The organism is Bradyrhizobium sp. ARR65, from assembly GCF_000472385.1.
Lineage (GTDB): Bacteria > Pseudomonadota > Alphaproteobacteria > Rhizobiales > Xanthobacteraceae > Bradyrhizobium.
Map to the genome: position 1 here is coordinate 1 of NZ_AWZU01000017.1, position 115,343 is coordinate 115,343.

General features: G+C 62.4%; 97 protein-coding genes, 1 tRNA gene and 1 pseudogene. 51 read left to right on the forward strand and 48 right to left on the reverse strand.

Annotated features, from left to right (window positions below; all coding sequences use genetic code 11):
• Window positions 1-408, forward strand: a 408-nt coding sequence (locus F758_RS51905) for a transposase domain-containing protein (RefSeq protein ID WP_035722501.1), incomplete at its 5' end; no start/stop codon positions are given.
• Window positions 409-545: 137 nt separating this feature from the next.
• Here F758_RS51905 and F758_RS53295 read toward each other — a convergent pair.
• Window positions 546-878: an ArdC family protein gene (locus F758_RS53295; protein ID WP_198026528.1), complete on the reverse strand. Its 333-nt coding sequence runs from the start codon at window positions 876-878 to the stop codon at window positions 546-548.
• A gap of 142 nt (window positions 879-1,020) precedes the next feature.
• On the opposite strand from F758_RS53295, the gene F758_RS0119275 reads away from it, so the two are divergent.
• Window positions 1,021-2,742: an alkaline phosphatase family protein gene (locus F758_RS0119275; RefSeq protein ID WP_024509403.1), complete on the forward strand. Its 1,722-nt coding sequence runs from the start codon at window positions 1,021-1,023 to the stop codon at window positions 2,740-2,742.
• A gap of 157 nt (window positions 2,743-2,899) precedes the next feature.
• On the opposite strand, the gene F758_RS0119280 is transcribed toward F758_RS0119275, so the two are convergent.
• Both F758_RS0119280 and F758_RS0119285 read right to left on the reverse strand, forming a co-directional pair.
• Window positions 2,900-6,007: an efflux RND transporter permease subunit gene (locus F758_RS0119280; protein ID WP_051386970.1), complete on the reverse strand. Its 3,108-nt coding sequence runs from the start codon at window positions 6,005-6,007 to the stop codon at window positions 2,900-2,902.
• A gap of 13 nt (window positions 6,008-6,020) precedes the next feature.
• On the reverse strand, window positions 6,021-7,358 hold the full coding sequence (locus F758_RS0119285) for an efflux RND transporter periplasmic adaptor subunit (protein ID WP_084305517.1): 1,338 nt from the start codon (window positions 7,356-7,358) through the stop codon (window positions 6,021-6,023).
• Between the two features lie 493 nt (window positions 7,359-7,851).
• On the opposite strand from F758_RS0119285, the gene F758_RS50880 reads away from it, so the two are divergent.
• From F758_RS50880 to F758_RS0119305, 3 genes are all read left to right on the forward strand, one after another.
• Window positions 7,852-8,349 carry a hypothetical protein gene (locus F758_RS50880; protein WP_024509406.1) on the forward strand — a complete coding sequence of 166 codons (498 nt, stop codon included), beginning with the start codon at window positions 7,852-7,854 and terminating at the stop codon, window positions 8,347-8,349.
• 702 nt (window positions 8,350-9,051) lie between these two features.
• Window positions 9,052-9,708: a response regulator transcription factor gene (locus F758_RS0119300; protein ID WP_024509407.1), complete on the forward strand. Its 657-nt coding sequence runs from the start codon at window positions 9,052-9,054 to the stop codon at window positions 9,706-9,708.
• Window positions 9,709-9,711: 3 nt separating this feature from the next.
• Window positions 9,712-11,046: a sensor histidine kinase gene (locus F758_RS0119305; RefSeq protein WP_024509408.1), complete on the forward strand. Its 1,335-nt coding sequence runs from the start codon at window positions 9,712-9,714 to the stop codon at window positions 11,044-11,046.
• A gap of 1,352 nt (window positions 11,047-12,398) precedes the next feature.
• On the opposite strand, the gene F758_RS0119315 is transcribed toward F758_RS0119305, so the two are convergent.
• Window positions 12,399-13,346, reverse strand: coding sequence for a LysR family transcriptional regulator (locus F758_RS0119315; RefSeq protein WP_024509410.1), 948 nt, complete (start codon window positions 13,344-13,346; stop codon window positions 12,399-12,401).
• A 256-nt stretch (window positions 13,347-13,602) separates the two neighbouring features.
• Between F758_RS0119315 and F758_RS0119320 the strand changes: the two genes are divergently transcribed.
• Together F758_RS0119320 and F758_RS44225 are read left to right on the forward strand one after the other, a co-directional pair.
• Window positions 13,603-14,154, forward strand: a complete 552-nt coding sequence (locus F758_RS0119320; RefSeq protein ID WP_024509411.1) for an NADPH-dependent FMN reductase — start codon at window positions 13,603-13,605, stop codon at window positions 14,152-14,154.
• A 744-nt stretch (window positions 14,155-14,898) separates the two neighbouring features.
• On the forward strand, window positions 14,899-16,782 hold the full coding sequence (locus F758_RS44225; RefSeq protein WP_024509413.1) for an acyl-CoA synthetase: 1,884 nt from the start codon (window positions 14,899-14,901) through the stop codon (window positions 16,780-16,782).
• A 129-nt stretch (window positions 16,783-16,911) separates the two neighbouring features.
• On the opposite strand, the gene F758_RS0119335 is transcribed toward F758_RS44225, so the two are convergent.
• A complete protein-coding gene (locus tag F758_RS0119335) occupies window positions 16,912-17,907 on the reverse strand; it encodes a LysR family transcriptional regulator (protein WP_245286535.1) in 996 nt (331 codons plus the stop codon).
• A 14-nt stretch (window positions 17,908-17,921) separates the two neighbouring features.
• Between F758_RS0119335 and F758_RS0119340 the strand changes: the two genes are divergently transcribed.
• The 6 genes from F758_RS0119340 to F758_RS0119370 all read left to right on the forward strand — a co-directional run bounded on the left by F758_RS0119340 (window position 17,922) and on the right by F758_RS0119370 (window position 24,596).
• Window positions 17,922-18,983: an aldo/keto reductase gene (locus F758_RS0119340; protein WP_024509415.1), complete on the forward strand. Its 1,062-nt coding sequence runs from the start codon at window positions 17,922-17,924 to the stop codon at window positions 18,981-18,983.
• Window positions 18,976-19,551, forward strand: coding sequence for an NADPH-dependent FMN reductase (locus F758_RS0119345; protein WP_024509416.1), 576 nt, complete (start codon window positions 18,976-18,978; stop codon window positions 19,549-19,551). The genes F758_RS0119340 and F758_RS0119345 overlap by 8 nt, the downstream gene beginning before the upstream one ends.
• Window positions 19,552-19,616: 65 nt before the next feature.
• Window positions 19,617-20,513, forward strand: a complete 897-nt coding sequence (locus tag F758_RS0119350; protein ID WP_024509417.1) for an NAD(P)-dependent oxidoreductase — start codon at window positions 19,617-19,619, stop codon at window positions 20,511-20,513.
• Window positions 20,514-20,992: 479 nt separating this feature from the next.
• Window positions 20,993-22,456, forward strand: a complete 1,464-nt coding sequence (locus tag F758_RS0119355) for a catalase (RefSeq protein ID WP_024509418.1) — start codon at window positions 20,993-20,995, stop codon at window positions 22,454-22,456.
• A gap of 120 nt (window positions 22,457-22,576) precedes the next feature.
• Window positions 22,577-23,311: an MIP/aquaporin family protein gene (locus F758_RS0119360; protein ID WP_024509419.1), complete on the forward strand. Its 735-nt coding sequence runs from the start codon at window positions 22,577-22,579 to the stop codon at window positions 23,309-23,311.
• 310 nt (window positions 23,312-23,621) lie between these two features.
• Window positions 23,622-24,596, forward strand: coding sequence for a helix-turn-helix domain-containing protein (locus tag F758_RS0119370; RefSeq protein ID WP_198026529.1), 975 nt, complete (start codon window positions 23,622-23,624; stop codon window positions 24,594-24,596).
• A 235-nt stretch (window positions 24,597-24,831) separates the two neighbouring features.
• Here F758_RS0119370 and F758_RS0119375 read toward each other — a convergent pair whose 3' ends face one another.
• A complete protein-coding gene (locus F758_RS0119375; RefSeq protein WP_024509422.1) occupies window positions 24,832-25,836 on the reverse strand; it encodes an NADP-dependent oxidoreductase in 1,005 nt (334 codons plus the stop codon).
• Between the two features lie 231 nt (window positions 25,837-26,067).
• Window positions 26,068-26,400 (reverse strand): MOSC domain-containing protein, encoded by a 333-nt coding sequence (locus F758_RS51910; RefSeq protein ID WP_245286536.1) that lies wholly within the window; start codon window positions 26,398-26,400, stop codon window positions 26,068-26,070.
• A gap of 30 nt (window positions 26,401-26,430) precedes the next feature.
• On the opposite strand from F758_RS51910, the gene F758_RS51915 reads away from it, so the two are divergent.
• Window positions 26,431-26,619 (forward strand): hypothetical protein, encoded by a 189-nt coding sequence (locus F758_RS51915; RefSeq protein WP_245286538.1) that lies wholly within the window; start codon window positions 26,431-26,433, stop codon window positions 26,617-26,619.
• A gap of 179 nt (window positions 26,620-26,798) precedes the next feature.
• Window positions 26,799-26,974, forward strand: a pseudogene (locus F758_RS51920) (VirB8/TrbF family protein); the annotation flags it as partial.
• Window positions 26,975-27,944: 970 nt separating this feature from the next.
• Here the strand turns inward: F758_RS51920 and F758_RS53300 are convergent.
• Complete coding sequence (locus F758_RS53300; protein ID WP_084305525.1) at window positions 27,945-28,112, reverse strand: Hsp20 family protein; 168 nt, start codon at window positions 28,110-28,112, stop codon at window positions 27,945-27,947.
• Window positions 28,113-28,115: 3 nt separating this feature from the next.
• Window positions 28,116-28,253 (reverse strand): hypothetical protein, encoded by a 138-nt coding sequence (locus tag F758_RS50885; RefSeq protein WP_198026530.1) that lies wholly within the window; start codon window positions 28,251-28,253, stop codon window positions 28,116-28,118.
• Between the two features lie 151 nt (window positions 28,254-28,404).
• Between F758_RS50885 and F758_RS44235 the strand changes: the two genes are divergently transcribed.
• Window positions 28,405-29,598 carry a response regulator gene (locus F758_RS44235; protein WP_198026531.1) on the forward strand — a complete coding sequence of 398 codons (1,194 nt, stop codon included), beginning with the start codon at window positions 28,405-28,407 and terminating at the stop codon, window positions 29,596-29,598.
• Window positions 29,599-29,825: 227 nt separating this feature from the next.
• Here F758_RS44235 and F758_RS0119410 read toward each other — a convergent pair whose 3' ends face one another.
• The 4 genes from F758_RS0119410 to F758_RS0119430 form a co-directional block, all read right to left on the reverse strand.
• A complete protein-coding gene (locus F758_RS0119410) occupies window positions 29,826-30,326 on the reverse strand; it encodes a P-loop nucleotide/nucleoside kinase family protein (protein ID WP_035722507.1) in 501 nt (166 codons plus the stop codon).
• A 217-nt stretch (window positions 30,327-30,543) separates the two neighbouring features.
• Window positions 30,544-30,948 carry a VOC family protein gene (locus F758_RS0119415; RefSeq protein ID WP_024509427.1) on the reverse strand — a complete coding sequence of 135 codons (405 nt, stop codon included), beginning with the start codon at window positions 30,946-30,948 and terminating at the stop codon, window positions 30,544-30,546.
• A 580-nt stretch (window positions 30,949-31,528) separates the two neighbouring features.
• A complete protein-coding gene (locus tag F758_RS44240; protein ID WP_024509428.1) occupies window positions 31,529-32,440 on the reverse strand; it encodes a cysteine hydrolase family protein in 912 nt (303 codons plus the stop codon).
• A 4-nt stretch (window positions 32,441-32,444) separates the two neighbouring features.
• Window positions 32,445-33,779, reverse strand: a complete 1,335-nt coding sequence (locus F758_RS0119430; RefSeq protein WP_024509429.1) for a uracil-xanthine permease family protein — start codon at window positions 33,777-33,779, stop codon at window positions 32,445-32,447.
• Between the two features lie 279 nt (window positions 33,780-34,058).
• Between F758_RS0119430 and F758_RS0119435 the strand changes: the two genes are divergently transcribed.
• Complete coding sequence (locus F758_RS0119435) at window positions 34,059-35,867, forward strand: SLC13 family permease (protein ID WP_024509430.1); 1,809 nt, start codon at window positions 34,059-34,061, stop codon at window positions 35,865-35,867.
• Window positions 35,868-36,029: 162 nt separating this feature from the next.
• Here F758_RS0119435 and F758_RS0119440 read toward each other — a convergent pair whose 3' ends face one another.
• From F758_RS0119440 to F758_RS0119490, 11 genes are all read right to left on the reverse strand, one after another.
• Window positions 36,030-36,494, reverse strand: coding sequence for an amidase family protein (locus tag F758_RS0119440; RefSeq protein ID WP_084305529.1), 465 nt, complete (start codon window positions 36,492-36,494; stop codon window positions 36,030-36,032).
• A gap of 2 nt (window positions 36,495-36,496) precedes the next feature.
• Window positions 36,497-36,573 (reverse strand) — tRNA-Arg (locus F758_RS0119445).
• Between the two features lie 211 nt (window positions 36,574-36,784).
• Window positions 36,785-37,189, reverse strand: coding sequence for a YccF domain-containing protein (locus F758_RS0119450; RefSeq protein ID WP_024509432.1), 405 nt, complete (start codon window positions 37,187-37,189; stop codon window positions 36,785-36,787).
• A gap of 92 nt (window positions 37,190-37,281) precedes the next feature.
• Window positions 37,282-40,383 carry a bifunctional diguanylate cyclase/phosphodiesterase gene (locus tag F758_RS0119455; protein WP_024509433.1) on the reverse strand — a complete coding sequence of 1,034 codons (3,102 nt, stop codon included), beginning with the start codon at window positions 40,381-40,383 and terminating at the stop codon, window positions 37,282-37,284.
• A gap of 207 nt (window positions 40,384-40,590) precedes the next feature.
• Window positions 40,591-41,658 (reverse strand): branched-chain amino acid ABC transporter permease, encoded by a 1,068-nt coding sequence (locus tag F758_RS0119460; protein WP_024509434.1) that lies wholly within the window; start codon window positions 41,656-41,658, stop codon window positions 40,591-40,593.
• Complete coding sequence (locus tag F758_RS0119465; RefSeq protein ID WP_024509435.1) at window positions 41,655-42,665, reverse strand: branched-chain amino acid ABC transporter permease; 1,011 nt, start codon at window positions 42,663-42,665, stop codon at window positions 41,655-41,657. Before F758_RS0119465 ends, F758_RS0119460 begins: the two co-directional genes overlap by 4 nt.
• Window positions 42,662-43,384, reverse strand: a complete 723-nt coding sequence (locus tag F758_RS0119470) for a branched-chain amino acid ABC transporter ATP-binding protein (RefSeq protein ID WP_024509436.1) — start codon at window positions 43,382-43,384, stop codon at window positions 42,662-42,664. The genes F758_RS0119465 and F758_RS0119470 overlap by 4 nt, the downstream gene beginning before the upstream one ends.
• Window positions 43,381-44,148, reverse strand: coding sequence for an ABC transporter ATP-binding protein (locus tag F758_RS0119475; RefSeq protein WP_024509437.1), 768 nt, complete (start codon window positions 44,146-44,148; stop codon window positions 43,381-43,383). Before F758_RS0119475 ends, F758_RS0119470 begins: the two co-directional genes overlap by 4 nt.
• 297 nt (window positions 44,149-44,445) lie before the next feature.
• Window positions 44,446-45,627 (reverse strand): substrate-binding domain-containing protein, encoded by a 1,182-nt coding sequence (locus tag F758_RS0119480; RefSeq protein WP_024509438.1) that lies wholly within the window; start codon window positions 45,625-45,627, stop codon window positions 44,446-44,448.
• A 186-nt stretch (window positions 45,628-45,813) separates the two neighbouring features.
• Entirely contained in the window at window positions 45,814-47,583 is a 1,770-nt protein-coding gene (locus tag F758_RS0119485) for a putative bifunctional diguanylate cyclase/phosphodiesterase (protein WP_024509439.1), read from the reverse strand.
• Between the two features lie 149 nt (window positions 47,584-47,732).
• A complete protein-coding gene (locus F758_RS0119490; protein ID WP_024509440.1) occupies window positions 47,733-48,692 on the reverse strand; it encodes a sensor histidine kinase in 960 nt (319 codons plus the stop codon).
• 183 nt (window positions 48,693-48,875) lie between these two features.
• Between F758_RS0119490 and F758_RS0119495 the strand changes: the two genes are divergently transcribed.
• On the forward strand, window positions 48,876-49,718 hold the full coding sequence (locus tag F758_RS0119495; protein WP_024509441.1) for an SDR family NAD(P)-dependent oxidoreductase: 843 nt from the start codon (window positions 48,876-48,878) through the stop codon (window positions 49,716-49,718).
• Between the two features lie 97 nt (window positions 49,719-49,815).
• On the opposite strand, the gene F758_RS0119500 is transcribed toward F758_RS0119495, so the two are convergent.
• A complete protein-coding gene (locus tag F758_RS0119500; protein ID WP_024509442.1) occupies window positions 49,816-51,174 on the reverse strand; it encodes a cytochrome P450 in 1,359 nt (452 codons plus the stop codon).
• A 155-nt stretch (window positions 51,175-51,329) separates the two neighbouring features.
• Window positions 51,330-52,571 (reverse strand): LLM class flavin-dependent oxidoreductase, encoded by a 1,242-nt coding sequence (locus F758_RS0119505; RefSeq protein ID WP_024509443.1) that lies wholly within the window; start codon window positions 52,569-52,571, stop codon window positions 51,330-51,332.
• A gap of 249 nt (window positions 52,572-52,820) precedes the next feature.
• Between F758_RS0119505 and F758_RS0119510 the strand changes: the two genes are divergently transcribed.
• The 5 genes from F758_RS0119510 to F758_RS0119530 all read left to right on the forward strand — a co-directional run bounded on the left by F758_RS0119510 (window position 52,821) and on the right by F758_RS0119530 (window position 59,299).
• Window positions 52,821-54,284 carry a glycosyltransferase gene (locus tag F758_RS0119510; RefSeq protein ID WP_024509444.1) on the forward strand — a complete coding sequence of 488 codons (1,464 nt, stop codon included), beginning with the start codon at window positions 52,821-52,823 and terminating at the stop codon, window positions 54,282-54,284.
• Between the two features lie 192 nt (window positions 54,285-54,476).
• Complete coding sequence (locus F758_RS0119515) at window positions 54,477-55,145, forward strand: GntR family transcriptional regulator (protein ID WP_024509445.1); 669 nt, start codon at window positions 54,477-54,479, stop codon at window positions 55,143-55,145.
• Window positions 55,146-55,147: 2 nt separating this feature from the next.
• Entirely contained in the window at window positions 55,148-56,359 is a 1,212-nt protein-coding gene (locus F758_RS0119520) for an MFS transporter (protein WP_024509446.1), read from the forward strand.
• Between the two features lie 131 nt (window positions 56,360-56,490).
• Window positions 56,491-57,897 carry an MFS transporter gene (locus F758_RS0119525; protein WP_024509447.1) on the forward strand — a complete coding sequence of 469 codons (1,407 nt, stop codon included), beginning with the start codon at window positions 56,491-56,493 and terminating at the stop codon, window positions 57,895-57,897.
• Window positions 57,898-58,084: 187 nt separating this feature from the next.
• The gene (locus tag F758_RS0119530; RefSeq protein WP_024509448.1) at window positions 58,085-59,299 is read left to right on the forward strand and encodes an extracellular catalytic domain type 1 short-chain-length polyhydroxyalkanoate depolymerase; all 1,215 of its coding nucleotides are present in this window, start codon (window positions 58,085-58,087) and stop codon (window positions 59,297-59,299) included.
• 154 nt (window positions 59,300-59,453) lie between these two features.
• Here F758_RS0119530 and F758_RS0119535 read toward each other — a convergent pair whose 3' ends face one another.
• Complete coding sequence (locus F758_RS0119535) at window positions 59,454-60,128, reverse strand: MBL fold metallo-hydrolase (protein WP_024509449.1); 675 nt, start codon at window positions 60,126-60,128, stop codon at window positions 59,454-59,456.
• Window positions 60,129-60,212: 84 nt separating this feature from the next.
• On the opposite strand from F758_RS0119535, the gene F758_RS0119540 reads away from it, so the two are divergent.
• Complete coding sequence (locus F758_RS0119540) at window positions 60,213-60,704, forward strand: MmcB family DNA repair protein (RefSeq protein WP_024509450.1); 492 nt, start codon at window positions 60,213-60,215, stop codon at window positions 60,702-60,704.
• 82 nt (window positions 60,705-60,786) lie between these two features.
• On the opposite strand, the gene F758_RS0119545 is transcribed toward F758_RS0119540, so the two are convergent.
• On the reverse strand, window positions 60,787-61,350 hold the full coding sequence (locus F758_RS0119545) for an ActR/PrrA/RegA family redox response regulator transcription factor (protein ID WP_157450081.1): 564 nt from the start codon (window positions 61,348-61,350) through the stop codon (window positions 60,787-60,789).
• Between the two features lie 179 nt (window positions 61,351-61,529).
• Window positions 61,530-62,864, reverse strand: coding sequence for an ActS/PrrB/RegB family redox-sensitive histidine kinase (locus F758_RS0119550; protein WP_024509452.1), 1,335 nt, complete (start codon window positions 62,862-62,864; stop codon window positions 61,530-61,532).
• Window positions 62,865-63,064: 200 nt separating this feature from the next.
• Between F758_RS0119550 and F758_RS0119555 the strand changes: the two genes are divergently transcribed.
• From F758_RS0119555 to F758_RS0119570, 4 genes are all read left to right on the forward strand, one after another.
• The gene (locus F758_RS0119555; RefSeq protein ID WP_024509453.1) at window positions 63,065-63,859 is read left to right on the forward strand and encodes an ABC transporter ATP-binding protein; all 795 of its coding nucleotides are present in this window, start codon (window positions 63,065-63,067) and stop codon (window positions 63,857-63,859) included.
• On the forward strand, window positions 63,856-64,674 hold the full coding sequence (locus tag F758_RS0119560) for an ABC transporter permease (protein WP_024509454.1): 819 nt from the start codon (window positions 63,856-63,858) through the stop codon (window positions 64,672-64,674). The genes F758_RS0119555 and F758_RS0119560 overlap by 4 nt, the downstream gene beginning before the upstream one ends.
• Before the next feature lie 122 nt (window positions 64,675-64,796).
• Window positions 64,797-66,125: a polyhydroxyalkanoate depolymerase gene (locus F758_RS0119565; RefSeq protein WP_024509455.1), complete on the forward strand. Its 1,329-nt coding sequence runs from the start codon at window positions 64,797-64,799 to the stop codon at window positions 66,123-66,125.
• A 229-nt stretch (window positions 66,126-66,354) separates the two neighbouring features.
• Window positions 66,355-67,194, forward strand: coding sequence for a M48 family metallopeptidase (locus F758_RS0119570; RefSeq protein WP_024509456.1), 840 nt, complete (start codon window positions 66,355-66,357; stop codon window positions 67,192-67,194).
• A gap of 43 nt (window positions 67,195-67,237) precedes the next feature.
• On the opposite strand, the gene F758_RS0119575 is transcribed toward F758_RS0119570, so the two are convergent.
• Window positions 67,238-69,427, reverse strand: coding sequence for a transglycosylase domain-containing protein (locus tag F758_RS0119575; protein ID WP_024509457.1), 2,190 nt, complete (start codon window positions 69,425-69,427; stop codon window positions 67,238-67,240).
• Window positions 69,428-69,564: 137 nt separating this feature from the next.
• On the opposite strand from F758_RS0119575, the gene F758_RS0119580 reads away from it, so the two are divergent.
• The gene (locus F758_RS0119580) at window positions 69,565-69,990 is read left to right on the forward strand and encodes a DUF1330 domain-containing protein (protein ID WP_024509458.1); all 426 of its coding nucleotides are present in this window, start codon (window positions 69,565-69,567) and stop codon (window positions 69,988-69,990) included.
• A 134-nt stretch (window positions 69,991-70,124) separates the two neighbouring features.
• Here F758_RS0119580 and F758_RS0119585 read toward each other — a convergent pair whose 3' ends face one another.
• Window positions 70,125-71,351 carry an ABC transporter substrate-binding protein gene (locus F758_RS0119585; protein ID WP_024509459.1) on the reverse strand — a complete coding sequence of 409 codons (1,227 nt, stop codon included), beginning with the start codon at window positions 71,349-71,351 and terminating at the stop codon, window positions 70,125-70,127.
• Between the two features lie 290 nt (window positions 71,352-71,641).
• Here F758_RS0119585 and F758_RS0119590 point away from each other — a divergent pair, with 290 nt between their 5' ends.
• Window positions 71,642-72,184: a methylated-DNA--[protein]-cysteine S-methyltransferase gene (locus tag F758_RS0119590; RefSeq protein WP_024509460.1), complete on the forward strand. Its 543-nt coding sequence runs from the start codon at window positions 71,642-71,644 to the stop codon at window positions 72,182-72,184.
• A gap of 95 nt (window positions 72,185-72,279) precedes the next feature.
• On the opposite strand, the gene F758_RS0119595 is transcribed toward F758_RS0119590, so the two are convergent.
• Window positions 72,280-75,078 carry a [protein-PII] uridylyltransferase gene (locus F758_RS0119595; protein WP_024509461.1) on the reverse strand — a complete coding sequence of 933 codons (2,799 nt, stop codon included), beginning with the start codon at window positions 75,076-75,078 and terminating at the stop codon, window positions 72,280-72,282.
• A 188-nt stretch (window positions 75,079-75,266) separates the two neighbouring features.
• On the opposite strand from F758_RS0119595, the gene F758_RS0119600 reads away from it, so the two are divergent.
• The 5 genes from F758_RS0119600 to F758_RS0119620 all read left to right on the forward strand — a co-directional run bounded on the left by F758_RS0119600 (window position 75,267) and on the right by F758_RS0119620 (window position 79,644).
• On the forward strand, window positions 75,267-76,241 hold the full coding sequence (locus tag F758_RS0119600; protein WP_024509462.1) for an aliphatic sulfonate ABC transporter substrate-binding protein: 975 nt from the start codon (window positions 75,267-75,269) through the stop codon (window positions 76,239-76,241).
• 236 nt (window positions 76,242-76,477) lie between these two features.
• On the forward strand, window positions 76,478-77,329 hold the full coding sequence (locus F758_RS0119605) for an ABC transporter permease (RefSeq protein ID WP_024509463.1): 852 nt from the start codon (window positions 76,478-76,480) through the stop codon (window positions 77,327-77,329).
• Window positions 77,329-78,114: an ABC transporter ATP-binding protein gene (locus F758_RS0119610; RefSeq protein ID WP_024509464.1), complete on the forward strand. Its 786-nt coding sequence runs from the start codon at window positions 77,329-77,331 to the stop codon at window positions 78,112-78,114. Before F758_RS0119605 ends, F758_RS0119610 begins: the two co-directional genes overlap by 1 nt.
• 53 nt (window positions 78,115-78,167) lie before the next feature.
• Window positions 78,168-78,677: an OsmC family protein gene (locus tag F758_RS0119615; RefSeq protein ID WP_024509465.1), complete on the forward strand. Its 510-nt coding sequence runs from the start codon at window positions 78,168-78,170 to the stop codon at window positions 78,675-78,677.
• Between the two features lie 172 nt (window positions 78,678-78,849).
• Window positions 78,850-79,644: a hypothetical protein gene (locus F758_RS0119620; protein WP_024509466.1), complete on the forward strand. Its 795-nt coding sequence runs from the start codon at window positions 78,850-78,852 to the stop codon at window positions 79,642-79,644.
• A gap of 124 nt (window positions 79,645-79,768) precedes the next feature.
• On the opposite strand, the gene mutS is transcribed toward F758_RS0119620, so the two are convergent.
• The gene (gene mutS / locus F758_RS0119625; protein WP_024509467.1) at window positions 79,769-82,510 is read right to left on the reverse strand and encodes a DNA mismatch repair protein MutS; all 2,742 of its coding nucleotides are present in this window, start codon (window positions 82,508-82,510) and stop codon (window positions 79,769-79,771) included.
• Between the two features lie 222 nt (window positions 82,511-82,732).
• Here mutS and pcaF point away from each other — a divergent pair, with 222 nt between their 5' ends.
• The 3 genes from pcaF (at window position 82,733) to pcaG (ending at window position 85,346) form a co-directional block, all read left to right on the forward strand.
• Window positions 82,733-83,941, forward strand: coding sequence for a 3-oxoadipyl-CoA thiolase (pcaF, locus tag F758_RS0119630; RefSeq protein ID WP_024509468.1), 1,209 nt, complete (start codon window positions 82,733-82,735; stop codon window positions 83,939-83,941).
• A gap of 103 nt (window positions 83,942-84,044) precedes the next feature.
• Window positions 84,045-84,746 (forward strand): protocatechuate 3,4-dioxygenase subunit beta, encoded by a 702-nt coding sequence (gene pcaH / locus F758_RS0119635; RefSeq protein WP_024509469.1) that lies wholly within the window; start codon window positions 84,045-84,047, stop codon window positions 84,744-84,746.
• Entirely contained in the window at window positions 84,747-85,346 is a 600-nt protein-coding gene (pcaG, locus tag F758_RS0119640; RefSeq protein ID WP_024509470.1) for a protocatechuate 3,4-dioxygenase subunit alpha, read from the forward strand.
• 46 nt (window positions 85,347-85,392) lie between these two features.
• Here pcaG and F758_RS0119645 read toward each other — a convergent pair whose 3' ends face one another.
• From F758_RS0119645 to F758_RS0119655, 3 genes are read right to left on the reverse strand one after another with little or no spacing between them, the layout of a single operon-like run.
• Window positions 85,393-86,961: an MDR family MFS transporter gene (locus tag F758_RS0119645; protein ID WP_024509471.1), complete on the reverse strand. Its 1,569-nt coding sequence runs from the start codon at window positions 86,959-86,961 to the stop codon at window positions 85,393-85,395.
• A 2-nt stretch (window positions 86,962-86,963) separates the two neighbouring features.
• A complete protein-coding gene (locus F758_RS0119650; RefSeq protein ID WP_024509472.1) occupies window positions 86,964-88,127 on the reverse strand; it encodes an HlyD family secretion protein in 1,164 nt (387 codons plus the stop codon).
• Window positions 88,120-88,602, reverse strand: coding sequence for a MarR family winged helix-turn-helix transcriptional regulator (locus tag F758_RS0119655; protein WP_024509473.1), 483 nt, complete (start codon window positions 88,600-88,602; stop codon window positions 88,120-88,122). Before F758_RS0119655 ends, F758_RS0119650 begins: the two co-directional genes overlap by 8 nt.
• 156 nt (window positions 88,603-88,758) lie before the next feature.
• Between F758_RS0119655 and F758_RS0119660 the strand changes: the two genes are divergently transcribed.
• The 5 genes from F758_RS0119660 (at window position 88,759) to F758_RS0119680 (ending at window position 94,205) form a co-directional block, all read left to right on the forward strand.
• A complete protein-coding gene (locus F758_RS0119660) occupies window positions 88,759-89,250 on the forward strand; it encodes a Fur family transcriptional regulator (RefSeq protein ID WP_024509474.1) in 492 nt (163 codons plus the stop codon).
• Window positions 89,251-89,315: 65 nt separating this feature from the next.
• Window positions 89,316-90,269, forward strand: coding sequence for a DMT family transporter (locus F758_RS0119665; protein WP_024509475.1), 954 nt, complete (start codon window positions 89,316-89,318; stop codon window positions 90,267-90,269).
• 12 nt (window positions 90,270-90,281) lie between these two features.
• Window positions 90,282-91,574 carry a flavodoxin-dependent (E)-4-hydroxy-3-methylbut-2-enyl-diphosphate synthase gene (gene ispG / locus F758_RS0119670; protein WP_024509476.1) on the forward strand — a complete coding sequence of 431 codons (1,293 nt, stop codon included), beginning with the start codon at window positions 90,282-90,284 and terminating at the stop codon, window positions 91,572-91,574.
• A gap of 207 nt (window positions 91,575-91,781) precedes the next feature.
• Window positions 91,782-92,678, forward strand: coding sequence for a TauD/TfdA dioxygenase family protein (locus F758_RS0119675; protein WP_024509477.1), 897 nt, complete (start codon window positions 91,782-91,784; stop codon window positions 92,676-92,678).
• Window positions 92,679-92,867: 189 nt separating this feature from the next.
• Entirely contained in the window at window positions 92,868-94,205 is a 1,338-nt protein-coding gene (locus F758_RS0119680) for a Rieske 2Fe-2S domain-containing protein (protein ID WP_024509478.1), read from the forward strand.
• Window positions 94,206-94,256: 51 nt separating this feature from the next.
• On the opposite strand, the gene F758_RS0119685 is transcribed toward F758_RS0119680, so the two are convergent.
• From F758_RS0119685 to F758_RS0119705, 4 genes are all read right to left on the reverse strand, one after another.
• A complete protein-coding gene (locus tag F758_RS0119685) occupies window positions 94,257-95,861 on the reverse strand; it encodes a Na+/H+ antiporter (RefSeq protein WP_024509479.1) in 1,605 nt (534 codons plus the stop codon).
• Between the two features lie 127 nt (window positions 95,862-95,988).
• Window positions 95,989-96,375 carry a nuclear transport factor 2 family protein gene (locus F758_RS0119690; RefSeq protein WP_024509480.1) on the reverse strand — a complete coding sequence of 129 codons (387 nt, stop codon included), beginning with the start codon at window positions 96,373-96,375 and terminating at the stop codon, window positions 95,989-95,991.
• A 456-nt stretch (window positions 96,376-96,831) separates the two neighbouring features.
• Entirely contained in the window at window positions 96,832-97,515 is a 684-nt protein-coding gene (locus F758_RS0119700) for a DUF1345 domain-containing protein (protein ID WP_035722517.1), read from the reverse strand.
• Window positions 97,516-97,531: 16 nt separating this feature from the next.
• Window positions 97,532-98,455: a polyprenyl synthetase family protein gene (locus tag F758_RS0119705; RefSeq protein WP_024509482.1), complete on the reverse strand. Its 924-nt coding sequence runs from the start codon at window positions 98,453-98,455 to the stop codon at window positions 97,532-97,534.
• A 187-nt stretch (window positions 98,456-98,642) separates the two neighbouring features.
• On the opposite strand from F758_RS0119705, the gene mtgA reads away from it, so the two are divergent.
• The 3 genes from mtgA to F758_RS0119720 all read left to right on the forward strand — a co-directional run bounded on the left by mtgA (window position 98,643) and on the right by F758_RS0119720 (window position 100,490).
• Window positions 98,643-99,308 (forward strand): monofunctional biosynthetic peptidoglycan transglycosylase, encoded by a 666-nt coding sequence (gene mtgA / locus F758_RS0119710; protein WP_024509483.1) that lies wholly within the window; start codon window positions 98,643-98,645, stop codon window positions 99,306-99,308.
• Between the two features lie 201 nt (window positions 99,309-99,509).
• On the forward strand, window positions 99,510-99,692 hold the full coding sequence (gene rpmF, locus F758_RS0119715) for a 50S ribosomal protein L32 (protein ID WP_024509484.1): 183 nt from the start codon (window positions 99,510-99,512) through the stop codon (window positions 99,690-99,692).
• 138 nt (window positions 99,693-99,830) lie between these two features.
• Complete coding sequence (locus F758_RS0119720; RefSeq protein ID WP_024509485.1) at window positions 99,831-100,490, forward strand: hypothetical protein; 660 nt, start codon at window positions 99,831-99,833, stop codon at window positions 100,488-100,490.
• Window positions 100,491-100,584: 94 nt separating this feature from the next.
• Here F758_RS0119720 and F758_RS0119730 read toward each other — a convergent pair whose 3' ends face one another.
• On the reverse strand, window positions 100,585-100,869 hold the full coding sequence (locus tag F758_RS0119730) for a hypothetical protein (protein ID WP_035722518.1): 285 nt from the start codon (window positions 100,867-100,869) through the stop codon (window positions 100,585-100,587).
• Window positions 100,870-101,062: 193 nt separating this feature from the next.
• Here F758_RS0119730 and F758_RS0119735 point away from each other — a divergent pair, with 193 nt between their 5' ends.
• Window positions 101,063-102,772: a putative bifunctional diguanylate cyclase/phosphodiesterase gene (locus F758_RS0119735; protein WP_024509487.1), complete on the forward strand. Its 1,710-nt coding sequence runs from the start codon at window positions 101,063-101,065 to the stop codon at window positions 102,770-102,772.
• 195 nt (window positions 102,773-102,967) lie between these two features.
• Here F758_RS0119735 and phaR read toward each other — a convergent pair whose 3' ends face one another.
• The gene (gene phaR, locus F758_RS0119740) at window positions 102,968-103,579 is read right to left on the reverse strand and encodes a polyhydroxyalkanoate synthesis repressor PhaR (protein WP_024509488.1); all 612 of its coding nucleotides are present in this window, start codon (window positions 103,577-103,579) and stop codon (window positions 102,968-102,970) included.
• A 413-nt stretch (window positions 103,580-103,992) separates the two neighbouring features.
• Between phaR and F758_RS0119745 the strand changes: the two genes are divergently transcribed.
• The 3 genes from F758_RS0119745 (at window position 103,993) to yddG (ending at window position 107,190) form a co-directional block, all read left to right on the forward strand.
• Window positions 103,993-105,171, forward strand: coding sequence for an acetyl-CoA C-acetyltransferase (locus tag F758_RS0119745; RefSeq protein ID WP_024509489.1), 1,179 nt, complete (start codon window positions 103,993-103,995; stop codon window positions 105,169-105,171).
• Window positions 105,172-105,380: 209 nt separating this feature from the next.
• Window positions 105,381-106,106: an acetoacetyl-CoA reductase gene (gene phbB, locus F758_RS0119750; protein ID WP_024509490.1), complete on the forward strand. Its 726-nt coding sequence runs from the start codon at window positions 105,381-105,383 to the stop codon at window positions 106,104-106,106.
• 214 nt (window positions 106,107-106,320) lie between these two features.
• Window positions 106,321-107,190: an aromatic amino acid exporter YddG gene (yddG, locus tag F758_RS0119760; protein WP_024509491.1), complete on the forward strand. Its 870-nt coding sequence runs from the start codon at window positions 106,321-106,323 to the stop codon at window positions 107,188-107,190.
• A 19-nt stretch (window positions 107,191-107,209) separates the two neighbouring features.
• Here the strand turns inward: yddG and F758_RS0119765 are convergent, their stop codons facing one another.
• Both F758_RS0119765 and gloB read right to left on the reverse strand, forming a co-directional pair.
• Complete coding sequence (locus tag F758_RS0119765; protein ID WP_024509492.1) at window positions 107,210-107,644, reverse strand: cupin domain-containing protein; 435 nt, start codon at window positions 107,642-107,644, stop codon at window positions 107,210-107,212.
• Complete coding sequence (gloB, locus tag F758_RS0119770; RefSeq protein WP_024509493.1) at window positions 107,644-108,411, reverse strand: hydroxyacylglutathione hydrolase; 768 nt, start codon at window positions 108,409-108,411, stop codon at window positions 107,644-107,646. Before gloB ends, F758_RS0119765 begins: the two co-directional genes overlap by 1 nt.
• Window positions 108,412-108,531: 120 nt before the next feature.
• Here gloB and F758_RS0119775 point away from each other — a divergent pair, with 120 nt between their 5' ends.
• Window positions 108,532-109,278 carry a methyltransferase domain-containing protein gene (locus F758_RS0119775; protein WP_024509494.1) on the forward strand — a complete coding sequence of 249 codons (747 nt, stop codon included), beginning with the start codon at window positions 108,532-108,534 and terminating at the stop codon, window positions 109,276-109,278.
• A gap of 195 nt (window positions 109,279-109,473) precedes the next feature.
• On the opposite strand, the gene F758_RS0119780 is transcribed toward F758_RS0119775, so the two are convergent.
• The 4 genes from F758_RS0119780 to ptsP form a co-directional block, all read right to left on the reverse strand.
• On the reverse strand, window positions 109,474-110,229 hold the full coding sequence (locus F758_RS0119780; RefSeq protein ID WP_024509495.1) for a DUF4167 domain-containing protein: 756 nt from the start codon (window positions 110,227-110,229) through the stop codon (window positions 109,474-109,476).
• 456 nt (window positions 110,230-110,685) lie between these two features.
• Complete coding sequence (gene prmC / locus F758_RS0119785; RefSeq protein WP_024509496.1) at window positions 110,686-111,564, reverse strand: peptide chain release factor N(5)-glutamine methyltransferase; 879 nt, start codon at window positions 111,562-111,564, stop codon at window positions 110,686-110,688.
• Between the two features lie 202 nt (window positions 111,565-111,766).
• A complete protein-coding gene (gene prfA, locus F758_RS0119795) occupies window positions 111,767-112,852 on the reverse strand; it encodes a peptide chain release factor 1 (protein WP_024509497.1) in 1,086 nt (361 codons plus the stop codon).
• Window positions 112,853-112,905: 53 nt separating this feature from the next.
• Window positions 112,906-115,173, reverse strand: coding sequence for a phosphoenolpyruvate--protein phosphotransferase (ptsP, locus tag F758_RS0119800; RefSeq protein WP_024509498.1), 2,268 nt, complete (start codon window positions 115,171-115,173; stop codon window positions 112,906-112,908).
• Window positions 115,174-115,343 lie beyond the last annotated feature (170 nt).

Here is a 115,343-nt window from a genome sequence, read left to right on the forward strand (position 1 = left end):
CGGCTGGACGTGATCCCGGCGCAGTTCAGGGTCCTGGTGACGCACCGGCCCAAATACGCCTGCAGGGCTTGTGAGCAGGCGGTTATGCAAGCGCCGGCGCCCGAGCGGCTGATCAAGGGCGGGCTGCCGACAGANGCGATGGTGGCGTCCGTGCTGGTTGCCAAATACGCCTGGCACTTGCCGCTCTATCGGCAAGCCCAGGCCTGGCTGTTCGCGGGATCCGACCGCGGCGCGCACCGGGCCGCCGTCATGCTCACCCTCATCATGACTGCGCGCCTCAATGACGTCGACCCCAAGGCCTGGCTCGCCGACGTCTTCAGACGCATCGCAGAAATCGCGCAATCCCGCCTGCACGAACTGCTCCCGTGGGAGTGGAAGGCAAAAGGCGCCGCTGCGGCTCAGGCCTGAAACCCTCGGCATCATCATAGCCGGCAACGACTACACGCCCGGGAATCCCGCGGTATTGGTCGTATGCTTACGCAGCATCGGCACAACGCGTGTTGCCGTGTCGTCGTCCCCGTCCTTGTCCCGAACCTGCAGCTGCTTCACGAAAACTTCCGTGCCGCGTCCGCCTTGCGCACGTTTCCGCCTAGCTCCAATGCTTGCCTGAAGGTGAGAAACGCAGTGTGCGGTATCCTGCCGCTTACGCCATCCACAACAGAACAACGTCGGTACCGCTGGAGGGCCGGTTGGTGACTGACGTTGCATGGTGTATTCGCGCCGGGAGTTGCTGACCACGGCTTGATCCACGGCGCCAGGCCGGCTTCTTGCTCGGCGATAACGCGGGCCGAGAGCGGACGTCTCGATCTCAATTTTTGTTGAAGCTGCAGGCGCCCGTAAATCTTCAGTGACGCAGAACTGTCGCGTGATCGAAACAAACTGCTTCTAACAGGCGCGCACTCATCGTCTCTCTCCCCGAGAGATATCCCAAAAGCATCCAGAGAAGAGAAATATATGCGACCGCTTCGGTCTAGTCATCGAAATTTCCGCAAAACCCTTTGTGCATCGGCAGCATCCCTGATGCTCTGCTCATCCATCGGTCTCGCCGACGACGCTAACAGGGGCGACGACCACACGGAGACGCGTACGCCGATCAAGCACGTCGTGATCATCATTCCCGAGAACAGGACTTTCGATAACTACTTCGGCACCTACCCCCATGCCGCGAACATTCCCGGCGAGCAGAGCTGGGTCGGAGTGCCCGCGCCGAAATTCATGGCGCGTCCCGACACCCCGGCGGTGAATGGTCTCACGCCCACCTTGTTGCAGGACAATCCGAATCGGAGCCTAATAGCAGGCCCGGCCAATCCCACGCGGCTTGGCCCCGCCGATGCCTACACCTGTTCAAATGACAACGGCTATACCGCCGAGCAAGAAGCCTATGACGGCGGCCGCTTGGATCGATTTCCGCAGTCGACCAGCGGCGGGGGTAAAGGTTGTGCCGTGGACGGCTCAACCATCATGAACTACTACGACGGCAACACCGTGCAAGCGCTGTGGAACTATGCGCAGCATTATTCCATGAGCGACAATTCCTTCTCCACCAACTACGGCCCCACTGTGCCCGGCCACGCGAATATCGTTTCTGGCAACACGCACGGGATCATCATTCACGATCCCAAGAATCCTGCCCATCCCGACACCACCGGCTTCTACGTCAATCCGGCGGATGGCTCGATAACCTTGACCGAAGCCAACCTGCCCGGCTATCTCGACGATTGCGGCAGCGGCCGGACTTTTGAATTCACCGGCAAGAACGTCGGCGATCTCCTGAACGAGAAGAACGTGACTTGGGGCTATTTCCAGGGCGGCTTCCTGCCCACCACGCCAGCGACGTTCGATGCAAACGGCAAGATGCTTACACCCGCGGTTTGCGCTTCGCAGCATGTCGCCCATCAGGTGGAGATCAACGGCATCACCTATGACGTGCAGAACCCCACCATCACGCCGGGTCCTGACATACATCTCCCGCAGAAGGACTACAGCACCGGCGTCACCCCTTTCATGCACTATGCCAGCACGCGCAACCCGCACCATCTGCGGCCGAGTTCGCCGGCTATGATCGGCAAGACCGACCAGGCCAACCACCAATACGACATCTCGGATTTCTACACGGCGCTGGCCTACGGCTCATTGCCCTCGGTCAGCTACGTGAAGGCGCCGATTTACCAATATGGTCATCCTGGCCTCTCTGATCCACTGACTGAGCAGGCCTTCATCGTCCAGGTGATCAATGCGCTTCAGACGTCGAGCTATTGGAAAGATACCGCCGTCATCATCGTTTGGGATGATTCCGACGGCTTGTACGACCACGTCATGCCTCCGGTCCTGACCCAGTCCGCGACCAGTGCCGACGCCCTGTTCGGCACGGGCAATTGCGGCACGCCGCAACCCGGTGCGGACGGCGCGCGCTGCGGCCTCGGCCCGCGCCAGCCTTTGCTGGTGATCTCGCCGTGGGCGAAATCGAACTTCGTCGATCACACGGTGACTCAGCAAGCCTCGGTGCTCCGCTTCATCGAGGACAATTGGAAGCTCGGCTTCATCGACGGCCCGGTTGCCCCTCCCGCGGGTACGGGATCCGTCGACCGGCATGCCAATTCCATCGCAAACATGTTCGACTTCGAACGCGGGCCGAACATGCATCGGCTCGTGCTCGACCCGGTCACAGGAGCGGTGGTCGATAACCACGACGATCATGGCCGGAACGACGATCGCGCCGGAAACGACAAACGCGACAACTGACGGACTAAAATCCAGCGACCCGCCGCAGACATCGGGCTGCGGCGGGACTTGGATCGCTGCGCATCCAGCTCTAGACGAGCGCCGGATTTGTTGAAGCTGCGCGGCAATCCGTCCTTTCGCCGGCAGCCCGTGGTATTTCGCTGCGCGCACAGCGTCATTATTCTGCCGGCTCCGGCGCGAAGGACGCATCATTTGCGACTTCGCGTATCGAGCCCTGCGCACCGCAGAACCAGGGATAAAGGGCAGGGAGCACCAGCAAGGTGAGCAAGGTCGCGCTGATCAGGCCGCCGATGACGACCGTGGCAAGTGGGCGCTGCACTTCGGCGCCGGAGTTCGTCGAAACCGCCATGGGCAGGAAGCCGAGACTGGCCACGGTCGCCGTCATCAGCACCGGGCGCAGCCGCGTCATCGCCGCCTGCCAGGCCGCGGCGGCAGCAGCGAGCCGTTCCTTGCGCCGTTCCTCCATGTAGCTCACCATAACAACGCCGTTCAAAATCGCGATCCCGAACAACGCGATGAAGCCGATCGCAGCTGAAATGCTGAACGGCATGCCGCGCGCAGCGAGAGCGAAGATTCCGCCGACGGCCGCAAACGGCACGTTGAAGAAGATCAGCATTGCGAGCCGCGCGCTGCCGAACATCAGATAGAGCAACAGGAAGATGACGGCGAGCGCCACCGGCACGACGCTCGACAGTCGTGCCATACCCTCTTGGAGGTCCTGGAAGCTCCCGCCCCATGAGATCGTATAGCCCGGGGGCAAGCGGACTTGGGCCGCGACCGCCTGCTGCGCATCGGCCACGAAGCTGGCGAGCGGTCGCGCGCGCACATTGGCCTGCACCGTGATGATGCGCCGGCCTTCTTCGCGCTCGATCTGCGCGGGGCCGGGCTCCCAACGGATGTCGGCCAGATCGCCGAGAGCAACGGAGGCTCCCGCGTCATTGCTGACGCGCAGCGCCCGAATACGGTCGACGCTGTCACGGTCCTCCGGGGCGAGCCGGACGCGGATGTTGTACCGCTCGTCGCCGTCCTTCATGGTACCGACGGTCCGTCCGCCAAGTGCTTCGACGAGATCGAGCACCTGGGTCGCATTGAACCCACGCCGCGCGATCTCGTCGCGTTTGACAATGACGCGAAGGTACGGCTGGCCAACCGTTTGTTTTGCCTGCACGTCGGCAGCCCCGGGAACGCTCGAGATTACGCGCGCCACCTGGTCGGCGAGGTCGTGGAGTGTTGCCGTGTCGCTCCCGTGGATGACGATGGCAAGATCGGCCATCACACCCTGCAAGAGGTCGTCCATGCGCATTTCGATCGGTTGCGCCCAGCTCTGGGTAATGCCGGGCACGCTCTCGTCAAGAGCCTGCTTGTACGCTTCGATGAGCCCGGCCTCGGTCTGTGACGTACGCCATTCCGACTTGGGCTTGAGAATGATGAAGGTATCGCTCTGTTCGACCCCCATCGGGTCGGTCGGGATCTCCGAGCTGCCGCCAAGCGTGACGACGGTCTCGACCTCGGGGAATTTCTTCAGCGTCTTCTCAATCATCGTCTGGGCAGCGATGGCTGATTCCAGCGAGATGCCGGGCAGCTTGGTGGTCGTGACAGTGAGCGCGCCTTCCTCCAGGCGAGGCAGGAACTCCGCGCCGAGACGGGAGCCGGTCACGAGGGCGCTGCCGAGCATCATGGTCGCCACCAGGATCATAATGCCGGGATGGCGCATCGTCCTGGCGAGCACTAGTGCGTAGCCGCTCCGCGTAATGCCGATGATGCGGCTGTCCCGTTCCGCGGTGGGCTTGCGCAGGAAGAATGAAGCGAGCACCGGCATGAGCGTGAGTGTCAGCGCCAACGAAGCGACCAGGGCGAACATGACGGTCAGCGCCATCGGGCGGAACATCTTGCCCTCTACGCCCTCCAGGCTGAGGATTGGCAGATAGATCAGTGTGATGATCGCGACCGCAAAGGCGACCGGGCGCGCCACGTCATGCGCAGCCTCGCGCACCACCTGCTCGACCGGGAGAAATGGCGCCTCCGCGCGACGGCGCACGATGTTCTCGATCATCACGACCGCGCCGTCGACCAGGAGCCCAAAATCGATGGCGCCGAGACTCATCAGGTTGCCGGAAAGGCCGGTGAAATACATCACCGTAACGGCCGCGAGCATCGAGAGCGGAATGGCCAGTGCCACGATGACGGCCGCCCGGAAATTGCCCAACAGCAACAACAGGACAGTAATGACGAGGAAGGCGCCTTCGGCCAGGTTGTGGGCCACGGTCTGTAGAACGCGGTCGATCAGATCGGCGCGATTGTAATAGGGAACGATACTGACTCCAGACGGCAGGGTCTTGTTGATCTGCTGGACGGCGGCGGTCAGCTGCTGCGCGACTACGCGCGTGTTCTCGCCCAGCGTCATCAGTGCGACGCCCACCACAGCCTGGCCGTTGGCTTGGCTCGTCACCGCGCCGAGCCGGGGCATCGGCGCCTCGACCACCTCGGCGACGTTCTTGACATAGAGCGGCGAACCACCGGCTGCGGTGCGCAGGACGATATTGCCGATATCGCTGATCGACTGCAGCAGGCCTTCGCCGCGGACTACGGCCTGCTCACCGTTGCGCGCGATCGTCGCACCGCCGACGGCACGATTGTTCTGCGTCACCGCGTTGTAGATGTCCTCGATGGACAGGCCAAAGCGAGTTAGCGCGGCTTCGGAAACACGGAGCTCGTAGGTCTTAAGTTCGCCGCCATTGACGTTGACCTCGGTGATGCCCGGGACCTGCTTGAGCTGCGGTGCGACCTGCCAATCCAGGATCGAGCGCAACTGCATCAGCGAGTAGTTCTTCCCCTCCACCTTAAACTGATAGATCTCGGAAAGGCCGTCGGAGAGCGGGCCGAGCATCGGCGTGCCCGCTCCTGCGGGCAGCGCCGTCTGGCTCAAGCGCTGCGCCACCAGGGTGCGGTCGGTCAGGATGTCGCCGCCGTCGGCGAACTTTACATAGATGACGGAGAGCCCGTAGCGTGAGATCGAGCGGTAACTCGTCATGCCCGGCAGGCCCTGCAAGGCGAGCTCGATCGGCATGGTGATCGAACGCTCAACGTCCAGGGGGGCGAGCCCTGCTGCCTGGGTGGTGACCAGCACCTGTAGCGGCGAGATGTCCGGGTCGGCATCAAACGGCAAGCGTTGCATACTCAAAGCGCCGGCAGCAATAAGCGTGGCGACCAGGATCAGAACGACTGAGCGGTTGCCAAGGGCGGCATCGACAATCCTGTTGATCACGGCGGTGTCTCCTTTAGCCCTGGTCCGGAATGGTGGACTGCATCAGCGCCGCCTTGAGCCAATAACTGCCTTCGCTGACGACTGGCGTACCAGCCGCGAGTCCGCTCGTGATCTGCGTGCTTCCGTTTGCCGCCAGGCCGGTATGAACCGCGCGCCAGGCGAACTCGCCATGGCCTGTCGGGACGAAGACGACGCTCTGTCCATTGACGTCCTGCAGGCTACTGCTCGGCACCAGGACGGCGTCGCCGCCCTGCTGTGAGAGGATGGTGACGGTCGCGAACATGTTGACGCGCAGTGCGCCGTCCGGGTTGGCGACCTCACAGCGCACCTTCGCCATCCCCGTTGCCGACTCGATCTGGTCGGGGATATAGGTGACGCGGCCGGCAAAAACGCGACCCGGGAAGGCGCTCACCTTCACCTCGACGGCATCGCCCACCTTGACTGCGCCAACATCCCTCTCTGCCACGTCGGCTTGCACCCAAACGGTTGAGAGATCTGACAGCGTGAAGATCGGCGTCGCCGGATCGACGATCTCCCCTTTCGCGACAGAGACCGAATCGACCACTCCGGCGAATGGCGCGACAATGGCGCCCCGCGAATCCAGCGTCGGCTGATCGCGGGAGGGGCTTGCACCCGCGGCGGCGGGGCGCAAGGGCAAGAGCCGCGCCTCTTCCTCCTGGTATTGCTGCAACTCCGCTTCCTTGGTGCGGAGATCGGCTTCCATGCTGGCCGCAGTGGCGCGACGAGCCTGGACCTCGGCTTGGGTCACAAGATCATTGCGAACAAGGTTTGTTGCACGGTCGTAAGCAGCATTTGCCGCAGTGAGTTGCGCCTTCGCCTGATTGAGCGCCGCCTCGGCGCCCAGAACCTTGCTATGGGCGGCACTGAGGTCGAAGTTGTCGAGGACGGCCAGCCGCTGACCTGCGACCACCCGATCGCCGGCGTTGACGTCGAGCGCCTCGATCCGGCCGCGCGCCATGGGTCTGATGCGGCCAAGATGGAGCTGATCATATCCCACGCTGCCGGTCGCCGACACGGCGCGAACCAGCGGAGCGGCCTTCGCCTGCCCGACCTGCAATGGGAGGTTTGCCAGCTTCGCCTCGGAGAGAGTAATTGTGGCCGGCAGCTCCGGATCGGCAGCAGCTCCAGACCGGGCGCTGACAGGCACGGCGATCGAGGTGGACGGCAACGAACGGCCGGCGGCAAATCCCGCGGCTACAGCGATAGCGACCATCGCGACGCCGAGAAACGGGCGGTGCTTCACGATCGACAACCTGGGCCGGCGAGGGTCCGGCTCCGACCTATCGATTACGAACAGGTGAGCTGTGCGCCGCAGGCTTGTATCAATCATGTTCTCGCTCCGACGAAAGATCGCTGGCGAGGAGTGTTAGTGGGCGTTTCTGACATAGGCCTGAAGCTTGCTGTCGGTGGCGTTCAGGTTGGCTTCAGCTTCGGCTGCAACTGGCCATCCTGACGACGAGCGGGCCTATGCGAGGATTGCTGGTTGAAGGCGAGCCGTTTCTCGGGTGTCGTGTGCAGGAAAGCGCGGCGGACACGTCGTCGGCTGCTTGGAAAGGCTGGAGCCGACGGGGCACGCCGCACGCACGACATCTTATAGGGCTGGGATACTTTTTACCTCGGCCTGACCTCGCGGTCCTCACGAGCAGACAGCGAATCCGTCGGTCGTGATCGAATAAACCCGCCACGGCAAATTCACGACGGACTCGCGTCAAGTTGAGCCGCCGTTATGCCGACGCTGATCGCAACGCTCCAGAACAATCGCCATCTACAACACACCTACCTGCGGGTTTGTGCTGGGTGCTAAATCTTGAATGGAGAATGAGATGTTGCGAAAGGCAATGATCGCGTTGGTTGCTGCTGTCGTTGGCTTGGCCGCGCCGACCATGGCGCTGGCACGTGGAGGCGGAGGCGGTGGCGGTGGCGGCCATGGCGGCGGTGGCTTTGGCGGCGGCGGCTTTGGTGGCGGTGGCTTCCACGGCGGCGGTGGCTTTGCCGGTGGAGGCTTGCACGGCGGCGGATTTAACGGCGGCTTCCATGGCTTTGGCCCTGGCGCTGCCGTCGTCCACGACGGTGGCGGGTTCCGCGGCTTTGGCTCCGGCCCCGTCGTTCGGGGAGGTCACGATCACGATTTCGGTCACCACCGCTACGGATGGGGCTATGGCTACGGCTTTTATCCCTACGCTGACTACTACGGCTACGCCTACTATCCCAACGATTACTACGACGATTCCTACTACGACAACGGCAGTTGCTACGTCGTGAACCGGCGCCGACACACTGCGCACGGCTGGCACACGCGGCCGGTTCAGGTGTGCGGCTGATCATTTACTGCCGGCAATTTCTGCGTATGCCGATACATTGAATATCCACGAGCGTTGACCTCAGCGCTGTTCCGCGCTGAGGCGCTTCTTGCATTTAGGATCGAGCCATTTTCTGGAGCCGACGACTTTTTGCCCAACGGCGAAATGGTGTTTTGGCGCAGGGGATGCGCAGAATGCTGAACGGCAACACGTGGGCACGATCTCCCACGTCGAACCAGCCGCTTCTTGCCGTTGCCGGTTCACTGCTAACAGCTGAAGGGAAGACCGCATCGGAGGTGGCCGGCCCAGGCCACGCTCAGAATACTCTATGCAGAGGCGGCCTTGATTGAGCATCCGGTCCGACTGAATCCGGCACCACGATATGAGAGTAAGCGGCCGCGAAAGACCGCGAAAGGCCCACGTCGGTCAGCCATTGAACGGTGGAATAACAATCCCGTGAACGGCGCCGAAGGCGCTCACGTTAGCCCTGTCCGTCTTTGCGGGGTGCGCCATAGTCGCGAACACGGTGACAACTATGGCCAATATTGCGAGCCAGGTCAAAACAACGCTCTTCATGGCAGATACTCCCTTTCTTCGCCGAGGATATTTCGGAAGGCATCGTTAGCGGGCTTTTCTGACGCGGGCCTGAAGCGCATTTGCAATGACGTTCAGGTTGGCTTCAGGTTTTGCCTGCACCTACACTTGATGAGGACGAGTGGACCCATGCGAGTCTTGCTAGTGGAAGACGAACCACACCTTGGTTCGGCCGTGCAGGAGCACGTTCGAGCGGCGGGACACGCCGTCGACTGGTTCGAACGGCTGGAGCCGGCAGAGCACGCGGCGCGTACTGTATCTTACGACGCGTTGCTACTCGACCTCCATCTGCCCGATGGGCGCGGCCTCGATTTCCTGCGCAGACTTCGGCGCCGCGGTGATGCGCTGCCGGTCGTTATCCTCACCGCGCGCGACCTGGTTAGTGACCGGATCGAGGGGCTCAAAGCGGGCGCCGACGATTACATCGTCAAGCCCTTCGACCTCGACGAAGTGAATGCCCGTTTGGAGGCGGTCAGCCGCCGGTATTTTGGAAAGGCGGTGCCGGTCCTTCAAGTCGGCCCGGTGGAGCTGGAGTGGGAATCGAAAGTCGCGCGGCTGGACGGGCGGCCAGTCGAACTGAGCGCGCGGGAGTGGGCCGTGATTGAAGTGCTAGGGCGACGGCGGCAATCGACGGTATCGAAAGAGCAGATCGAGGATGCGCTGTACGCATTCGGTGAAGAAATCGAGAGCAACACGATCGAAGTCTATGTCAGCCGCATTCGACGAAAGCTCGGGCGTGATTTCATTCGCACAATCCGCGGTCTCGGCTACCGGTTGGGAGATTAGCGCATGGGGCGCGGGAGCCTGGTTTCGCGATTGATCTGGATGCTGGCCTCATCGATGGCGGGGTTGTGGCTGCTCGGGAGCGTCGCCGCTGGCATGCTGACGGTATTTGAGGTTAACGAGCGGCTCGATGACGCGATCGAGGAGGTGGCGCAGCGGTTACTGCCCGCCACCTATGATGCCGTCCAGCAACCGCAGGCTATGCAACAGATGGCCAAGCACCTCGTCGCGACGATGGATCCCAAGGCTCTGGCCTATCAGATCGTCGGTCCGACCGGCGACATCGTCATGCGCTCCGAGAACGCGCCTGAGACGCCATTTTCGGTGCCGCGCCAGGCTGGATTTCACGATATCCCGCAGTACCGGGTCTATTCCCAGCCCGCGGCTGCCGACGGTTACTTCATCGAGGTTGCCGAGCCTGCCGTGCACCGCTCCGAGTCACTGAGGCGGGCGGTCGCGCTGACCGTCGGACCACTGCTGTTGTTCTTGCCGCTGTCCTGGTTCTTGATCCGCTGGACAGTGTTCCGAAGCATGCGCTCATTGGACCAGTTGCGCAGCGAGATCGGGCGTCGCGACGGCTCCAATCTGTCGCAGATCCCGGATATGGGCCTGCCGACAGAGCTCGCCTCGATGCTGGCAGCGGTGAACCGCCTGCTGGAGCGGTTGGAGCGCGCATTGGCTACCGAACGCCAGTTCGCAGCGAACAGCGCTCACGAATTGCGGACGCCGATCGCAGCCGTGCTGGCGCAGATGCAAGTGCTGTCGGCGCAACTCGCGGGCACACAGCACGCAGAGCGCGCGGGGCGGATCGTCACCCAGATAAAAGGGCTCAGCAGCCTTGCCGAGAAATTGCTGCAACTGTCCCGGGCCGGGGCAGGCGCTGGGATGCAGCGGGAGCGCATCGATATGATGACGGTCCTGCAAGTTCTGGTCGATGAGTTTCGCCGACGCGAGGACGTGGGCGACAGGCTGGTGGTTACCGCCGAATGTCCAGACGAATTCATCGTGCATGGGGAGTTGGACGTTCTCGGCATCACGCTCCGCAATCTGATTGAGAACGCCGTCCGTTATGGCGCTCCCGATGAGCCGATCGAGCTCGTCGTCGGCCGCGACCGGCAGATTCGCCTGCTTAACGGCGGTGCCGTCATTCCATCAGAGACCCTCGAAACGCTGAAGAAGCCTTTCGTTCGGGGATGCTCGGTCGGCGCGGGGGGCGGCCTTGGGCTCGCTATCGTCGACAGCGTCATGAAGCAGATCGGCGGCAGCCTGACGCTCATTTCTCCGGTCATGGGTCGTAGCGGCGGCTTCGAGGCACGGCTGGTCTTCCCCGAACCGGTCTGAGCATAGCTCGACCTGGCCGTGCGACCCTCGCATATTGGCATGGTAAGCCGGTCAGCTGATTTCGGGCCGGAGTACGACCGCAACAACGTGCCAGGCACGAACGTCGCGCTTCACCGACGCCGCGCAGTGATCTGGTGCACTACGCTTCGCTGGCCGCCGCATCCAGTCAGATAACGTAGCCGTGACGCTCTAAATGTCGAAGGCGGAGCGTCGGCGATCCGTTCAGCTGCACGTCAGGCATCCCTGTCATCTCTGCGGCATCTGAATGTGTCGTTGGAGGTTCTTATGTCTACACCAGCAACAGGGTTCGGCTTCGCAGCAGGGAAGGTTTCCCGGATGCCGCCCAGCCATTCACCAAATGAAGCACGTTGTGAACTGCGGCGATCGCCTCGGCCGGAGCCAATTGCAGCAAGGTTAAGAATGGCGACATCCTTGCTTGCTGCCGCGGCCACAGTAGGATGGATGTTCGGAGCAACTGGCGCACCGGTCGCTCCTCGCGATCCTCCCTGGAGCGCACAGCGGATTGACAATCTGCCCCCCGAGGTTCGCAAGGTCGTCGTGGCCAGGTGCGGAGCGGATGCGCGGGCCGGCCACTACTTCGCGACGTACGAGCACGAGTCGAATGTCGTCCATCTCGACTATTCGTTGCTTTACTGTCCCGGCGCGCCGAACACTGCAAAGATCCGCTCTCTCCGCCAAACATTCGTCAGACGTCAGGGCAGATACACGTTGTCGGGATGGAGATCGTTCCTGGCGTCAACGCCGGCAATCCATCACCAGTTTCACACTGGGGCGCGGGACATCCGGTTCTCTAGTCTAGATCTCCTTGCGGCGGCGCTCAAAGCATCCCAGCCGGTGACCTCCATGCAACTTTGCTGGGTTGATTTCGATATTTTGGTTCGGCGCGAGGCCGGCGCCGCGCCTCCAGTTGGGCCGGACACGCGTCGACCTTCGGCCGTCGCGTGGCTGCGCCATATCTAGCCCGAAGAGCATGTCGCTTGCCAAGCCGTAGCTCGCGGGCCCCGTGGCCCGCCCTCGGCTCCGGCGTGGCAGCTTTCACTCGGTTCACGAGCGAAGGCTGGTGAGCCCTGCAGGACTCGAACCGCAACCAGATCGTTATAAGCGAGGGATACCGACCGGCATCGTTGATTTTGCTGCGGTTTCGTTTCAGATCGATCGCGTTCGTTGCATTCGATCAGGTTGTTTCTGGTGCGAAACAGGTGCGCTAACTGCATCGAACGACCTGACTAACCTTCTGCGGAAGCTGCGTCCCTTCGTCGTTTCGGAACCGGCGACCGCCGATGAGCGGGAAACTTGCCGGTGATGTATCGCCACCAGCAGAGTGCCGCCACTCAACGGACTGCAGCGACCTTGTTAACGTTGCCGGTACGGCTTGCCGGGGATGAAGTCTGCGTCGCGCGCAAGAATTGCACGAGCGCTTTCAGTGCCGGGCGCGGTTGGCGGCTTGCTGGGTAGTACAAAAAGAAGCCATCGATTGGCGTGTCGGCCCAATCGCCCAGGACCCTCTCGAGACGTCCCTCGGCCAGATCACTGGCCACATATGGAAGCGGCACCTGAAAGATTGCCGCCCCGTCATTAACGGCGGCTCTGGCCACTTCCATTCCTTGGGCGATCAAACGCCCTTGCACTTGCACCTCGGTCCTCCTTTGTTTGATCCGAAAGGTCCAGGGAAAGAGAGTGCCGTTCGATAGACGAAAGCGGATGCATTCGTGCGACACGAGGTCCTGCGGATCTCGAGGCCTACCCCTTGCCGCGAAGTAGGAGGGGGCTCCCACCACGACCATTGGTATTCGCTCGCTGATCCGCACGGCGACCATGTCGCGCGCGAGGCGCATTCCGGGCCGGATACCGGCGTCGAAGCGGCCGGCCACAATATCAGTCAGGCCGCTGTCTTCCACGATCTCGACTGAAATCTCGGGATAGCGCGCAAGAAATCGCGGGAGCGCCGGTGCCACGATCAGGTCAGCGGCAGGCGGCGCAACGTTGAGCCGCAGTGATCCAGCCGGCCTGCCGCCGAGCTCTTTAATGGAGTCCAGTGCTGCCTCGTAGTCTGCGAGCACAATGCGCAGTCGTTCGGAGAGGCGCTCGCCTGCTGCGGTCGGCGCCACCGATCGCGTCGTGCGCTCGATGAGCCTTACTCCGAGCAAGTCCTCCATCTGTCGCACAATGTCGCTAACCCGTGCAGGAGAAAGGCCGTGTCGTCTGGCCGCTTTCGTAAAGCTCTTCAGTTCGAGCACCGTAAGAAATACGCGGCTTTCGGAAAATCCGGGGGCGTTCATAACCGCACCTATTTTTCAGTTTAACTGTAAAGTTCATTCGGATTATTCGATCTTATCGCGAGGCTGTCTTCTGGTCCATGTAGGCGGCTGGCAGAGGGAGCCGCCGCGTTAGGAACGTTTAAGTTATCCGGTCCAGCCGCGCCGCGGCCCGGCATCATCCGGTACCAAATCCGGATCCACAGCAAAGGGAGAACGACATGAATGACATCCTCGCGAGAGCTCGCCCAGGCTCGTCACTTCCCTCTGGAGCAGCTCGATGAGTAAATTGAAAGTCGCTGTAATCGTCGGCAGCTCTCGCCGAGAGTCGATCAACCGCAAGCTTGCCGAAGCGTTGGTGCGGTTGGTCGGCGACCGTATGGAGCCGCATTTCGTCCCTATCGACGATCTCCCAATGTACAATCAAGACTTGGAAGGTGCCCGTCCTCAGGCGGTCAACCGATTCACTCAACAGATCGCAGCCGCCGACGCGCTGCTCTTCGTGACCCCAGAGCACAACCGCTCACTTCCTGCGGTGCTCAAGAACGCGATCGACTGGGGCTCAAAGCCGATGGACCGGAACGTGTGGAAGGGCAAGGTCGTCGCCATCACTGGGACCTCACCGAGCGCGATAGGAACAGCGGTGGGCCAACAGCATCTGCGCCAAGTTCTCGGAATTCTCGGTAGTTTGGTGATCGGTGGTGAAGCGTACATCTCCTTCAAGCCAGACCTCATGGACGAGGCCGGCGACATCGCAAACGCAAGCACGCGGACGTTCCTGCTGGCATACATGGACGCCTACCTTGCTCTAGCGGCGAAGGTCGTCGGCTGAGCCCTGGACAAGATCAACTCCCTGGCAGACCGCTGAACATAGGCGCCGGTACGGGGTAAGATCCGCCCCGCCGGCGTCTCGACGGTGATCCGGCGGAGGCGGGTGGTGGACAGCAAGAGCCGTCATGTCGCCCTCGGCCGCAACCGCAATGTCAGCCTTGTCAGTTGAATCGCAGCCGCCTTGTCCATTGTGCCTACCATCTTTTTCGGTTGAGCTATGTCGGTCATCGCAGCCAGCTTCACAGTTCGGGAAACACACGGCGTTCTCCAGCGGCCCAGCGTCACCGAGACCGTGACCTATGCGGAAGCGGACCTCACGGAAACTATCAAGGTGTTTGAGCAGCATGGAGTAAAGCTCCTCTCCCCGGATGAGATACGCAGGGAGATGCCGCAGTACCCACGATAACCCGGATACCCGTTGGCGGCGAGTCCGGAATGAGAGGCGGTACCGATTTCTAGACACGGGCGTCCGCTTTCGGCGGTGCGCTCCAACGGGAGTGATTTTCGAGCGAAAGCTGCCGCGCGTGGACTGGCGTGTTGTAAGTGGACCGGACTTTCTGCTCGCACGGGCCAGAAATCCTTGTGTGCACCGAAAGGAGCATATCATAGTAACTGTCATGCCCCGCGGCAGCGGCTTCGAACACGCCTGGTCTTCCCTGAACCCATGTGAAATCTCGAGCATCCAATGCATTCGTCAGGCGCCCTCCAGGCGCAGGCCTCGAACGCACTAAGGAGAACCTGACAGATGAGCGTCCCTGATATCGGTCTGGCAAATTGGTTCCTGCAGCGCGCGTTACGTACCCCTGAGCGTGTTGCGCTCGCATTCGAAGGCGAGATCTGGACCTATGCGCAGATGCAGCAGCGGATAGAGCATGTCGCCGGACGATTGCACGCGCTTGGAGTGCAACGGGGCGATCGGGTGGCCTTCCTCGGCCTGAACCAACCGATGTTCCTGTTTGCGCTGTTTGCGAGCGCGCGGCTCGGTGCGATCTTCGTGCCGCTGAACTTCCGTCTCACCGGGCCCGAGGTGGCGGCGAACGTTGGCGACGCTGATGTCAGCGTCTTGATCGCCGATCCCCCACATCGAGGCCTCGTCGATGAGATTCGCGTGAAATTGCCCTCGGTACGCCATTTCCTGAGCGAAGAGGCTGCGGATGGGTGGCACCCCTTCGACGACGGCCAGCGTGTGACAACGGATCCGGTGCGCGTGACCTCAGACGAGGTCGCGATGATCATGTATACGTCCGGAACCACGGGACGGGCGAAGGGCGCAATGCTGACGCACGGTAATCTTTGGTGGAATAATACGAACGCGATGCACAACTTCGATGTCCTCGCGAGCGACGTCACACTCGCGGCCGCACCGCTATTCCACATCGGCGGGCTCAACGTTCTCACGCTGGTCACATTGCAAACGGGTGGACTGGTGCTCTTGCATCGCAGCTTCGACCCGGGACTCGTCTTGGCCGATATGCAACGGCAGCGCGTGACGACAATGTTCGGCGTGCCCGCGATGTTTCAGCTTATGGCACAGCATCCGAGCTTCGCGGGCACCGATCTGTCGAGCTTGCGCATGCTGATTTGCGGTGGCGCGCCGTGTCTGGAGTCACTTCTGAGGACTTGGCAGAACCGCGGTGTGCCAATTCAACAAGGCTATGGGCTGACGGAGACAGCGCCGATGGTGAGTTTCCTCGCACCGGAGTACGCGCTATCGAAGCTGAACTCCTCGGGGCGTCCACCGCTCTTTACCGAGGTGAGATTGATTGAGCGCGACGGCAAAGCCGTCACGGAGCCCAGAATTAAAGGCGAGATTCTCACGCGTGGGCCGAACGTGATGCGGGGTTATTGGCGCAACCCCGAGGCGACTGCCGAGGCAATCGATCCGGAAGGCTGGTTTCATACCGGTGATGTCGGTTGGATGGATGCGGATGGCTTCCTGACCATCTGCGACCGTTTGAAGGACATGATCATCAGTGGAGGCGAGAACGTCTACCCGGCCGAGGTCGAGAACGTCCTTCACGAACATCCGGGAATCGCCGAGGCGGCCGTGATCGGGACGCCCGACCAGAAATGGGGAGAGACCGTCTGCGCCGTCGTCACACTGAGGACCGGATACAGCCTCGAATTAGAGCAACTCCGGGAGTTCGCCGGCACACAGTTGGCCCGCTACAAACTGCCACGTCGACTGGAGATCGTTGCGGCGCTACCGCGGAATGCGACAGGGAAGATTCTGAAGACGCAACTGCGCCAGCAATTTTGCCCCGAGTGGAGAGATCCAGCCGGGATAGGCGAGCAACCTAGCGCAAACTTGCTCCGCAAAACGTCGTTCGTCGAGGCAACGCTCAAATGCTCGAGTTGGCGTGCGGGCAACTGGTGGGGCAGACGGCCCAGCGTTCCAGGTCTTGTTTGCGCAGTGGGACTACCGCGTTTTCAACGCGGCCTACGGCCTCCACCAAGCTATACGCCGCAAAGTCCTCCGCGGAGCCTTCATCTCGCGGCGAAAAGATTCGGAGTCGTCACTCCACAAAGTCTGTCTTCAGATATCGCCTATAAGAAGGCCAACGTAAGGTGCGCGCAGCTGATCAGCTGTCAGTTGAGGGATCGAGCGTCGTGCCAAGGCTCCTGTTAGCTCCGGGAAACGCTAATCGACAAAGCTTAGGCAGCTGCGTTTGGGCGCAACACCGCAGGCGCCGGTGCGACGGAGCGAAACGCCACACCGATGGCCGTCTCAGCGTCAACTTTGTTGATTCGAAACCGGCTATTTCGAGTTGTTCAACAGGCTCAGAAAGGCTCGGGCAGCATTGTCGGGCGGCCCGGGATCGTCGCCGTCTTCTGCCGCCACATAAGCGACGACGAGCTCCCAACAAATCTCCGGTTCTGCCAGCTGGGCTATTCCGAGCAAGGGCTGGCGAGCTTCTGCGATCGCCTCGGGAATAAGGGCAATTCCCATCCCCCTTTTGACCAGCTCAAGTAACGTCTCGAGGTCGCTGACTTCGAAGGCGATACGTCGGCTGATGCCGACTCCAAAAAATCCTTGGTCGACCAGTTTTCGTGTACCCCAATCGGGCTCGAAATCGACAAAAGGCTCGTCCTTCAGAACAGCGAGGGGGACGTTACTCGCGCCGGCAAGGGGATGGTTTGGAGCACATGCGACGACAAGAGCTTCGCAGGCGATCATGTCGGCCTTGATATCGGCTGGAGATTCGCTCATCGGCAAAAATGCCAGGTCGAGCCGGCCGCTTCTGACCCTCTCAATGAGCTCGGTTGCACTGCCTTGACGCAATCTGACCTCGACTCCGGGATATTCGGCGTGAAATCGTTCGATCAGGGAGGGAAGGTCGAGAAACGCCGGCAGACTTTGAACCGTGCCGATGCTCAGCGTTCCCCGTTCTAGATTGCGAACGGCAGCAACCGCCTCGCGGGCGTCCCGAATGGACTCCAGCGCAGCTTTCGCCTTATCGAGCAATATTCGTCCAGCGTCGGTCAGCCGGACCTGACGTGTGCTTCGGACGAACAATTTGGCATCAAGTTCCTCTTCGAGCAGCCGGATCGAATTTGAAAGAGCGGATTGCACGATGTTCACGCGCTGCGCGGCGCGGGTGAAATGCTTCTCCTCGGCCACCGCCACAAAATGTTGCAACTGCCGAATATCCACGGCTTCCGTCCTGTAGATTGATCTATTTGATGGCTTAATCAGATCGCTATATTCTATTTGAATGATGAGCAAGGGCTCCCCACGTTGCATGTCGAACATGTGAGGAGAGCCAAATGGCCGAACGCAAGGCTTTATCAAACGAGATATCATTGCCGGCGCGGCGCCTCGGGCGCACCGATATGCACATCACACGCGTTGGATTTGGTGCATGGGCAATCGGCGGACCCGACTGGGCCGTCGGGTGGGGCGCGCAGGATGATCGCGAATCGATCGCCGCCATTCGTCACGCTATCGAGCGCGGCGTCAATTGGATCGATACGGCTGCCGTCTATGGGCTTGGCCACTCGGAGGACGTGGTTCGTCGCGCCCTCGCCGAATTGCCCGCCGACAAGCGCCCATTGGTATTCACCAAATGCGGCCTCGTCTGGGATCCGAACAATCGGGACGCTCCGCCCCGTCAGGTCGGCGCACCTACAAGCATTCGACGCGAGGTCGAAGCCTCGCTCCGGCGCCTTGGCGTCGAGCGGATCGATCTTTACCAGATGCACTGGCCCGCCGAAGACGGAACACCGCTCTCCGACTATTGGCAGACGCTGCTGGATCTAAAAGCCGAAGGGAAGGTGCGAGCGGTTGGCTTGTCAAACCACAACGCTGCACAACTCGCGGAGGCTGAGCGGCTTGGTCATGTCGATACGCTCCAACCTCCGTTTTCCGCAATTCGCCGGGGCGCTGCTGAAGCGGAACTGCCGTGGTGTGACGGAAACAACACAGGCGTGATCGTCTACAGCCCCATGCAGTCGGGACTGCTGTCGGGGCGCTTTACCATCGCGCGCGCCAGGGCACTTCCGAAGAACGATTGGCGTTCGCGCAATGCGGAGTATTCGGGCGAGAAGCTCGAAGCTAATCTGAAGCTCGCCGATTCCATTCGGCCTATCGCAGCTCGACATCAAACAACGGTCGCCGCAGTCGCGGTGGCATGGACTCTCGCGTGGCCAGGAGTTACGGGAGCCATTGTCGGAGCCCGCAGCACGGCCCAGGTCGATGGCTGGATCGATGCGGCGACGCTGGATCTGACGGACAATGATCTCGCGGAGATCGCAGCTGCGATCAAATCGACGGGGGCGGGTAGCGGTCCCTCATCGCCCTCGCATGCGCGGGAGACCGTCCATGCATAACCGCGTGGCAAAGGCGCATTTTGTCGGCGTGGCCGGAAGCCTGCGCAAGGCTTCCTATTCATCCGCAGTATTGTCCAGCCTGCGCGATCATGCTGCCGAGATGGCAACGCTCGAAATCCTTGATCTGCGACTTCCACTCTATAGCGAGGATGATGATGGGGCGGCCACGCCGGAGGCCGTGCGCGACTTTCGGCAGGCCATCGGCGCTAGTGACGGCGTGGTTATTGTCACGCCGGAATACAATCATGGTATTCCCGGCGTGCTGAAAAATGCGCTGGATTGGGCGTCGCGCCCGTTCGGGAGGTCCGTGCTGATCGGCAAGCCTGTCCTGGCCATGTCAGTTTCGCCGGCCTTCACGGGCGGCGTGCGCGCCCATGCACAGGTCAACGAAACTCTGCTCGCGATCCAGGCGCGCATTGTTCCTGGTCCGCAGGTCGTGATCGGCAGCGTCGCCGAGAAGATAAGAGACGGCATACTGGTCGACGAATCGTGCCAGCGCTTCGCCTTGGCAGCTCTCGATCGTTTAATCAAAATATCCGGGAGCCTGGAAGGCTCGTTACCGGCCTAGATATGGTGTGCTCCGCGCCGTCGGAACGTGATTGTCGATGGCGAGCTATCTGATGAGGCGAAACAATGAAAGTTGGTTTCATAGGATTGGGCCAAATGGGGTTGGGCATGGCAGCCTCTCTGCTCAAAGCCGGGCACGATGTGACCGTTTACAACCGTACCTCGTCCAAGGCCGACGAATTGGTGAAGCAGGGCGCCGTCGCAGCCAAGCGCATATCGGATGCGTGCGCCGGCGACGCGGTCATCACGATGCTTGCCGATGATGGCGCGGTCGAGAGCGTCGTCTATGGCGACCAGGGCGTGCGCGCCAGTCTTCGCCAGGGCGCCGTCCACATTTCATCAAGCACAATCGGTGTAGCCCTTTGCGAACAGCTTAGCGCTGACCATGCCTCTGCAGGCCAACGCTTCGTCGCGGCGCCGGTGTTCGGGCGTCCCGACGTCGCGTCGGCCGGCGAACTGACCGTCGTTGCCGGCGGCGCTCAGGATGCCATCGCCGCCGTGAGCCCGCTGTTGAACGCGATCGGCCGACGGACATTCGTCATGTCCGACCAGCCCAGGGCCGCAAGCCTGGTCAAGCTCAGCGGGAACTTTCTGATTGCCTCAGTGATCGAGGCGCTCGGTGAAGCCATCGCGCTTGTCGGGAAGGAAGGCATCGACCGGCAACGCTATCTCGAGATGTTGACCTCCACCATCTTCAGCGCTCCTGTTTACAAGACCTACGGCAAGCTGATCATTGACGACAAGTTCGAGCCGCCCGGTTTCGCCGCTCCGCTTGGCTACAAGGATGTCCGCCTCGTCCTCGCCGCCGCCGATGGGCTGCGTGTCCCCATGCCGCTGGCAAGTCTCTTGCGAGATCGGTTTCTGACCTTGTTCGCGCACGGCGGCGACAACCTTGATTGGTCCGCCATCGGTCGATTGCCCGCGCGGGATGCCGGCGAAAAAGATGCATCGCACGGCATGTGACTTCAGAAGAAAAGATCGGCCATTTCCCATCCGCGGCTTCCGGTCTAGGAGCACATCGATGCTGGTCCCCACCCTGCTGGCATTCTGTCTTCCCATTAGCCAAATGCTGATCGCAAGGCTTCGTAACGTGTTCATGCCGCGGTCGCGCGGTCGAGAGTCCGGACCGCACTGAGGATCTGCGTTCTCGGCGTCGTCGCGATGTGCAATGGCACCTATCCGCCTCGCCCGAGGGAGCAGGCTTTTGTGTCCGTGCGAACCGGCCGGGTATTAGGTGGTGCCGATCGACACCTTCTGACGGAGGAGCATTGGACGGAGCTTTTAGAGCAAGGCAGAAAAAGTCCAGCAATGCGACCAAAGTCCTTACGACGCGACTGCATATCTACCGAACACATCTCTGACTTCGCGCAAACGGACCCTGCTTGTCCACGCGTGCAGCCGCGCAGTCGGCGCTCGACAACCACGAAATTGGAAATGACTCGATGACCAAGACCACTACGCTCACCACCGATAACGGCGCCCCAGTTGCCGACAACCAGAATTCGCTCACCGCGGGACCATTCGGACCGGTCCTGATGCAGGACTTTCACCTTCTGGAAAGACTCGCGCATCAGAACCGCGAGCGCATTCCAGAGCGCACTGTGCACGCCAAGGGCTCGGCGGCTTACGGCACGCTGACGGTGACCAATGACATCACCAGATACACCAAGGCCGCGGCGCTTTCGAAGGTCGGAAACAAGACTGAGGCGTTCCTGCGCTTCTCCACAGTCGCCGGCGAGCGCGGCGCGGCGGATGCCGAGCGCGACGTGCGCGGCTTTGCGCTACGCTTCTATACCGAGGAGGGCAACTGGGATATCGTCGGCAACAACACGCCGGTGTTCTTCGTGCGCGATCCCCTGAAATTCCCCGACTTCATTCACACCCAGAAGCGGCATCCTCGCACCAACCTGCGCTCCAACACCGCGATGTGGGATTTCTCGTCGCTGTCGCCGGAAAGCCTCCACCAGGTCACCATCCTGATGTCCGACCGTGGACTGCCGCAGAGCTATCGCAACGTCAATGGCTATGGCTCGCACACCTATTCCTTCATCAATGCGACCGGCGAGCGTCACTGGGTGAAGTTCCACTTCAAGACGATGCAGGGCATCAAGAACTGGACCAATGCGGAAGCTGCCGAAAGGATCGCGAATGATCGTGAGACCCATCAGCGCGACCTCTATGAGGCGATCGAGCGCGGCGATTTCCCGAAGTGGAAATTCTACGTTCAGGTGATGCCGGAGAGCGACGTCGGCAAGCACTGGTACAATCCGTTCGACCTCACCAAGGTGTGGCCGCATAAGGACTATCCGCTGATCGAGGTCGGCATCCTCGAATTGAACCGCAATCCGGAAAACTATTTCGCCGAGGTCGAGCAGGCGGCGCTGTCGCCGGCCAACGTCGTGCCCGGCGTCGGTCATTCGCCCGACAAGATGCTGCAGGCGCGCATCTTCTCCTATGCGGATGCGCATCGCTACCGCGTCGGCGTTAATGCCGAGCAGCTTCCCGTCAACAAGCCGCGTTGCCCGGTACACACCTATCACGCCGACGGCGCGATGCGACTCGCCGGCAATCCGAACCCCGATGCCTATTACGAGCCGAACTCCTTCGGCGGGCCGGCGCAAGAGCCGCGCGTGAAGGAACCACCGCTGAAACTGTCGGGTAATGCCGACCGTTACAATCACCGCGACGGCAATGACGATTATCGCCAGGCTGGCGACCTGTTCCGCCTGATGTCTCCTTCGCAGAAGGAGCAGCTGTTCGAAAATATACGCGCGGCGATGGACGGCGTGCCGGTGGAGATCGTCAAGCGGCAGGTCGCGCATTTCTACCACGCCGATCCCGACTATGGCATCGGGGTTGCGCGCCGTATGGGCCTGTCAGCGAGCGATCTTCAAGCGGCGGAATAGGCGCCGCCTGCATCTGCCGGCGGCAATCTCGCCACCCCCGCCGGTCCATCTCCTAAACAACCCGGTATCATTTTGCGCGAACTGGTGCGCGGAGCGCTTACCCTCATTCTGGAGTAGCTGATGTCCAATCGACTCGCACCCAAGCTTCTGGCTGAGCTTATCGGCACCTTCGCATTCGTGTTCATTGGCGCCGGTACCGCGGCTGTGGTCGGCGACGCCCTGGGGCTACCTGGCATTGTCGCGATTGCTCTGGCTCACGGCCTGGCGATCACGGCGTTTGCATCCGCCTATGGCTCAGTGTCGGGTGGACATATGAACCCGGCCGTTACGGTCGGCGCGTTCGCGGCCGGCGCAATGGATGCGATCGCCGCCATCGGCTATGTGATCAGTCAGCTTGCTGGCGGCATTGCCGGAGCACTCTTGCTACGAACCGTTTTGGGCGGCACGGCAAGTGGCCTCGGTACACCTGTTCTGGCCCATGACCTTGCGCTCGGCGGCGTGTCACTTACCATCACGCCGGCCGCCGGCTTCACAATCGAGGCTGTGCTCGCCTTCTTCCTGGTCACGGTCGTGCTCAATGCCGCGATTGCGGGCCGCGCCGGCAACCTGGCGCCGCTCGCGATCGGAATAACGCTCACCTTCAACATCTTGATGGGTGGCGCCTTGACCGGCGCTCCCTTCAACCCGGCGCGTGCGCTTGGCCCGATGATTGCGACGGGTAAGTTCAATGATGCCTGGCTGTACGTGACGGCGCCAATTGTTGGCGCGATCATTGCCGCGGCGGTGCACACAAGCCTTGGCTGGCTCAACAAGGAACAGGCCGGAGCCGGGACGGCCGCGACAGCCGCCGAGTGAGCGGAATTGAAAATGGGTCGCATTAAGGCAGTCGGGTCGCTCCGCACAGCATTTTGCGGGAGCAACCCTATCACAGCCTCAATACCTCCATCGCGCAAATCGTTGAGTCCAGCGGCTCCCCTGCCCGCAATTTGAGGGTCCATTCGAGAACGCTGTTTATGAGTCGTTCGTGTGCCAGACTCAACGGATCGTGAGCCCTTAGAGTCAAGTCGTGGTGAAGCAATAGCTTTCCAACTTGATCGCGGTTCTTGGAGCCATACCTCGACTGCGGCGGGCGGCGAGCTATTTGCGAATGGAGCACGAGATCCTTATGGCCAATCCCACTGAACCGCAGCAACGCTCGATTCAATGTTCACGAGTGGCAGGTCGGGCTTTGCGAGCGCGTGCGCCGGCGCTGGAAGCTCCCTCCGAGCTCGGCTCGGTTGTCGAGTTTTCGCCGTCAGAAATCGTGAGGCGGCAGTTCGTAAGTTGGCCGGGGCTTACGGTGGAAACGGTTCAAGTGCTGAAGCTGTCGTCATTTGAATATCGGTTCCGAGCTCCTTGCCATCTACTCATTGCGGCAGAACTCGCGGAGCGCGACGATGGGGAAACATTCGTTGAAGGTCTGCCTCGCTCGAATTTGCGCATATTCACGCGTAAACTGACCTTCGTTCCTGCGGGACACGACTTTCGCGGCTCGCAGAAGCCACGTGCACTGACCCGTACGGTCTGCTTCTATATCGATCCGAAAGGACCTCTGGCCGATCCCGCCCTGCGGTTCAGCGAGATTGAATTCAAGCCCCGCTTGTTCTTTCATGATCGCGACCTGTGGGAGACCGCGCTCAAATTCAAGTGGCAAATCGAAAGTCGCGGCTTGATACACCGACAATATGGCGAGGCGCTTGGAATTCTGCTCGCGCACGAACTTGTGCGCCTTAACGACAATATCGACTGGGGCAATGGATCTCTTGACAGAGGCGGCTTGGCAGGCTGGCAGCAAAGGCGCGTAGCCGAATACATTGAGGAGCATGTGGCCGAGGACATTTCGCTCACAACTTTGGCGGAGTTGGCTCGATCAAGCCCGTACCACTTCTGCAGGTCGTTCAAGCGGTCATTCGGTATGCCACCGCACAAATACCACTCCGTTCGCCGCATCGAACGGGCGAAGCTGCTGTTGGAGAACCGCAAGATGTCGATCACTGCGATCGCCATTGCACTTGGCTTCAGCGAAACCAGCACCTTCACGGCTGCCTTCCACCGGTTGACCGGTCAAAGTCCGCGCAGCTACCGTCATCAACTTGATTAACGGCCCTTTGTTGGCGGTGCAGTGGCGTTGCTGACTGGCGCCGAGAGCGGCTGGATCAACGGGTAACGGATCGAGGTGCCCGGCGGGATGGGCTCCGAAGGTGGCGGCTCTAAGGGGCAAGGCTGGGGCAAGGCACTGGTCAGCCACGTCGATTGGCCGACGTGGAGTTCAAGCTTCTTCCGTTTGGAGGGGGGCGGACGATGCCAGGCTCAAGCCACCTCGACAAGGCGAGTCGTCAACTCATCGTAACTACGACTTTCTCTTTAGCGTGTCCGCTTTCAATGTAGGCTAGAGCTTCGGAAATGTTCGCAAACGGATACGTTTTGTCGAGAATGACGTTCAGCTTTCCTTGCTCTATGAGTTCGGCAAGCTGAGCGAGATCGGTACCGCTTGGATGCATGAAAAGGTATCGATAGCTGACCCCTGCGCGTCGAGCACGGGATCTGATGCCGTAGCTGATAATCCAAAACAACACGGCAAGGAGGCGGCGGCCGCCGAGGTCCCTGACTGCTGTTTGCGGCTCTGGAAGAGCGGCTATCGAAACGACCTTGGTTCCCGGTTTCATGATTTCGAACATTTTGTCCAGGGTTTTGCCACCGATCAGGTCAAACCCCGCATCAAATCTGAGTCCCGACTTGGAAATATCCTGAGTCGTATAGTCGATCGCCTCATCACAGCCGAGCGAGCGCACCAACGCCTCGCCTCGTTTCGAAGCTGTTGTGGTCACATGTGCGCCCAGCCATTTGGCGATCTGAATCGCAAAGGTGCCGACCCCTCCGGCGCCCCCCGAGATGAACACTCTCTGTCCTGGGTTGACATCGAGTTCGTCCCTTAATGCCTGCAGAGCAGTCAACCCAGCCAACGGTACGGCCGGGGCACTCGTGAAATCCAAATTCCCGGGCATAGACGCGGCGTGATCCTCGTCGACGCAGGCTTGCTCTGCAAATGCGCCACCACGATCTTTTGCGACCCGGGCAAACACACGGTCACCCACGCGCCACCGTCTGACCTCGCTGCCCACCGCAACAACTTCACCCGCGAGTTCATTGCCGAGCACAAATGGAAGCTGCGGCCTCAGAATTGTGCGAAGCGTCCCTTGTCGGAACTTGTAGTCTACCGGGTTCAGACCGCAAGCGCGTACTTCAACGAGGATATTACGCGGCCTCGGTCTGGGTGCAGGGACATCCGTCAGCTCCGAACGTTCAGAGCCGCCGTAATATTTGAGAACGTATGCGCGCATGAGCTGTCTCCTCATGAGATGAAGGGATCATCACTCGCTTTTTGCTTGAATGGCCTTAACGTCGCTTGGGCCTGGTCGTCGCTTCTCTTGCGCCGCTCTGGGAAACGCCAGGAGTTGCTGCAACCGGCACCGCTGCTTCAAATGAGGTGTGTGGGCCAGCATCCCCACAGGGAAGCAATCGCAAACAAGCCGATCTGCCTCAGCCGTGCCCTCGGCCCCTGTTCTTGCCACCTATAGTGCGGGAAGCGGAGTTCGCGCTCCTCCCGGTAGCTCCGCTCTGGCTGGATCTCCAGGCGCGACCCGGCCACCAGCCACAACAATGCCGAGAACACCACATCTGTACTTCGATGCGCTCGTATTAATCCGCAGTATCTCTCTTCTCAGACCCTTTTGAAAGCGATCAATCAGACCGCAGGGTGTACGGAGCCCTGTTAGTTCAACTACGGCAGTCTCGCCTAAATGAAGCCTTGTCCCAAGAGGCAATTGCTCCAGCTTAAGTCCGGCAGTCGTGACATTCTCGCCAAGCTCTCCTGGTCCGACAATGTGCCCGGTCACCCGAAGCACCGCAAATAGTTCAGCGGGAAGGAGATGTATTTGACGCTGGTTGCGAAGTTTAATCAGCCTCCTTGCGAGAAATCTGTGGTTCGCGTATTGGCCGGCGTGTGCGTCCCCTTCGACTCCGTGCCCTTTGAGGAGCGTTATGCTTTCCAGCACTTGCTTGCTAAACCTGTGCTGAGAATCGCGCGCTACGCTCAGTACTTTGCCATCGCAGTGGTTCATTGATGGTGCCTATGCGAGCCACCGCACCCTGGCAGCTCGTCCCTTTCGCTTGCGGCCTGTTAGGGGCGATCTAGGACGGGTTGATGGCGTTCAAAGGAACATTTGCAGGCACGTTAGTCACGCGCGCTCACAGTTGCGGGAAAGCAATGTGAATGCCCTCGTGAAGCCAGAAATTATTCAAACGTATCCAGGCCAGGAATTGGCGCCCGATGGCGTCGGTCGTGGAGGTCGATCAGCTGGGCGAGGCAAAGGCAGTCGCTCCCCAAGTGATAGCTATCAACCAACCGATCCGCAGATCGCCTTTCACCTCGCTCGATTCATCGAACATGTGCGTGGCCTGCCGATGGACGCCATTGTCCGATCGAGCGACCCGCTCGACGAGACGAGATCAACCGCTTGACGCTTGTAGGCGACCGTACAACGACCGCGAACCAACTCAGGAGCCGCGCTCGACGTTGCAAGCCCTATCGGCATTCCTCAGTCTTTCAATCTGATCATCGCGGTAGATGGACTGAATAAGACTGGCCGCCAGATTTGGCGCAAGGAAAAGCGAATAGGGGTGAGGCTCAGCGGAAGCTGAGGGCGGGCCCCGGAACGGCGCTTTCTTGATCTCAGGCGAACCACCGCCGCACCGCCTTCGGGTAAGCTTCACGAAGAGTGCCGCTCTTATGCGTTTCACAGCTCACTAGTTGCGCAATGTTCGCTGGCGTGCCCTTAGGCTGATAAAGGAGCGGTTCGACGGAGATTTTGGTCCGGTCGTTGCAAGTGGTCTGAAAGACCTCGCGCAGGGTCGTACAGGCGGCGCTCACCCAGGGGCGTTCGCTGTGCTTGCGATCCTGCGAGAGGGATGCGCCGTTTGCGCCATGGCAGTCGCCGTAAGCTGCGCCTCCGGTCAGCGAAGAACTAGCCATAACTAAACTTAAACAAGCCGCGCCAGACAGGCCGGGTTGCGAAACCGCCCCACCGGGTCCGGCGCCGCGCGGGTTGCGCACTAATGCGATGGCGATTGCGGCCGCCGTGCACCGGTGTCTTGCTCGAAATGAGCAAGAGCGCTTTATCGGCCCGCTCCCGCCGGAGGCGATTCTGCGCGCGTATGCGGACCAGTGATTTCTCCGCGCGACATCTATCAGCCGAACAGGACCATGCTGATCAGCAACTGAATCGATCCAACCGGATCATCGTTCGCCAATCGTCCAGCGTGAAAACCATCGCGACGTTCAACCAAGCCTCCGCGAACGCGCCGTCGTCGGCAGACGGCGCGGCGCACGCACGATGGAGCAACCCTTCATCTTGGCGAACCAAGACAATCCTCACTTCTTGCTATGCCCTCAATTGACTTGAATAGAGCGTGGCTTGGCTTTCTCGGCGAATGGTAGCATAAGCGACAGCACCCCGTCGTTGAGCTCAACAGCGATTTTGCCCTGATCGATCTTGTTGGAGAGCCGGAAGCTTCTCGAGAAGTGGCCGACATTATATTCGGTGTAGAGTGGCTGCAAGCCCTAGTATTTGGAGAAGTCGAGCTTCCCGTCGACCTTGAGCACGTCGTCCTCGACACGGATAACCGCGGGTGCGGACATCCGGCTTGCAAACGCGCTCGAAAATGCCGTTCGCGGAGCGCGCCAGGCGGCGTCGCTCACGGCGAAGCTGCTAACCTTCGCGCGCCAAAAGCCGCTGCAATCTCGTCTCGTTGNTTTGAAGCAACTGGTCTCGAGTANGTCTGATCTGCTGCAAAGGACTCTCGGAGAGACAATCGTCGTCAGAACAATCNTGCCTGAGGAGCTCTGGCCGGTGGAAGTCGATCCGACGGAATTGGAATCGGCCCTCCTTAACCTTGCGGTGAACGCGCGAGATGCGATGCCGGACGGCGGGAAACTCNTCATCGAGGCTGCAAACATCGATCGAAACCTCAACGATCTCTCTTGCGAAGAGGAGGGCAGAGCGGGCCCTCACGTGCTCCTTTCAGTGCGCGATTCGGGCTTGGGCATGGCTCAGGAGGTGCTCAGTCACGTGTTCGAGCCTTTCTTCACGACAAAACCGGATGGGAGGGGGACGGGGCTCGGACTGAGCCAGGTCTACGGGTTTGTGCGGCAAAGCGGCGGGCACATCACCCTGTCCAGCAAACCAAACGCAGGAACAAGGGTGGACATTATCCTCCCGAGAGCGGCGGCAAGCTCGGATGCCCCTGTGTCGGCGCAAGATCAGAATCAGGGGAGCGCCGTTCCAACCCTCTCCGGACACGGCGAAACGATCCTCGTCGTTGAAGACAACGAGGATGTGCGCGGCTTCACCAGCAATAGCCTCCGCGAGCTCGGATACTTGGTGCTCGAAGCCAGCGACGCGGCTGCGGCCCTAGAAATCCTCAAGGGCGACGCCAAGATCGATCTCCTCTTCACCGACCTAGGTCTCCCCGGTCAGCTCAATGGCAAAGATCTCGGCGCGCGCGCGCGTGAGCATCGCCCGACACTGAAGATTCTCATCACGAGCGGCTATGCCGGGGACGTTCTCATCCATGAGGGCCGCCTCCAGCCAGGCATCAAGCTTCTCAGTAAGCCGTTTTCTTCTGCCGAGCTGGGAAGCAGAGTGCGCGAGCTACTGGACGAGCAAAAAGCCAGTGCTCGCCGCGTCCTGGTCGTCGAAGACGAATTCCTCTTGAACCTGCTTGTCACAGACATGCTTTCGGAGAGGGGATTCGCCATAGAGTCCGCGGCGAGTTTCAAGGAAGCGGTTCTCAAAGCGAGAAGCACGTATGGCGAACTCGCAGCGGCAGTTGTGGATCTCGGGCTTCCCGATCGCTCCGGTCACGAGCTGATTGCGGAGCTTCGGGCGCTACGGGCAGACCTCCCAATTATCTTGGCGACCGGCTACGCAGACGACGAAATACGTCAACGCCTCGCATCTGTTGCGCGGCTTCAAATCCTTACGAAGCCATTCAATTCAGATGACTTGATGGCTGCGTTTGAGCGAATCGGCGTCCGCTCATAACTATTTCGATCGAATTTGGCTCGACTTCGGGGCACGAGACTGGTACACACGACACGATCGGGCGGTCCATAAGCATTTGATTTTGTTGATTTTGTAGAGGCTGAGCGGCAATCCCTCCCTCTCCGCCAACCCTACGTACGACATTGTATCCAATCGCCCTATCCCTGCAGCGGTCCCGCGCCGGCGGCAGGGAGCGGCCGCGGCGAATGTCGCAGATGAAACAGGCGCTACAACGCCGCCCGGACGAGCTCAACGCAGGCAGCAACGCTGCGACCGGCAGTATCGATCGTGAGATGACAGCGATCCCATTGGTGATAGTCGCGTTCGATCACAGCCTGCCAATCGGGCAGGACGAGACCCGCCACCTCACTCGCCCTGGTTTCGATGCGACGACGGTGTTCTTCGACATCCGTGCATACGATTTCGACTTCAACGACTTGGGCGCCCGCTCGCAGGCCGGCATCTCGCCAAGCGTTACGCGTCAACATCCAAGGATTTACCGAGTCGGCGACAACATCGCGACCCAGATGCAGGTTGTCCTGCGCTACGGCATAGGCCGCCCGATAGCCTGCATCGTCGAGTGAGCCAGGCACCACGCCAGAGTCGCGAATCGCTTGCTCGATCGTGTCAATTCTCAGCCAGACGGCGCTGATCTCCTTGGCCAGTTCGCGCGCGATCGACGATTTGCCACTTCCAGGAAGTCCAGCAAAGACAATCAGCTTGGTCATTTGCACAGTTTTGTAGCGCCACCTCGGACGGGCAAGATATCAGAGAGCCACCCTGCCCGTGATAGTGCTATAACGTAGACATAGTGCTCATCATCGTCGGTCGTGGCCCGCCAAACTACGCCGGGGTATCCCGCGCTATCCGCTGGCTACCGGAAGAGCATGCGGACCGACAGGCCTGCCTCTGAGTGCAGAAATGAGCTCGTTCCATGATGTCTGCTCAAGCGTCGGCGTAGACGCCTGCCTCGATATTGTTGCCGTCCGGATCGATCAGGTAGGCGCAGTAATAGCGTCCGCGCCTGACCCCGGGATCGCCGTTATTTCTCGCGCCCGCCGCGAGGCCTGCACTGTGAAAGGCGTCAACCGCGCCGCGCGACGGCGCCTTGAAGGCGATGTGCGCGGGGCTCCGGGCTGACTCGTGGTCCTCCGTCCAGAAGGTCGGTTTGCCGGCCGCCACGACGAAGAAGGGCGATTCGGGCGCGCCCGTGGAGAACACAAGCCATCCTGTTCCATCGGCTTGAGTGTGATCTTCCATCATCTTGACGCCCAACGGCGCAAGAGCCGCACGATAAAAAGCGCCCGCTGTCGACAAGTCCCGAAAGACGATCCCCACGTGATCGAACATCACCTATCCTTGGCTCGCATTCCTGTGCTCAGCCTCGCCCGAAACCTCGATCAGGCGACCGCCAGACAGGATATGGCGAACATCCTCATCGTTCACGGACCGACCGAAGGCCAGACCTGGAAGAGTGCCGAGCTTGTCGCCGGAGTATTATAGCGTAAACGTAGTGATCATCACTATCGGTCGCGGCCCGCCAGTCGCTCACGGAAGGCAATTGATCCATTCGAGGTTCTGGTGGTGGCATGGCGTGGTACGGCAGGTCCATTGGCGGATCGTCCTCGCCTGTTAACGATCCCTTGACCATCACAGTCTGGCCTTGGTCATCGCTCGGTGATCAGCTTGAAAGAGCGCGAGCGCCAACAACAACGTGAATGGGCCAGATCGGACTTCTCTTGCCGATACGGGGGTTGTGCCGCGAACATGCTCCGCATCATTCGTGGGACCAGGACGCCGTATGAATTGATGACACAGATACAAAGGCGCTCGATGCTGCCGCAAGATCAGGAGATCCAAGGCTAATGGTCACAGGAGACGCCCGCATGTATCGGCCGCTCGGCACGTGAACAGTGGCTGCCGCTGGCGTTCAGGACAGCAGTCCGGCCTGCTTCAGACCCTCATGCAGGCGTTCGGTGTCGGAGACCCAGCCGAACACACCGCCTTGCATCTTCACCGACGCGATTGCGGCGTCGTGATTGGCGACGTCTGTGGCGCCGACGCTGTCCTTCAGGAGCAGGCACCAATATCCGATATCATTGGCCTCCCTCATGATGGTGTGCACGCAGACGTCGGTGGTGATGCCGCACAGGATGAGGTGGGAGATGCCGAGTTGCTGGAGAACCAGAAAGAAGTCGCTGCAATAGCCGACGCCTTTCCCAGCCTTGTCGACGAGTATTTCTCCCTCGATCGGCTCGACCTCCTTGACGATACCCCAACTCTCGGAGCCGCGGAGCAGCAGTCGTCCGAGGCCTCCTTTGGGCTGCTCGCCAAGGCCGACCGCGTCCTTGCCGATAATCTTGCTGCGGAGGATCTTGTTGTAGGGGCAGTCGCTCAGATCCGGCATGTGCCCTTCGCGGCAATGGACGACGGAAATGCCGGCATTACGGGCGTCCTTGAGGGCTTTCCTGGCATAGGTCAGAGGATTGGCCGTATTCGAGAGCGGGTAGCCCATCACGTCGACGTAGCCCTTCTCGCCACAGAAATCGATTTGGAAATCGATCGAGACGAGGGCCGTGCGTGCGCTGTCGAACTCCAGATAGGACGTGTCACCGAACCTGGGGACGTCCTCGCAGGCCACCTTGAATAATGTTCCTTTCGGCGGCCCATATATCCATTGCGGAACCTTGTACGTTTTGGTCCTCTTCCACTCCTTGTAACCTTCCTCCACGCGCGCGAGTATTTCGTCCCGCCGCTTTGACATCAGCCGCTCATATTCCCGTTCCGCGCCGTGGTCGGAAGGTGTTCCTTTTTCGATGAGGCGCTCCTTGATCTTCGTCATTTCATTACTCCTCTACTTTCGGGATGGCGGTTTGCAGGGGCACGGCCCTCTCAGTCGCCGGGAGCCGGAAGATGATCTTTTCGAAAATCAAAACGAAAATGATCACGGAGATGACGGGGTTGTTGAAAATTATCTCGACCAGTCGAGGCGCCTGTCGCCACAGCTCTTCGGGGAGAAGGTGAAGGCCGAGACTCAAAAATATCGCAAGGCCGACAAGCGTCTGCTCGCGGCGCTGAAAGGCCGGCGCCGTATTTAGGATGCTTGCGCCAATGCCGATGACGGGTGATGCGAAGCCGAGCAATACCGCACCGGCGACCTCCTTGGGCATCGCCGCCATCAGCGCCCCGAACGGGCCGATGAACGCGAGGACGACGAAGATTGCGGCGGCCACGATGACGAAGGCGCGTGCAGCGACGCGCGTCAGCTGAACAATGCCGAGGTTCTCGCCATAGGCGACGGTCGCGGGAGTGCCCAAAAGTCCCGGCAACACCGTTTCAACCAATCCGAAAATCGTGAAGCCGTGGTGTTCTTCTCCCTCCTGGACCCTTTCTCCGACGACCTCGGCATAACCGTGCAGATTGCCGTAGAAGTTCGCGGCCGCCATCAAATTGACGATCACCATGATCACGATGAGATCAGTCGGAGGCCACGCCAAGCCGTACGGAAACAGGCTCGGGACGGAGAGCAAGGGCGCCTGCCGGACGAATTGCATGTCGACTTGGCCCAATGCGAGAAAAATGACGTATCCCAATATGATGACGAAAAACGGCGGCAACGTCGCCCAGACTCCCGTGCCGTGTATCGCTAGCGCGCTTCCGGCGAGTGCCAGGGCCAAGGCAATGAAGAAACCGATGCCGAATCCGGCGTTGGTCATCTCGGAAAGGCCAACGCCTGCCACCGTCAGGCCGATCATGATGATCATCGACCCCAGGACCAGCGGGCTCCACACCAGGCGGATGTAGCGGACCGCTCCGGCATAGACCAGGATCACGATGACGATTCCCGCGAGCGCTTGTGCCGTGAAAGATTGAAGCGCGTAGCTCTCGCCGCCGGCAGTGAAGGCGGCGATGATCGCCAGCGACGGTATGACGTTCGGGCCCGAAACCATCGCCATGCGATGACCCAGCCAAGCCTGCAGCAGCGTGCTGAGTCCGATCGTCAGAACGACGGCGGAGATGTAGGTGATCATCTTCGCGCCGCTCAGGCCAAGCCCGACGCCCACGATCGCGTAACCCCACACCACCGCGTAAACCATGGTGACGAGCCATTGGAGAGTGTAGAGCATCCAATCGCGTGCCGAACGCGGCTGCTCACTCGTCCGATAGACGAGATCGGCCATGACCCTTCCTCTTCCCCGTCGAGTACAAATTGCTACGCTCTCACCGACAACGATCCGAGGATGATGTTCAAGTTCAGCGCAAACCATGCGCCCCGGGAGGAGCCTGAAACATCGGGAAATGACCTAGTGGAGAACAAGGATTCCCCCTAGTCTGGTGTGACATCGCTCGCTTCGAGATTGGCCTCATTTCATAATGAAACGCACCGTTCGGGATGCACGAATGGCTGTTAGTGAAGAGTCGCAGGAGTAGACTGCGCATCGCGTGGAGTAAGCGGGATAATGCAGATTGTCGTGACGCTATCGATCATCGCGACGGCAATGGTGTTGTTCGCGTGGAATCGGGTGCCCGCGGTCGCGGTAGCAGTCTGCACGTCGCTGGCGTTGTACTTCACTGGCATACTGACCATGCAGGAAACCCTTGCCGGTTTTGGCGATCCGGTGGTCATTCTGATTGCCGCGCTGGTCGCTGTCGCAGCGGGATTGGAAATAGCCGGGGTCGGCACCTGGGCGGGCCAAGTACTGCTGCGCCACACCCGCGCCAACAATACACTGCGCATTGTCGCCGTCATGATCATTGCCGGTGTCTTGAGCGGGTTGGTCGGCATGAACGGGGCTGTAGCGGCAATGTTGCCGGTGACCATGGTGGTCGCGGTTAGGACCGGGTTGGTGCCGTCCCGGATTATGATCCCACTCGCCTTCGCCTGCCTGACCGGTGCCAACCTGACTTTACTTGGCGCCCCGGTTAATGTGATCGCGGCTACGCAGGCCGAGGAGGCGGGAGTAGGGCATATTGGCTTCTTCGAATGGGCCGTGCTCGGCGTTCCGCTATTGGCCGGGACTATCGTTGCCACGGTCCTGTTCGGGCGGTCCTTACTGCCGGACAGGAGGAGCCAGTCGATTCCGGCCGATTTCAGCGCGCACGCGCAAACCCTGGTCGAGCAGTATCGCCTGAAAGATGGACTGCATCATTTTCGTGTTCGGCGGACATCACCCTACGTGGGCGGATCGAGGACCGATGTCGACCTCAGGAACTATGCGGGGCTACAGCTGGTCGCTTTGCTGGAAGATGATGGCGCGACCCCAATTCAACGGGATCTGATCGCCGAAGGCGATTTGATCCTCGTTCGCGGTGACGTCGAGTCCGCCGGACGCCTGGCCGTCGATATGCATCTGGCAGTTCGTGAAGACGACAAAGAAAGCTCCGTTGCGGACGTGCTGTTAAGTCGCGCCTCGGGCTTGGCCGAGGTCGTGATCCCGATGCGTTCCAAGATGATCGGGCGACCCGTGTTTCCCGGAATGACGACAGAGGACGGAGGTCTCATGGTCCTGGCGATACAGCGAGGCGGCACCGAAATGAGCCAGGACCCCGTTGTGTTGCGTGCAGGAGACCACCTTCTGCTGCAGGGAACGTGGAAGGCCTTGGATCAGTACCTTTCTGATCCGAAGGTTTTGGTCGTCGATTCTCCCGAAGTAGTGAAGAAGCAGGCGCTGGCATTGGGGCCCGGTGCGCAAGCAGCAATAGCCATCCTGCTCTTGCTGGTGGTCCTGCTTGCCTTGGACATCGTGCCGGCACCCATTGCGGCGGTTATTTGCGCGACTCTGATGCTGGTCACGGGAGTGCTGACGCTTCCCCAGTTTTATCGAGGAATCGATTGGAACACGTGCATTTTGGTTGGAGCGATGATACCAGCCGCCACGGCAATGACCAAAACCGGCGCCGCTCTCCTCATAGGAGATTATGTTGTCAACGCGCTGGGGGAGGCAGGCCCGCGTGCTGTGCTAGCAGGAATTTTTATCATAACGGCGGCGCTCTCGCAGCTTATCTCAAACACATCGGCAGCCTTGGTTATGATGCCGGTCGGTATAGCCACGGCTTCCGAGTTGGAAGTTTCTGCGCTTCCCTTGATGTTAGGGGTTGCCATGGGGGCCAGCGCATCCTTCCTGACTCCTTTCACCAATGGAGTAACCCTGATGGTGTATGGGCCAGGCGGATATCGTTTTGGCGATTTCTGGAGACTCGGTCTCGTTGTCACGATTTGGGCGCTGATCGTCACAGTCATCGTCATTCCTCTTTACTGGAAATTCTGAGAAGAACCACGACACCCTTGGTCTTTGACACACTCTTGTCTTTGACAGAGCCGCAAAGTCCCTTCACACGCGAGGGTGGGCCGCGACCGCTCACCGCACCAGCACATCGGGAGGGGGTTTTATGCGGGGCGCGCGAGAACCGCGCCGCGCCTCTCGCTACCGTTAGTGCTGCTTCGGATGGCGGGTGTGCCAATTAGTCGCCTGTTGATAGGCGTATCCGAGCTTCAGCAGGGTAGCTTCGGAACAGTGAGGGCCAATCAGCTGAAATCCGACGGGACGTTGATCTGAAGTGAACCCACAGGGCAGCGTCACCGCCGGATCGCCGGCAGCGTTTGCTATCGCCGTGAACCGCATCAGCCCTTCGACATCCCTTTCGATCATGCCGTCTGCTTCAGTCGATGTCGGTGTGCCCTGCCTGACCACAGGCATGAGGATCGCATCGACGTCGGCAAACAGGCGGCTCAACTGACTTCGAAACCTGCCGCGCTCCGTCAAGCCCTTGGCAAGGCTGGTGGACTTTGCCGCAAGGCCACGTTCGATGGCCTTCCGCAACCATGGCCCGTAGTTGGCAGCCTGGGGAGACGGGAGAGGCAGTTTCTGTTGGGAGATAGCGTGCTTTGGCGAGATTTTGGCGCACCCGACACGATTCGAACGTGTGACCTTTGCCTTCGGAGGGCAACGCTCTATCCAGCTGAGCTACGGGTGCGTCGAGCGCCTCATTTAGCCGATCGGCCCGGGCTCGGCAATGCCTTAGGGGATTGGGAAGGCCCTCGTCCGGCCGAGCCCGTGAGGAGATATCCGTTATTGCCGCAGCCTGCGGCCCTGCTTGAAGCGTGCGCGCAGCGTCAATCGGGGAACCGGCATGTCACGGTCATCCTGCCCGATAACGGCGACGGTTTTCTATCCAGCACCAAAGCTCACACCGGCACGATCTCCCTGCCGATCGGCCACAGCGCCATGCCGGCGAGCTTGAGGTGCGCCCAGGCGAAGGGGATGCCGACGATCGTGATCGCCAGCACCACCGCGGTGGCGAGGTGGCCGAGCGCAAGCCACCAGCCTGCGAGCACGAGCCAGATGATGTTTCCGATCACCCCTAACGGGCCGGTGCCGATATCGCTCTCGCCGGTGATCTCGTCACGGCGCACGGCCCTCGAGCCGAACGGCAGAAAGGTATAGATGGCGATGTTGAACGCCGCCCGAGCCCAGGGCAAGCCGATGATGGTAATGGCCATGATGACGGCGGCGAGGAGCCAGCCGAAGGCCATGTAGGCGCCGCCCAAGAGGATCCACAGCAGATTGAGCAGAAGAGAAACAGGGGACATCTGATTTCCCGCATGCGGCGAAGATGTGCCGCTTATACGCCCGAACGCGGCAAGCGGGATAGGGGCCTCGACATCCGCCGGCACGGCCGCGATCAGGCGACCGCTACGGTTTCCGTCGGCGTGCCGAACAATTGTTTCACCTCGGCGGCCGGCTTGGGTGCGCTGAACAGATAGCCCTGCATCTCGCTGCAGCCGAGCTTGCGCAGGAGCTCGCGCTGCGCCTCGGTTTCGACGCCTTCGGCGGTCGTGCGCATGTTGAGGGCGGACGCGATATTCACCACCGCCTGCACGATCGAAGAGGAGGAATCGGTTTCCGAAATGTCGCTGACGAAACAGCGGTCGATCTTGATCTTGTCGAAGGGGAAACGCTTGAGATAGCTGAGCGAGGAAAAGCCGGTGCCGAAATCGTCCAGTGCAATGCGCACGCCGATGGCGCGTAGCTGATGCAGGATGGCGAGCGCGGCCTCGTCGTCGCGGATCAGCACGGCTTCGGTGATCTCGATCTCCAGCCGGCTCGGCTTGAGCGAGGAGGCGGCCAAGGCGCCTGCGATCCGGAGCGCGAGCGTCTGGCATTTGAGCTGCACCGGCGAGACGTTTACCGCGATGCGGATATGATCCGGCCAGCTCGCGGCCTCCTGGCAGGCCGTGCGCAGCACCCAGTCGCCGAGCTCGGTGATCAGCCCGGTATCCTCGGCGATGGGAATGAATTCGGCCGGCGAAACCATGCCGCGCTCGGGATGACGGAAACGCAGCAGCGCCTCGCAGCCGCTCACCTCGCCGGTGCGCAAGTCCACCACCGGCTGGTAATGGATCTCGAAGCCGCCATCGATCATGGCCTGGCGCAGGTCCTGCTCCATCGACAGGCGCGCCTTGGCAGAGGCATCCATCGACTGTTCAAAAAAACGGTGGGTGCGGCGGCCGCCGGCTTTGGCGGCGTACATCGCAAGATCCGCATTCTTGATCAACTGGTCGATCTCGGTGCCGTCCTGCGGCGCCAGCGCAATGCCGATGGAGGCGTCGGTTGAGAGCTGGTGGCCGAGACATTTATAGGGACGCCGGATCGCCTCGTGAATCCGGGTGACGAACTCGACGGCATCATCGGTCGAATTGACCGCAGTCTGGATCACGGCGAATTCGTCGCCGCCGAGCCGCGCGATCAGGTCGGCCGGTTTGATGCAGGTGCGGATGCGAGCGGCGACGGCCTTCAACAGCTCGTCACCGACGTGATGGCCGAGCGAATCGTTGATGCCCTTGAACTCGTCGATATCGATGTAGAGAAGCGCGAACTTCTGGCCGCTTTGCGCCCGCTTCAGCTCGCGCTCGATGCGTTCGCGGAACAGCACGCGGTTTGGCAGGTCGGTCAGCGCGTCGTAATGGGCCAGATGCGCGATCTTCTCGTCGGCTTCGCGTCGTACGGTGACATCGTCGACCACGTTGATGATGTAGCGCGGCTTGCCGGCGGAATCGCGAAGGCCGATGCGCTTGGAGGTGATCCAGCGGCGCCCGCTCATCAGCGTGTCCCACGGGTGCTCGTCCCGGAAAAAGCCCTCGGCGGATTGCAAGGTCTCGTCGTCATCGGCGGTGACGATGTCGGCCTGCTTTTCGGAGAACACGTCATAGGCGGTCTTGCCGACGATCTCCTCGCGCGTCATGTCGAACTGGTATTCAGCAACGCTGTTCACCAGCAGATAGCGCCTACTCTGCGCGTCCTTCACCGTAATCTGCGAGGGGATGTGGTCGATGATCTCGCGCAGGAACGTGTAGTTGCGGTCGCGCTCCTGCTCGAGCCGGCGGCGATCGCTGATGTCCTCGATGGTGGCGACCCAGCCGCCCTGCGCGAGCGGCTTGTTGACGATCTCGAACGAGCGCCCGTCCGCGATTTCCATGATCCTGCGGCTGACCTTGCCCTGCGCCACGTCGCGCATGATCGGATCGCAGAAGGCGCGGACGTCGCCGTCGAAGGAGCCGGTGTCCTTACGGTGCTGGATCAGGTCGTAATAGTGAAGCCCCGGCTTCACCACCTCGCGCGACAGCTTGTACATATCGATGTAGCGCTGGTTGAAGGTGACGATGTGCGCGGAGGCGTCGTACAGCACCAGTCCCTGCGTCATGTTGTTCAGAGCGGTATCGAGCCGTTGCCGCTCCGCCTCCAGTTTCCGCTGCGCCTCGCGGTTCTGCCGCCTGATCTGCCGGATGATGGCAAACAGGATGAGCGCGATGATCGCGGCGGACAGAGCCGCGGCCATGACCAGAAAGCGGGTCTGCTCGCGCCAGTCGGCCAGCGCGGTCGCCGCGGTCTTGGTCGCGACCACGACAATCGGAAAATGACCGACCTGGGCCCCGGTACCGAGCCGGTCCTGTCCATCGATAGGGCTTTGCATCCGCAGCGTCTGCTGGCCGCCGAGCGAGATGATCTTCTGCAACAGCGGCGCCTTCGCCAGTCTGCGCCCGATCAATGCGTCGACATGCGGATGGCGCGCCAGCATCGTGCCGTCGCGAGAGAACATTGCGATCGCGGCGCCCTCGCCAAGCGCGAGCGAAGCGAAGAACCTTTCGTAATTGGCGGGATCGATGCGCCGCGACATCACGCCAAGGAAAATACCGCCCGGCCCAGTCAACCGGTGCGCGATGATGGTCGTCCAGCCTCCGTCGAAATAGCTGCGGACCGCTTCGATGACGATCGGCTCGGCTGGCGGGTCCGATTTCAAGATCTTGAAGTAATTCCGCTTGGCGACGTTGATGTCGGGCACCGGATCGGGTCGCGACCAGTTGATCATTTTGCCGTCCGCATCGTAGACGGCGACGTCGCCGATATAGGAGAGCGCACTTACCTTGGAACGCAGCATCAGGTGCGCATCGGAGGTCGACATCCGCTCCCGGAAGATTTCCGGAGAGGTGGCGCCCGAGATCTGCATCTGCGCGATCAGTTCATCCGCGACCGTCTCGGAGTCCGCGAATTGCTGGTCGAAATGGCGGGTCAGCAGCATCACGGTGTTCTGCAACTCGCGCGCGCTGTTGGCGATGGCGCGCTCGCGGAAGCCGTCGATCGTCACGATTGTGCCGACGAAGATCGCGATCACCAGTGCGCCGCCGCAAAGCGTGAGCCAGAACACCGGCTCGCGCCGGACGCGCCTGAGCCGGCTCGCCAAGCCGCGGGACATTCTGGCCCAGATGCTGGAAATTACGTCGCGCATTTCCTCCACCATTCGGTGAGGGAATAGATACGATGCAGGAATGATAAAAGCGGTTAGGAAATCCGGTTACTCAAGGCTTAACCGCCGCAGCTTGCTCAGCATTTGCGCAATATGCTGAACGATGTTGCGGTGCGATGGAGCATGAAGGGCGAGTGGAGGCGGCCGCTGGGTTGGCAACTGCCTGATGCACGTGTGCCTTGATAGGCCCTACTTGGCGGACGGCTTACCCCGCAACCGCCCGACCACACCGGTCGGGAAGAAATAAACGCTCGCGATGAACAAGAGCCCAAGCCAAAGCAACCAGCGGTCCGGGTGCAGCAGGCCGGGCACTAAGGGCAGGCCGGCGTCCGCAGCGGCGCGGGAGGCGGTGCCCATCAAGGCCTGCAAATAGTTTTGCGCGAGGATGAAGATCGCGGCGCCAACGATGGCGCCATAGGTCGTGCCCATGCCGCCGATCACCACCATCAACAGAATGTCCAGCATGATGGAGAAGCTGAGCGAGGTGTCGGGGCCTGCATAGCGTAGCCATAGCGCGTTCAGGACGCCGGCGCTGGCGGCAACCGTCGCCGCGATGCAATTGGCGTAGGTGAGATGGAATACCGTGCGATAGCCGAGCGCTTCGGCGCGAAAGCGGTTTTCGCGGATCGCCTGCAGCACGCGGCCGAAGGGCGAGTTGACCACGCGCAGCAGCAGGAGGATCATCGCCGCGGAGGCGGCGAACACGAGATAATAGGTGAGGGTCCGCCCGTTGACCTCGAAGCCGAACGCCTTCTTGGATATGAAGACCGTGCCGGGCCGGAGCAGCTCCGGCAGTTGAAAGCTGCGGCCGTCCTCACCGCCGGTGAGCCAGGAGAGCTGCGAGGCGAGCACCATGAAGGCAGAGGCGACCGCGAGCGTAATCATGGCAAAGAAGATTGCCTCGACGCGCAGCGAGAACAGCCCGATGGCGAGCGCCAGCAGCATCGCGAGCGGCAGGCCGACTACGATGCCGGTCGCGACCGCCGCCCAGTTTGGCCCCATCGAATAGAGCGCGATTGCGACGGCGTAAGAGCCGATGCCGTAGAACATGGTGTGGGCGAACGACACCGAGCCGGTATAGCCGAGCAGGAGGTCGTAGGAGGCTACGAGGGCGGCAAAGATACAGATCTTGGCTGCGACGTTCAGCGCCTTGGCGCCCGGAAACAGCCATGGCGTTGCCAGCAGCGCCGCCACAATCACGATTAGCAGGAGAGTGAGCGCGCGGCTGCGCGGGGGATCGCCCGAAAGGATCATCATCGGCTGGTCACCGCATGAAGTCCGCGCGGCCGCCACATCAGGATGGCGACCATCAGCAGGATGTTGGAGACAAGCGCCAGCTTCGGCACCAGGAAGCCGCCATAGTTGGCGACCATGGCGACGAGCAGCGCGCCGATGAAGCAGCCGCCGATCGAGCCCAGGCCGCCAATGATGACGACGATGAACACGAGCACGGTGAGATCGTCGCCCATCGAGGCATGCACCTCCTCGCGGTACAGCGCCCACATCACGCCGCCAAGGCCGGCAAGCGCCGAGCCGGTCATGAAGACGCCCAGGAAAAGCCTGCGGATGTGGTAGCCCAGCGCCTCCACCATCTCGCGGTTCTCGACGCCTGCGCGGATCAGAAGTCCGATCTTGGTGCGGTTCAGGACGAGCTGGATGGCTAGGAAGACGATGAGGCCGACCAGCATTGCGAGCAGCCGATATTTGGCGATCGCGATGTCGCCGATGATGAAGGAGCCGCGCAGGGAAGCAGGTAGCGGCAGCGGAATGATCTGCGGCCCCCACAGCGCGTAAAGTGCCTGCTCGGCGACGATCAGCCCGCCCGTCGTCATCAGGATCTGCTTTAGATGCTGGCCATAGACCGGCAGGATCAGCACGCGCTCGACCACCATGCCAAGCGCGCCGGAGACGGCCATGGAGAGCAGCGCCGCCGGCACCAGCACGGCGAGATTGCTTGCGAGCGAGTCGGACTGCATCCAGCCCGCGAGCGGCAGCAGCACCAGCGTTGCCACATAGGCGCCGACCGCGATGAAGGCGCCATGGCCGAAATTGAGCACGTCCATCAGGCCGAACACCAGTGTCAGGCCGCTCGCCATGATGAAGATCATCATGCCCATGGCGAGACTTGCGACCGTCAGCGTCACCCAGGAGCTGGTCGATCCGATCAGGGGCAGCATCACGAGCGCGAGCGCGATCGGCAACAGCGCCGGCAGCAGGTCGCGTTTCGGCTTCGGTAAGGGATCGGTTGCGGCGAGTTCAGTCACTGATGGGCCTCCAGGCTCAAGCCCAGCAAGTGTTCCTGCAGCGGCACGTCGGCGGCGAGCGCCGCCATCTCGCCGCGATGGACGATGGTTCCGTTGTCCATCACCAGCACATTGTCTCCGAGCTCGCGTGCGGCATGAAAATTTTGCTCGACCAGAAGAATGGTCGCACTGCTGCGCTTGATCTCCTTCAAACATTCGATCAGCGAACTGACGATTGCGGGTGCAAGGCCCTTGGTCGGCTCGTCGATCAGCAGCAGTTTGCGCGGCTCGACGATCGCGCGGGCGATCGAGAGCATCTGCTTCTGCCCGCCGGAGAGACCGCCGGCGCGCGACAGCCAGAACCGCTTTAGCGCCGGGAAAAAGCCGAAGATCCACTCCAGCCGGGCATCGTCCATCGCCCCGTCACGGGCCGCCAGCACCAGGTTTTCCCGCACGGAGAGATCGGAGAACACTGCCATGCTCTCCGGCACATAACCCACGCCGAGCCGGGCGATATCGGGCGTCGTCACGCGGTCGATGCGTTGCCCGGCCAGGCGGATTTCTCCCGCCGAGGCCTGCCAAAGCCCCATGATGGTGCGCAGCGTCGAGGTCTTGCCGGCGCCGTTGCGGCCGAGCAGCATGGTGGTCTGTCCTTCGGGCACGACGAAGTCGACGCCCTGCAGGATGTGGTAGCGCCCGATATGGGTATGAACACCCGATAGCGTGAGGAGATCGCTCATGCCGCGCTCCGCCCCGGTGCGACGCCGAGATAGGCCTCCTGCACGATCGGCGAGGCAATGACGTCGGCAGGCTTGCCGTCGGCGACGAGTTGGCCGTTATGGAGCACGATGATGCGGTCGGCGAGCGAGCGAACCACGTCCATCTTGTGCTCGACCAGGAGGATGATCTTGCTCTTGTCCTGCTTGAGCTGTTCGATCAGGTTGAGCACGACAGGGACCTCGTCGATGCTCATGCCCGCGGTCGGCTCGTCGAACATGAATACTTTCGGCTCCAACGCCATCATCAGCGCCACCTCGAGCTTGCGCTGGTCGCCATGCGACAGCGCGCTCGCGGCCGCCGTGCGGCGGCCTCGGAGCGCGACCTTGTCGAGAAGGGCGCCTGCGCGTTCGATCAGGTCGCGTCTGATCATCCAGGGCCGCAGCATGTCGTAATGCACGTGGTGCGCGGCCTGCACGGCGAGGCGGACATTCTCTTCGACCGAGAGATTGGGAAAAAGATTGGTGAGCTGGAATGCACGTCCCAGCCCTGCGCGGGTGCGTAAGGGCGCGGTGAGGGGCGTGATGTCCTTGCCCTCGAACAGGATGCGACCGTCGCTGGGCCGGAGTTGCCCGGAGATCAGGTTGAAATAGGTCGTCTTTCCGGCGCCGTTCGGGCCGACGATGGCGGTGAGCTCGCCGGGACGGAACGTGCAGCTCACGCGGTTAACCGCGACGTGGCCACCGAAGCGGATGGTGAGATCTTGCGTTTCGAGCGTGATGGACATGGGCTGCACGTGCTGAGGTTTCGCTGTCTCCAGTGGCGTCATCGCTTTCGGCTGCAGCGAGCACCCGTCGTGATCCGTCCTCCTGACGTGCGAGCGGAGCCGGCCTCGAAGGATGAACGGTCCCGCTGCGAGAGCCGGGCCGTCACCCTTGGAGGCTCGCCGCGCGAGGACCTCAGGGTGACGGTGAAAATTGGGTGCTTGCGTCGATCTCGCACGATCAAGCTCCCATCTGTTGCCTTGCTTCGCGCTTGCTCACCAAAACTTGGCAACGCGAAGGCCGCGAGAGATAGCACACCATCACCGCTTATTGCGGATCGGGATGTCCATGTCCTCGATCTTGATCTCGCGCACCGGCTCGTTCACCGCCCAGGCGAGGTTCGGATCGACCTTGACGCGGAAGTGATACATGCTCTGCAGTGCCTGGTGGTCTTCTTTGCGGAAGACCATCTTGCCCTTGGGCGTGTCGAACTCCATGCCTTCCATGGTCGAGATCAGCTTGTCGGTGTCCGTGGATTTCGCCTTGGTCACGGCGGTCACCACGGCCATCGCCGCGGCAAAGCCGCCGGCGGTGAAGAAGTCGGGCGGGGAGTGGAAACGCTTCTCGTGCTCGGCCACCAGCCAGTCGTTCACCGGGTTCTTCGGGATGTCATAATAATAGTAGGTGGCGCCCTCCATGCCGGGCAGGCGCTTATAGGCGGCGAGCGCCGGCAGAATGTTGCCGCCGGTGGAAAGCTCGATGCCATAGCGCTTCGGATCCATGTCCTGGAGCTTGGTCAGGGGATCGCCGGCACCGGCCCAGATCACCCAGATGATCTTGCGGCCCGGCTTGTCCTTTAGAGCATCGAACAGACGCTGGCCCGCGGCGGTGAAATCAGTGGTGGTGGTCGGCACATATTCTTCGGCGGCAAGCGTCGCACCGGTCTTGGCCAGCGCTTCCTTGAATGCGGCGACACCATCGCGCCCGAAAGCGTAATCCTGCGCCAAGGTGGCTACGGTCACGCCCGGCTTGCCGATGGCCACCGCGTTGGAAATGGCGTCCTGGGATGAATTGCGCGCGGTGCGGAAGATGTACTTGTTCCACTTCTCGCCGGTAATCTGATCAGCCACCGCGGGCTCAACCAGGAAGATCTTCTTATTCTCCTCGGCCACGGGCAGATCGGCCAGCGCCGCAGCGGAGGAGGTGGTGCCGATGGCGATATCGGCCTTGTCGTCCTGATAGGCCTCCGCGAGCGCAGCCTTCGACAGGTCCGGCTTGCCTTGATCGTCCTTGGTGACGATGACGATCTTGCGGCCGTCGACCGTCATGGTGCCCTTGGTCGCGTATTCCAGACCCATGCGCAGTCCCCTCTCGGTCTGCTTGGCGTAGGCCTCGAGCGGCCCGGTCTTGCCGTAGATCAGCGCGATGGTGAGATCGTCCGCCTGGGCGGCTGTGGACAATAAAGCGACGGCAATGCCGGAAGCGATCAAGGATCTGCGCACGGCTCTCTCCCCCTTTTTGCGTTTCGCGCAACTGATAGTGTGGGCCCTCGGCCCGGGTCAAGGCATCCGAGGCGGAGCGGACTGTATCCTTTTGTAGCGAAGATAGCAGCAGAGCGGAGTTCACCTCTCCCTGCGGGCGAGGCGAAGCGCCGGCGGATAACGACCATTTACATGAGCCATCTGCCTCTACCGCCGATACCCGCGGGCGCCGCGGGAAGAATAACCCGGCCGGCTCTCCTGCAGCGGGCGGCTTGCCAGGCTGACGCGCGTCTCGCTGGCGAGCGGGATCGCAGGCTTCAGCTCTTCCAGGAAGATCGGACGCGAGAAATAGTAGCCCTGCGCGTAGCGGATGTTCGTCGCGGCCTGCAGATAGGCCAGCTCCTCGAAGGACTCGATGCCTTCCGCAATCACCGTCATGCCGAGCGCCGCGCTCAAGGATTCGATCGCACGCAAGATGCCCTGACTGCGCGGGCGCTTATGGATGTCGGTGATGAAGGAGCGGTCGATCTTGATCTCGTCGGCGGTGATGTCGGCGAGTGCCGAGAGCGACGAATAGCCGATGCCGAAATCGTCGATGGAGATGCCGACGCCGAGCTTGCGGAACATCGGCAGGATCGCCTGCTGGAAGTGGCTTTTGGCGACGAAGGCATCTTCCGTCACCTCGATCATGAAGCGGGACGGAAAGCCGGTCGCTTCCAGCGCCTCGGCAAAGGAGCGCATGAACTCGGGATTGCCGGCCTGCTTGGCGGCGACATTGATGCTGATCGTCGCATCGGGGCCGAACGTATCGTTGATGCGGTCGATCGACTTGACGATTTCGGCGAGCACGAGATGCGTCAGCTCATCGATCAGTCCGAGCTCGACGGCAAGATTGACGAAGTCGCCGGGCGCCTGGATCACGCCGCCCTCGTCGCGCAGCCGCACCAGCGCCTCGATACCCCTGATCTGCTGGCTCCGGATATCGACCTTGGTCTGGAACGCACAGCAGAACCGCTTCTCCAGGATCGCCAGCCGCAGCGACTGTTCGATCTTCATCCGCGCCAAAGCCTCGTGCTCCATACCGGCATCGAAGAACGCGGCGGCGCCCTTGCCCTCGTTCTTGACGCGATACATTGCGAGATCAGCGTTCTGGCGCAGCACCTCGTAGGATATGCCGTGCTCGGGATAGAGGCTGACGCCGATCGAGGTAGAGGCGAAGATTTCTGAGCCGTCGATGAAGAACGGGGCGCTCAGCCGCTTCAGCGTCGTTTCCATGTAGTCGGCGACTTCCTGCGCGCTCTCGATCGGCGAAAGCAGGAGCAGAAATTCATCGCCTGAAATCCGCGCCAGCATGTCGGTCTCGCGCAGGTCGCGGCTCAAGCGCTTGGCGAGCCCGACCAAAAGCGCGTCGCCAATGGCGTGGCCGTAATAGTCGTTGATGTGCTTGAAATTGTCGATGTCGAGGAAGGCCAGCGCGAATCGTTCCTGCTCACCGCGATTGAGCAGGCTGTTGGCGCGGTGCTCGATCACGCGCCGCGTCGGCAGGTCGGTCAGTTCGTCGTAATAGGCGGAGCGAAACAACTGGTCCTCGAAAGCCTTTTGTTCGCTGATGTCGGCCGAGCTCGAGAGCAACAATCTCTGCTCGCCAATGTGGACAGGGCGATGGGCGCTCAAAAGCACGTGCTGCGAGGATCCCTGGCCGACGGTCTCCTCAGTCACGAGCGTGCGGCCGGTGCCGAGCAGTTCGAGCGCGATCTCTCGCCGCTGGTTCAGCGCGTGCGTCGCTTCCGGCAATCTGAGTTGCGCCGTGGCGGCATCGTTCGCAAGCAAGAGCCTGCCATTCTCATCCAGGAGCGTAACGCCGGCAGGCAGAAGCCGGAGCACTTCCTTAAATAGGCTCAGCTCAGCTTCGAGCGCGCGAAGCGAACCGGCTTCCGTGGCAGCGCCCCGGAGAGAATCTGCGGCTTGGTTTTGCATGAGGGCCGTTCTTGCGCGGCTCCCTCTTCATTTGGTTAAGCTTTGCGCCGAAACACGGCGTCACCGGTTCGAAGGCAGCAGGCGGCATGGCGACGATGAGTGTTGTCATTAACAGAGTGTCAACGCGATCCGCGAGCGATGCGCGACTGTCACGTTACGGGTATGCGGCATTGCATGGTGCAATGGACGCCGGTCTTCAGGAAGGTGATCTCGGTTTTGCCGTCGAACGCCAGCAGTGCCGATTTCAACAGCTTGGTGCCGAAGCCGGCAGGGCCCACTGTTTCCACCGTAGGGCCCTCGGTCTCGTCCCAGGTTACGTTGAGACGATCCTCGGACACGGTCCACGACACCTGCAGGAAACCGCGCGCGGCGGAAAACGCGCCATATTTTGCTGCGTTGGTGGCGAGTTCGTGAAAAATCAGGGAAAGGCTCACAGCCAGTTTCGCCGGCAGGTACAGCCGCTCGCCGTTCAGATTGAACCGGACATGCCCGTAGGGGCCGAGCTCGGAGAGCAGCAGCTCCCTGATATCGCAACCCGCCTTGTCGGCCCGTGCGATCAGATCGTCGGTCACCGCGAGCGCGCGCAGGCGATGATCGATGCTGCCCCAAACCTGCGGCTGCTTCTCCAGCACCTGATGCAGCACGGCGTGAATGGTCGACAATTTGTTCTTTAACCGGTGCTGCAGTTCGGCGACCACGAGCTTGCGGTATTCTTCCTCCTCGATCAGTCGTTTGGAGATGCGGCGCTCGCGCGCAACCAGGGAGCGATAATGTTCGACGCCCCAGATGGTGAAGGCCGCGACGGCCCAGTAGATCAGGAGCAGCACAAAGCGTGCCGCATCCGCCCTCCCGTGGTCGAAATTCAAGACGACGCCGAGCACGCCGCTGACGATGGCCGTGATGGCGCCGAAGCGCCAGCCGGCAACCGCCGTCGCGAAAAACACCGCGGGGATATAGGGCGTAAAAAAGATGTCGGGCCGTATCAGGGACATGCCCCAGCGCGCCGCGGTGGAAAGTGCCAGGCAGAACAGCACAAAGCCGAGACCAAACAGCGGCGACGGCTGGTCTACTCCATGCCAACCCCGCCGAAATTCCTCGAACAGCTTCATCTTCCTCCTAACAGCCCCGCCGGTTCGGCTGGGGCGAGCGCGCGGCTCTTCATTGCAAAATACGCGCCTCACATCTGCACGCATAGCTTGCCACCCATTCGAGGGATCGGGAATATGGTTCCGGCGCGGGAGAGGTTTTCCGCGCGTCAGTTCGAATCAATTTGCAATGAAAGAGGGAACGACATGGGACGGCTCGATGGCAAAGTCGCGGTGATCACGGGGGCTACCAGTGGCATCGGCCTGCGCACGGCGGAGATCTTCGTGGCCGAAGGCGCGAAAGTTGTCGTTGCCGGCCGCCGTGTTCCTGAGGGCGAGGCGCTCTCCGCGCGGCTGGGCCCCAACTGCCTCTTTCGCCAGACCGACGTCACGGTTGAGGAGCAGGTCAAGGCGCTGATCGCGCTTGCGGTCGACAAATTCGGCCGCATCGATTGCCTCTTCAACAATGCCGGCGGCCCGGCGCAGACCGGCGGTATCGAGGGATTGGAGATCGGACGGTTCGACCTTGCCATGGCCACCCTGGTGCGCAGTGTCATGCTCGGCATGAAACATGCCGCGCCTCACATGAAGAAGCAGGGTTTCGGCAGTATCATCAACAACGGCAGCATCGCTGGCCGATTGGCCGGCTTTTCCTCCTCGATAGTCTACAGCGCCGCCAAGGCCGCGGTGATCCATCTCACCAAATGCGTCGCCATGGAACTCGGCGAGGCCGGGGTCCGAGTCAACTCGATCTCGCCGGGCGCGATCGCGACCGGTATTTTCGCCAAGGCCGTGGGGCTATCGGTGGAGGCGGCGGAGAACACTCCGCCCGTGATGCGCGATGTCTACAAGAGCGCGCAGCCGATCCCGCGGGCGGGCCTGCCGGAAGACATCGCCTATGCCGCGGTGTTCCTGGCGAGTGATGAATCCAGCTTTATCAACGGGCATGATCTGGTGGTCGACGGCGCAATCACCGGCGGACGCAACTGGAGTCAGCAGCAGCAGGGCTATGTCGAGCTGCGCAAGGCGTTCGAGGGAAAGAAGGGGTAGCTTGCTCCGTCATTGCGGGGCGCGTCGAAGACGCGAACCCGCGATCTCGAGATTCCGGGTTCGGCTCTCCGAGCCGCCCCGGAATGACGGGAACAGCTCACACCGGCTTCACAACCACCCGCAAGCCGTCGCGGGGTTTGGGGATCGGCCAGATCTGCCATTCCGGCTTGTAGCCTTGTGGCAAGGAGACCGAGAGGTTCTGCAGGAAATGCCGTGCAAAGCATTTGGCCTGCATATAGGCGAAGTGCTGGCCCAGGCATTTATGTGCGCCGCCGCCGTACGGCACGAAGGCAAAGCGATGCCGGGCGCGTTGTGCTTCGCCAGTGAAGCGCAGGGGATCGAAGGTGTCGGGGTCGGGCCAGATCGCCGGCATGTGATGGGTGAAAAGCGGATTGACGCCGACCAGGGTGCCGGCGGGAATGGCAAAGCCCATAAAGCTGAAATCGCGCACCGCGCGCCGCGGCATCGAGGGCACCGGCGGTTTTTTGCGCAGCGCCTCGTTGAAGGCCATCTCCGTCAGCGGCAGCTTATCGAGCTCTCCGGAACTGATCGGGTCGTCCGCCGCCAGTCGAAGCGCCATGACTTCGTCGCGCAGCTTTTGTTGCCACCCCGGATGTGCCGCCAGTTCGCCTACAAACGAAGTCAGCGACGAGGTCAGCGTGTCGTGGGCGGCCATCATCAGGAAGCTCATGTGGTCGATGACGTCCTGCGCGGACAGCAGCTTGTCGTTTTCATCCTTCGCCTGGCATAGCTGCGAGAACAGATCGTCGCCGCCTTTTACGCGGCGGATCGGAATCTGCTCGGAGAAATATGCGACGATGCGTTTGCGTCCGTTGACCCCGCGGGCCATCTGCGTGCCGGGCAGCGGACGCCGGATCGGCGCAACCGCGGCGGCCACCATGTCGATCAAGGCCCTGTTGATCGTATCGACCTCGGGGCCGATATCGGCGCCGAGAAAGGAGGTCGCGGCGAGATCGAGCGTGAGCTGCTTCATCGCCGGGTAGATCTTCATCTCGCCGGGTTGCTTCCTCCATTGGGCGATGCGGGCGGCGATGCCCCTGTCGAGCTTGGCGAGATAAGACTGCATCGGCCCCGCCTTGAAGGCGACCGACAGGGCCTTGCGGTGGATGCGATGCTCCTCGAAGTCGCGCAGCATCAGTCCGCGCGGGAACAGGAGTTCGAGGATGCTGCCCCAGCCGTGCTCCGAGGAAAACAGCTTGTCCTGGTCGAACATCACGAGTTCGTTGCCGTCCGGCCCAAGCAAAACGACGCTGGTCTCGCCGAATATGTGGCTGCGATAGACCAGGCCATATTTTTGGGCCCGCTTCTCGATGAAGCCTTTCGGGTCGGCCAGGATCTGCAGGGTGTGGCCGATGAGCGGCCAGCCCTCATCGCCCGGGATGTGTTTCAGCGAATTGCGTTTGGGCGGGGTAACGCTGGCCGAAGGAAGAGCCATCGACATGGCGGTGGTCGCTCCGGTGATGCATGTGACACACCTTATCCGGCTGCTACCGGCGTTTAAACCGTCATCTTGAGGCGCGAGGCGAGCGCCTCAAGCGACAAACGAACTACGCCGTTTGCGCGGGGGTGACGGCGACACAGCGGGGATAATCAAGCCTTTCTCTTTGCCGCTTCCTTTTGCAGGTCCGGCGCATTCACGGCCGGAATCGCGACCCGCCCAGGGCCGGTGTGAGCGAGCGCGGCGGCCGCCTTGTCGTTCTCCATGATCTTGGCCATCACGGCCTGGCCGGCGCGATCGAAGATGGCGCGGTTTTCGATCACGAATTTTTGCGACCTGCGCAAGCCGTCGATGTAGCCGTTGATCTCCGGCACGACATAACGCGCGACCATGTCCCAGCTCCGCCGGGTGTCTTGCGGGTTGGCCCAGTCATGGGCAAAGCCGATGATGGCGCCGAGGCCGCCGGACACCTGGATTACATTCTTGATGGTTTTGACGAGATCGTCGGGGGTGCCGATGGTGGAGGCAGCGCCTTCGACGAAGGCGGTCTTGTCCACGGCCTCGTCCGGCGACGAGAAGGCCGTCAGCCCCGGCCGCATCAAGGTGCCGACATTATATTCATTGTGCCAGCGCATCAGTCCGGCGCCCGCCTCGCGCCGCGCCTGCTCCCGCGTCTCAGCGATGTGCCAGGAGAGCAGCACGCGCCAGTCCTTCCGGCTCACCGTCGTGCCATGCTTTTTCGCGGCGTCCTCGGCAAATTGCCATTGCTGCGCCAGCGACATCAGGCCCTGCGTCGTCATCGAGCCCAGCGAGATGATGCCGATGCCGTATTTGCCGGCGAGCGTCATGCCCGAAGGTGAAATCTGCGAGGCCACGACGAACGGCATCTCTTCCTGCAAAGGCAGGATCTGCAGCGCCGCGTCGTTCATCGTGAACCAGTCGCTCTTCGCGGTGACGCGCTCGCCGGCAAACAGCCTGCGGATGATCGCGATCGCCTCGTCCTGGCGGTCACGTTGCGTCATCGGGTCGATGCCGAGCGTATGCGCATCCGAGGCCAGCGCTCCGGGGCCCGAGCCGAAAATGGCGCGGCCGCCGGTCATGTGGTCGAGCTGCACCATGCGCTGCGCGACGTTGAAGGGATGGTGATAGGGCAGCGAGATCACGCCGGTGCCGAGCTTGATGCGCTTGGTGCGCTCGCCGGCGGCGGCGAGGAACATCTCAGGAGACGCGATCATTTCCCAGCCGCTGGAATGGTGCTCGCCGCACCAGAACTCGTCATAGCCGAGCTCGTCGAGCTGGGCGACGAAGTCGAGATCCCTGCGGAATTGCAGCATCGGATGCTCGCCGATGGGGTGATGCGGGGCGAGAAAAGCTCCGAATTTCAGGCGCGCCATGGTTCCTCCGAGCGGAATTTTTCATTATTGGGCTTTGCGCAGGCTACGTGGTGGCCCTGCGCAAGGCAATCGTCCGCAGTCCGCAGGCCAGCAATGCTGACTGCTCAGTGGTCGCCGGGTGGGCCCAATTTACCGGCGTTATGCCGCGCAAACCGGGTTCTGTTTGGCAATAGTTCAGTTTAAAAGGCGGTCCGCCGATCGCCGCCCGCGACATGGGCCGGGCGCGACCGCGTTCACTTGAGGCAATTCATGATTCTTGCGCAAGCAACCGTCCCTCCGCAGATCACCAATCCGCGGAAACGGCAATTGATGGAAGAGATCGACTCGTCCCTCGACGAGCAGGAGAGTTGGCGCAAATTCAACGCCGCCTACCATGAGGACGATTTCAAGTTCATGCGCTTCCTGATTCCCCCGGGCAAGCGCGTGCTGGAATTGGGCTGCGGCACCGGCGACCTGCTCGCCGCCCTTGAACCCTGTTACGGCGTCGGCATCGATTTCGGACCGCAAACGCTGGCGCGTGCACGAGCACGCCACCCGCAGCTCACCTTCGTGCTGGGCGACGTCGAGGATCCGGCAACGCTGCAATCGGTCAAGGGTCCGTTCGACTACATCGTCATCGCCGATACGATCGGAATGTTCGAGGATATCGACGGCACGCTGAGATTGATCCATCAACTCTGCGAACCGTCGACGCGGATCGTGATCTCCTATTATTCCCATCTCTGGGAGCCGATCCTCAAGGGTGCGGAGGCGATCGGCTTGCGGCGCAAGCAGCCGAAGATCAACTACATCGCCAACGCGGATTTCCGCAATCTGATGGACCTCGCCGATTTCGAGGTGATTTCCGCGGAGCAGCGCCAACTCTTGCCACAGCGCTGGTTCGGGCTTGGGCCTCTGATCAACCGCTATTTGGCGCCGTTGCCGGGCGTGCGGAAATTATGTCTGCGCACCTATCTGGTCGGCCGTCCCGTGCGGCAATTTCCGGACCGCAAATTTTCGGTCAGCATCGTGATTCCCTGCCGCAACGAGCGCGGCAACATCGAGGATGCGATCCTGCGCATGCCGCGCTTCGGCAGCCAGCAGGAGATCATTTTCGTCGAGGGCAATTCCTCTGACGACACCCTTGCCGAATGCGAACGCGTCCGCGAGGCTTATCGCGGCCAATGGGACATCAAGGTGTTGAAGCAGGACGGCAAGGGCAAGGGCGATGCGGTCCGCAAGGGCTTTGCCGCGGCCAAGAACGACGTGCTGATGATTCTCGACGCCGACCTCACCATGCCACCCGAGGCCCTGCCGAAATATCACGCGGTGATCGAGAGCGGGAAGGCGGAATTCGTCAACGGCACACGCCTCGTCTATCCGATGGAGCAGGAGGCGATGCGACCTCTCAACTTCATCGCCAACCGCATGTTCGCCTACATGTTCAGCTATCTCGTCAACACGCGACTGACCGACACGCTCTGCGGCACCAAGGTGCTGCTGCGCAAGGATTACGAGGTGCTGGCGAAGGAGCGCGGCTATTTCGGCAATTTCGATCCGTTCGGCGATTTCGACCTGATTTTCGGTGCCGCGAAGCAAAACCTGAAAATCATCGAGACGCCGATTCATTATAAGGCGCGCACCTTCGGCGAGACCCAGATCTCGCGTTTCCGCGACGGCTGGCTGTTGCTCAAGATGGTCTGGTTTGCCTATCGCAAGCTGAAGGCGATTTGATCTGTTCCGGTCATTCCGGGCGGCGGGTTCGTGCTCACACGCGCCCCGGAATGACGGTGCCTTGATAGGGCAAGGTCAGCTCTATCGGATTCATGCGGGTCTGGTATCCCGGGGCAGTCTTGTTCGGTATCCCAAGTTGGTATACCGAACGCGGATGCTCTCGTTTCTGCTCCCTTTCCCCAGAACGCAACTATGTCGCAAATGCTCCAGATCCACGGTCAGTTACGCGAGATGATCCTGTCGCTCGATCTCGCCCCAGGCGAGCGCTTGACCGAACGCTGGCTCGAGAGCCGGTTTTCGGGTTCCCGCACGCCAATCCGGGCGGCGCTGGCGCGGCTGGAAGGCGAAGAGTTGGTCCGCCGCGACGGCCGCAACTGGATCGTGGCCCCGATCGATCTCGGTGAGTTGGAGGCGCTCGCCGAGTTCAGGGAGCCGTTGGAGACAACGGGCGTGCGGCTGGCCTGTTCACGCGCCAGCGAAGCGGATCTTGCCGCGATCGAAGAGATGCTCGATGCCTGCCAGGCTGGCGCGCCGCGCGAGGAATGGCACAGGGTCGGCACCGAGTTCCATGTCGAACTTGCGCGGCTATCGGGCAATCCGTTTATCGCAAAGGCGATCGGAGGAGCGATGACACGGCTGTCGCGGGCCCGCTGGCTCGAAGTCTGGACGGAGCCATCGCGCGAACAGGCCTGGGCCGAGCATCGGCGCATACTTGCCTTCATTCGTCGCAACGAGCCTGACGAGGCGGCGCGCGAAGTTGCAGCGCACATCCGCGAGACGCGCAATCGTTTGCTCCGCTCGTTGAATGACGATCGCCGCGGCCTGCGCGCACGCGGCTTTGCCGTCCTCGGGGTCCGCTAGAGATGGATGCGACGCCCGAATTCGAGCTGAATCTCGACGCCGGCCCCTGGAAGCGCAATCTGCTCGTCTGCGTCTTCGGCTCCTTCACCACGATCGTGGCGATGACGCTGTTGCTGCCGTTCCTGCCGCTCTATGTCGAGCAGCTTGGTGTGACGGACCACGCCGCCATCGTGCAATGGTCCGGCATCGCCTATGGCGCGGCCTTCTTCAGCGCGGCGCTGACGGCGCCGCTCTGGGGACAGCTTGGAGACCGCTATGGTCGCAAGCTCATGCTGATCCGCGCGAGTCTCGGTATGGCCATCGCGATGTCGCTCATCGGCATGGCCCACAATGTCTGGGAGCTGGTCGGTCTGAGGCTGCTGGCCGGTCTGCTCGGCGGTTACGCGTCGGGCTCGATGATCCTGGTCGCGGCGCAAACGCCAAAGGCGCGCTCCGGCTGGGCGCTCGGCGTTCTGTCCTCCGGCATCATGGCCGGCAACGTGGTTGGCCCGCTGATCGGCGGCGCCTTGCCGCCGTTGATCGGCATTCGCGCGACCTTTCTGCTCGCCGGCGCCGTCATCTTCATCACCTTTCTCGGCACGAGCTTCTTGATTCACGAAGAGAAGCGGCCGCCCCAGGCCAAGAGCCGCAAATCGCGCGGGGCATGGTCGCTGATCCCCGACAAGCGTCCCATCGTGGCGATGCTGGCGACGGGCGTCCTTCTGATGATCGCCAACATGTCGATCGAGCCGATCATCACAGTCTATGTCGCCCAGCTCGTGGACCCCCCGCGTGTGACGTTCTTCGCCGGTCTTGCGATGTCGGCAGGGGCGCTGGGCAGCATTCTGTCGTCATCCCAGCTCGGCAAGCTTGCCGATCGTGTCGGACACTGGACCATCATCATCGCCTGTCTCGCGGTCTCGGCAGCGCTCTTGATCCCGCAGGCCTTTGTCGACAGCGGTTGGCAGCTCGTCGTCCTGCGCCTCCTCATGGGCCTCGCGCTCGGTGGACTGCTGCCTTGCATCGCCAGCGTCATCCGGCACAATGTGCCGGAGGCGATCGCCGGAGGCATTCTGGGCTATTCGGTGTCGGCGCAATATTGCGGCCAGGTGATCGGGCCTCTTGCCGGAGGGTTCGTCGGCGGTCACATCGGCATGCGCGCTGTCTTTCTCGGCACGTGCGTTTTGATGGCAGCGGGGGCCATCGGCAATTTCATTCTCGAGAAAGGCCGATAAGCACGACAGATCGCCCGGAGCTTGCCAGCTCTCCCGGTCGATGGCGCCCTTTTACCTCGGAGGTAATCGCGCCGATGACCACGAGCGGTCATCATCTGTCGCAGTTGCAATTGAGGCAGGTCCGCATTCCCATGCATCAGATGGTGACAGCCGGCGTCGATACCTCGCGTCGGTGGTGGGTGCTCGCGATCGTGGTCGCGGCGCAATTCATGTTTGGCGTCGACGCCTTTGTCGTCAATGTCGCGATCCCCACCATTGCGACCGAGCTGAATGCAAGTCCGGCTCAAATCGAGTCAGTGATCGCGATCTATCTGATCGCCTATGCGACCTTGATTGTCACCGGCGGCCGGCTCGGCGATATCTACGGCACCAAGCCGGTGTTCCTCGCCGGCGTGCTTGGCTTTACCGTGACCTCGCTATGGTGCGCGCTGGCGCGATCTGGCCCGGAGTTGATCATGGCGCGGCTGGCGCAAGGTGCGACCGCGGCGGCGATGGTGCCGCAGGTTCTGGCGACGCTGCATCTGCTGTTTGCCGATCAGGCGCGCGCTCGCGCATTCGGCATTTATGGCGTTGCACTGGGACTAGCGGGGGCTGCAGGTTTCGCCCTTGGCGGCGTGCTGGTGACGCTCGATCTCGCTCATCTCGGCTGGCGCACGGTGTTTCTTGTCAACGTGCCGTTCGGGCTTGCCATCTTCGCCGCGGGCACAAGGATCATGCCTCCGGCGCCGCTTCGGCCCGGCACCAGGCTCGACATTCCCGGCGCGGTCGTCATGTTCGTTGGCCTGTTGTGTCTGATTGGGCCGTTGCTGTTCGGCCATGATGTGCATTGGGCGCCCTGGCTCTGGCTGATCATGGCGGCGGGCGTTGTCATCGTCGCGGCATTCCCGCGCCTGGAAAGGACTATCGCAAGCCGCGCCGGCATGCCGCTGATCGATCTCTCGCTATTGTCGGACGCGCGTTTCATGCGGGGACTTTGCGCGGCGTTCTTTTTCTTTCTCGCCAACCTGTCATTTTATTTCGTGATGACGGTGTTCATGCAAAAGACATTGCAGATTCCACCGCTGCAAGGCGGGCTCGTGTTCATGCCGTTGGCGTTGAACTTTGTGGTCGCGTCCCGCCATAGCGGCGCGCGCGCCAAGCATCGCGGTACGCTGGTGCTGATCGAAGGCTGCATTGTCCAGATGATAGCCTTGGGGGCTATCGGCCTATTGGTATTTCAAATCGAAGCGCCGTCGGCCTTGGCGCTGTCGCTCGTGCTTGCGATCTTCGGCTATGGGCAAGGATTGGTAATGGCGCCGTTGTCGAGCGCGGTGCTGGCGACGGTCAAGCCGGCCGCCGCGGGCGCAGGTTCAGGCATGTATGGCACGACGGCGCAGATCGCCAATGCCGCGGGCGTTGCCGCCGTCGGCGCGGTGTTCTTTGCAATCGAAACATCACGCGCCGCGCAGCACGCGCTGTTTGCAGCGCTCGTCATGTTTGCGCTTTCAATTGTGACATGCGTCGCATTTTTGTCGTGGATGCGATGCGCTCGCGCATGATGGAGACAAGTGGGCAACAGCTTTCCAAAAAGATGACGATCGAATGCTAGAACTGTGATCGCGCGCTTGCGTTAGTCTCGAATCGCGGGTCAAATCCTGGGGATCGACAGCACACATACTTTTGTTTTGCGCTGCAGCAACTATCTGTTCTTGGTGGGGTTAAAGCTGTCCACCAAGGGAGCCCCAGGTGTCTCTCGCTGAAAATATCGACTTCCTAAGCCTCCTTCCCAAGCCGGGCGATTGGCCGCTCTATGGCCGCGGCTTGCGCGGCGACGTGCAAAGCCCGCTGACGGAGGTGCGTGGGTTCGGCAGCAACCCCGGAAATTTGCGGATGTTCGCTTTCGTGCCGTCGAAGCTGCAGCAGCCGCATGCGCTTGTCGTCGTGCTGCATGGCTGCGGTCAGACCGCGGCGTCTTACGATCTCGGTGCCGGCTGGTCGACGCTCGCCAAGCATTACGGCTTTGCTTTGCTGTTGCCGCAACAGCAGCCATCGAACAATCCCAATGGCTGCTTCAATTGGTTCAGCAAGGACGACATCGCCCGCGGGCGCGGCGAAGCCGCCTCGATCCGTCAGATGGTCGTGCGCATGGTACGCGATCACGCCATCGACCCGCGTCGCGTCTTTGTCACCGGCCTCTCCGCTGGTGGAGCGATGGCATCGGTGATGCTCGCGGCTTATCCGGACGTGTTTTCGGCGGGCGCGATCATCGCGGGTCTGCCGTTCGGTGTCGCCGGCAATGTGCGGGAAGCGTTGCTCGCGATGCGAACCGGCTCCGGGCGGTCCGGGGCAGCGCTCGGCGATCTCGTGCGTAACGCCTCCAAATATCGTGGGCCTTGGCCGAAAGTGTCGGTGTGGCACGGCAGCGCCGACCGCACCGTCAGTCCTGCCAATGCCGGTGAGATCGTCGGCCAATGGCTTGACGTGCACGATCTGCCGGAAGCGCCGATGTCGCAAGGTGTGGTCGACGGCCATCGACGTCAGGTCTGGTGGAATGAAGACGGCCAGACCGTCGTCGAATCCTACGCGATCGCCGACATGGCGCATGGCACGCCGCTCGGGCGCGGTCACGACGACAAGCGTTATGGCAAGGAGGGGGCGTTCCTGCTCGAAGCCGGCATCTCCTCGTCCTACCACATCGCCAAATTCTTCGGCCTCACGCGCTGGATTCGCGATGCCAAGCCGACGGTCGCGGAGTCGCCGAGCGCCAAACTGATTCCGCCGGTGTCCCCAATCTCGGCCGTGGCGGTGCCGGATCTTACCAAGGTGCTGCGGCCTCTGATCACGACCGAACAGCCGGCCGAGTCAGAAGCCGCGGCTCCACCGAAAAAGCGGCACCGCATCGTGGGCGATGTCGGCGCAGCCCTCGAGCGCGTGCTGATCGCCGCCGGGCTGAAGAAGTAGCCTTCCATCCGCCGTCACAGCAAGTTCGCTTGGGAGAGGTCGGATCGCGCGCAGCGCGGTTCGGGTGAGGGGCGTCTGGCGCGAAAGCGATGCGCGGACAGAGTCACCCAACCCTCTCCCCCCGTGAAGGACAGGAAGAGGGAAGCATCACGGCCTACATTTGCCCCGTGATGAACGGATTGGTCCGGCGCTCCTGGCCGAAGCTCGAGCCTGCGCCGTGGCCGCAGATGAAGCCGACATCGTCGCCAAGCGGCAGCAGTTTTGCCTTGATCGAAGAGATCAGGGTTTGGTGATTGCCGCCGGGAAGGTCGGTGCGGCCGACCGAGCCGTTGAACAAGACGTCGCCGACATGGGCAAAACGCAAATCCTTGTTGAAGTACACGATGCTGCCCGGTGAGTGACCGGGGCAATGCAGGATTTCGAAGCTGAGCGAGCCGATCTCTACCCGCTCGCCTTCCTCGAGCCAGCGGTCGGGCGCGAAATTGCGCACACCCGTCATGCCGAAAGTTGCGCCGGAGGTCACGACGTTGTCGAGCAGGAATTTATCCGCCCGGTGCGGGCCTTCGATCGGCACGCGCAGCGCGTCGCGCAGTTCGGCGGCGCCGCCGACATGATCGATATGGCCGTGAGTGAGCCAGATCTTCTCGACCTTCACCCCGGTCTTTTCGATCGCGGCCAGGATCTTCGGAACATCGCCGCCGGGATCGAACACTGAGGCCTGCTTGGTCGCCTCATCCCAGATGATGGTGCAATTCTGCTCGAACGGCGTCACCGGCACGATGATCGCGCCGGCTTTCGCCTTGGCTTCGGTTTGGTTCTGTTGGGTCATGCCGCCACAATGCCGATTTTTGGAGGGCGGCGAAAGCGAAAGATTCGTGCAGCACGGTTGCGGAATCGGGTAAACTCAAGGTTCATGGAACAGCGTGTCCGCCAGATCAGCCTTGTCCCGCCAGCCGATGGTCGCCAATCGGAGACCGCGCTTGCGGTCGCGCGCGGCACGGCGCGGCTGCTGCGTTCGCTGGGATTTTCCAGTATCAGCGAATTGCCGTTGCCCTCGGGCCGCCGCGCCGATCTGGTAGCGCTGAATGAGCGGGGCGAAATCTGGATCATCGAGATCAAGTCTTCGGTTGAGGACCTGCGCGCAGACCACAAATGGGAGGATTACCGCGCCCATTGCGACCGGTTGTTCTTCGCCTTCACGCAGGGCCTGCCTTGCGAGATTTTTCCGAAAGACACCGGCCTGATCGTCGCCGATGCCTACGGCGCGCATATGTTTTGCGATGCGCCGGTACATCGCCTGCCGGCACCGACGCGCAAGCTGATGATGATACGTTTCGCCATGGCCGCCGGGCAGCGGATGAACAGACTGCTCGATCCGCAGGGGCACGCGGATTTTTGGGAGTGATTGGTGCCCGGCTCAGCGAGGCCATCCCTCCTTCGAGGCTCGCTAGCGCGAGCGCCTCAGGGGTGACGGATCGAGATAATGCTTAGCGCGGTGCGCGTTTGGCCAGAATCCGCTGCAAGGTGCGGCGATGCATGTTGAGCCGCCGCGCGGTCTCGGAGACGTTGCGGTTGCACATCTCGTAGATGCGCTGGATGTGCTCCCAGCGCACGCGGTCCGCCGACATCGGATTCTGCGGCAGCTCCGATTTCTCGGTGCCGGTGGCAAGCAGAGCCGCGACGACATCGTCGGCATCGGCCGGCTTTGCTAGATAGTCCACCGCGCCCATCTTCACTGCAGTGACGGCGGTGGCGATATTGCCATAGCCGGTGAGCACGATGACGCGCGCATCGGGGCGCTTGCGCTTGAGCGCCGAGACCACGTCAAGCCCGTTGCCGTCGCCAAGCCGCAGGTCCACCACCGCGAAAGCTGGCGCGGCCTTGGCAATCTGTGCAAGGCCCTCGGCGACGCTGTCGCAGGAGGTCACGGCAAAACCGCGCGTTTCCATCGCGCGCCCGAGGCGCTCCAGGAACGGCTTGTCATCCTCCACGATCAGGAGCGAGTGATCGGGGTAATCGGCAAGTTGAGCAGCGGCGGCCAAGGCGGGCATCTCTTAAGGTTGTTCCCGAAAAGATATGGCGTTGCGGATACGCCCTGCCAAGAGCACTAAAATCAGGTTGCATAAATGCGGCCTTACGCCGCTGACGGCGCGGGATGAAATCGAATCCCGTCTATCCACTTGTTTATGCGGCATCTTTTCGAAAAAACCGGTTCTCCGGCATAGCCAGATCAGGCGTCGGCCTCGGCATTCTCTTCACCACTTTCGCCCGCCTCGAAGCGGTGGCGCGGCCAGACGACCGAGACCACGGCGCCATGATCGGGAAAGATCCGGTTGGTAAATGAGATCTTGGCGCCGGTGCGCTCCAGAAGCGTGCGTGCGATGAACACGCCGAGTCCAAGCCCCGAATGCTCGCTTTGCGTGTCCTCAGCCCCGCGCCGGCGTGACAGATAGGGCTCGCCGATCCGCTTCAGGATATCAGGCGCAAATCCCGGACCGTCGTCGGAGATCACGATCTCGACGCTGTCATTGTTCCACCAGGCATTCACTTCCACCGCAGAGCGGGCGAAGTCGAGCGCGTTTTCCAGAATGTTGCCGACGCCGTAAAGGATCGCCGGATTGCGTGTACCGACCGGCTCTTTCGAACCGGCCACCGCAATCCGAACCTTGATCGCGACGCCGAAATCGCGGTGCGGCGCGACGATTTCCTCGATCAAGGTCGACAGCTTCATGCGATCGAACGGCGCGCCGGTCGATGAGAGCTGGGTGATCTTGGAGAGAATGTCGCGGCAGCGCTGCGCCTGCTCGCGCAGGGTTTTGATGTCGGCGGAGACCTGGGCGTTGTCCTGCAGCGCGCGCTCGAGTTCGCGCGAGATCAGGACGATGGTCGACAGTGGCGTGCCAAGCTCATGCGCGGCGGCGGCAGCCAGCCCGTCGAGCTGTGTGAGGTGCTGCTCGCGCGCCAGCACCAGTTCGGTCGCGGCTAGCGCATCCGCGAGCTCGCGCGCTTCCTCGGTGACCTGGAATGCATAAAGGCTGGTGACGCCGATCGCGACCACGATTGAGAGCCACACTCCGAACAAGTAGATTGGCGGCAGCACCAGCGGCTCCTCGGCATCCCAGGGCAGCGGCATGTAGAAGAAGACCAGAATGGACGCGCAGGCCACCGCGAGGGCGCCAAGCGCCATGGTGAGCCGCGACGGCAGCGCGGTGGCCGAGATCAGGACCGGCGCCAGGAACAGGAAGGAAAACGGGTTTTGCAGGCCGCCGGTGAGAAACAGCAGCGCCGCAAGCTCAATGATATTCAGCGCGAGCAGGGCCGCAGCATAGCGCGGCTCCAACCGCTGCATCGGATTGAACGCGATCTGCAGGCCCAGATTGAGCAGCGCGGAAAGACCAATGATGGCGAGGCAGGGGATCACCGGCAGGTCGAATTCCAGCCCCTGCAGCACGATGAAAATCGCTGCCAATTGGCCGAGCACGGCAAGCCAGCGCAGCCGCAAGATCGTGTCCAGGCGCACATGGCGCCGCGGGTGGCGGAAATCGGAAGCGGCGATGTCGATCATGGCTGAAGCTTAGAGCATGACCCGCAAGTGTGTGTAGCGGTATTCCGAAAAGATCATGCTCAAACAAAAGGATAGAGCTGGATAAGGGGCCCGAGGGAGGTCCTCGCCCTTCTGGCGGCGACGAACCGATCACAAATTGCACGGTTTGCGGCTCATAGCTGTTGCGCTTATTGCCGCAATGGCCCAATGAACGGCCCCGCATGAACATCATCGACCAGGTTCCGCCGAAATCGGCCGCCGCGGATCCGCTAGGCTCCGCCGCGATTGACGTCGCGCATCTCACCAAGGTCTACAAGCAGACGCGGGCGGTCGACGATATCTCCTTTTCGATCGCGCGCGGCAGTATCACCGGGCTGCTCGGAGGCAATGGCGCCGGCAAGACCACGACGATTGCCATGATCATGGGGCTGGTGCTGCCGACTTCGGGGCGCGTCCAGGTGTTGGGCTATCAAATGCCGCAGCAGAGCGAGCGTGTGCTCGGGCGGATGAATTTCGAGAGCCCCTATGTCGACATGCCGATGCGATTGACGGTGCGACAGAACCTGACCATCTTCGGCCGCCTCTATGCCGTGGCGAACTTGCGCGAGCGCATCGCGCAACTGGCTGATGAACTCGATCTCAGCGAATTCCTCGACCGCGCCAACGGCAAGCTCTCGGCGGGACAGAAGACGCGCGTGGCCCTCGCCAAGGCGCTGATCAACGAGCCCGAGCTGCTTCTGCTCGACGAGCCGACCGCCTCGCTCGATCCGGATACCGCGGATTGGGTGCGCGGGCACTTGGAGACCTACCGCAGGACCCATCAGGCGACGGTCCTGTTGGCTTCCCACAATATGCTCGAGGTCGAGCGGCTCTGCGACCGCGTCATTATCATGAAGCGCGGCCGCGTCGAGGACGACGACAGCCCGGAAGGCATCATGGCGCGCTACAACCGGGCGACGCTGGAGGAAGTCTTCCTCGACGTCGCGCGCGGCCGCGTCAAGGAAGCGGCGTCATGAGCGAGCTGGCGCTGCGTGGCGGGATTTCCGTCAACCGCATCGGCGCAATGATTCTGCGCTACTGGTATCTTTTGCTGTCGTCCTGGCCGCGGCTCCTGGAGCTCGTCTACTGGCCGGTACTGCAGATCATCACCTGGGGGTTCCTGCAGACTTATATTGCGCAAAACGCCAATTTTTTCGCGCGCGCCGGCGGCACGCTGATCGGCGCGGTGATCCTGTGGGACATCCTGTTCCGCGGCCAGCTCGGCTTCTCCATCTCGTTTCTGGAGGAAATGTGGGCGCGCAATCTCGCCAACCTGATGATGAGCCCGTTGAAGCCGATCGAGTTCCTGATCGCGCTGATGACGATGAGCCTGATCAGGCTTGCGATCGGCGTCTTCCCGATGACGCTGCTCGCCCTGTTTTTCTTTCAGTTCAATTTCTACAGCCTTGGCCTGCCGCTGATCGCCTTTTTCTGCAACCTGATCTTCACGAGCTGGGCGGTCGGCATCTTCGTCTCCGGCCTGGTGCTGCGGCATGGGTTAGGCGCTGAGAGCATTGTCTGGACGCTGATGTTTGCGCTGATGCCGCTCGCCTGCGTCTATTATCCGGTGCACGTACTGCCGGTATGGCTGCAATATATCTCCTGGTCGCTGCCGCCGACTTACGTGTTCGAGGGCATGCGCGCCCTCCTCATCGACCATGTCTTCCGCGCCGACCTGATGCTCGCAGCGCTTGCGATCAATGCCGTGCTGCTGATGGCCTCGTTTACGGCATTTCTTGCACTTTTGCGCAGCGCCCGCCGTCACGGCTCGCTGCTCGCGGGCGGCGAATAAATCATTTTCCCGTGGATTTTCGTGATCTTCTCTACCGAAAGAGCGTCCGGATACCGATCTGTGCATTGACGCTTTATTACGCATTCGGCACTATATTGCGACGCAAAAGGGAAGATTAAGAAATGGCAATAGGCGAGTTCGGCGGCGCACCTCCGTTAGCGGCTGAAGGCAGTCCGGCGCTAACGACACCGATGTACTGGATGTATGAGATGGCGCATGCCTCGCTCAATCCGGCTCGCGCGGTCTCGGACGCCACCAAGATCCTGTTTCAGAATCCGCTCAATCCCTGGTCGCACACCCAGTTCGGCAAGCAGCTCGCCGCGGCCTGCGAGTTGTTCGAGCGCACCACGCGCCGTTACGGCAAGCCGGAATGGGGCATCAGCGAGACTGAAGTCGCCGGCATCCGCGTGCCGATCGAGATTCGCAGCGTCTGGGAAAAGCCGTTCTGCCGACTACTCTACTTCGATCGCAAGTTCACCCGTCCCCTGCGCTCTCCACAACCACGCGTGCTGATCGTGGCGCCGATGTCCGGCCATTACGCCACCTTGTTGCGCGGCACGGTCGAAGCCTTCCTGCCGACGCACGAGGTTTACATCACCGACTGGTCGGATGCACGCATGGTGCCGTTGTCGGAAGGGCGGTTCGACCTCGACGACTACATCGACTACGTCATCGAGATGCTCCATGTGCTTGGCGGCAACATGCACGTCATCGCCGTCTGCCAGCCCGCGGTGCCGGTGGTTGCGGCGGTGTCCCTGATGGAAGCGCGGCGCGATCCGTTCGTGCCGGTCTCGATGACGCTGATGGGTGGGCCGATCGATACCCGTCGCAATCCGACCGCGGTCAACAAGCTTGCTGAGGAGCGCGGTATCGAGTGGTTCCGCAGCCATGTCATCACCAAGGTGCCGTTCCCGCATCCGGGCGTGATGCGCGACGTCTATCCGGGATTTTTGCAGCTCAACGGCTTCATCAGCATGAATCTCGACCGCCATGTCGATGCCCACAAGGCACTATTCCGCAATCTGGTGAAGGGCGACGGCGATCTCGTCGACAAGCACCGCGACTTCTATGACGAATATCTGGCGGTGATGGATCTCACAGCCGAATATTACCTGCAGACGGTGGAGACGGTCTTCGTCAAGCACGCGCTGCCGAAGGGCCAGATGACCCATCGCGGCACGCCGGTTGATCCTTCAAAGATCACGCGCGTGGCGTTGATGACGGTTGAAGGCGAGAAGGATGACATTTCCGGTCTCGGTCAGACCGAAGCGACGCACGATTTGTGCAGTTCGATCCCTGCACATCGCCGCGTGCACTATGTGCAGCCCGGTGTTGGTCACTACGGTGTGTTCAATGGTTCCCGTTTCCGTTCCGAGATCGTGCCGCGCATCAACGATTTCATGCTCTCGGCGGCGAATCCGAAGTCGATGTTGGCGCTCGCGGCCGAATAAGCACGCGCTTTGTGAGAAGTTGGCGCAATCGGCGTGAAATTCGCGCCGATTGCGCCTTAAGGTAAGTACCTGATCCGGCATCAGGAAAGCCGGATTCGCCGGTTCCGAAGGAATGAGTTTTATTTCACTCCTTGAGCGAGCCGGAACTGGGGTTTTTAAGTCAAAATTTCCGTTTTCGGCCCCATTCTGTAGGGCCTGGGATGGCCGCTAGACCCCGTATATTGGGCAAATGATTTGTTTTTGCGCCGGGCGATTTCACTGGCTTTGGATATGGCAGAATCCGGGCGAACTCCTACCCCCCGGACTGACAGACATGGCCACTCGCGCGCTCCTGTATCGGCGCCCTTACGAACCTTCGACCTTTCTCATCAAACATGGCTCGCAAATCTTTGCGATCCGGCTGCGCAGGCATCGGCGCGCGCGCCGTTACACGTTGCGCATTCATCCCACTGACCGCGAAGCCATATTGACGATGCCCCCGCGGGGGACGATCGCGGAAGCGAGAGACTTTGCACAACTACATGGCGGCTGGATCGCCGCACGTTTGGGGCGATTGCCGAAGGCCGCGCCGTTCTTGCCGGGTGCGGTGGTGCCGCTGCGCGGGGTGCCGCATCGGATCGTTCATCGTGGCGGTGAGCGCGGCACCGTTTGGACGGAGACGCGCGACAGCGGCGAAAAGATCCTTTGCGTTGCCGGCGGCCTCGAACATCTCGATCGTCGGGTGCATGATTACCTCAAGCGCGAAGCGCGACGTGAGCTGCAGAAGGCGGCGGAGATTTACGCGCAAGAGCTCGGCGTGCGGGTGAAGCGGCTCTCGATCCGCGATCAGTCGAGCCGCTGGGGTTCGTGCACCTCGGCGGGATCGCTGTCCTTCTCCTGGCGCTTGATCCTCGCGCCGCCCTTTGTGCTCGACTATCTCGCCGCCCATGAAGTTGCGCATCTCGTCGAGATGAACCATTCGCCGCGGTTCTGGCGCGTGGTGGCCAGGATCTGTCCCTCGGTCGAACGCGCAAAGAAGTGGCTCGACACCTGCGGCAATGACCTGCACCGGTACGGGATCGAGGATTGATTCCTCTCGTCGGGACGACATCGTCGGCATTTGCCGCTTCGAACTACCGCCCGAACAGCCGCTGAAGCAGCCAGCCGTCGAGCCCTGCGTCCGCCTCGGGTCGCACTGCGCCGCGGCTGGATGCTGCGCGGCCGCTGGTCATGGGCTGCGGCGCGGGCGCGGACGGCGCGGTGATTTGCGATGCGATCTGGGCGAGATTGGACATCGGGCTCGGCGGTTGCGAGTTCGGCAAGGGTGCGGGCTGAACACCTTGCAGCGCGGTACGCATGAAGCGGGACCAGACTTCCACTGGCAGTCCGCCGCCGGTCGCCTTCTTGGTCGGCGAATTGTCGTCATTGCCGAGCCAGACGCCGGTGACGAGATGGGCCGTATAGCCGATGAACCAGGCGTCGCGAAAATCCTGGCTGGTGCCGGTCTTGCCGGCAGCCTGCCAACCCGGAATTTCCGCCTTCCGCGCCGTGCCCGAGATCAGCGTCTGCTCCATCATCGCGTCCATCATCGCGACATTGCGCGGTTCGATCACCTGGTTGAGCTGCTCGGATTGGCGCACGTAGAGGATCTTGCCTTCGAGGGTGCGGATCTTACTCACGACATGGGGGGACACAGCATAGCCGCCATTGGCGAATGGCGCGTAAGCACCCACGAGTTCGGTCATCGAAACTTCGGAGGTGCCGAGAGCGATCGAAGCGTTAGGCTCGAGTTTGGAGGAAATGCCAAGCCGGTGGGCGGTCCGCACCACATTCTTCGGTCCGACCTCGAGGCCGACGCGCACCGCGACCGTGTTGAGCGACATCGCGAGCGCCTGGGTCAGCGTCACGGGACCGAAATATTCGCGGCTGTAGTTCTCCGGCTTCCAACCCTTGATGTCGAGCGGCGCGTCCATGCGGACGGTGTCCGGCGTCAGCCCCGCCTCGATCGCGGTCAGATAGACGAACGGCTTGAACGCGGAACCCGGCTGCCGCTTGGCGGTGACCGCGCGGTTGTATTGGCTCTCGGCATAGTTCCGCCCGCCCACCATGGCGCGCACGGCGCCATCGGGGCTCATCGCCACCAGCGCACCCTGGCTGACATTGAACTTCACGCTCTTGGCGGCGAGCTCGTCGATGATGGCGGCCTCCGCCGCGGCCTGCAGCTTGGGATCGATCGTGGTCTCCACCACGATGCTCTGTTCGATCTGGCCGATCAGGTCATCGAGCACCTCGGAAATCCAGTCGGCGACATAGTTGACGGTGCCGGCACCTGCTGGCTTCACGCTCATCGCCGGATGGGCGCTCGCGGCCTGCGCCTGCGCTTGCGTGACGAATTTGGCCTCCGCCATTGCCGTAAGGACGGTCTTGGCACGGTCCGCGGCGCCTTCCGGATTGCGGTTCGGCGCAAGACGCGAGGGTGACTTGACGAGCCCCGCCAGCATCGCGGCCTCCGCCAGCGTGACGCTCTTGGCGGATTTGCCGAAATAGCGCTGCGACGCTGCTTCCACGCCGTAGGCGCCGGAGCCGAAATAGACGCGGTTCAGATACAACTCGAGAATTTCGTTCTTGGAATATTTGCGTTCCAGCCATAGCGCGAGCTCGGCTTCCTGCAGCTTGCGCGTCAGCGTCCGCTCCTGGGTCAGGAACAGATTCTTGGCGAGTTGCTGGGTCAAGGTCGAGCCGCCCTGCGAGACGCCACGGTGCAGCAGGTTGGCGACCGCCGCGCGCAAGATGCCGAAGGGATCGATGCCGAAATGGGAATAGAACCTGCGGTCCTCGATCGCGATGAACGCCTTCGGCAAATACGGCGGCAGGTCTTTGAGGGCGACATTGGCGCCTGCCATTTCTCCGCGCTGGGCCAGCACAGTGCCGTCGAGCCCCACGATCTCAATGGTCGGCGGGCGCTTGGGAATTTCCAGCGATTGGATTGGCGGCAGATGCGCCCCGGCCCAGATCACGGCGCCGAGCACAGCGATGGCGCCCCACAGTCCGAGGACGAGGCCCCAATAGATCAACCGTGACAGGCGAAAACCGCGTGCTTTGCCGCGCCGCTTGCTGCTCATGCTGGAGGGGGGCGGTTTGCGCTCACGCGGCGGTTCCTCGTCGGCTGGTTCCTCTTGTCTGCGCCTGGCTTGCGATTTTTTCGGCTTGTCTTCTCCAAAGGGGATCCGGTCCTCGAGGCTTAGCCGCAGCGAGGCGAGCGAAGCGCCGAGCCCGAATTGCGGCTCCTTGCGTGTGCCGCTCCGTTTCCGTCCCCACGCCATCTACTGCTCACGTCACGAAACTCCCCGGCACACGCTAGACGGGGGACTTTAAGGGGCCGTTACGCAAAACTTAACGCGGGATTAGGAGGTGAGGCGGCGCGTGATAGAAATGGCCCGACGAGTTAAGGGAGAAACGCATGGGCCATATCGATCCCACCAAGGAAGTGTTCGCGCAGTTTCGGGCCAATGACCGCCCCGGCCCCATTCACATGCTCAATCTTGTCCGGCTGCGCGCCGAGGCCGCCTATCCCGACGGCCGTAAGGCGAGCGGTGCCGAAGCCTATGCGGCCTATGGCCGCGACAGCGGGCCGGTGTTCGAGCGGCTGGGCGGAAGGATCGTCTGGCAGGGCCGCTTCGAACTGATGCTGATCGGCCCGCAGGAGGAGCGCTGGGACCACTGCTTCATCGCGGAGTATCCGAGCGTCGGCGCGTTCGTGGAGATGATCCGCGACCCCGTCTATCGCGAAGCGGTCAAGCACCGCCAGGCTGCGGTTGAAGATTCCCGCCTGATCCGTTGCGGCGTGCTGCCAGTGGGGAAGAATTTTGGGGAGATTCCTGCCTGACCGCTGTCGGGCGCAATTTCCCCCTCCGTGATGCCCGGGCTTGTGCCGGGCATCCACGTCTTTGTTAGCCGCGAGCAAGAAAGGCGTGGATGGCCGGGTCGAGCCCGGCCATGGCGAGAGCGCGGAGAGCAATTCTACCCCGTAGCGCCCGTGTCTTCGAGGATCGGGCCGAACAGCTCCCAACGCTCGCCGTTGAACCGCATCATCTGTAGCTGCTTGTTGACGCGATAATCGGTCGGCGAGGTGTTGGCCTTGATCCCCGGCAACGCGAGGTCGCCCGTGACGTCCTTCAGCGAGCTCGCCTGCTTCATGACATTCTCGCGAGTCAAGTTGTCGCCGCACATCTGGAGCACGTGCACCAGGAGCTCTGTCGTGGAGTAGCCGTAGACGTTGAAGTTGGAGTTCTTGTCCCCTTCCGGATAATACTTGGCCATGAAGTCGAAATATTTCTTCATGCCAGGATCGTCCTTCCAGGTCGGGTCGAGCGGATCCTTGCCGTAATTGACCGAGATCACTCCCTTGGAGGCCTCGAGCCCCGCCGGCTTCATCACCGCGCCCACTGAAGTGGCGTTGATGTCGAGAATGTGCACCGGGTGCCAGTCGAGCTCGTAGAGCTTCTTGATTGCCTGCGCGGCCGGTTTCGGCGTCGATGCGCTGAAGAGGAGGTCGGCGCCGGCGGACCTTATCTTTAGGATCTGCGAGTCGATGGTCGGATCGGATACTTCGTAAGAGGCCTCCGCGACGATCATGGTCGCCGCCTTGTTGCCAAGCCCGGCCTTGATGCCGTTGAGATAATCTTTGCCGAGATCGTCGTTCTGGTAGAGCACGCCGACCTTGGCGTTCGGATGCTCCTTCAGGATGTACTGGCCGTAGATGCGGCCCTCGACGAAGTAGTTGGGATTATATCCCATGGTCCAGGGGAAGTTCTTGGGATCGGTGAACTTGGAGGCGCCGGTCGCGGCGAACAGTTGCGGCACCTTCTTGGCGTTGAGATATTTCTGCACGGCGGCATTCGACGGCGTGCCGATGATCTGGAAGGTCAACAGCACCTCGTCGTCCTCGACCAGTTTGCGCACCTGCTCCACCGCTTTCGGCGGGCTGTAGGCGTCGTCATATTGGATCAGCTTGATCTTGCGGCCGTTGATGCCGCCCTGGTCGTTGATCATGTTGATGTAGGCGGCCTGCGCCCTGCCGATGGTAGCGTAAGCCGAGGCGGGGCCGGAAAACGGCACGGTCTGGCCAATCTTGATCTCGCTATCGGAGGCGCCGGGGTCGTATTTCTTCTGCGCGAAGGCCGATGATGCCGACAGCGCGATCACGAGCGCGGAGCCGGCGACTAGGCGGAAAAAGCCCTTGTTCATGTGGTGCGTTCCTCTTTTCATTGATTGTGCCACGGTCTGATCCCCGAGAAGGGACGCCATCGCTGCGGGCGATTGTGGAGGACCGGTTTCTGCAATGCAAGATGAGGCCGCGGCCTTAAGATCAACGGATCATGTTCCCGGGAGCGACGGATATCGAATGGCGCAAAACGGGTGGCGATACTGCGCGTGGGTGCGCGAAGATGAGCTTGCTCGGAATGGCAAGCCGCAGCGGCAAGTCAAAGGGGCGGCCATGGCACTCCTCGGAACGAGCTTGGAGGATGAGAGAGTCAGTGAACGCAAGTCTGCCCGAGCCACTCGGGATTGATCGGTTGGATACGCCAATCGGCACAGCGTTGCTGGTGACCGACTGCAAGGGCGTCCTTTGCGCATTGGATTGGGAGGGCTACGAATCCCGCATGCGGGAGTTATTGCGGTTACAGCATGGCGCGGTGGTCTTGCGGGAGGGGCCGGCTCCGCGGGAGATCAAGGCGGCGCTGTCGGCCTATTTCAACGGCGAACTCAATTCCCTGTGCGCCATCAAATGGCGCCTCGCCGGCACCGCTTTTCAGCGCAAGGTGTGGACCGCGCTTACGGAAATCCCGCCTGGAACGACCGTGAGCTACGGCGCGCTGGCGGCACATCTTGGCGCGCCCAAAGCCATGCGCGCGGTCGGGCACGCCAACGGCGCCAATCCGATCAGCGTCGTCATTCCCTGTCATCGCCTGATCGGCGCCGACGGGTCGCTGGTCAAATATGGCGGCGGGCTCGAGCGCAAGCGCTGGCTGCTCGCGCATGAGGGCGTGAGGCTGAGCAGCGCGCGGAGGCGATCATAAAGTGGAGATTGTGGTAATAGGGGCGAGCCTCTCGCGCGGTCCAGCTCTCCCCGCTGCTGCGGAGAGGTGGACCGAATTCCGCTCTGGCCGAGTGCTCACGCGGCGGGCTTCGCCACCGCCTCGTCGTTCGACAACAGATGCAACAGCGCGCTGCGGATCGCGGCCTGCCGGGTCGGCGCGGTTATCTGGGCGCCCAGGAGGTCGGTGACGTAAAACACGTCGCGGGCGCGTTCGCCGAAGGTCGCGACATGAGCCGAGGCGATGTTGAGGTTGAGCTTCGAGATCGCGGTGGTGAGCTGGTAGAGCAGGCCCGGCCGGTCGAGACCGGACACTTCGATGACGGTGTAAAGCTCCGACCATTGATTGTTGATGGTGACTTCAGGTTCGACCACGAACGCCTTGACGCGGCCGCCGCGCACCGTCCGGCGCGCCACGGCTTCGGGCAGCCGCAGCTTGCCTTCCAGCACGTCCTCGATTGTCTCGCCGATCCGCGTGGCCCGCCGTCCTTCGTCCTCGTCGCGGTCGTATTCCCTTGAGATCGCGATGGTGTCGAGCGCCCGGCCGTCGGTCGTCGTGTAGATCTGCGCGTCCACGATGTTGGCGCCGGCCGACGCACAGGCGCCCGCGATGATCGACAGCAGCCAAGGATGGTCCATCGCCAGAATGGTCAGCTCGGTGACGCCGCGCGCCTCGTCAAAGCCGACATTGATGGCGAGCTTGTGCCCGGCCTGTTCGGTTGCCTTGATGAAGCGGGCGTGGCGGATCTTGCGCGGCAGCTCGACCTTGAGCCAGTAGGCCGGATAATGCCGACCGATATAGGCATTGATCTCCTGCTCGCTCCATTCGGTGAAGGCCGCGCGGAATTCGGCCTGCGCCGCCGCAATGCGCCTGACGCGGTTGACCTCCGAGAACCCGCCGGTCAGCACCGGCTCGGTCTCATAATAAAGTGAGCGCAAGAGCTGCGCCTTCCAGCCGTTCCACACGCCAGGTCCAACGCCGCGGATATCAGCGGTGGTGAGGATGGTGAGCAGCTTCATCTGCTCGACCGACTGCACTACGGCAGCGAAATTCTCGATGGTGCGGCGGTCGGAGAGGTCGCGCGATTGCGCAACCGTCGACATGGTCAGATGCTCCTCGATCAGCCAGGCGACGAGCTCGGTGTCGCCTGCGGAGAAGCCGAGCCGCGGGCAGAGCCGTCGCGCCACCTTGGCGCCGGCGATGGAGTGATCCTCCGGCCGGCCCTTCGCGATATCGTGCAGGAGCGTCGCGACATAAAGCACCGGGCGGTGCTCGGGCCTGATCTTGCGCATCAGGTCGCTGGCGAGCGCGAATTCCTCGCTGCCCCCGCGCTCGATCTCCTGCAGGAACCCGATGCAGCGGATCAGATGCTCGTCAACCGTGTAGTGATGATACATGTTGAACTGCATCATCGAGACGATGCGGCCGAAGGCGCGGATGAAATGGCCGAGCACGCCGGTCTCGTTCATCCGCCGCAGCACGATCTCGGCGTCATTGGAGGTCAAGATCTCCATGAACAGCCGATTCGCTTCCGGGTTCTCGCGCAGCTCCGAATTGACCAGCTTCAGCGAGCGCGTCACGCTGCGCATCGCATCGGGGTGAAAAGCAAGGTTGTTCTTCTGCGCCAGGCGGAAGATCCGGATCAGGTTGACCGGATCGTGCTTGAACACGTCGGGGGCGGCGAGATTGATGCGGTTGTTGTCGACGACGAAGTCGTCGCCGTCGGGCACCCGCCGCCGCGTCAGACTGGGGCGGAAGCGCGCCATCATCCGGCTCAGCACCGGCGCGGGCTTCGCCTGCTGATCTTCCAGTTTCGCGCACAGAATGGCAGTGAGGTCGCCGACTTCCTTGGCAATCAGGAAGTGGTGCTTCATGAAGCGCTCGACATCCTGCATTCCGGGATGACTGGTGTAGCCGAGCCGGATCGCGAGCTCGCGCTGCAGGTCGAAGGACAGCCGCTCCTCGGCGCGCCCGGTGACAAAGTGAAGATTACAGCGCACCGACCAGAGGAAATCGGCGCAGCGGCGAAAGGTGCGGTATTCCTGGGCGTCGAATACGCCGCGCTCTAACAGCTCCTCGGTCTCGCGCACGCGATAGACATATTTCGCGATCCAGAACAGGGTGTGCAGGTCGCGCAAGCCGCCCTTGCCGTCCTTCACATTGGGTTCGACCAGATAGCGCGACTGGCCGGCGCGGCGATGCCGTTCCTCACGCTCGGCGAGTTTCGCGGTGACGAACTCCGCCGCGGTTCCCTGCACCACCTCCTTGTCGAACCGGGCTACCAGTTCATCATAGAGCGGCTTGTCGCCGGTCAGATATCGCGTCTCCAGGATCGCGGTGCGGATCGTCATGTCGCCGCGCGCCTGGCGGATCGATTCGTCGACCGAGCGCGTGGCGTGGCCGACCTTCAGGCCCATGTCCCACAGACAATAAAGAATGGCCTCGGCGACCTGCTCGCCCCACGCGGTCTGTTTGTAGGGCAGGATGAACAAGAGATCGATGTCGGATTCCGGCGCCATCAGGCCGCGGCCATAGCCGCCGGTGGCGACCACCGCCATACGTTCGGCGCCGGAGGGAAGCGGCGAGCGATAGAGATGGCGAGTGGCGGCCGAAAACAGGATGCGGATGATCTCATCCTGCACCAGGCAGAGCCGCTCGGCACAGCGCCGGCCGTGCCGGTCCTTCAGCAGCATCGTCTGGGCGGCGGCGCGTGCCTCAACCAGCTCGCCCTTGAGCAACTGCGCCATTGCCGAACGAAAGACGTCCTCCCGGCCGGCATGCTGCTCGGCCAGCGCATCGATCGCGGCGGTGACGCGCGTCGTGTCAAAAAAGGGCGCCTCAGCCGCGCGGACCGGCTCGGTTACGACGTTGTCCATGACCTCACCGGATATCGGACCGCACCTGCGCTGTCACGAGACATTCTTGGCATGCGGCAGGTCCATGCTGGATTTTGCGTCTTCGCGGCAAAGCCGTTCTCGTTGTGGAGCCTAAAAGGTACGGATTTTCTCATTGACGAAGCTGTCTAACACATTGAAAAGACGTCATCTTTTCAGGGGAAGCGAACATGATCAAATTCTCGCGGCGCACCTTGGTTGCAAGCCTTGCGGCGATGACATTGATGCCGGTCAGCGCTGATGCCGCCGACGCGCTCAAGGAGATTCGCATCGACTGGGCGACCTACAATCCGGTGTCGCTGGTGCTGAAGCAAAAGGGACTCCTGGAAAAGGAGTTCGGCAAGGATGGCATCAGCATCGTCTGGGTGCAGTCCGCCGGTTCCAACAAGGCGCTCGAATTTCTCAATGCCGGTTCGATCGATTTCGGCTCGACTGCCGGCTCGGCTGCTCTTGTAGCTAAGATTAATGGCAATCCGGTCAAGTCGATCTATGTCTATTCGCGCCCCGAATGGACCGCGCTGGTCACCACCAAGGATTCCAAGATCGCAAGCGTCGCCGACCTTAAGGGCAAGCGCGTCGCGGTCACCCGCGGCACGGATCCGCACATCTTCCTGGTCCGCGCGCTGCTCGGCGCCGGCTTGTCCGAAAAGGACATCACGCCGGTGCTGTTGCAGCACGCCGACGGCAAAACCGCGCTGATCCGCGGCGATGTCGATGCATGGGCGGGGCTGGACCCGATGATGGCGCAGGCGGAAATCGAGGACGGCGCAAAACTGTTCTACCGCAAGCCGGAGGCCAATACTTGGGGCATTCTCAATGTGCGCGAGCAGTTTCTGAAGGATCATCCCGATATCGTTCGCCGCGTGCTCGCCACTTACGAGGAGGCGCGCAAGGAGTCGCTCGCGAGCTACGACGAGCTGAAGAAGACCTTCATCAGCGTGACCAAGCTGCCGGAAGCCGTGGTCGACAAGCAGCTCAAGGAACGCACCGAGCTGACCTACAACCGTATCGGCGCGCCGCAACGCGAGTCGATTTTGGAAGCGGGGCTGGCGCTGCAAAAGGCGGGCGTCATCGATGCGAAGGTCGACGTCAAGGCGGCGCTGGACTCGCTGATCGATGATCAGGTGCCGCTGCCGACGAATTAAGTTCGTCGCCCCGATATAGGTCGTCGTCCCGGGCAAGCGCCTTGTCGGCCGTGGCTCGGAGAGCAAAGGCGGAAGAGCGACCCGGGATTCAGAACCCAGGGCAAAGTTTTGCGAAGACCGGACGACCATCCGGTGCAATAGCAGCGGCCTGTGGTTATGGGTCCCCCCGCTTTCGTGAGGACGAAAGCGGAGATTGCGGCGATGTCTTGCAATTCTTGCGCGGAAAGCATCTTGCTATGGCCATGACCGTTGACTTGCCGGCCACCGAGCGAATTGAAGCGGACGCACAAGCGGCGCAGCCTACGCGCCTGCGCCGCTATCTGCGCCCGATGCTCGGCCTGTTGTTGCCGGTTGCAGTTGCGCTCGGCTGGGAGGTTATCGTCTGGCTCGGCTTCTCCAACGGGCGCCTGGTCCCGCCGCCGTCAAAGGTGTTTGCAACCATCGTCGAGCTTGCGGCAAGCGGCGAACTCAGCCGCCATATCGTCGCGACGCTGTCGCGTGTCGTGAGCGGCTTTGCGCTTGGCGTGGTCGCCGGCACCATGCTGGGCGCGATCTCCGGCTATTGGGTGCTGGCGCGGCGGCTGCTCGATCCGACGGTTCAGGCCTTGCGCGCGATCCCCTCGATCGCATGGGTGCCGTTGTTCATTCTCTGGCTCGGCATTTTCGAGACCTCGAAGGTCGCGCTGATCGCGATCGGCGTATTCTTTCCGGTCTATCTCGGCGTTATGGGCGCGATCCGGTCCGTGGACCGCAAGATCGTCGAGGTCGGCCGCATCTTTCGCCTGTCCGGTCCGGCGATGATCCGCCGCATTCTGCTGCTTGCGGTGCTGCCGGCCTATATCGTGAGCTTACGCGTCGGCCTGGGCCTCGGGTGGATGTTCGTGGTCGCCGCCGAGTTCATGGGGGCCTCCGAAGGATTGGGCTATCTCCTGATCGACGGCCAGCAGCTCGGCAAGCCCGCCCAGATCGTGGCGGCGATCGTGATCTTTGCCATTCTCGGCAAAGCCACCGACTGGCTGATCGAGATCGCAACCGCGCCGCTCTTGCGCTGGCAGGACGCCTTCGGCCACCACGCGGAGGCGGCCTGATGCTGGCGCTCGACCGTGTCGGCAAGACCTATCCCAACGGGGTGCATGCGCTCGCGCGTTTCTCTGCCGAGATCAGGCAGGGCGAGATCGTCGCCATCATCGGCGGATCCGGTTGCGGCAAGTCGACCCTGCTGCGCGCGATCGCGGGCCTTGATCCCGCAAGCTCTGGCTCGGTGAGGCTTGACGACATCGCCATCTCGGCACCGCACGAGAAGATCGGCATCATCTTCCAGGAGCCGCGGCTTCTGCCCTGGCTGTCTGTCGCCGACAATATCGGTTTCGGCCTCTCCGAATTGCCCGCCGACGTCAGGCGAGAGAGGGTCGCAAAAGCGCTTGCCCGCGTGGGTCTTGCCGACAAGGCAAAAGCCTGGCCGCGCGAACTCTCCGGCGGCCAGGCGCAGCGGGTGGCGATTGCGCGCGCGCTGGTGCCGCAGCCGGAAGTGCTGCTGCTGGACGAGCCGTTCTCCGCGCTCGATGCCTTCACCCGGCGCGACCTGCAGGACCATCTGCTCGACCTCTGGGCCGACACGCGGCCTACGCTGATCCTGGTGACCCATGACGTCGACGAGGCGGTGGTGCTCGCCGATCGCGTGCTGGTGATGCGACCGCGGCCGGGCCGGCTGTTCGAAACGATCAGCATCAATCTGGCGCGCCCGCGCGACCGCAATTCCGAGCTGTTCGACCATTTCAAGCGGCACGTCCTGACCTCGCTCGATCGCTCGCTCGACCGCAATGTGCTTGATGCGCATGGCCGGTCCGACGAGGGCGGGGCGATGTGGTGGTGACATCGCGGCGCGGACCAGCTACATCCGGAGCGAAATAACTCCGGGAGAAAACGATGGACGCCGCCGCACTTCGCAGCCTGCAGGCTCCGATCAAGGAGCGTTACAAATCCGACGCCAAGGCCGCGTTGATCACGCTCAAGGCCAAGGGCTCGATCGACAATGAAGGCATCGCCTGCAAGGTCGAGACCGGCCGCGCGCTCGCGGTCGCGGGCCTGCATCCGGCGACCGGCGGCTCCGGATTGGAGCTGTGTTCCGGCGATATGCTGCTGGAGGCGCTGGTCGCCTGCGCTGGTGTGACCTTGAAATCGGTTGCGACCGCGATCGAGGTGCCGCTCCGCCAGGGGCTGGTGTTCGCCGAAGGCGATCTCGATTTTCGCGGCACGCTGGGGGTCGACAAGGAAGCGCCGGTCGGTTTCGCCGAAATCCGCCTGCGTTTCGAGGTCGACACCGACGCGCCGCAGGACAAGCTCGATTTGCTCCTAAAACTCGCCGAGCGCTATTGCGTGGTCTATCAGACCATCAAGAACGGCCCGAAGGTCTCCGTGACGATGAAGCGCATCTAACTCGGTGCCGTCCCGGCGAAGGCCGGGACCTCTACCGCGGAAGCTCTCCCTAGACTGATCTGCTCGCGGCCTTCGCAACAATATCGGCCTGTGGCTATGGGTCCCGGCGCGCGCTTCCGCCTTCGCTCTCCGAGCTACGGCGGACAACTCGCTTGGCCGGGACGACAGGACAATGTCTCCCGATCTCACTTTCCTCCTGATCCTCGCCTTGCGCATGGCGGTCGCCGCCGCCTTCGTGGTGTCGGCATCGATCATCGCCGAGCGTTCGGGCCCGGTGATCGGCGCGCTGGTGGCGACGCTGCCGATCTCGGCGGGACCATCTTACGTATTCCTCGCGCTCGATCACGATGCGGCGTTCATCGCAGAAGGTGCGCTGGCCAGCCTGCCGGTGAATGCCGCGACGTTGTTTCTGGCGCTGACCTATGTGCTGCTGGCGCAGCGCCACGGCCTCTTGCTCAGTCTGGTTTCCGCGCTCGCGGTGTGGTTCCTGCTTGCCGCGGTATTGCGCGCGCTCGATCTCTCGCTTGTCGGCGGACTCATCGCCAACGTGCTCGCGTTCGCGATCTGCGTGCCGCTGATGCAGCGCTATTGCCACGTGAAGATGCCGCTGATCACGCGCCGCTGGTACGACATCCCGTTCCGCGCTTCGCTGGTGGCCGTGCTGGTTGCTGCCGTGGTGACGCTATCAGGCCGGGTGGGGCCGGCGATCACAGGCATATTGGCGCTGTTCCCCGTGGTGTTCACCAGCCTGATGCTGATCCTGCACCCGCGCATCGGCGGGCCGGCGACCGCCGCCGTGATCGCGAATGGCGGCTGGGGCCTGATGGGATTCGGCATCGCCATTGCGGTTCTGCATGTCGCCGCACTGTGCTTCGGTTCGACCATCGGCCTGAGCGTCGCGCTCGCCACCTGCATCGGGTGGAATCTGGCGCTGTGGTGGAACGGGCGAAGGAAGGCAGGGCGTTGACCGTCATTGCGAGGAGCCAACGGGTCGCGCGAACGCGCGCCCGATGACAGGCTCCGCGACGAAACAATCCAGAGCCGCACGGGAGGCTCTGGATTGTTTCGCTTCGCTCACAATGACGAGTAGACTACTGCTTCGGCAATTTCGCCTTCAGCGCATAGATCGCGTCCAGCGCTTCGCGCGGCGACATCTCGTCGGGATGCAGTGCCTTGACGGCTTCGATCAGTTGCTCCGCTTCACGCGGCAGCGCGGGCTCGGCGGCCGCCCGCGACGGGACCGCGAACAACGGCAAGTCGTCGACCAGCGCGCGCGCGGTCTGGCCACGGTCTTGGGCTTCCAATTTCGCCAGCACCGTTTTGGCGCGCGCGATCACGGGCGCGGGTAGGCCGGCAAGCCGCGCCACCTGGATGCCGTAGGAACGATCAGCCGAACCAGGCAGCACCTCGTGCAGGAACACGACCTCGCCCTGCCATTCCTTCACCCGCACGGTGGCGTTGAACATCCGCGGCAGCTTGGCCGAAAGCGCGGTCAGCTCATGATAATGGGTGGCAAACAGCGTGCGGCAGCGGTTGCTCTCATGAAGATGCTCGATCGCGGCCCAGGCGATCGAGAGACCGTCGAACGTTGCGGTGCCGCGGCCGATCTCGTCGAGGATGACCAACGAGCGTTCACCGGCCTGGTTGAGGATGGCCGCGGTTTCGACCATCTCGACCATGAAGGTGGAGCGTCCACGGGCGAGATCGTCCGCCGCGCCGACGCGCGAGAACAGCCGGTCGACAATGCCGATGCGGGCGCGGCTCGCCGGCACATAGCTGCCGATTTGCGCGAGCAGTGCGATCAGCGCGTTCTGGCGCAGGAAGGTCGATTTACCGGCCATATTGGGGCCGGTCACGAGCCAGATCTGCCCGGACTTTTGCGAAGGCGCGGGCGAAAGATCGCAATTATTGGCGATGAACGGCGCGCCGTCGCGCTTCAAGGCCTGCTCGACCACGGGATGCCGGCCGGCTTCGATAGCAAAGCTGAGCGAAGCATCCACGTCGGGCCGCACGTAACTGTCGTCGACGGCGAGCTTGGCGAGCGCGGTTGCAACGTCGAGCAAGGCAAAAGCGTGCGCGGCGGCGCGCAAGTCTTCGCTCGCGGCGAGCGCTTTGGCGGTGAGCCGCTCGAAAACTTCCAGCTCCAGATTGAGAGCGCGCTCGCCGGCGTTGGCGATCTTGGCCTCGGTCTCCCCCAATTCGGCGGTGGTGAAGCGCACCTGGCCTGCGAGGGTCTGGCGATGGATGAAGGTCGCATTCAAGGGCGGCGACATCAGCTTGTCGCCATGCTGCGCCGTCACCTCGACGAAATAGCCGAGCACATTGTTGTGCCGGATTTTCAGGCCCTTGATCCCGGTCTCGTCGGCATAGCGCGCCTGCATCGCCGCGACCACCAGCCGCGAGGCATCGCGCAAGGAGCGCGCTTCGTCGAGCGCGGCTTCATAACCCTCGCGGACAAAGCCGCCGTCGCGCTTGATGAGCGGCAGTTGCTCGGCAAGCGCGCGCTCGAGCTCGCGCGCGAGTTCGCGGGTGGGACGGCTGAGCGCCTCGATCACGGCCGCGACCTCCGCCGGCGGCTGCTCCAGCTCGGTGAGTTTTGCCAGCGCCTGGTCGGCGGCGATAATGCCGTCGCGAAGCCCGGCGAGATCGCGCGGACCGCCGCGGCTAACCGAGAGCCGCGCGAGCGCACGCGACATGTCCGGCGCGCCGCGCAGGATGGAGCGGATGTCTTCGCGCGCGGCGCTGTCGGCAACAAAGACACTCACGGCATCAAGCCGGCCCGCGATCTGCGCCGCGTCTGTCAGCGGCGCCGCCAGGCGCTGCGCCAGCAGCCGCGATCCTGCCGGCGTGACCGTGCAGTCGATCGCGTCGAGCAGCGAGCCGCGGCGTTCGCCGGAGAGCGTGCGCGTCAATTCGAGATTGGCGCGCGTGGCGGGGTCGATCGCCATCGTGGTGCCGACCGCCTCGCGCGCCGGCGGCGACAGCGGCGGGCGCTTGCCCACCTGGGTCCGGTCGATATAGGTCACGGCGGCAGCGGCGGCCGTGGCTTCCAGCCGCGACATCGCGGCGAGCCCATCCATCGTCGCGACGGCAAAATAATCGCACAGCCGCCGCTCGGCGGTGGAGCTGTCGAAGACGTCGCGGGTGAGCGGCGTCACCGCCGGCAATTCACACAGCATCGGCCCGAGCTCGGTATCGCCATAGAGCGCATCGGTGACGATTGCCTCGTTGGGATTGATGCGCGCCAGCGTCGCCTGCAATTCGGCGCCTGCGCATTCCGTCACCATGAATTCGGAGGTCGAAATATCGATCCAGGCGAGCCCGAAACGGTCACCGCCTGAGGACGAGCGCGCCCGCGCGATCGCCAGCAGGTAATTGTTGGCGCGGGCATCGAGCAGCGTGTCCTCGGTGAGCGTACCAGGCGTCACCAGTCGCACCACGTCGCGCTTGACCACGCTCTTGTTGCCGCGGGCACGCGCCGCGGCCGGATCTTCCGTCTGCTCGCAGACGGCGACGCGGAAGCCCTTGGCGATCAGCCGGTGCAGATAGTCGTCGGCGCGTTCCACCGGCACGCCGCACATCGGGATGTCCATGCCCTGATGCTTGCCGCGTTTGGTCAGGACGATGCCCAGCGCCTTGGAGGCGATCTCGGCATCCTCGAAGAACAGCTCGTAGAAATCTCCCATCCGATAGAACAGCAGCAGTCCCGGGTGGGCGGCCTTGATCTCGAGATACTGTTCCATCATCGGGGTCACGCGCGCCGATGTTTCCGCAAGCTGCGAGGGCTCGGCGGCGCTGATGGGGGCTTGAGAGATGGACGGCTGGACGGTCATGGGAGGCGCAAACTAGCCAATTTCCCATCTCTGTCCTATCGCTTTGCGGGAGCGATCCGCCTTTTCCACCCCTCAAGGCGCGGCTATAGGACACTGAATTGAGCATGGCGGCCCCGCGCCAACGCGCCGCTCCACACCAACGCCTCAATTGACCTCACGCAGAGGCGCTCCTACAACTCGCCCTCAATTGAGGCCGAAGGCGGCATTTCAGGGAGAAAACCGATGCGTGATGTCTTTGTTTGTGATGCCGTGAGAACCCCGATCGGCCGTTTCGGCGGTTCGCTCGCCAAAGTGCGAGCCGACGACCTCGCTGCCGCTCCGATCAAGGCGCTGCTCGCCAAGCACCCCAAGCTCGATTGGTCCGCACTGGACGAGGTCTTTTTCGGTTGCGCCAACCAGGCCGGCGAGGACAACCGCAATGTCGCGCGCATGGCGCTGTTGCTTGCGGGGATCCCGGAGTCGGTTCCTGGCCAGACCATCAACCGCCTCTGCGCCTCCGGGCTGGATGCGGTAGGCGCCGCGGGCCGCGCGATCCGCGCCGGCGAGATCGAGTTTGCCATCGCCGGCGGAGTCGAATCGATGACGCGGGCGCCGTTCGTAATGGGCAAGGCGGCGGAGGCCTTTTCGCGTTCTGCGGAGATCTTTGATACCACCATCGGCTGGCGCTTCATCAATCCCTTGATGGAGCAGCAATATGGCGTCGATTCGATGCCGGAGACCGGCGAGAACGTCGCCGAGGAATTCCAGGTCTCGCGCGCGGACCAGGACGCATTCGCGCTGCGCTCGCAGCAGCGGGCGGGCGCGGCGATCGCGTCGGATTATTTCGCGGAGGAGATCACGCCGGTCACGGCACCGGGCGGCAAGGCTGGCCCCATTACGGTCGAGAAGGACGAGCACCCGCGGCCCGAGACCACCATGGAGGGCTTGGCAAAACTGAAGCCGATCGTGCGTAATCCCGGGACGGTGACAGCGGGCAATGCCTCCGGCGTCAACGACGGCGCGGCCGCCATGATTCTCGCGTCCGAAGCGGCCGTGAAGAAGCATGGTCTTACACCGCGGGCCCGCATTCTCGGTCTTGCCTCGGCCGCGGTGCCGCCGCGCATCATGGGCATTGGCCCCGTTCCGGCAACGCGCAAGCTGATGGAACGGCTGAACCTCAAGATCAGCGACTTCGACCTGATCGAGCTCAACGAGGCCTTTGCTTCGCAGGGAATTGCGTGCCTGCGGCAACTCGGCGTGAAAGAAGACGCCGATTTCGTCAATCCGCATGGCGGCGCGATCGCGCTCGGCCATCCGCTTGGCATGAGCGGCGCGCGGCTGGCGCTCACCGCCGTGCACGGCATGGAGAAGCGCGGCGGCAAGCTCGCGCTCGCCACCATGTGCGTCGGCGTCGGCCAGGGCGTCGCAGTCGCGATCGAGAAGCTGAATTGACGTCCGCGTCGTCATTGCGAGCGGAGCGAAGCAATCCAGAAAAGTGCGGACTGGATGGCTTCGTCGCTGTCGCTCCTCGCAATGACAAAAGAAGGAGTTCGCCATGACATTCATCTATCCGGTCGAGAGCAACAAGGTGCATCCGGCGCCGCTGTCGCCCGAGTATAAAAGCTCGATCAAGCGCGCCCCCACCAAGCCGTTGATCCCCATGCGCCACACGCTGTCGGAACTGACGGGCCCGGTTTACGGGCATGAGACGGTGCGCGCCGGCGATAGCGACCTCACCGTGCAACACAAGGGCGAGCCTTTGGGCGAGCGCATCGTCGTGCACGGCCACGTGCTTGATGAGGACGGCCGCGGCGTGCCGAATACGCTGCTCGAGATCTGGCAGGCCAACGCCTGCGGCCGCTACATTCACGTCCGCGACCAGCATCCGGCGCCGCTCGATCCGAACTTCACCGGCGCGGGCCGCGCGCAGACCGATGCGTCGGGCTATTACCGCTTCGTCACCATCAAGCCCGGTGCCTACCCCTGGGGCAATCATCACAACGCCTGGCGCCCGGCGCACATCCACTTCTCGGTGTTCGGCCATTCCTTCATCTCGCGCCTGGTGACGCAGATGTATTTCCCGGGCGATCCTCTGTTTCCGTTCGATCCGATCTTCAACGCGGTCGCCGACGAGAAGGCGCGGGCACGAATGATCTCGTCGTTCGATCTGGAAAACACCCAGCCGGAATGGGCGCTGTGCTATCGCTTCAACATCGTGCTGCGCGGACGCAACGCCACGCCAATGGAGAACAATTAAGTGGCAAGTAAACCGGACGGCATCACGCCATCGCAGACCGTCGGTCCGTTCTTCAAATACGGGCTGACGCCGGGCGGCCAGTACAACTGGAACGACGCCTTCACCAACAATCTCGTCACGCCCGATGTCTCGGGCGAGCGCCTCCGCATCGAGGGCATCGTGTATGACGGCGACGGCGTGCCGGTCCCCGATTGCATGCTGGAAGTGTGGCAGGCCGATAGCCAGGGGCGTTTCGCCGATCCGCAGGACAAACGTGCCTTGCCGAACGCCACGTTCAGGGGCTTTGGCCGCTGCGGCACCGACCAGAACGGGGCCTACGCCTTCGACACCATCAGGCCGGGCTCGGTGCCCGATGCCGATGGCAAGCCGCAATCGCCGCACATCCTGCTCGCGGTCTTCGCGCGCGGCATGTTGCGGCATCTCTACACGCGGATCTATTTCGGCGACGAGGCGGCAAATGCCAGCGACCCCGTGCTGGCCCTGGTGCCGGCGGACCGCCGAGGCACGCTGATCGCCCAGCGCAAGGCTGGCGATGGCGCGGTCTATTCGCTCGACATCCGCTTGCAGGGCGAGGGCGAGACGGTGTTTTTCGATATTTGATGCTTCCCGAACCTCTCCCCGCATTTTGCGGGGAGAGGTCAAGTCGCTACTCCATCACCGCATGTTGCTCGCCGCCGCCACCCCCGCCGGCCTGGCTGCGCAGCGCGACTTTGGTCGAGCCGATCATGATCGCGAGCGGGATCGAGCAGAGGATGAAGATCATCACCAGCTGGTAGTCCTGCGAGAAGGCGATGATCTGCGCCTGCAAGGCCACCATCACGTCCGCGAGCGCGCGGCCTGAATCGGTGCCGAGATTGATCAGGCGGCTGACATCCGGCATCTGGATCGCCTGGTTGAATGGCGTGATGTGCTCGGAGAGAATCGCGTAGGTGCGCCGCGAGCCTTCGGTGAGCTGCGCGATCACGATGGAAATGCCGACCGAGCTCGCGACATTGCGCACCAATGTCAGCATCGAGGTGCCGTCCGTGCGCAACTGATTCGACAACGTCATGAACGACACCGTCGAGAGCGGCACGAAGACGAGGCCAAAGCCAAATCCCTGGATGATGCTGACCGTCACGATTTCGCTGGCACCGGTCTGGTCGGTCCATCCGGTCATCTGGAACAACGACGCTGCGGTAATGATCAGCCCGGTGATGATCAGCGAGCGTGCTTCGAAATAACGCATGAGCCGTCCGACCAGCATCATTGCGACAAAAGTGCCGCAGCCGCGGCTCGCCAGCAGGACGCCCGCGGTAATGATCGGATAGCCGATCACGTTTTGCAGGTAGGGCGAAGCCAGGGCCATCGTGGAGTACAGCACAAGGCCCATCACGGTCATGAAAATGCAGCCGGTGACGAAATTTCGGTCCTTGAAAAGCGCGAGCCGGATGAACGGATCTGACGTCGTGAAGGAATGCGCGAAGAAATAATAGAAGCCGATGCCGGAAATGATGAACTCGGCGATGATCTCGTTGGATTCCAGCCAGCCTTGCTGCTCGCCGCGATCCAGCGCAAGCTGCAATGCGCCGATCGCGACCGCAAGCGCACCGAAGCCGAACCAGTCGAAGCGCAGCTCATGGTCCTGCCTGGTCTCGTCCATGAAGACGACCAGGCCGAGCACGGTGACGAAGCCGAACGGCAGGTTGACGAAGAACACCCAGTGCCAGGAATAGGTCTCGGTCAGCCAGGCGCCCAGCGACGGGCCCATGATCGGTCCCATCATCACGCCCATGCCCCAGATCGACATCGCCTTGGCGCGTTCCTGCAGCGTGTAGTAGTCGAGCATCACCGCCTGCGAGAGCGGTACCAGCGCCGCGCCGAACACGCCCTGCAACAGGCGGAACAGGACCATCTGGTTGATGTCCTGCGCCAGCCCGCACAGCACGGACGCCACCGTGAAGCCGGCCGAGCACACGATGAAGGTGCGCTTGCGCCCGAACCGGTTGGCGATCCAGCCCACCGGCGCGGTCATGATCGCGGCCGCGACGATATAGGAGGTCAGCACCCAATTGATCTGGTCCTGCGAGGCCGACAGCGTCCCCTGCATATAGGGCAGCGCGACGTTGGCGATGGTGGTGTCCAGCGCCTGCATGATGGTCGCGGTCATGGCGCAGATCGTCACCATGTTCCGGCGCAGGCCGGGGACCGCGAGGGAAGCTGGCGCGCCCGACACGCTTACTCCTGGTCCTGGTTCGCCGAGGCCGACAGGCCGAGCAGGCCGGCGAGCGAGCGGCGATGGCCGGTGTCGATGGTGGCATAGACGCTCATGCCCGCCTTCAGCTTCCTCACATACTTGTCGTTCTCATCGAAATAGATGCGCACGGGCACGCGCTGCACCACCTTGACGAAATTGCCGGTCGCGTTCTGCGGCGGCAGGATCGCAAATTGCGCGCCGGTACCAGGCGAGAGCGAACCGACATAGCCCTTGAACAAGTGGTTCGGGAACGCATCCACCTCCAGCGTCACCGGCTGGCCGACCGTGACATAGGTGAAGTCGCTTTCCTTCGGGTTGGCATCCACCCAGGGGTGATCGACGTCGATGACGGAAAACACGGGCGTGCCGGCGGGCACGAAGCGCCCGAGCTGGATCTGGTCGACCTGGGTCGCTATGCCGTTCATCGGCGCGCGGAGCACGGTGTGGTCGAGATTGCGCTGCGCCACGGCGAGCGCCGCCTTGGCCTGGTAATAGGGCGGAAACTGCTCGATGGGTAGATCGACGTTGCCGAGTAGCTGCGTCTTCGCGTTGGAAATCTGTTGCTGGACGAAAGCATATTCGGCGCGCGCGGTGACCAGCGCCGAGGAGGCATTGTCGAGGTCGAGCTGGGAGCCGAAGCTGCTTTTTGCCAGCGTCGACTTGCGATCGACATCGCGTTGCTTCAGGTCGATGGTCTGCTGCATCAGATCGGCCATCTGCTGGTAGATGGCGATATTGGCGTGCAGATTGTTGTAGCTGGTGCGCGCCTGCTCGAGCGCGGACTTGGCCTGGTCGAGCGCGAGCTGGAACGGTTCGGGGTCGATCTCGAACAGCACGTCGCCGTCTTTGACGTGCTGGCCTTCCTTCACCACGATCTTGATGATCTTGCCGGAGATGTCGGGCGTGATCAGCACCTTCTGTGCCCCGACATAGGCATCATCAGTGCCGACATAGCGCCCGCCATTAAGATAGAAGACGAGTCCACCGATCGCAGCGATGATCGGCAGGACGACCAGAAGCAGGAAACGGCGGTAGCGGCGCAATCCCGCCATAAGCCGGCGCCGCGGCTCGGCCGCAGCCTTGGTCCCGGCGTTTTCGCCCTTGCCCTTCTGCTCGGGCGGAAATTTCAAGACGGGATCAGCCATAGCGCTGCTCCTTGCGAACCTGATCGGTCGTCGTGTTCTGTATTGCGTTACGCACGTTTTCCTTGACCTGTTCGAGTTGCGCCAAAAGGCGATGGGCGTCCGCCGGATTGATCCCTTCCAGCGCGGTGACGGTGAGTTCGGAGCGCAGGCCGCTCATCTTGCCCAGGAGCTGGCGGCCGGCTTTGCGCAAATAGAGACGATTGACGCGGCGGTCGGTGGCATCGCTGCGCCGTTCGATCCAGCCCTGCTCGCAGAGCTTGTCGATCAGCCGCGTCAGCGTGATCGGCTGCATTTCCAGGAGTTCGGCGAGCTCGGTCTGCTTCATGCCCTCGCTGCGTTCGACCTTGGCCAGCACCGCCCACTGGGCGCGGGTGATGCCGAAGCGCCTCGCCTCCTTGTCCGCATAGGTCCGGATCAGCCGGTACAATTCGCCCAGCGTGAACAGGAAATTCACATCCACGGAACCGCGGATCATAAGCTTGGTCTCCAATAAGCTCGCAATATAATAAGCTAGCTTATGATCGTTTCATGGCGCCTTAACAAGGGAACCGGCCCTCGCTATGCACATGGCAGGCATCACCCGACGTGCGGGCTTTGGGAATGGCGCCCAAAATGGTACAAATTCGCCGCAATGACCCTCGAAAAGCCGGCCTTTCCTGCTCCCGACCACGATCACGACCGCTGCGCCGCGGACGCGATCACGCATGCGGAACGGGTCTGCGCGATGCGGGCGCAGAAATTCACACCTATACGCCGCCAGGTGCTCCAGGCGCTGCTCGCCAGCCACCGTCCGCTCGGCGCCTATGAGATCATCGATGCGCTCGCCAGGTCGATGCCGCGGCCGGCGCCGATCACGGTCTATCGCGCGCTGGATTTCCTCATGGCGAACGGCCTGGTTCATCGCATCGAAAGTCGCAACGCCTTTCTGGCCTGCGCGCATGACCACGACGATGCCGCTATGGTGGCATTCCTGATTTGCGACCGCTGTGGTGCGGTGGGCGAAATTCCCGCCGCGCCCGTGGCGAAAAGTCTCAACGCCGCGGCACGGGCCTCAGGCTTTGCGCCGAAATTGTCCGTGCTGGAAATCACCGGCCTTTGCGCCCACTGCCAAAAGGCCGCATGAACCAAATCCAACCGCAATAACGTCCAACAACAAGGATGCGGGCGCGATCGGCGCTACGGAGAGAAATGTCTTCGAAACAAGTGATTTCCTCGGCCGGGCGGCCGCTCAGCCCGGGCGCCATCGCATTGATGCTGATGCTGTGTTTCACCTGGGGGTTCAACCAGATCGCGGTCAAGCTGGTCCTTCCGGACATTCCGCCGATGCTGCAGGCGTGCATCCGTTCGGCCGGCGCCTTGCCGGTGCTGCTCCTGATCGGTCGCCTGCGTGGCGCAAGGTTCTTTGAGCGCGACGGCACCCTCTGGCCGGGCCTGCTCGCTGGGCTGATGTTCGGCATCGAATTCGTGCTGATCTATCAAGGGCTGCGGTTCACCACGGCCTCGCGCGCGGTGGTGTTTCTCTATTGTGCGCCCTTCGTGGTGGCGCTTGGCTCCTTTCAACTGCTCGGAGAGCGCTTGGGCGCCGCGCAATGGGGCGGTCTTGCCCTGAGTTTCCTCGGCGTGGCGCTTGCGATCGGGGTTCCGCAGGCCGATGTCGATTCCAAGGTGCTGCTGGGCGACTTGATGATCGTCGGCGGCGGGATCTTATGGGCTGCGACCACGCTGGTCGCCAAGGCCTCGAAGCTACGGTTTGCGCCGCCGGAAAAGGCGCTAGGCTATCAGGTCGCGCTCTCGATCCCGATTTTGGGGCTGGCGGCCTGGCTTTCCGGCGAAACCATCACGCATCCGCCGAGCCTGCTTTCGACCTCGTTAATGGCGTTTCAGGCGGTCTGGGTGGTCGGAACGACCTTTACGCTCTGGTTTGCTCTGGTGAAGGCCTATTCGGCCAGCAAATTGTCCGCTTTTACCTTCATCACCCCTTTGTTTGGCGTCGTGGCTAGCTATTTCATCATGCATGACCGGCTTAGCCTGGCGTTCGGGGCCGCAGCCCTGCTTGTAATTGCTGGACTTTTTCTGGTTAACCGGCCGAGCCCGACCGTCGCGGTTCCCTCTGATCCGTTGCTGAATGCCACCAAAACCTGATATCGAAACCCCATGAACAAGCCCGAAAAACTGCCCCAAACCGATATCGCCGGCCCTGCGCCGCGGCATCAGACCACCCAAGTCATGGTCGGCAATGTGGCTGTCGGCGGCGGCGCGCCGATCGTCGTGCAGTCGATGACCAATACCGACACCGCCGATGTCAAAAGCACCGTGGAGCAGGTGGCCGCGCTGTCGCGCGCCGGCTCGGAAATGGTGCGCATCACGGTCGACCGGGAAGAGGCCGCGGCCGCCGTCCCCCACATTCGCGACGGCCTGCGCAAACGGGGTATCACGACGCCTTTGATCGGCGACTTCCACTATATCGGCCACAAGCTGCTCGCCGAATATCCGGCCTGCGCGGAAGCGCTCGACAAATATCGCATCAATCCCGGCAATGTCGGCTTCAAGAACAAGCGCGACACCCAGTTTGCCGACATCATCGAGATCGCCAACAAGAACAACAAGCCGGTGCGCATCGGCGCCAATTGGGGCTCGCTCGATCAGGAGCTGCTCTCCAAGCTGATGGACGAGAACGCGGCTTCCGAAAATCCGCGCGACGCCCGGGCGGTGACGCGCGAGGCGATGGTGCAGTCGGCGCTGCTCTCGGCCAAGCGCGCCGAAGAGCTCGGCATGCCGAAGAACCGCATCATCCTGTCGGCGAAGGTTTCCGCCGTGCAGGACTTGATCGCGGTGTATCAGGAGCTGGCGCGCCGCTCGGATTACGCGATCCATCTCGGCCTGACCGAAGCGGGCATGGGCTCGAAAGGCATCGTTGCTTCCTCCGCCGCGCTGGGCATCTTGCTGCAGCAGGGTATCGGCGACACCATCCGCATTTCGCTCACCCCCGAGCCCGGCGGCGATCGCACGCTCGAAGTCCAGGTGGCGCAGGAACTATTGCAGACGATGGGCTTCCGCACCTTCGTGCCGCTGGTGGCGGCCTGCCCAGGTTGCGGCCGCACCACCTCGACCACGTTCCAGGAATTGGCGCGCTCGATCCAGGATTTCATCCGCGACGAGATGCCGGTCTGGAAGACGAAATATCCTGGTGTCGAGACGCTCAACGTCGCGGTGATGGGATGCATCGTCAACGGGCCCGGCGAGTCCAAGCACGCCAATATCGGCATCTCCCTGCCCGGCACCGGCGAAGCGCCGGCCGCACCGGTGTTCGTCGACGGCAAGAAGTTCCGCACCCTGCGCGGTCCCACCATCGCCGCCGATTTCAAGGCGCTGGTGATCGACTATATCGATCAGCGCTATGGCAACGGCGCCAAGGTGCCCGCTGAGACGGTGACTGCGGCCGAATAAATCGGTCCTCGCCCCGGCGAAAGCCGGGGGTCATAACCACAGGATCGAGTTGTTGCGAAGGGTTGGACCCTCAGCTTTCGCGAGAACGCTCGCCTTAGTTGTGGGTCCCGGATCGCGCTCCGCTTGTCCGGGATGACAGGGGAGTGTGTTGCGCTTCCCTGGGCTCACGGTACCATGCCTCCGCAAGAATAGGCCGGAGGAAGCATCATGAGCTCGCTGTCCAGCAAGCAAGGTCCGCGCTATCGGCATCTCGACGGCGACGTCGAGCCCTACGAGACCATCGCCGTCGAAAAGCTCACGCCCATCATTGGCGCAGAAATTTCCGGGGTCGATATCGCAAAGCTCGTCTCCGACGACGTCCGCTCGAACCGCCAGATGGACGAGATCCATCGCGCGCTCGCCGAAAACCTCGTCATCTTCTTCCGCGATCAGCGCATTACGCCGGCCCAGCATCTCGCCTTCGGCCGCAAGTTCGGCGAGCTGCACATTCATCCCGCGGCGCCTCATGAGGGCGACGATCCTGCGCTGATGAAGATTTATGCGGACAAGGACTCGCCACGTGCCAATGGCGAGGGCTGGCATTCCGATGTGTCCTGCGATCTCGAGCCGCCGATGGGCTCGATCCTCTACATTAGGCAGTGCCCGCCGCGCGGCGGCGATACGCTGTTCGCCAACATGTACGCGGCCTATGAAGCGCTGTCGGATCGCATGAAGGCCTATCTCGACGGGCTGACCGCGCTGCATGACGGCGAGCCGATCTATCGCGGGCTTTACGCGAATTATGGCGTCGCCGACAAGCCGGCCTATCCGCATGCTGAACACCCCGTCGTGCGTACGCATCCCGTGACGGGCAAGAAGGCGCTCTATGTCAACCGCGGCTTCACCCGCCATATCATCGGCGTCCCGCGCGACGAGAGCGATGCCATTCTCGCCTATCTCTATCAGCACGCGGAAAACCCGCTGTTCCAGTGCCGCTTCCGCTGGACGGAAAACGCTATTGCGTTCTGGGACAACCGCTGCACCCAGCACCGCGCGATGTGGGACTACTGGCCGCACACGCGCTCAGGCACCCGCGTGACGATCAAGGGTGAGCGGCCAGTGTGACGAAGAGGTGTAGGGCGGGTTAGCGACTTGTCCGCCGTTCAAAGAGCGAAGGCGGAAGCGTAACCCACCATTCCGCGAAGCTTCGGTGGGTTACGCCTTCGGCTAGCCCACCCTCCTTCTTCGCGTTGACGCGCACCGACCTGTGCGCCAAGCTCGCCTCAAAGCAAATGAAATCGTGGGAGGTCCGCCATGCTGCGCGCAGAGGACAACAAATTCCTGACCGAGAGCGGTCCGGGAACGGGCATGGGCGAATTGTTGCGGCGCTTCTGGCTGCCGGTGCTGCTCTCGAAAGAATTGCCGGAAGCCGACGGCGAGCCGAAGAAGATCGTGATACTTGGCGAGGAGCTGCTTGCCTTCCGCGACTCCCGCGGCGTGGTCGGCGTCATTGATCAATATTGCCCGCATCGCGGCGCCAATCTCTGGCTCGGGCGCAACGAGGAATGCGGCATCCGCTGTGTCTATCACGGCTGGAAGTTCAGCACCGACGGCGCCTGCGTCGACATGCCGACCTCCTATCCCGACCTCAACGCCAAGGACAAGATCCGCATCAAGGCCTATCCGGTGCGCGAATGGGGCGACATGATCTGGGCCTATATGGGTCCTGCGGATTCAATGCCCGAACTGCCGGCGCTGGAAATGGCGCTGGTCGCGCCCTCGCACCGCTACGTCTCCAAGAAATGGCAGGACTGCAACTGGGTGCAGGCGTTGGAAGGCTCGATCGACACCGCGCATTTCACCTTCGCGCACCTTGCTTTTGACAAGGAAGAAAACGAGATCCTCGACATCAAGAAGCATTTCGTGAATCCGCTTGCGCGCATGTCGACGGATCACATGCGTTGGATCGCGGAGGACCCGCGCCCCGTGATCAAAATCAATCCGCACGACGCGGGGCTGACGATCGCGGGCGGCCGGCTCGCCGACAGCGACAACATCTATTGGCGGATCGCGCAGTTCCTGATGCCGGTCCACACTTATGCGCCGAGTTCGATGCCGGGCGAGAACATCTTCGGCCAGACCTTTGTGCCGGTGACCGATACCAATTGCTGGATCTACACCTATGCGTGGAATCCGGAGCGGCCGCTCACCGATGCCGAGTGCGAGGCCTATGACCGCGGCAACGGCGTGATCGCCGAGGTCGATGAGAACTATGTCCCGCTGCGCAACAAGTCGAACAATTACCTCATCGATCGCAAGCTGCAGAAGACGAGGAGCTACACTGGCATCAAGGGCGTCTCCGAGCAGGATGCCGCGGTCCAGGACAGCCAGGGCCCGATCGCCGATCGCACCCGCGAGCATCTGGGGCCGACCGATCTCGGCATCATGCATTTCCGAAAATTGATCATGGATGCAGCCCGCGCATTGCAGCAGGGCGAAGCGCCACCGCACTTGCAGCATCAGGACCGCTACACGGTCCGCTCAGGCGCCTGTGTTACGCATAAGGCGAAGGATTTGCCGGCCGTGATGGTGGAGCGCTTCGGCGATGCTGCGGGATTCGTCGGCGCCCCGCGGACCGCGGCGGCAGAATAGCCCCGCTGTCGTCCCGGGCCAAGCAGAGCGCGAGCCGGGACGACGAAGGCCTCACAACGGCCCGCGATATTCCCGGTTGGCAAGGCTGGCCTCTTCCAGATCCAGATCGCGCTCGATGCGCCGTCTTGTCTCGTCCGTAATCCTACCCTCGCGCAGAAGGCAATGGATGAACTCACGTTCTACGGAGATCAGTTCGCGGGTCAGCCCCGTTCCCATCGCGGAGACGTCGTGCTTGTCGGGATCGAGCGATTCCGGCAACTGATTGACGCGGATTTCATGCCGCGCGCGCAACAGCCTGACCACCTCGTCGGACAATTCGCGATCCTGGACGAAGCCGTCAAGGGACTTGAGCGCCGCATCGAGTGCTTCGCGCCGTGCCGCGATTTCCGCTTCGTGCTCCGCGATATGTTCTGAGCGGCCCGCTTCCGCCACCCCGAGCCAGCGCACCACTGTGGGCAGCCCGAGCCCCATTCCGACCAGTGTGATCAGGATGACGCCGAAAACGACGAACAGAATCAGGTCCCGATAGGGGAAATCCTTCCCGTTCTCCAGCACAAGAGGCAGAGCCAGTGCAGCCGCGAGCGAGACTGCGCCGCGCACGCCGGCAAACGACAGGATAAACACCCATTGCCAGGGCGGTGATGGATCGCGCCTGCGCAAGGATTTGCTCAGCCATCGCGGCAGGTAGGTCGCGGGATAGACCCAGACAAAACGTGCGATCACCACAATGGCGGTGACTACCGCCATCGCAAACAGGATGTCGTCCAGCGGGAACGCCTTCGATCGCTCGAAGATCGAGCGCATCTGAAATCCGGTGAGCAGGAACAAGAGACCCTCGATCAGATAGATCACAAGGTCCCAGAAGAAGATGCCCTGCAGCCGGGTGGCCGACGAAATCAACAGCGGGCCGTTCCAGCTCGTATAGAGCCCGCAGGCCACAGTGGCGATCACGCCGGAGCCGCCGACATGTTCTGGTATCCAAAAGGCGACATAGGGCGTGATCAGGGAGAGCGTGATCTCGATCTGCGGATCGCGCGCAAGCCGGCGGGCGCGCAAGCTCAGCCAGCCGACGCCGATGCCGAAGGCGATCTCGCAGGCGACGATGACCGCGAACTCGCCGGTCGCCTTTGACAGCGAAAACGCCCCGCTCGCAATGGCGACAACCGCAAACCGATACAGGATGAGCGCCGTGGCGTCATTGGCGAGCCCTTCGCCCTCGAGCACCACAAGGATACGCCTGGGGATGTTGAGCTTGCGCGCGACCGCGAGCGGCGCCACTGCATCGGTCGGCGCGACGATGGCGCCGAGCAGGAACCCGACATCCCAAGGCATGCCGATCAGGTAGTGTACGGCGGTCGCGACCGCGGCCGCGGTAAAGATCACGCAGCCGACCGCGAGCAGGATGATGGGGCGCAGATTGTATTTGAATTCGCGCCAGCTCATGGCGACGCTGGCTGAATAGATCAGCGGCGGCAACACCAGGAGGAGCACGAGTTCCGGCGGCAGCTCGATCGCCGGCATGCCGGGCACGAAGGCCAGCGCGATCCCGGCGAGCAGAAGCAGAATCGCCGGCGCGACATCGATGCGCCGCGCCAGAACCGAGGCGCCCGCGAGCACCGCGAGCAGGATCAGGAAAATCTGGAATGTCGCTTCCATCTGTCCCGTATGATGGGTCGAGCGTAGCGATGTCCATCATTTTTGTGGGCGGTGCGCGATGGGTTTCACGGAGCCTGTCATCGGTTGCGCGTTCGCGCGATCCGCTTGTTCAATCCGTCCTACGAAATCACTCCCGCAGATCGTAGCGGTAGGATTTCGAGACGATTTGCCAGCCGTCCGCGAGCTTCATGGCCACCAGATAATCGGTGAAGTAGCGCGGCGGCAATTGGCAACGCACCTTGACGAAGGCGGTGGACTCGTCGGAGCGATCGATGGTGACGATGAAGTCGTCACGCGGCTTGCCCTCGGCCTTGGCGGAGGGGCGCTTGCGCACCCAGGCCAGCCAGTCGGGCACTGTCAAGACCTTCAGCTCGCCCTTTTCGACCCAGCGCAGGTCGGCGCTGGGGTGGAATATCGCGCCCAGCTTGTCGGCATCGCCCTCATAAAGCGCGTCGAAATAGCCCTGGACGACGGCTTCGACGCTGGAACGGTCATAGCTCTGGCCATAGCTCACTTGTCTCTCCCTTCGGCAATTCGCTGGCTGCAAATCTTGAACGGAAATTTGTCAGAGGCAAAGCCCGAACCGTGGGCCATGGCCATCGGCTTGAACAAGAGGGGCCGGACGTGTCATGACCAATTGACCTGGATCTCTGCGGATGTTTCTGCTGGCCGCCGCTGCACTGCTGGTATGCCAGCCGGCTTCGCCGACAAGCGCGTGGCGCTGGCGCTCGGCAATTCGGTTTATCAAGACATGCCCCCCGCTTACATCGTCCTGGCGAAAGCCGCGACCTCACAACTTTATCACCGTCACCCCCGAGGAGGCCGCGATAGCGGCCGTCTCGAAGGGCGACGNNCCGGCTCTCGCAGCGGGGCCGTTCATCCTTCGAGGCTCGCCATCGCGAGCACCTCAGGACGACGGTTCAACTTAGGCCCGGCTCTGCGCTTCGCTCGGCCGGACGATGATGTGAGCTCACCCGGCAATCGCACTTGCCGCGATATTGACTGTCAGTGCGAGCAGGGCGGTGTTGTAGATGAACGAGACGATGCCGTGCGCGGTCGCGGTGCGACGGATGGTCTTGTCGGTGATCCCGACATCTGAGACCTGCGCGGTCATCCCGATGACGAAGGAGAAATAGACGAAATCCCAATAGTCGGCGTGATCCTGTTGGTCGCCGCTCGGAAATTGCAGCCCGCCCGGCTTGTGGCCGCGGTAATAGGCATGGGCATAATGCAGCGCGAACGTCGTGTGCACCGCCGCCCAGGACAGCGCAATCGTGACAGTGGCGAGCCCCAGCTCAAGAACGTTGCGGTGGGAGGCGCCGAGCTCGGATACGATTGCCGCGATGCTGGCGAAGGCGCCGAGGGCGGCCACCATCAGGATCACGAAGCGCCCGTCGTCCTGCAGCACCGCGTCGCGGCGGATATGGCGGTGCTCGCTGCGCAGCATCATGCTGTAGACCAGGAGCAGATAGAAGGCGACGAAGACGTCCCAGGCGACGAGCAGGCGGGTGATCAGCCGCAACGAAGCCGGCAACAAGAAGAAGGCAGCGATGCCGATCGCGATCGCGATGAAGGTGCGCGGGCGCGCGTAAACCACGCGCACCGGGAGCCACAACCTTCGGAAGCGGACAAGAATGGGATCGTCAGCTTCCATCGCGATTTCTCTGCCGCTAATTCTTGCGCTCGGCGACGAAGTGCGCAGCGGCCCGCAGCACATCGGCCCTCGCGCCGAAGATCGACAGCGCCGCGTCGCCCCGCGCGAGCAGATCGCGTACGCGCCGCCTGGCGCCTTCGATGCCGAGCTGCGTCACGAAGGTGGTTTTGCCGAGCTCAGCATCCGCGCCGGCGGGCTTACCCAGCGTCGCCGCATCGCCTTCGACGTCGAGCAGGTCGTCGGCGATCTGGAAGGCTTCGCCGAGCGCACGGCCGAAATCGTCGAGCGCCTTGTATTCGGCTTGCGTTGCCTGGCCGAGGATCGCGCCCGCGATACAGCCGAAGCGCAAGAGCGCGCCGGTCTTCATCTGCTGCAGGCGCGCCACATCCACCGGCTCGCGGTCGCCGAAACGCCCTTCGCCGGCCAGATCCAGCATCTGCCCGCCGGCCATGCCGCCGACACCGGAGGCGCGTGCCAGCGCCCGCGTCAGCGCCAGCCGCACCGCCGGCTCGCGGTGAATCTCGTCGCGCGTGATGATGTCGAAGGCGATGGTGAGCAGCGCATCGCCCGCGAGGATCGCGGTGGCGTCGTCATAGGCCTTGTGCAGGGTGGGCCGGCCGCGGCGCAGATCGCTGTTGTCCATTGCCGGCAAATCGTCGTGGATCAGGGAATAGCAGTGGATGCATTCCAGCGCGGCGCCTGCCAGCAGCGCCGCTTCGCGCGGGACGGAAAATACGGCCGCGCTTTCCACGACCAGAAAGGGCCGCAAGCGCTTGCCTCCACCAAGGCTCGAATAGCGCATGGCATCGACCAGCCGCTTCGGGCGGGCGATCTCATCGGCCAGCACGGTGTCCGACAGCAGCGTGGAAAGCAGAGCTTCGGTGTCCTCCGCGGTCTTATCCAGTCGTTTCGTGAAGTCGGTGAGGGCCGTACCGGTCATCAAGGAAAGCTCCAGGGTCAAATTTGGCCGGACAATCCTTTATGCTGCGCGCTTCGTCAATTGCGCTGCGTGCAGGTCAACGCCTTAAAAGCGCTTGAAAAAAAGCGGGACCTGCCAGGCAGATTGGCTGTTCGTCCGGGGCGATCCCTCCCCAATTCGTCTTTGTCTCCAAACAGAAACAGTTAATTTGCGCCTCTTTCGAACTCTGCTTCTGGTCGTGATCGCGCTTGCGCTGGTGCCCTATGTCCTGGCGCCATTTTATCGCGGCGGCCATCCCGTTTCGGCGCTGATGGCGTGGCGGTCGCTCAAGGGCGCACCGGTCAAAAGGCAGTGGATGGACATCGCTGCAATGTCGCCCGACCTGCCGCGCGCGGTGGTTGCGGCGGAGGATGCGCATTTCTGCAAGCATCATGGCATCGATTGGGGCGCCTTGCGCGAGGTGATCGACGACGCCCAGGAGGGAGGGGAGCTGCGCGGCGCGTCCACCATCACCCAGCAGGTTGCCAAGAACCTGTTCCTCGCGCCTATCCCCGATCTGATCCGCAAGGTGCTGGAGTTCCCCTTGGCGATGTGGATCGATTTTGTGCTGACGAAACAGCGCATTCTGGAAATTTATCTGAACATCGCGGAATTGGGCCCCGCGGGCCAGTTCGGCGCCGAGGCCGGTGCCGCTTACGCCTTTGGCCGTTCGGCGAGCGACCTCTCGGCGCGGCAGGCGGCGCTCTTGGCGGCGATTCTGCCCAATCCGGTCAAGCGCAGCGCCCGCAGTCCGTCGCCGCTCGTGCGCCGCCTGGCGGGAACCTACATGGCCCGGGCCGAGGGGATCAGGCGTTGCTGGGCCGAAAATCGCTAGTGTTTGGGCGGATTTGGTGCATTTTTGCGCTCCGATACCCTAGCTTTGCGCCCCCCGATCCTCTATAAGCGCGCACCTGATCCGGTATTCGGCTTGCGCGGTATTTTTGCGCGCCAAACTGCGTCCCCTTGCGGACGCCGGTATCAAGAGACATCCCTAGAGGACACCGACACCTAACACCGATACCCAGAGGACACCGACATGGCCGTTCCCAGACGAAAAACTTCGCCCTCGCGACGTGGCATGCGCCGCTCGGCGGACGCGTTGAAGAAGCCCACTTATGTTGAGGATAAGGATTCCGGCGAACTCCGTCGCCCGCACCACCTCGACCTGAAGACCGGCATGTATAAGGGCCGGCAGGTGCTGAAGAAGAAAGAATCCTGACTTCGGTTGGGCGCCAGGCGGGCAAGCTTGCGCTTGCCCCAGCCAGGCCAATGAATGCGGTAGGACTACTCCCGGTGGCGAACGAATGGCGCTACGCCTGGGGAAGATCCGGTTCTCAAAGCAGGCCTCGCCGATTCCATGGTCGGTTTTCCGCTTCTTCTCATTCCGCTCGCGGTCTACAACATCGTCGTCTTCCTGATGCGCGACGTCTCCTTTACGGAGGCGCTGTTTACGCTGACGCTGCCGTCGGGTGCCGTATGGCCGGTCACGCTCAGCGACATTCTGATCGCTCTGGGCATGGTCTTGCTGCTGCTTGAGGTGATCAAGGGCGCGCGGCCAGGCGCGAAATACCTGATGGATCACCTGCTGTCGCTGGTGGTGTTCGGCGCCGCCGCGGCCGAATTTGTGCTGTGGCCGAAATTCGCGAGTTCGACCTACTTCCTGCTGGTGCTGTTGGCGTTCGTGGATTTCGTGTCGGGCATCGCGCTGCGCGCGCGCAGGTCGCTGCGTTATGTGACGGTCGAGGAGGCTCCCCGTCGTAGCCGGGCCAGGCGCGAGGAAGCAGGGGCGGCAGAACCGCATGTCGAGCCCGCGCCTGCGGCGCCACCTGCAAATGCCGCGCCCACCGCCCCGCCGGCTACGCCGCAGCCGTCAGCCGCTTCTGTCGCCGAATCGGTCCTTGCCGATCATTCCGGACCCAACGCGGCGCCGCCGGCGGCTGATACGGCCGAGCAGCGGTCGCCCGCGCTCCAGCCCAACAGCGGCGCGGAGGGCACACCAGAACCGCCGCAGCGCTAGGGCGCAGTGACCTCATCATCGCGCCTCAGGCTTCGTTTGCGCATGATCTTTTCCGAAAACCGCAGCACCCTCTTCCGGATCATGCGCCAATTCCTCAGATCATCTGCCGCGTGAGACGCCCGGCGTCGCAAGGGCGCCGCTGGTGCGCGCGATAGGCGGAGATCGCGTCCGCGCTTTCGCCAGGGGAGCTGCGGGTGTGCGAAAACCGCTCGGCATTGGCGATGAGCTGCGCGACAAAGCCCGGATCCGGCGGTGGAAGTTTCGGCCGGCGCGACCAGCGCGCAGGCTCTGGGAGCGGCACGAGCGCGCCAGAGCTGGATTTCGGACTGCCGGCCTGCCCGTCACAGATCATCAACTCGGCTTGGGCGGTACTCGACATCGCAAACTGACGTCCCTGAACTGTCGCGTTTTGGGACGTTGCCGTCCCTGCGATTTACGAATTCGCAAGGATTATGCCGCCGGACCGCGCCCGGTTTCCACGCCGTTCAGACATGGTTTGTAAATTCTTTATCAACTTTACTTACCGTCGGCATCAAACAGGGCCTATCCTCGCGCGTTAAGAATCAACGGTCCTGTCCCGGAACGAGGCGAACGTGACATCACTGCCAACCTCGACCATCCTGGCCTCGCTTGGGCAGGCGGCGTTTGTCTGGGACATCGCGACCGATGCCATCCGCTGGAGCGATCATGTCGGCGCGGTCTTCCCGGATCTTGCGCCCGCCTCGCTTGCCAGCGGCGCCGAGTTCGCCAAGCTGATCGAACCGCAGCGCTCGATCCGCAGCGATGCGCTGCATCTTTCGCCGGCTGCTCATGACGCCAACGGCGTGCCCTACAGGATCGAATATGCGGTGCGCGCGTCGACGGCCGCGCAGCCGGTCTGGATCGAGGAGACCGGCTGCTGGTTCGCCGGTCCCGACGGCCGGCCGGCGCGCGCCCAAGGCGTCGTGCGCATCAATAACGAGCGCCATGCGGCCGAAGAACAGCTTTTGAAGCTGTCGCGCAACGACGCGCTGACGGGCGAGCTCAATCGCACACATCTGATCGCGGCGCTTGCAGAAACCATCGAGGAAGCGCAACGCTACCGTTCCTCCTGCGCATTCATGCTGATCGGCATCGATCACCTGGCGCGCATCAACGATGCGTTCGGGTTCGATGTTGCGGACGGTGTGATTGCGGAAGTGGCCAAGCGCGTCCGTGCGCGGCTGCGCGGCGGCGACGTGCTCGGACGTTTTTCCGGCAACAAGTTCGGTGTGATCCTGAAGAACTGCACGCAGGACGACATGACGGTCGCCGCCGAGCGGTTTCTCGCCGCGGTCCGCGACGAGGTGGTGCCGACCAGACTGGGTCCGGTCTCGGTCACTGCGTCCATCGGCGCGGTCAGCGTCCCGCGCTATGCACGTTCGCCCGAGGAGGCGATCAACCGCGCCCACGAGACGCTCGATAGTGCCAAGCGCCGCCACGCCGGCTCGTTCGCCGCCTGGCGCCCGAATGTCGAGCGCGAGGCCCAGCGCCGCGTCAACATCCGCGTCACCGACGAGATCGTCACCGCGTTGAACGAACGGCGGATCGCGCTTGCCTTCGAGCCGGTGGTGGAGGCGCATGCGCGCAAGCCGGCCTTTTACGAATGCCTGGTCCGGATGGAGCAGGAGGGCGGCAGGACGCTGCTTGCGCCCGATATCGTCCCGGTCGCCGAGCGGCTCGGCCTGATCCGGCTGGTCGATCATCGCGTGCTCGAACTCGTCGTTGCCGAACTCGCCGCCGCGCCGCACATCTCGCTCAGCCTCAACATCTCGCCCGAGACCACGATGGACTCCGACTGGTGGGCTTCGATCGAGTCGCTGATGCGCGCTCATCCCAGCGCGGCCGAGCGGCTGATCGTCGAGATCACCGAAACGGTCGCGATCCAGGACATCGACGGTCTGCGCGGCTTCGTCACTCGCTTGAAGAATCTCGGCAGCCGGATTGCGATCGACGATTTCGGCGCCGGCTACACCTCGTTCCGCAACTTGCGCAAGCTCGCCGTCGACATCGTGAAGATCGACGGTGCCTTCGTGCAGAACATCGCGACATCAGCCGACGACCGCGCCTTCGTGCAGACGCTGATCGATCTTTCGCGACGGCTGAAGATCAAGACGGTCGCCGAATGGGTGCAGGATGAGACAGCAGCCGGCATGCTGCGCGACTGGGGCTGCGATTACATCCAGGGCCGGCTGATCGGGCTGGCATCGGCGCAGCGGCCCTGGAAGAGTGTGGTCGAGAACACATTGCCTGCGGCGAGTTGATTCTCGAGCCGTCGTCGCGGGCAAGCGACTTGTCCGCTGAAGCTCGAAGAGCGAAGGCGGAAGCGCGACCCGGGGACCCATAACCCCCAGGCCTGTGTTGCTACGAAGGGAATCTACCAGACGACTCCACGGATGAATTCCGCGGTATAGGTCCCGGCTTTCGCCGGGACGACAGCGAGCAAGGACGATTGGACGTCACTCTTCCTTTTTCGCCTCTTTCGACACGGGCTCTTTCGACATGCGATCGAGCCGCTCCTGCATCTCCTTCATCTGCCGGCGCAGCTCATCGATGTTGCTGGTCTCTTCCTCGCTCGGCGGCGGCTCGGGCGATTTCTCCGCCTCGGCCGTCGGGGGACGCGTGAACGGCTTGAACATCGAGAAGGTTTGCTGGAACAGCTCCATGTTGCGGCGAACCTGCTCCTCAAGCGGCGCGAAAGGTGTGCCGCTCAAGGTGCTCGCAAGCTGCTTGCGAAACTTTTCCTGCTCGCGCGTCAGCGTGTCGATCGATTGTTCCAGATATTTCGGCACCACCATCTGCATGCTGTCGCCATAGAAGCGGATCAGTTGGCGCAGGAAAGTGGTGGGCAACAGATTCTGCCCCGCCTTGTTCTCCTGCTCGAAGATGATCTGCGCGAGCACCGAGCGGGTGATGTCATCGCCGGTCTTGGCGTCGTAGACGAGGAAGTCCTCGCCGTTCTTCACCATGGCCGCGAGATCCTCCAGCGTCACATAGGTGCTGGTGCCGGTATTATAGAGCCGGCGGTTTGCGTACTTCTTGATGGTTGTGGGTTGATCTGATTTCGCCATGGCTCACACTTCGCACCAGAGGACGGGGGAACCCGACGGCGTCGCCGCAGGGCTTACGAGCTACGCATCGCAACAAAGTAAGCACTTTCAACAGCTTTGCGCTACCGTTTTGTGCAGCACGGTTAATCGACGAGCATTTCGCGCTGCGCAGCATGGCTTGCGAAGAGGTTTGTCGCGCTGCAGCAAAGTGCGCAAAAGCCCGCATTTTCAAGGCTTCCTGAATCCGGCGATGGCGGCGGCGGAGCGCGTGCGAGCCAATTTGAATGCAGTGCGATCCGATTTCGGGCAGCCCCCGTTGACATGCCTCAACGACGTTAACAGGATGCGGCTTAGACAAAGTGGTGCGCCAATTCCGGTCGCTCGCCGCATTGCAAAGACCTCAGCCCCAACCCAGAAGTCGTTAGGAGATGCCCATGTCAGACGATGTCGTCATCGTCAGCGCCGCCCGCACCGCCGTTGGAAGCTTCAACGGTGCGTTTGCCACGCTGCCGGCCCATGATCTCGGTGCCGTCGCCATCAAGGCCGCCTTACAGCGCGCGGGCGTCGAGCCGGCGCGCGTGTCGGAAGTGATCATGGGGCAGATCCTCACCGCGGCACAGGGCCAGAACCCGGCCCGTCAGGCCTCGATCGCCGCCGGCATCCCGGTGGAAAGTCCGGCCTGGGGCGTCAATCAATTGTGCGGTTCGGGTCTGCGCTCGGTCGCGTTGGGTTATCAGGCGCTGATGAACGGCGATTCCGACATCGTGGTCGCCGGCGGCCAGGAATCGATGAGCATGGCTCCGCATGCGCAGCACCTGCGTGGCGGCGTCAAGATGGGCGGGCTCGAACTGATCGATACCATGATCAAGGACGGCCTCTGGGATGCCTTCAACGGATATCACATGGGCAACACCGCCGAGAACGTCGCGCGCCAGTACCAGATCACGCGTGCGCAGCAGGACGAGTTCGCGGTTTCCTCGCAGCATAAGGCGGAGGCCGCGCAGAAGGCTGGCAGGTTCAAGGACGAGATCGTGCCGGTGACGGTCAAGACCCGCAAGGGCGACGTCATCGTCGACATGGATGAATATCCGCGCCATGGCGCGACGCTCGATGCGATGGCCAAGCTCAAGCCTGCCTTCGAGAAGGATGGCACGGTGACGGCCGGCTCCGCTTCGGGCATCAATGACGGTGCTGCGGCGGTGGTGCTGATGACCGCCAAGCAGGCGGCGAAGGAAGGCAAGAAGCCGATCGCCCGCATCGTGTCCTGGGCCCAGGCCGGCGTCGATCCCAAGATCATGGGAACGGGGCCGATCCCCGCTTCGCGCGCGGCGTTGAAGAAGGCCGGCTGGAACATCGCCGACCTCGACCTGATCGAGGCCAATGAGGCCTTCGCGGCGCAGGCCTGCGCGGTCAACAAGGATCTCGGCTGGGACACATCGAAGGTGAATGTCAATGGCGGCGCGATCGCCCTCGGGCATCCGATCGGCGCATCGGGCGGGCGCGTGCTGGTCACGCTGTTGCATGAAATGCAAAAGCGTGACGCCAAGAAGGGTCTCGCTACATTGTGCATCGGTGGCGGCATGGGCATCGCCATGTGCGTCGAACGCGGTTGAGTGCGCTGCACGCGCTCAAAAAAAGTTCAGCGGCTGCAAATTAAATCACCTTCGCAGCCGCACAGCCCTGAATTAAAGACAAAGCGCCCGGCATGATTGCCGGGCGTTTTGTCTTGATGTTGGTCAAACGGCTCGCATAATTCGGCGTTACATAAAAAGCGCTGTTCGTAAAGCGCGCGAGAGGAAACGGAGCGAGGGAAGGATTCGACATGGCACGTGTTGCGTTGGTCACGGGAGGTACGCGGGGCATTGGTGCCGCGATCTGCAAGGCACTGAAAGCTGCAGGCTACGAGGTTGCCGCCAATTATGCCGGCAACGACGCTGCCGCCGAGAAGTTCAAGACAGAGACCGGTATTCCTGTCTACAAATGGGACGTCAGCTCGTTTGATGCTTGCGCCGAGGGCGTCAAGAAGGTCGAGGCAAATCTCGGTCCGATCGATGTCCTGGTCAACAACGCCGGAATCACTCGCGACGGCGCCTTCCACAAGATGTCGCTCGAGCATTGGAGCGCGGTGATCAATACCAATCTCGGCTCGCTCTTCAACATGACGCGCCAGGTCATCGAGGGCATGCGCGCCCGCAAATTCGGTCGCGTCATCAATATCTCCTCGATCAATGGCCAGAAGGGACAGTTCGGCCAGTGCAACTATTCCGCGGCGAAGGCCGGCGAGATCGGATTCACCAAGGCGCTCGCGCTGGAAAATGCCAAAGCCGGCGTCACCGTGAACGCAATCTGCCCAGGCTATATCAACACCGAAATGGTGCAGGCGGTGCCGAAGGATGTTTTGGAGAAGTCCGTGCTGCCGCTGATTCCGATCGGCCGTCTCGGCGAGCCGGAAGAGATCGCGCGCGGGGTGGTGTTCCTCGCCGCCGACGAAGCGGGCGCCATCACCGGCTCGACGCTGACGATTAATGGCGGCCAGTATATGGTGTGACGCGAAGGGCGTTGCGCTGCCACGCTGAATGAGGCAAGGGACTCGTCATGCTCGGCCTCGTGTCGGGCGTCCGCGTTTCTGGCACCGTCATTCCGGGGCGATGCGAAGCATCGAACCCGCAATCTCGAGATTCCGGATCTGGTCCTTCCATCCCGGAATGACGGTGCCAGAAACGTGGATGTCCGCCGCGTCCATGACGAAGTATCTCTGCCGCATGTCCTCCCGCACTGCCACCTTAATCGGCCTCACCGCGATCCTGATGTGGTCGATGCTCGCGGTGATGACGGTCGCGACCGGCAAGATCCCGGCGTTTCAGCTCGCCGCAATGACGTTTGCGATCGGTGCACTGGTGGGCTCGCTGACCTGGATCGGAAGGCCCAATGCGGTCCGTGCCTTGATGCAGCCGTGGCTCGCCTGGGCCGTCGGCGTCGGCGGGCTGTTCGGCTATCACGCGCTGTATTTTCTCGCGCTGCGCTTTGCGCCGCCGGCGGAAGCGGGGCTGCTGAATTATCTTTGGCCGCTCCTCATCGTGCTGTTCTCCTCGTTGTTGCCGGGCGAGCGACTGGCGCCGCATCACATCATCGGCGCGCTGCTCGGGCTTGCCGGCACCGTGCTCTTGCTCTCCGGCAACACCGGCGGCTTCGCGCCCGGCCAGGTGCCGGGTCTCGTCGCCGCCTTCGTCGCGGCCTTTGTCTGGGCTTCCTATTCGGTGATGTCGCGCAAGCTGAAAGCTGTGCCCACCGATGCAGTCGCCGGCTTTTGTCTGGTGACCGCAGTGCTGGCGGCGCTGGTGCACTTGGCCGTTGAAGTGACGGTCTGGCCGGAAACCCCGCTGCAATGGTGTGCCGTGATCGGTCTCGGCGTCGCGCCGGTCGGCGCCGCGTTCTATGCCTGGGACATCGGCATGAAGCGCGGCGACATCCGCGTGCTGGGCGCAGCCTCCTATGCGACGCCGCTGCTGTCGACGGCGTTTCTCATCGCTGCTGGATTCGCCAAGCCGAGTACCAATCTCGCGCTCGCCGCGATCTTGATCGCCGGCGGCGGTCTCATTGCGGCGAAGGATATGCTGCGAAAGCGCCCCTGAGCGCCTCGGAATGACGGAACTAGCCCGGCTCCCAGCCCTTAGGCGCCATCTCGAATTTGACGAATTCGAACCCGGGGGCAACGGTGCATCCGACCAGCGTCCAGTCGCCCATACTCTCCGCGGTCTGCCAGGCCGAAGCCGGCACGATCGCTTGCGGCCGTTCGCCGGCTGCGAGATCTGGTCCGAGCCGCACCGTGTGCGTCGCGCAGCCGTCGTGGGCGATGCGCAGCGTCAGCGGACTGCCGGCGTAATAGTGCCAGATCTCGACCGCATCGATCCGGTGCCACTGCGAGATCTCACCGCGTGCCAGCAGAAAATAGATCGCGGTCGAGCAGGCGCGGCCCTGCGCGTCGGCCCGCGAATCCCGAAACGTCTCGCGATAATGTCCGCCTTCGGGATGTCGTCTTAATTCAAGACGCGCGATGATATCGGCTGCGGATAATTGTTCTGGCATCAGGATTTGTTCTTGCGTTCACGCAACTCACCGAACACCTCGGCCGCCTTCGCCCCCTTCATGTGCAGCTTTGCCGCAACGGCGGGATCGTCGGCACGCAGGAAAACGTTGGCCTTCTTCTCCTCGCCGAGCAGAACGGGAATGGTCGGCTTGTCGTCGGCGCGCAGCCGCGCCACCTCCTCGGCCCGCGCCTTCAGGGCCGGATTGTCCGGCTCCACCGTGAGCGCGAATTTGATGTTGGAAGCGGTGTATTCGTGGCCGCAGTAGAGCTTGAAGTCGTCGGGTAGCGCCCGCAGCTTCAACAGCGAGTCCCACATCATGGGATAATTGCCTTCGAACACCCGCCCGCAGCCGATGGAGAACAATGTGTCTGCGGCAAACAGCGCCTTGTCGCTGTCGAAGACATAGGAAACGTGATCGAGCGTGTGGCCGGGCGTCTCCAGGACCCGGGCCAGGAGGTTGCCGATCTTGACCACGTCGGCATTGGCGACGCGTTGGTCGACATTGGCGATCTTTGTCGTCTTGTCGTGCGGCGCAACGACGCGGCAGCCATAGCGCTGCTTCAGTTCGGCCACGCCGCCGACATGATCGCCGTGGTGATGGGTGATCAGGATGTCGGTGAGCGTCCAGCTCTCACGCTCCAGCGCCTTGATGATGGGACCGGCTTCCGGCGCATCGATCGAGGCCGTGGCGCCGGTCGCATCGTCATGGATCAGATAGCCGAAATTGTCGGTTAAACAGGTGAAGACACGAATCTCGGCGGCCATGATTTCTCTATCCCTTGTCGAGCACTTCCGGCATGTCGCCCAGAGATATGGCGTTAACGCTGATGCGGCAATGCCATATTCTGCGCGTCCCAGAAGCGGTGAACGTGTTAAATTAGTGTCATGAGCATGGACGTCATCGACCTGCGCGACTTCTATTCGCAGCGACTGGGCATCGTGGCGCGGCAATTGATCAATCGCGGCATCCGGATGCGCTGGCCCAGTGCGGAAGGGCAACGCGTGCTGGGCGTCGGCTATCCGACGCCCTATCTGGGACTTTTTCGTGAAGACAGCGAACGCTGTATCGCTTTCATGCCGGCGGCGCAGGGCGTCCTGAAATGGCCGACCGCGCGCCCGACACTGGCAGCCCTGGTGGACGAATTCTCGTTGCCGCTGCCTGATGCCGCGGTCGACCGCATCCTGTTGGTCCATGCGCTGGAAATGGCTGACGATCCCGCCAGTCTCTTGCGCGAGGTCTGGCGCGTGCTGGCGCCGTCGGGGCGCGTGATTGCGGTGATTCCAAACCGGCGCGGGGTGTGGACGCGCACCGACAACACGCCGTTCGGCCACGGCCGGCCCTATTCGCGTTCACAGATCACGGACTTGTTGCGGCAGACCTGGTTCACGCCGACGGCCTGGGGCGAGGCGCTGTTCATGCCGCCGGTTGCGGGGGGCTGGTTCCTGCGTTCGGCGCTGGTGTGGGAGCGCGCAGGCGCGGCGTTGTCGCTGCCATTCGCCGGCGTTCACATCGTGGAGGCCACCAAGCAGGTCTATCGCGTGATCCCCGCACGTCGCGAACGGACGCGGCTGATTCCGGCGCTCAAGCCGGTGTTGGTACCATCATCGACGGCGACGCGGGGCCACGCGTAAATCCAATCCAAGCTGTCGTCCTGGGCAGGCCAGGACCCCATAACCATCTGCCGTCGTTCTTGCGAAGGACGACGACCAGAGCACCTTATTGAAGCATTGCGCGGTACGGGTTCCGGCTCGCGCGGAGCCTGCCATCGGGCCGCGCTTCGCGCGGACCCATTGGCTTGGCCGGGACGACGAGCGGAGAGACCGGCTTTATTCGTTGCCCGGATTGAGATCTTCGCTGGGGGCAGCCTGCTGCGGCTGCGCCATGCCGCCGCCGTCGGACCGCGGGCCATGGGGCCGGCGCCGACGCCGCGGATAGCGTTCGCCGCCACGCTCAAAGCTCTCTGTGCCATTGATCTGCGGCTGGGGTCCGGTGATGAATGACGGCAGCCGATCGACACCGCCGCCATTGTCGGCGACCACCGGCTGCGGTTGCGGCTGCGGTTGATATTGCGGCTGCGGACGATGCTCGCGCTCGCGATGTTCACGCGGCTGCTCGCGATCGCGCTGATAGGGTTGGCCCTCCCGCGGCTGCTCGCGCTGGCCGCCATCGCGATCGCGGTCCCGCAGGTAAGGTTGAGGCTGCTGCTGCACCGGGACGAAGCCCGGCTCCTGGCCGAAGCTCGAGAAGCTCTCGCCGTCGTCCTCGCCGTCCTCGGTCATGACCTCGTCGGTGTTGCGCGGCTGCTGCGGCTGGTTCTGCCGGAATTGCTCCTGGGCCGCGGCGATCAGCCGGAAGTAATGCTCGGCGTGCTGATAGTAATTTTCCGCCGCAACCGGGTCGCCGGATGAGCGTGCATCGCGCGCGAGCTGCAGATATTTTTCGGCGATGTGAGACGCCGTGCCGCGGATCTTGATATCGGGTCCGTTGGACTCGAACACCCTGGTCAGGGGGTTTTGGCCGCGCCGATTATTGTTGTTATTGCCGCGGTTGCGCATCCGCTTGTTGTTCTGACCGTTTCTCATGTCCTGCCTTTATTCCAGCCCTAAGTTAGAAGTCTTTGAAGTGTCGTGTGTCAGCCTCGGTCGATCCGGGGCGCGTGCTTCAAACGCACCAAAGTGGGATCCAACTCCCATCCGTGCCGATTTTGTCGACCATCGCGCTCAACAAAGACGCGTCCCCACCCGCCAGCGCTTCGGTCGCCAGCGAAACACTTAAGTCAAGCCTGCCAAAACAGGCCCAGTTTTCTTGCGTAAGTCGTCAAGCGCAATCAGGCTTTCGTTCGCTTTGCGGTCGCAAGCGGCGCAGCGCTCTTGGCTGTCGCGCTCAATTCAACCTGCGTTTGGAACCTTCAATCGGCGCGGCTGTCGCCCTGAATCCTGGTTTTGCCCGTATATCTACGGGGCCTGCGCCGATGTGCTGACCGGAACGTAGTCGCTCCCGGGCAATATTCCAAGAGGTTTTTGCGTCCCAATTCGGCTTTATCTTGGTATTTTTCGGCCCCCAACCGCTCTGGGAATACCTGCCAAGTCCATCTTGGGGGGCTCGTGGACGGCAAACCCTGCCCTCGTCATCAATCCTTCAATTGGACCACTTTGGCCATATCCCGCCTCCACCACCAGCGCGCCGCCTGCGCCCAAAAGGCGCGCCGCGTCGGGGATGAGGGCGCGGTAAGCGGTAAGCCCATCGACGCCCCCATCCAACGCTTGATGCGGATCGTGCTCGCGCACCTCCGCGCCAAGACCCGCAATATCAGCAGAAGGGATATAGGGCGGGTTCGATACGACGAGATCGAATGGCCCGCTCAAAGCCGCCGCATAATCGCACGCCACAAACGCGGCCCGCGACAGAAGACCTAATGCGGCAGCATTGCTTTTTGCAGCCTTCAGCGCGCCCTCGCTGATGTCTGTGCCAACACCGGAGACGTCCGGCCGTTCCGAAAGCAGTGCCAACAAAATCGCGCCGGATCCGGTGCCGATGTCGAGAATGCGCAAGGCGCGCTGGGGCGTCGGCGCCGGCAGCATCTGCAGCGCAAGCTCGACCACGGTCTCGGTGTCCGGCCGCGGCACCAGTGTTTCCGGTGCGAGCTTTAGCTGCAGGCCCCAAAATTCCTTCTCGCCGAGAATACGTGCGACCGGCTCGCCACTGATCCTCCGCTCCGCGAATATCCTAAGCCGCTCCACTTCCTGCTGCGTGAGTCGCCGGGCGGCTGATGCGATCAGAGCGGTGAGATCGAGCTTCAGCGCCGCACCCAATAACATGCGAGCATCGAGTTCGGCGGAGTCGATATTGGCTGCCTTGAAGCGCGCGGCGAGGGCGCGACGTGCAGCTTCCAGGGTTTGTCCAGGGGACGCGCTCATTCGTTGCCCCCCATCATCGCCAGCTCATCCGCGGTCGTTCCGGCGAAAGCCGGGACCCCCAACGCGAGCGCTTGCGCTCGTCGCGATACCGCGGAATCCATCCTTAGGTCCGCGGTGTCGGACAAAATCACGCGACAACTGCTGCGCCCTGGGGGTATGGGCCCCGGCTGGGCGCTCGCTCGGCCGGGACGACGGAATCCACTCACGCCGCGGCGCCTTGCGCGGCAAGCTGAGCGGCTTGATGCTCCGTCGTCAACGCATCGATCAACTCGCCCAAGGCTTCGCCCGCCATCACCTGGGGTAGCTTGTAGAGCGTTAGGTTGATGCGGTGATCGGTGACGCGACCTTGCGGAAAATTATAGGTGCGGATGCGCTCGCTGCGATCGCCGGAGCCGACCTTCTCCTTGCGGTCGGCCGAGCGTACCGCCTCCATGCGCTGGCGTTCGGCATCGTAGATGCGCGAGCGCAGGATATTCATTGCCGACGCCCGGTTCTTGTGCTGCGAGCGGCTGTCCTGCATGCTGACCACGATCCCCGTCGGGATATGGGTGATGCGGATCGCGGACTCGGTCTTGTTCACGTGCTGGCCGCCGGCGCCCTGCGCGCGCATGGTCTCGATCCTCAGATCCTCGTTGCGGATGTCGACATCGACGTCCTCGACCTCCGGCAGCACCGCGACGGTGGCGGCCGAGGTGTGGATCCGCCCCTGCGTCTCCGTGTCGGGCACGCGCTGCACGCGATGCACGCCTGATTCGAACTTCAGTTTTGCGAAGGCGCCGCGGCCCTTCACCTCGGCGATGATTTCCTTGTAGCCGCCCATGGTGCCTTCGCTGGCAGAGATCACATCGACCTTCCAGCCCTGCAGGCTTGCAAAGCGCTCATACATGCGGAAGAGATCGCCGGCGAACAGCGCCGCCTCGTCGCCGCCGGTCCCGGCGCGGATTTCCAGCACCACGTTGCGGTCGTCCATGGCATCCTTGGGCAGCAGCGCGACGCGGATTTCCTGCTCGAGCTCGCCGCGCCGCGCGGTCAGCGTATCAAGCTCGGCTTCCGCCATGCCGCGCATCTCCGCATCCGTCGCCGGATCGGCAATCAACGCCTCGGCGTCGGCAAGCTCCTTCACGGTGGCGCGGTAGGCCTTCACCGCCTCGATCAGCGGATTGAGCTCGGCGAGCTCGCGGGTGATCTGCACATATTTATCGGAATTGACCTGGCCAAGCAGTTCCGCCTCCAGCGCAGCATGGTGCGCCAGCAGAACGTCCAATTTGGCCTCGGGCAGGTTCGACATCGGTGGTCTCGGATAACAAAATGGGAGGTCGCGGGTGTTCGGCAACAGCCCCGCTACAACGGCAGCTTCTCGGCTTCGGCAAATTCGATCAGCTTCTGCCGGATCGATACTGTGCCGCTGGGTGCGTCCAGGAGCGGCATGAGCATCTCTTCGGCCTTCTTGGCGTCGAGCTCGAGGATCATCGCTTTCACCGGGCCGTGGCCGGTCGCCGACAGCGACAGCGAACGGTAGCCGAGCGCGATCAGCGCCAGCGCGCCGATCGGCTTTGAGGCCATCTCGCCGCAGAGCGACGCGCTCTTCTTCACGGCTTGCGCCTTGCGCACGATGTCGCGCAGCGCGCGCAGGATCGGCGCCGAGAGCGTATCGAACCGCTCGGAAACCTTGGCATTGCCGCGGTCGACCGCGAACAGGAACTGGAACAGATCGTTCGAGCCGACCGAGATGAAATCGACCCGCGTAAGGAGCTCGTCGAGCTGATAGAGCAGGGCCGGAACCTCGATCATGGTGCCGACATCGATCCGCTCCGGCAGCGGGTGGCCGTGCTGACGCAAATAGGTCAGCTCGCGCTCGACGATCGCTTTGGCCGCGTCGAACTCGGCGATCTCCGAGATCATCGGGAACATGATGCGCAGCGCCCGCCCGCCGCCGGCGCGCAGCAGCGCGCGGATCTGGCCGCGCAGCAGCCCCGGCCGGTCGAGCCCGAGCCGGATCGCCCGCCAGCCGAGCGCGGGATTCTCCTCGATCACGGTCTCCATATAGGGCAGCGCCTTGTCGCCGCCGATGTCGAGGGTGCGGAAGGTGACGGGCTTTGAGCCCGCGGCGTCCAGCACCGTGCGGTAGAGCGCGAGCTGGTCGCTCGAGCGCGGCAGGCTCGGCGAGACCATGAACTGCAACTCGGTGCGGAACAGGCCGATGCCGGCGCTGCCGGTCTCGTCGATATGCGGCAGGTCGATCGTCAGCCCCGCATTGATCATCAATTCGACCGGCTGGCCGTCCCTGGTGACGCAGGGCTTTTCGCGCAGCGCCAGATATTGCGCCTGCCGACGCGCGCGAAAACGCACCCGCTCCGCGTAAGCCGCTTCGATCTCGCTGGAAGGACGGACATAGATAGAGCCCGACGTGCCGTCGACGATGATGGCATCGCCGGGGTCGGCAATGCCGGGTGCGTTGGGCACTTCACCCACGGCGGGAATGCCGAGCGCGCGCGCCACGATCGAGACATGCGAATTGGCGGTGCCTTCCTCAAGCACCAAGCCGCGCAGCCGCTTGCGATCATAGTCGAGCAGCGCCGCGGGGCCCATCGCGCGCGCGATCAGAATCGCATTGTCGGGCAATTGCTCGCGCGATGGCGCATGATCCTGCCCGACGAGCTGCCGCAGCAGGCGGAAGCCCAGGTCTTCCAGATCGTGCAGCCGTTCGCGCAAATAAGGATCCGTGGAGCGCAGCATCCGCGCGCGGGTATCGGATTGCACGCGTTCGACCGCGGCTTCTGCAGTCAGGCCGGTGGCGACCGCCTCGTGCAGCTTGTGCGACCAGCCCTGGTCGTTTGCGAACATCCGGTAGGCTTCGAGCACGTCGCGGTGCTCGCCGCCGTCGGCGACATCGCCGCGCTCGAGGAGCCGGTCGAGATCGGCGCGCAGTTTTGCCAGCGCCGTGTCGAGCCGCTTGATCTCCTTCGGCAGGTCTTCGGCAATGTAGTTGTTGATGACGACGCGCGGCTCGTGCAGCACGACATGGCCGAGCGCGATGCCGTCCGAGAGGATCGTGCCGACCTTGTGCAGCGAATGCCGCGCGGCCGGCTCGGCGCCGGGCTGGGCCAGCGCGGCCAACTCGCCGGAAGCGATCATCTCGGCGAGCACCATCGCGGTGGTCTGCAGCGCCTCGACCTCTTCCTCGACATACGTGCGCTTGGCGCGGTTCTGCACAACCAGGACGCCCAGCGTGTTGCCGGCGCGCAGGATCGGCACGCCGAGGAAGGAGTGGTAGATCTCCTCGCCGGTCTCGGGGCGGAACGAAAACGCCGGATGGCTCTGGGCGTCGCTCAGATTGAGCGGGGTGGCCTCGCTCGCCACCAGGCCGACCAAACCCTCATGCGCGCTCAACACCGTGCGGTGCACGGCGTCGCGGTTAAGACCTTCGGTTGCGTAGAGCTCGAGCGTGTTGTCGATGCGCAGCACGTAGACCGAGCAGACCTCGGCCACCATGTTGGCCGCGATCAACACCACGATCTTGTCCAATCGTTCCTGGGCGCTGACCTGCTCCGCCATGGTTTCGCGAAGCCGTCTCAAAAGGACGCGGGGGCCTCCCGACGCGCTTCGCATGTGTTCTCGTCCTCATCCTTCGAGCCAGCCCGGCGGGTGGCCGGGAGCTGGCGTCTAACGCGCAAAAAACAACAATTTTATTCATTCGGCGCCGTCCAGCCCATATACGGGCCGAATCAGGATAGCGAAAACTGTGGCACGGTTTGCGACAGCCCATCCTGTCATGGCCG

Coding starts and splice junctions, on each gene's coding strand:
- F758_RS0119535 (WP_024509449.1), bottom strand. CDS start 60,128: ATGACCCAACAGAACCAAACCGAAGCCAAGGCGAAAGCCGGCGCGATC.
- F758_RS0119775 (WP_024509494.1), top strand. CDS start 108,532: ATGAGCATGGACGTCATCGACCTGCGCGACTTCTATTCGCAGCGACTG.
- F758_RS0119620 (WP_024509466.1), top strand. CDS start 78,850: ATGTCTCCCGATCTCACTTTCCTCCTGATCCTCGCCTTGCGCATGGCG.
- F758_RS0119355 (WP_024509418.1), top strand. CDS start 20,993: ATGACCAAGACCACTACGCTCACCACCGATAACGGCGCCCCAGTTGCC.
- F758_RS0119495 (WP_024509441.1), top strand. CDS start 48,876: ATGGGACGGCTCGATGGCAAAGTCGCGGTGATCACGGGGGCTACCAGT.
- prfA (WP_024509497.1), bottom strand. CDS start 112,852: ATGTCGAACCTGCCCGAGGCCAAATTGGACGTTCTGCTGGCGCACCAT.
- F758_RS0119660 (WP_024509474.1), top strand. CDS start 88,759: ATGACCCTCGAAAAGCCGGCCTTTCCTGCTCCCGACCACGATCACGAC.
- F758_RS0119285 (WP_084305517.1), bottom strand. CDS start 7,358: ATGATTGATACAAGCCTGCGGCGCACAGCTCACCTGTTCGTAATCGAT.
- F758_RS0119560 (WP_024509454.1), top strand. CDS start 63,856: ATGAGCGAGCTGGCGCTGCGTGGCGGGATTTCCGTCAACCGCATCGGC.
- F758_RS0119360 (WP_024509419.1), top strand. CDS start 22,577: ATGTCCAATCGACTCGCACCCAAGCTTCTGGCTGAGCTTATCGGCACC.
- F758_RS0119705 (WP_024509482.1), bottom strand. CDS start 98,455: ATGACCGGTACGGCCCTCACCGACTTCACGAAACGACTGGATAAGACC.
- F758_RS0119765 (WP_024509492.1), bottom strand. CDS start 107,644: ATGCCAGAACAATTATCCGCAGCCGATATCATCGCGCGTCTTGAATTA.
- F758_RS0119720 (WP_024509485.1), top strand. CDS start 99,831: ATGGTCGGTTTTCCGCTTCTTCTCATTCCGCTCGCGGTCTACAACATC.
- F758_RS0119435 (WP_024509430.1), top strand. CDS start 34,059: ATGCAGATTGTCGTGACGCTATCGATCATCGCGACGGCAATGGTGTTG.
- phaR (WP_024509488.1), bottom strand. CDS start 103,579: ATGGCGAAATCAGATCAACCCACAACCATCAAGAAGTACGCAAACCGC.
- F758_RS44240 (WP_024509428.1), bottom strand. CDS start 32,440: ATGACGAAGATCAAGGAGCGCCTCATCGAAAAAGGAACACCTTCCGAC.
- F758_RS0119475 (WP_024509437.1), bottom strand. CDS start 44,148: ATGTCCATCACGCTCGAAACGCAAGATCTCACCATCCGCTTCGGTGGC.
- gloB (WP_024509493.1), bottom strand. CDS start 108,411: ATGGCCGCCGAGATTCGTGTCTTCACCTGTTTAACCGACAATTTCGGC.
- F758_RS0119615 (WP_024509465.1), top strand. CDS start 78,168: ATGGACGCCGCCGCACTTCGCAGCCTGCAGGCTCCGATCAAGGAGCGT.
- F758_RS0119685 (WP_024509479.1), bottom strand. CDS start 95,861: ATGGAAGCGACATTCCAGATTTTCCTGATCCTGCTCGCGGTGCTCGCG.
- F758_RS0119600 (WP_024509462.1), top strand. CDS start 75,267: ATGATCAAATTCTCGCGGCGCACCTTGGTTGCAAGCCTTGCGGCGATG.
- F758_RS0119525 (WP_024509447.1), top strand. CDS start 56,491: ATGCATCAGATGGTGACAGCCGGCGTCGATACCTCGCGTCGGTGGTGG.
- rpmF (WP_024509484.1), top strand. CDS start 99,510: ATGGCCGTTCCCAGACGAAAAACTTCGCCCTCGCGACGTGGCATGCGC.
- F758_RS0119485 (WP_024509439.1), bottom strand. CDS start 47,583: ATGCAAAACCAAGCCGCAGATTCTCTCCGGGGCGCTGCCACGGAAGCC.
- F758_RS0119565 (WP_024509455.1), top strand. CDS start 64,797: ATGGCAATAGGCGAGTTCGGCGGCGCACCTCCGTTAGCGGCTGAAGGC.
- F758_RS0119745 (WP_024509489.1), top strand. CDS start 103,993: ATGTCAGACGATGTCGTCATCGTCAGCGCCGCCCGCACCGCCGTTGGA.
- F758_RS0119415 (WP_024509427.1), bottom strand. CDS start 30,948: ATGTTCGATCACGTGGGGATCGTCTTTCGGGACTTGTCGACAGCGGGC.
- prmC (WP_024509496.1), bottom strand. CDS start 111,564: ATGAGCGCGTCCCCTGGACAAACCCTGGAAGCTGCACGTCGCGCCCTC.
- F758_RS0119610 (WP_024509464.1), top strand. CDS start 77,329: ATGCTGGCGCTCGACCGTGTCGGCAAGACCTATCCCAACGGGGTGCAT.
- F758_RS0119275 (WP_024509403.1), top strand. CDS start 1,021: ATGCTCTGCTCATCCATCGGTCTCGCCGACGACGCTAACAGGGGCGAC.
- F758_RS0119580 (WP_024509458.1), top strand. CDS start 69,565: ATGGGCCATATCGATCCCACCAAGGAAGTGTTCGCGCAGTTTCGGGCC.
- F758_RS0119595 (WP_024509461.1), bottom strand. CDS start 75,078: ATGGACAACGTCGTAACCGAGCCGGTCCGCGCGGCTGAGGCGCCCTTT.
- ispG (WP_024509476.1), top strand. CDS start 90,282: ATGAACAAGCCCGAAAAACTGCCCCAAACCGATATCGCCGGCCCTGCG.
- F758_RS0119555 (WP_024509453.1), top strand. CDS start 63,065: ATGAACATCATCGACCAGGTTCCGCCGAAATCGGCCGCCGCGGATCCG.
- F758_RS0119370 (WP_198026529.1), top strand. CDS start 23,622: ATGGCCAATCCCACTGAACCGCAGCAACGCTCGATTCAATGTTCACGA.
- F758_RS0119570 (WP_024509456.1), top strand. CDS start 66,355: ATGATTTGTTTTTGCGCCGGGCGATTTCACTGGCTTTGGATATGGCAG.
- F758_RS0119520 (WP_024509446.1), top strand. CDS start 55,148: ATGGATGCGACGCCCGAATTCGAGCTGAATCTCGACGCCGGCCCCTGG.
- F758_RS0119455 (WP_024509433.1), bottom strand. CDS start 40,383: ATGCGCGACGTAATTTCCAGCATCTGGGCCAGAATGTCCCGCGGCTTG.
- F758_RS0119680 (WP_024509478.1), top strand. CDS start 92,868: ATGCTGCGCGCAGAGGACAACAAATTCCTGACCGAGAGCGGTCCGGGA.
- phbB (WP_024509490.1), top strand. CDS start 105,381: ATGGCACGTGTTGCGTTGGTCACGGGAGGTACGCGGGGCATTGGTGCC.
- F758_RS0119515 (WP_024509445.1), top strand. CDS start 54,477: ATGTCGCAAATGCTCCAGATCCACGGTCAGTTACGCGAGATGATCCTG.
- F758_RS0119700 (WP_035722517.1), bottom strand. CDS start 97,515: ATGGAAGCTGACGATCCCATTCTTGTCCGCTTCCGAAGGTTGTGGCTC.
- F758_RS0119410 (WP_035722507.1), bottom strand. CDS start 30,326: ATGACCAAGCTGATTGTCTTTGCTGGACTTCCTGGAAGTGGCAAATCG.
- F758_RS0119375 (WP_024509422.1), bottom strand. CDS start 25,836: ATGCGCGCATACGTTCTCAAATATTACGGCGGCTCTGAACGTTCGGAG.
- F758_RS0119450 (WP_024509432.1), bottom strand. CDS start 37,189: ATGTCCCCTGTTTCTCTTCTGCTCAATCTGCTGTGGATCCTCTTGGGC.
- F758_RS0119300 (WP_024509407.1), top strand. CDS start 9,052: ATGCGAGTCTTGCTAGTGGAAGACGAACCACACCTTGGTTCGGCCGTG.
- F758_RS44225 (WP_024509413.1), top strand. CDS start 14,899: ATGAGCGTCCCTGATATCGGTCTGGCAAATTGGTTCCTGCAGCGCGCG.
- F758_RS0119540 (WP_024509450.1), top strand. CDS start 60,213: ATGGAACAGCGTGTCCGCCAGATCAGCCTTGTCCCGCCAGCCGATGGT.
- F758_RS0119335 (WP_245286535.1), bottom strand. CDS start 17,907: ATGTTCGACATGCAACGTGGGGAGCCCTTGCTCATCATTCAAATAGAA.
- F758_RS0119305 (WP_024509408.1), top strand. CDS start 9,712: ATGGGGCGCGGGAGCCTGGTTTCGCGATTGATCTGGATGCTGGCCTCA.
- F758_RS0119470 (WP_024509436.1), bottom strand. CDS start 43,384: ATGAGCGATCTCCTCACGCTATCGGGTGTTCATACCCATATCGGGCGC.
- F758_RS0119500 (WP_024509442.1), bottom strand. CDS start 51,174: ATGGCTCTTCCTTCGGCCAGCGTTACCCCGCCCAAACGCAATTCGCTG.
- F758_RS0119460 (WP_024509434.1), bottom strand. CDS start 41,658: ATGATGATCCTTTCGGGCGATCCCCCGCGCAGCCGCGCGCTCACTCTC.
- F758_RS0119430 (WP_024509429.1), bottom strand. CDS start 33,779: ATGGCCGATCTCGTCTATCGGACGAGTGAGCAGCCGCGTTCGGCACGC.
- F758_RS0119545 (WP_157450081.1), bottom strand. CDS start 61,350: ATGCCCGCCTTGGCCGCCGCTGCTCAACTTGCCGATTACCCCGATCAC.
- F758_RS0119655 (WP_024509473.1), bottom strand. CDS start 88,602: ATGATCCGCGGTTCCGTGGATGTGAATTTCCTGTTCACGCTGGGCGAA.
- F758_RS0119730 (WP_035722518.1), bottom strand. CDS start 100,869: ATGTCGAGTACCGCCCAAGCCGAGTTGATGATCTGTGACGGGCAGGCC.
- F758_RS0119550 (WP_024509452.1), bottom strand. CDS start 62,864: ATGATCGACATCGCCGCTTCCGATTTCCGCCACCCGCGGCGCCATGTG.
- F758_RS0119780 (WP_024509495.1), bottom strand. CDS start 110,229: ATGAGAAACGGTCAGAACAACAAGCGGATGCGCAACCGCGGCAATAAC.
- pcaF (WP_024509468.1), top strand. CDS start 82,733: ATGCGTGATGTCTTTGTTTGTGATGCCGTGAGAACCCCGATCGGCCGT.
- ptsP (WP_024509498.1), bottom strand. CDS start 115,173: ATGCGAAGCGCGTCGGGAGGCCCCCGCGTCCTTTTGAGACGGCTTCGC.
- F758_RS0119605 (WP_024509463.1), top strand. CDS start 76,478: ATGGCCATGACCGTTGACTTGCCGGCCACCGAGCGAATTGAAGCGGAC.
- F758_RS0119490 (WP_024509440.1), bottom strand. CDS start 48,692: ATGAAGCTGTTCGAGGAATTTCGGCGGGGTTGGCATGGAGTAGACCAG.
- F758_RS0119315 (WP_024509410.1), bottom strand. CDS start 13,346: ATGAACGCCCCCGGATTTTCCGAAAGCCGCGTATTTCTTACGGTGCTC.
- F758_RS0119575 (WP_024509457.1), bottom strand. CDS start 69,427: ATGGCGTGGGGACGGAAACGGAGCGGCACACGCAAGGAGCCGCAATTC.
- F758_RS0119510 (WP_024509444.1), top strand. CDS start 52,821: ATGATTCTTGCGCAAGCAACCGTCCCTCCGCAGATCACCAATCCGCGG.
- F758_RS0119320 (WP_024509411.1), top strand. CDS start 13,603: ATGAGTAAATTGAAAGTCGCTGTAATCGTCGGCAGCTCTCGCCGAGAG.
- yddG (WP_024509491.1), top strand. CDS start 106,321: ATGTCCTCCCGCACTGCCACCTTAATCGGCCTCACCGCGATCCTGATG.
- pcaH (WP_024509469.1), top strand. CDS start 84,045: ATGACATTCATCTATCCGGTCGAGAGCAACAAGGTGCATCCGGCGCCG.
- mutS (WP_024509467.1), bottom strand. CDS start 82,510: ATGACCGTCCAGCCGTCCATCTCTCAAGCCCCCATCAGCGCCGCCGAG.
- F758_RS0119585 (WP_024509459.1), bottom strand. CDS start 71,351: ATGAACAAGGGCTTTTTCCGCCTAGTCGCCGGCTCCGCGCTCGTGATC.
- F758_RS0119665 (WP_024509475.1), top strand. CDS start 89,316: ATGTCTTCGAAACAAGTGATTTCCTCGGCCGGGCGGCCGCTCAGCCCG.
- F758_RS0119505 (WP_024509443.1), bottom strand. CDS start 52,571: ATGGCGCGCCTGAAATTCGGAGCTTTTCTCGCCCCGCATCACCCCATC.
- F758_RS0119350 (WP_024509417.1), top strand. CDS start 19,617: ATGAAAGTTGGTTTCATAGGATTGGGCCAAATGGGGTTGGGCATGGCA.
- F758_RS0119675 (WP_024509477.1), top strand. CDS start 91,782: ATGAGCTCGCTGTCCAGCAAGCAAGGTCCGCGCTATCGGCATCTCGAC.
- F758_RS0119345 (WP_024509416.1), top strand. CDS start 18,976: ATGCATAACCGCGTGGCAAAGGCGCATTTTGTCGGCGTGGCCGGAAGC.
- F758_RS0119340 (WP_024509415.1), top strand. CDS start 17,922: ATGGCCGAACGCAAGGCTTTATCAAACGAGATATCATTGCCGGCGCGG.
- F758_RS0119650 (WP_024509472.1), bottom strand. CDS start 88,127: ATGGCTGATCCCGTCTTGAAATTTCCGCCCGAGCAGAAGGGCAAGGGC.
- F758_RS50880 (WP_024509406.1), top strand. CDS start 7,852: ATGTTGCGAAAGGCAATGATCGCGTTGGTTGCTGCTGTCGTTGGCTTG.